General features: G+C 39.9%; 100 protein-coding genes, 1 tRNA gene, 1 other RNA gene and 7 pseudogenes (2 of these 109 running past the window's edge). 60 read left to right on the forward strand and 49 right to left on the reverse strand.

The genetic code is table 11. The features are described 5' to 3' along the window. From ppiD to P3L44_RS03665, 3 genes are all read left to right on the forward strand, one after another. Positions 1–643, forward strand: the 3' portion of a protein-coding gene (ppiD, locus tag P3L44_RS03655) for a peptidylprolyl isomerase (RefSeq protein ID WP_136134841.1). It extends 1,229 nt beyond the left edge of the window; the window shows 643 of its 1,872 coding nt (coding positions 1,230–1,872); its start codon lies beyond the left edge, outside the window; the stop codon is at positions 641–643. 144 nt (positions 644–787) lie between these two features. Beyond that, positions 788–1,159, forward strand: coding sequence for a ComEA family DNA-binding protein (locus P3L44_RS03660; protein WP_036958552.1), 372 nt, complete (start codon positions 788–790; stop codon positions 1,157–1,159). 176 nt (positions 1,160–1,335) lie between these two features. After that, positions 1,336–1,764: an acyl-CoA thioesterase gene (locus P3L44_RS03665; RefSeq protein WP_036958551.1), complete on the forward strand. Its 429-nt coding sequence runs from the start codon at positions 1,336–1,338 to the stop codon at positions 1,762–1,764. Positions 1,765–1,825: 61 nt separating this feature from the next. Here P3L44_RS03665 and queC read toward each other — a convergent pair whose 3' ends face one another. Beyond that, entirely contained in the window at positions 1,826–2,515 is a 690-nt protein-coding gene (gene queC / locus P3L44_RS03670; RefSeq protein WP_272661664.1) for a 7-cyano-7-deazaguanine synthase QueC, read from the reverse strand. A 277-nt stretch (positions 2,516–2,792) separates the two neighbouring features. On the opposite strand from queC, the gene P3L44_RS03675 reads away from it, so the two are divergent. From P3L44_RS03675 to amtB, 5 genes are all read left to right on the forward strand, one after another. Beyond that, positions 2,793–3,254: an Lrp/AsnC family transcriptional regulator gene (locus P3L44_RS03675; RefSeq protein WP_004905429.1), complete on the forward strand. Its 462-nt coding sequence runs from the start codon at positions 2,793–2,795 to the stop codon at positions 3,252–3,254. A gap of 75 nt (positions 3,255–3,329) precedes the next feature. Beyond that, on the forward strand, positions 3,330–5,075 hold the full coding sequence (locus P3L44_RS03680) for a SmdA family multidrug ABC transporter permease/ATP-binding protein (protein ID WP_272661663.1): 1,746 nt from the start codon (positions 3,330–3,332) through the stop codon (positions 5,073–5,075). Then, entirely contained in the window at positions 5,072–6,856 is a 1,785-nt protein-coding gene (locus P3L44_RS03685; RefSeq protein ID WP_004905423.1) for a SmdB family multidrug efflux ABC transporter permease/ATP-binding protein, read from the forward strand. The genes P3L44_RS03680 and P3L44_RS03685 overlap by 4 nt, the downstream gene beginning before the upstream one ends. Before the next feature lie 172 nt (positions 6,857–7,028). Then, positions 7,029–7,367: a P-II family nitrogen regulator gene (gene glnK, locus P3L44_RS03690; RefSeq protein WP_004905421.1), complete on the forward strand. Its 339-nt coding sequence runs from the start codon at positions 7,029–7,031 to the stop codon at positions 7,365–7,367. A 10-nt stretch (positions 7,368–7,377) separates the two neighbouring features. Next, complete coding sequence (gene amtB / locus P3L44_RS03695; RefSeq protein ID WP_140172115.1) at positions 7,378–8,664, forward strand: ammonium transporter AmtB; 1,287 nt, start codon at positions 7,378–7,380, stop codon at positions 8,662–8,664. Between the two features lie 138 nt (positions 8,665–8,802). Here amtB and tesB read toward each other — a convergent pair whose 3' ends face one another. Further along, positions 8,803–9,672, reverse strand: a complete 870-nt coding sequence (tesB, locus tag P3L44_RS03700) for an acyl-CoA thioesterase II (protein WP_109911901.1) — start codon at positions 9,670–9,672, stop codon at positions 8,803–8,805. Between the two features lie 239 nt (positions 9,673–9,911). On the opposite strand from tesB, the gene P3L44_RS03705 reads away from it, so the two are divergent. Beyond that, entirely contained in the window at positions 9,912–10,370 is a 459-nt protein-coding gene (locus P3L44_RS03705) for a YbaY family lipoprotein (RefSeq protein WP_140172116.1), read from the forward strand. Positions 10,371–10,511: 141 nt separating this feature from the next. Then, positions 10,512–10,608: signal recognition particle sRNA small type (ffs, locus tag P3L44_RS03710), an RNA gene on the forward strand. 345 nt (positions 10,609–10,953) lie between these two features. Here ffs and P3L44_RS03715 read toward each other — a convergent pair. From P3L44_RS03715 to gloB, 4 genes are all read right to left on the reverse strand, one after another. After that, a complete protein-coding gene (locus P3L44_RS03715; protein ID WP_004905417.1) occupies positions 10,954–11,157 on the reverse strand; it encodes an HHA domain-containing protein in 204 nt (67 codons plus the stop codon). A 74-nt stretch (positions 11,158–11,231) separates the two neighbouring features. Then, positions 11,232–11,600: an Hha toxicity modulator TomB gene (gene tomB / locus P3L44_RS03720; protein ID WP_004905413.1), complete on the reverse strand. Its 369-nt coding sequence runs from the start codon at positions 11,598–11,600 to the stop codon at positions 11,232–11,234. Positions 11,601–12,123: 523 nt separating this feature from the next. Then, positions 12,124–13,494, reverse strand: coding sequence for a murein transglycosylase D (gene mltD / locus P3L44_RS03725; RefSeq protein ID WP_136135575.1), 1,371 nt, complete (start codon positions 13,492–13,494; stop codon positions 12,124–12,126). Between the two features lie 81 nt (positions 13,495–13,575). Beyond that, positions 13,576–14,331 carry a hydroxyacylglutathione hydrolase gene (gene gloB / locus P3L44_RS03730; RefSeq protein ID WP_004905408.1) on the reverse strand — a complete coding sequence of 252 codons (756 nt, stop codon included), beginning with the start codon at positions 14,329–14,331 and terminating at the stop codon, positions 13,576–13,578. Between the two features lie 40 nt (positions 14,332–14,371). Between gloB and P3L44_RS03735 the strand changes: the two genes are divergently transcribed. Continuing rightward, positions 14,372–15,106 carry a class I SAM-dependent methyltransferase gene (locus P3L44_RS03735; RefSeq protein WP_094962149.1) on the forward strand — a complete coding sequence of 245 codons (735 nt, stop codon included), beginning with the start codon at positions 14,372–14,374 and terminating at the stop codon, positions 15,104–15,106. Here P3L44_RS03735 and rnhA read toward each other — a convergent pair. Continuing rightward, positions 15,103–15,573, reverse strand: coding sequence for a ribonuclease HI (gene rnhA, locus P3L44_RS03740; protein ID WP_004905405.1), 471 nt, complete (start codon positions 15,571–15,573; stop codon positions 15,103–15,105). The two genes, P3L44_RS03735 and rnhA, sit on opposite strands and share 4 nt — an antisense overlap. 54 nt (positions 15,574–15,627) lie before the next feature. On the opposite strand from rnhA, the gene dnaQ reads away from it, so the two are divergent. Then, positions 15,628–16,389 carry a DNA polymerase III subunit epsilon gene (gene dnaQ / locus P3L44_RS03745; RefSeq protein WP_140172118.1) on the forward strand — a complete coding sequence of 254 codons (762 nt, stop codon included), beginning with the start codon at positions 15,628–15,630 and terminating at the stop codon, positions 16,387–16,389. Positions 16,390–16,542: 153 nt separating this feature from the next. Then, positions 16,543–16,619, forward strand: a tRNA-Asp gene (locus P3L44_RS03750). Between the two features lie 274 nt (positions 16,620–16,893). Here P3L44_RS03750 and P3L44_RS03755 read toward each other — a convergent pair. The 9 genes from P3L44_RS03755 to P3L44_RS03795 all read right to left on the reverse strand — a co-directional run bounded on the left by P3L44_RS03755 (position 16,894) and on the right by P3L44_RS03795 (position 26,192). Continuing rightward, a complete protein-coding gene (locus P3L44_RS03755) occupies positions 16,894–17,175 on the reverse strand; it encodes a helix-turn-helix domain-containing protein (RefSeq protein ID WP_004905402.1) in 282 nt (93 codons plus the stop codon). A gap of 560 nt (positions 17,176–17,735) precedes the next feature. Next, a complete protein-coding gene (locus P3L44_RS03760; protein WP_272661662.1) occupies positions 17,736–18,230 on the reverse strand; it encodes a FidL-like protein in 495 nt (164 codons plus the stop codon). Beyond that, positions 18,223–18,948 carry a transcriptional regulator gene (locus P3L44_RS03765; protein ID WP_272661661.1) on the reverse strand — a complete coding sequence of 242 codons (726 nt, stop codon included), beginning with the start codon at positions 18,946–18,948 and terminating at the stop codon, positions 18,223–18,225. The genes P3L44_RS03760 and P3L44_RS03765 overlap by 8 nt, the downstream gene beginning before the upstream one ends. A gap of 525 nt (positions 18,949–19,473) precedes the next feature. Further along, positions 19,474–20,151 (reverse strand): fimbrial protein, encoded by a 678-nt coding sequence (locus P3L44_RS03770; RefSeq protein ID WP_094962152.1) that lies wholly within the window; start codon positions 20,149–20,151, stop codon positions 19,474–19,476. 94 nt (positions 20,152–20,245) lie between these two features. After that, positions 20,246–21,862 (reverse strand): fimbrial protein, encoded by a 1,617-nt coding sequence (locus P3L44_RS03775; RefSeq protein WP_096864796.1) that lies wholly within the window; start codon positions 21,860–21,862, stop codon positions 20,246–20,248. Positions 21,863–21,887: 25 nt separating this feature from the next. Beyond that, a complete protein-coding gene (locus P3L44_RS03780) occupies positions 21,888–24,383 on the reverse strand; it encodes a TcfC E-set like domain-containing protein (RefSeq protein ID WP_272661660.1) in 2,496 nt (831 codons plus the stop codon). Positions 24,384–24,402: 19 nt separating this feature from the next. Further along, positions 24,403–25,086 (reverse strand): hypothetical protein, encoded by a 684-nt coding sequence (locus P3L44_RS03785; protein ID WP_136135580.1) that lies wholly within the window; start codon positions 25,084–25,086, stop codon positions 24,403–24,405. A gap of 94 nt (positions 25,087–25,180) precedes the next feature. Then, on the reverse strand, positions 25,181–25,789 hold the full coding sequence (locus P3L44_RS03790) for a common pilus major fimbrillin subunit EcpA (RefSeq protein WP_004914448.1): 609 nt from the start codon (positions 25,787–25,789) through the stop codon (positions 25,181–25,183). Positions 25,790–25,886: 97 nt separating this feature from the next. Beyond that, positions 25,887–26,192 carry a helix-turn-helix domain-containing protein gene (locus P3L44_RS03795; RefSeq protein ID WP_004905391.1) on the reverse strand — a complete coding sequence of 102 codons (306 nt, stop codon included), beginning with the start codon at positions 26,190–26,192 and terminating at the stop codon, positions 25,887–25,889. A 1,717-nt stretch (positions 26,193–27,909) separates the two neighbouring features. Here P3L44_RS03795 and tkt point away from each other — a divergent pair. From tkt to fbaA, 4 genes are all read left to right on the forward strand, one after another. Further along, entirely contained in the window at positions 27,910–29,904 is a 1,995-nt protein-coding gene (gene tkt, locus P3L44_RS03800; protein ID WP_272661659.1) for a transketolase, read from the forward strand. A 312-nt stretch (positions 29,905–30,216) separates the two neighbouring features. Then, entirely contained in the window at positions 30,217–31,236 is a 1,020-nt protein-coding gene (gene epd, locus P3L44_RS03805) for an erythrose-4-phosphate dehydrogenase (RefSeq protein ID WP_004905387.1), read from the forward strand. 92 nt (positions 31,237–31,328) lie between these two features. Beyond that, entirely contained in the window at positions 31,329–32,492 is a 1,164-nt protein-coding gene (gene pgk, locus P3L44_RS03810) for a phosphoglycerate kinase (protein WP_004905385.1), read from the forward strand. 59 nt (positions 32,493–32,551) lie between these two features. Then, the gene (gene fbaA, locus P3L44_RS03815) at positions 32,552–33,628 is read left to right on the forward strand and encodes a class II fructose-bisphosphate aldolase (RefSeq protein WP_094962157.1); all 1,077 of its coding nucleotides are present in this window, start codon (positions 32,552–32,554) and stop codon (positions 33,626–33,628) included. A 25-nt stretch (positions 33,629–33,653) separates the two neighbouring features. On the opposite strand, the gene P3L44_RS03820 is transcribed toward fbaA, so the two are convergent. Next, positions 33,654–34,565, reverse strand: coding sequence for a LysR family transcriptional regulator (locus tag P3L44_RS03820; RefSeq protein ID WP_272661658.1), 912 nt, complete (start codon positions 34,563–34,565; stop codon positions 33,654–33,656). Positions 34,566–34,861: 296 nt separating this feature from the next. On the opposite strand from P3L44_RS03820, the gene P3L44_RS03825 reads away from it, so the two are divergent. Together P3L44_RS03825 and P3L44_RS03830 are read left to right on the forward strand one after the other, a co-directional pair. Continuing rightward, complete coding sequence (locus P3L44_RS03825) at positions 34,862–36,067, forward strand: sodium/glutamate symporter (RefSeq protein ID WP_316928260.1); 1,206 nt, start codon at positions 34,862–34,864, stop codon at positions 36,065–36,067. Between the two features lie 54 nt (positions 36,068–36,121). Beyond that, positions 36,122–37,087, forward strand: a complete 966-nt coding sequence (locus P3L44_RS03830) for an agmatinase (RefSeq protein ID WP_272661656.1) — start codon at positions 36,122–36,124, stop codon at positions 37,085–37,087. 57 nt (positions 37,088–37,144) lie between these two features. Here the strand turns inward: P3L44_RS03830 and P3L44_RS03835 are convergent, their stop codons facing one another. Then, positions 37,145–37,498, reverse strand: a complete 354-nt coding sequence (locus P3L44_RS03835; protein WP_110592381.1) for a DUF4440 domain-containing protein — start codon at positions 37,496–37,498, stop codon at positions 37,145–37,147. Further along, complete coding sequence (locus tag P3L44_RS03840) at positions 37,495–38,352, reverse strand: LysR substrate-binding domain-containing protein (RefSeq protein ID WP_272661655.1); 858 nt, start codon at positions 38,350–38,352, stop codon at positions 37,495–37,497. Before P3L44_RS03840 ends, P3L44_RS03835 begins: the two co-directional genes overlap by 4 nt. An 84-nt stretch (positions 38,353–38,436) precedes the next feature. On the opposite strand from P3L44_RS03840, the gene P3L44_RS03845 reads away from it, so the two are divergent. The 8 genes from P3L44_RS03845 to P3L44_RS03880 all read left to right on the forward strand — a co-directional run bounded on the left by P3L44_RS03845 (position 38,437) and on the right by P3L44_RS03880 (position 46,869). Next, complete coding sequence (locus P3L44_RS03845; RefSeq protein ID WP_004905375.1) at positions 38,437–39,123, forward strand: ankyrin repeat domain-containing protein; 687 nt, start codon at positions 38,437–38,439, stop codon at positions 39,121–39,123. Then, the gene (locus tag P3L44_RS03850) at positions 39,123–39,590 is read left to right on the forward strand and encodes a nucleoside deaminase (RefSeq protein WP_140172128.1); all 468 of its coding nucleotides are present in this window, start codon (positions 39,123–39,125) and stop codon (positions 39,588–39,590) included. The genes P3L44_RS03845 and P3L44_RS03850 overlap by 1 nt, the downstream gene beginning before the upstream one ends. Further along, positions 39,587–40,768 carry a cyanate transporter gene (locus P3L44_RS03855; protein ID WP_096864804.1) on the forward strand — a complete coding sequence of 394 codons (1,182 nt, stop codon included), beginning with the start codon at positions 39,587–39,589 and terminating at the stop codon, positions 40,766–40,768. The genes P3L44_RS03850 and P3L44_RS03855 overlap by 4 nt, the downstream gene beginning before the upstream one ends. 96 nt (positions 40,769–40,864) lie before the next feature. Continuing rightward, entirely contained in the window at positions 40,865–41,734 is an 870-nt protein-coding gene (locus tag P3L44_RS03860; RefSeq protein WP_140172129.1) for a helix-turn-helix transcriptional regulator, read from the forward strand. 108 nt (positions 41,735–41,842) lie between these two features. Continuing rightward, on the forward strand, positions 41,843–43,981 hold the full coding sequence (locus P3L44_RS03865) for a TonB-dependent siderophore receptor (RefSeq protein WP_272661654.1): 2,139 nt from the start codon (positions 41,843–41,845) through the stop codon (positions 43,979–43,981). Beyond that, complete coding sequence (locus P3L44_RS03870; RefSeq protein ID WP_112307859.1) at positions 43,981–44,232, forward strand: hypothetical protein; 252 nt, start codon at positions 43,981–43,983, stop codon at positions 44,230–44,232. Before P3L44_RS03865 ends, P3L44_RS03870 begins: the two co-directional genes overlap by 1 nt. Continuing rightward, positions 44,229–45,668: a PepSY-associated TM helix domain-containing protein gene (locus P3L44_RS03875; protein WP_140172131.1), complete on the forward strand. Its 1,440-nt coding sequence runs from the start codon at positions 44,229–44,231 to the stop codon at positions 45,666–45,668. Before P3L44_RS03870 ends, P3L44_RS03875 begins: the two co-directional genes overlap by 4 nt. Further along, positions 45,646–46,869 (forward strand): RhtX/FptX family siderophore transporter, encoded by a 1,224-nt coding sequence (locus P3L44_RS03880; protein ID WP_140172132.1) that lies wholly within the window; start codon positions 45,646–45,648, stop codon positions 46,867–46,869. Before P3L44_RS03875 ends, P3L44_RS03880 begins: the two co-directional genes overlap by 23 nt. A gap of 17 nt (positions 46,870–46,886) precedes the next feature. Here P3L44_RS03880 and P3L44_RS03885 read toward each other — a convergent pair whose 3' ends face one another. The 17 genes from P3L44_RS03885 to P3L44_RS03965 form a co-directional block, all read right to left on the reverse strand. Further along, positions 46,887–47,279, reverse strand: coding sequence for a hypothetical protein (locus tag P3L44_RS03885; protein ID WP_094962165.1), 393 nt, complete (start codon positions 47,277–47,279; stop codon positions 46,887–46,889). Beyond that, the gene (locus P3L44_RS03890; protein ID WP_168697667.1) at positions 47,276–47,818 is read right to left on the reverse strand and encodes a LemA family protein; all 543 of its coding nucleotides are present in this window, start codon (positions 47,816–47,818) and stop codon (positions 47,276–47,278) included. The genes P3L44_RS03885 and P3L44_RS03890 overlap by 4 nt, the downstream gene beginning before the upstream one ends. A gap of 1 nt (position 47,819) precedes the next feature. Then, positions 47,820–48,860 carry a hypothetical protein gene (locus P3L44_RS03895; protein ID WP_272661666.1) on the reverse strand — a complete coding sequence of 347 codons (1,041 nt, stop codon included), beginning with the start codon at positions 48,858–48,860 and terminating at the stop codon, positions 47,820–47,822. A gap of 29 nt (positions 48,861–48,889) precedes the next feature. After that, positions 48,890–49,447, reverse strand: a complete 558-nt coding sequence (locus P3L44_RS03900) for a LemA family protein (protein WP_140172134.1) — start codon at positions 49,445–49,447, stop codon at positions 48,890–48,892. Positions 49,448–49,636: 189 nt separating this feature from the next. After that, on the reverse strand, positions 49,637–50,155 hold the full coding sequence (hpaC, locus tag P3L44_RS03905) for a 4-hydroxyphenylacetate 3-monooxygenase, reductase component (RefSeq protein ID WP_042846858.1): 519 nt from the start codon (positions 50,153–50,155) through the stop codon (positions 49,637–49,639). Positions 50,156–50,174: 19 nt separating this feature from the next. Further along, positions 50,175–51,737: a 4-hydroxyphenylacetate 3-monooxygenase, oxygenase component gene (gene hpaB / locus P3L44_RS03910; RefSeq protein ID WP_272661653.1), complete on the reverse strand. Its 1,563-nt coding sequence runs from the start codon at positions 51,735–51,737 to the stop codon at positions 50,175–50,177. Positions 51,738–52,255: 518 nt separating this feature from the next. After that, positions 52,256–53,137: a 4-hydroxyphenylacetate catabolism regulatory protein HpaA gene (gene hpaA, locus P3L44_RS03915; protein WP_140172136.1), complete on the reverse strand. Its 882-nt coding sequence runs from the start codon at positions 53,135–53,137 to the stop codon at positions 52,256–52,258. Between the two features lie 308 nt (positions 53,138–53,445). Next, positions 53,446–54,813 (reverse strand): 4-hydroxyphenylacetate permease, encoded by a 1,368-nt coding sequence (gene hpaX / locus P3L44_RS03920; protein WP_094962172.1) that lies wholly within the window; start codon positions 54,811–54,813, stop codon positions 53,446–53,448. A gap of 164 nt (positions 54,814–54,977) precedes the next feature. Further along, positions 54,978–55,784: a 4-hydroxy-2-oxoheptanedioate aldolase gene (gene hpaI / locus P3L44_RS03925; RefSeq protein WP_140172137.1), complete on the reverse strand. Its 807-nt coding sequence runs from the start codon at positions 55,782–55,784 to the stop codon at positions 54,978–54,980. 10 nt (positions 55,785–55,794) lie between these two features. After that, positions 55,795–56,598, reverse strand: coding sequence for a 2-oxo-hept-4-ene-1,7-dioate hydratase (gene hpaH / locus P3L44_RS03930; protein WP_004914311.1), 804 nt, complete (start codon positions 56,596–56,598; stop codon positions 55,795–55,797). A gap of 119 nt (positions 56,599–56,717) precedes the next feature. Then, the gene (locus tag P3L44_RS03935) at positions 56,718–58,181 is read right to left on the reverse strand and encodes an NAD-dependent succinate-semialdehyde dehydrogenase (RefSeq protein ID WP_272661652.1); all 1,464 of its coding nucleotides are present in this window, start codon (positions 58,179–58,181) and stop codon (positions 56,718–56,720) included. Beyond that, entirely contained in the window at positions 58,178–59,404 is a 1,227-nt protein-coding gene (locus P3L44_RS03940; RefSeq protein WP_004905316.1) for a Bcr/CflA family multidrug efflux MFS transporter, read from the reverse strand. Before P3L44_RS03940 ends, P3L44_RS03935 begins: the two co-directional genes overlap by 4 nt. Positions 59,405–59,444: 40 nt before the next feature. After that, positions 59,445–59,828 (reverse strand): 5-carboxymethyl-2-hydroxymuconate Delta-isomerase, encoded by a 384-nt coding sequence (locus P3L44_RS03945; protein ID WP_004905302.1) that lies wholly within the window; start codon positions 59,826–59,828, stop codon positions 59,445–59,447. Between the two features lie 9 nt (positions 59,829–59,837). Next, positions 59,838–60,719 (reverse strand): 3,4-dihydroxyphenylacetate 2,3-dioxygenase, encoded by an 882-nt coding sequence (gene hpaD, locus P3L44_RS03950; RefSeq protein ID WP_004905296.1) that lies wholly within the window; start codon positions 60,717–60,719, stop codon positions 59,838–59,840. 240 nt (positions 60,720–60,959) lie between these two features. Continuing rightward, on the reverse strand, positions 60,960–62,426 hold the full coding sequence (hpaE, locus tag P3L44_RS03955) for a 5-carboxymethyl-2-hydroxymuconate semialdehyde dehydrogenase (RefSeq protein ID WP_094962174.1): 1,467 nt from the start codon (positions 62,424–62,426) through the stop codon (positions 60,960–60,962). Then, positions 62,426–63,205: a fumarylacetoacetate hydrolase family protein gene (locus P3L44_RS03960; RefSeq protein ID WP_140172138.1), complete on the reverse strand. Its 780-nt coding sequence runs from the start codon at positions 63,203–63,205 to the stop codon at positions 62,426–62,428. Before P3L44_RS03960 ends, hpaE begins: the two co-directional genes overlap by 1 nt. Next, positions 63,205–63,834, reverse strand: coding sequence for a fumarylacetoacetate hydrolase family protein (locus tag P3L44_RS03965; RefSeq protein WP_094962176.1), 630 nt, complete (start codon positions 63,832–63,834; stop codon positions 63,205–63,207). Before P3L44_RS03965 ends, P3L44_RS03960 begins: the two co-directional genes overlap by 1 nt. A gap of 430 nt (positions 63,835–64,264) precedes the next feature. Here P3L44_RS03965 and hpaR point away from each other — a divergent pair, with 430 nt between their 5' ends. The 6 genes from hpaR (at position 64,265) to cdiI (P3L44_RS03995) (ending at position 73,739) form a co-directional block, all read left to right on the forward strand. After that, positions 64,265–64,714 carry a homoprotocatechuate degradation operon regulator HpaR gene (hpaR, locus tag P3L44_RS03970; RefSeq protein ID WP_110592370.1) on the forward strand — a complete coding sequence of 150 codons (450 nt, stop codon included), beginning with the start codon at positions 64,265–64,267 and terminating at the stop codon, positions 64,712–64,714. 605 nt (positions 64,715–65,319) lie between these two features. After that, positions 65,320–66,993 (forward strand): ShlB/FhaC/HecB family hemolysin secretion/activation protein, encoded by a 1,674-nt coding sequence (locus P3L44_RS03975; protein WP_272661651.1) that lies wholly within the window; start codon positions 65,320–65,322, stop codon positions 66,991–66,993. A gap of 24 nt (positions 66,994–67,017) precedes the next feature. Next, on the forward strand, positions 67,018–72,189 hold the full coding sequence (locus tag P3L44_RS03980; protein ID WP_272661650.1) for a DUF637 domain-containing protein: 5,172 nt from the start codon (positions 67,018–67,020) through the stop codon (positions 72,187–72,189). Then, on the forward strand, positions 72,173–72,448 hold the full coding sequence (locus P3L44_RS03985) for a hypothetical protein (protein WP_407072567.1): 276 nt from the start codon (positions 72,173–72,175) through the stop codon (positions 72,446–72,448). Before P3L44_RS03980 ends, P3L44_RS03985 begins: the two co-directional genes overlap by 17 nt. Positions 72,449–72,841: 393 nt before the next feature. Continuing rightward, the gene (locus P3L44_RS03990) at positions 72,842–73,117 is read left to right on the forward strand and encodes a hypothetical protein (RefSeq protein WP_096864821.1); all 276 of its coding nucleotides are present in this window, start codon (positions 72,842–72,844) and stop codon (positions 73,115–73,117) included. A 208-nt stretch (positions 73,118–73,325) separates the two neighbouring features. Continuing rightward, positions 73,326–73,739, forward strand: coding sequence for a ribonuclease toxin immunity protein CdiI (gene cdiI, locus P3L44_RS03995; RefSeq protein WP_162598835.1), 414 nt, complete (start codon positions 73,326–73,328; stop codon positions 73,737–73,739). Positions 73,740–73,847: 108 nt separating this feature from the next. On the opposite strand, the pseudogene P3L44_RS04000 reads toward cdiI (P3L44_RS03995), so the two are convergent. After that, positions 73,848–74,114 (reverse strand): annotated as a pseudogene (locus P3L44_RS04000) (choline transporter); the annotation flags it as partial. A gap of 54 nt (positions 74,115–74,168) precedes the next feature. Here P3L44_RS04000 and P3L44_RS04005 point away from each other — a divergent pair. Together P3L44_RS04005 and P3L44_RS04010 are read left to right on the forward strand one after the other, a co-directional pair. Continuing rightward, positions 74,169–75,689: pseudogene (locus P3L44_RS04005) on the forward strand (DUF637 domain-containing protein); the annotation flags it as partial. Further along, the gene (locus P3L44_RS04010) at positions 75,686–76,291 is read left to right on the forward strand and encodes a hypothetical protein (RefSeq protein ID WP_272661649.1); all 606 of its coding nucleotides are present in this window, start codon (positions 75,686–75,688) and stop codon (positions 76,289–76,291) included. The pseudogene P3L44_RS04005 and the gene P3L44_RS04010, both read left to right, overlap by 4 nt. Positions 76,292–76,427: 136 nt before the next feature. Here the strand turns inward: P3L44_RS04010 and P3L44_RS04015 are convergent. Further along, positions 76,428–76,694, reverse strand: a pseudogene (locus tag P3L44_RS04015) (choline transporter); the annotation flags it as partial. 94 nt (positions 76,695–76,788) lie between these two features. Here P3L44_RS04015 and P3L44_RS04020 point away from each other — a divergent pair. Then, complete coding sequence (locus P3L44_RS04020; protein WP_272661648.1) at positions 76,789–79,413, forward strand: DUF637 domain-containing protein; 2,625 nt, start codon at positions 76,789–76,791, stop codon at positions 79,411–79,413. Between the two features lie 12 nt (positions 79,414–79,425). Next, positions 79,426–79,785, forward strand: coding sequence for a hypothetical protein (locus P3L44_RS04025; RefSeq protein WP_004905285.1), 360 nt, complete (start codon positions 79,426–79,428; stop codon positions 79,783–79,785). 538 nt (positions 79,786–80,323) lie between these two features. On the opposite strand, the pseudogene P3L44_RS04030 reads toward P3L44_RS04025, so the two are convergent. Further along, positions 80,324–80,590 (reverse strand): annotated as a pseudogene (locus P3L44_RS04030) (choline transporter); the annotation flags it as partial. Positions 80,591–80,684: 94 nt separating this feature from the next. Here P3L44_RS04030 and P3L44_RS04035 point away from each other — a divergent pair. Then, positions 80,685–80,849, forward strand: coding sequence for a hypothetical protein (locus P3L44_RS04035; RefSeq protein ID WP_180359522.1), 165 nt, complete (start codon positions 80,685–80,687; stop codon positions 80,847–80,849). 340 nt (positions 80,850–81,189) lie between these two features. Here the strand turns inward: P3L44_RS04035 and P3L44_RS04040 are convergent, their stop codons facing one another. Continuing rightward, positions 81,190–82,110: a tetratricopeptide repeat protein gene (locus P3L44_RS04040; protein WP_140172141.1), complete on the reverse strand. Its 921-nt coding sequence runs from the start codon at positions 82,108–82,110 to the stop codon at positions 81,190–81,192. Positions 82,111–82,141: 31 nt separating this feature from the next. Here P3L44_RS04040 and P3L44_RS04045 point away from each other — a divergent pair, with 31 nt between their 5' ends. Further along, positions 82,142–82,621: an Hcp family type VI secretion system effector gene (locus P3L44_RS04045; protein WP_125895269.1), complete on the forward strand. Its 480-nt coding sequence runs from the start codon at positions 82,142–82,144 to the stop codon at positions 82,619–82,621. Here P3L44_RS04045 and P3L44_RS04050 read toward each other — a convergent pair. Continuing rightward, entirely contained in the window at positions 82,618–83,634 is a 1,017-nt protein-coding gene (locus P3L44_RS04050; protein ID WP_140172142.1) for a hypothetical protein, read from the reverse strand. The two genes, P3L44_RS04045 and P3L44_RS04050, sit on opposite strands and share 4 nt — an antisense overlap. A gap of 306 nt (positions 83,635–83,940) precedes the next feature. Here P3L44_RS04050 and cdiI (P3L44_RS22090) point away from each other — a divergent pair, with 306 nt between their 5' ends. Then, positions 83,941–84,069 carry a ribonuclease toxin immunity protein CdiI gene (gene cdiI, locus P3L44_RS22090; protein ID WP_410480046.1) on the forward strand — a complete coding sequence of 43 codons (129 nt, stop codon included), beginning with the start codon at positions 83,941–83,943 and terminating at the stop codon, positions 84,067–84,069. Between the two features lie 109 nt (positions 84,070–84,178). On the opposite strand, the gene P3L44_RS04055 is transcribed toward cdiI (P3L44_RS22090), so the two are convergent. The 4 genes from P3L44_RS04055 to P3L44_RS04070 form a co-directional block, all read right to left on the reverse strand. Further along, positions 84,179–86,185 carry a BCCT family transporter gene (locus P3L44_RS04055; RefSeq protein ID WP_125893718.1) on the reverse strand — a complete coding sequence of 669 codons (2,007 nt, stop codon included), beginning with the start codon at positions 86,183–86,185 and terminating at the stop codon, positions 84,179–84,181. 420 nt (positions 86,186–86,605) lie between these two features. Next, positions 86,606–86,872, reverse strand: coding sequence for a DksA/TraR family C4-type zinc finger protein (locus tag P3L44_RS04060; RefSeq protein ID WP_125893738.1), 267 nt, complete (start codon positions 86,870–86,872; stop codon positions 86,606–86,608). A 71-nt stretch (positions 86,873–86,943) separates the two neighbouring features. Continuing rightward, complete coding sequence (locus tag P3L44_RS04065) at positions 86,944–87,384, reverse strand: GNAT family N-acetyltransferase (protein WP_140172144.1); 441 nt, start codon at positions 87,382–87,384, stop codon at positions 86,944–86,946. 143 nt (positions 87,385–87,527) lie between these two features. Further along, positions 87,528–87,851: a hypothetical protein gene (locus P3L44_RS04070; protein WP_036958543.1), complete on the reverse strand. Its 324-nt coding sequence runs from the start codon at positions 87,849–87,851 to the stop codon at positions 87,528–87,530. Positions 87,852–88,152: 301 nt separating this feature from the next. On the opposite strand from P3L44_RS04070, the gene P3L44_RS04075 reads away from it, so the two are divergent. Continuing rightward, the gene (locus P3L44_RS04075; protein ID WP_213912891.1) at positions 88,153–88,839 is read left to right on the forward strand and encodes a DUF421 domain-containing protein; all 687 of its coding nucleotides are present in this window, start codon (positions 88,153–88,155) and stop codon (positions 88,837–88,839) included. Between the two features lie 49 nt (positions 88,840–88,888). Here the strand turns inward: P3L44_RS04075 and cptA are convergent, their stop codons facing one another. After that, entirely contained in the window at positions 88,889–90,598 is a 1,710-nt protein-coding gene (cptA, locus tag P3L44_RS04080; RefSeq protein ID WP_213912890.1) for a phosphoethanolamine transferase CptA, read from the reverse strand. Positions 90,599–90,954: 356 nt separating this feature from the next. Between cptA and P3L44_RS04085 the strand changes: the two genes are divergently transcribed. The 9 genes from P3L44_RS04085 to cdiI (P3L44_RS04125) all read left to right on the forward strand — a co-directional run bounded on the left by P3L44_RS04085 (position 90,955) and on the right by cdiI (P3L44_RS04125) (position 108,547). After that, positions 90,955–92,133, forward strand: coding sequence for an ion channel (locus tag P3L44_RS04085; protein ID WP_125893728.1), 1,179 nt, complete (start codon positions 90,955–90,957; stop codon positions 92,131–92,133). A gap of 33 nt (positions 92,134–92,166) precedes the next feature. Next, on the forward strand, positions 92,167–92,799 hold the full coding sequence (gene ccmA, locus P3L44_RS04090; RefSeq protein WP_125893730.1) for a cytochrome c biogenesis heme-transporting ATPase CcmA: 633 nt from the start codon (positions 92,167–92,169) through the stop codon (positions 92,797–92,799). Then, positions 92,784–93,449, forward strand: coding sequence for a heme exporter protein CcmB (gene ccmB / locus P3L44_RS04095; RefSeq protein ID WP_004914238.1), 666 nt, complete (start codon positions 92,784–92,786; stop codon positions 93,447–93,449). Before ccmA ends, ccmB begins: the two co-directional genes overlap by 16 nt. Positions 93,450–93,877: 428 nt before the next feature. Then, positions 93,878–95,587, forward strand: coding sequence for a ShlB/FhaC/HecB family hemolysin secretion/activation protein (locus P3L44_RS04100; protein WP_248467718.1), 1,710 nt, complete (start codon positions 93,878–93,880; stop codon positions 95,585–95,587). Between the two features lie 11 nt (positions 95,588–95,598). Then, entirely contained in the window at positions 95,599–106,890 is an 11,292-nt protein-coding gene (locus P3L44_RS04105; protein ID WP_316928261.1) for a hemagglutinin repeat-containing protein, read from the forward strand. Position 106,891: 1 nt separating this feature from the next. Then, complete coding sequence (locus P3L44_RS04110) at positions 106,892–107,185, forward strand: hypothetical protein (RefSeq protein ID WP_272662843.1); 294 nt, start codon at positions 106,892–106,894, stop codon at positions 107,183–107,185. 46 nt (positions 107,186–107,231) lie between these two features. Then, the gene (locus tag P3L44_RS04115; RefSeq protein ID WP_410480053.1) at positions 107,232–107,669 is read left to right on the forward strand and encodes a DUF6862 domain-containing protein; all 438 of its coding nucleotides are present in this window, start codon (positions 107,232–107,234) and stop codon (positions 107,667–107,669) included. A 210-nt stretch (positions 107,670–107,879) separates the two neighbouring features. Next, positions 107,880–108,197, forward strand: a complete 318-nt coding sequence (locus P3L44_RS04120; protein WP_410480047.1) for a CdiA family toxin C-terminal domain-containing protein — start codon at positions 107,880–107,882, stop codon at positions 108,195–108,197. Next, the gene (gene cdiI, locus P3L44_RS04125; RefSeq protein WP_272662841.1) at positions 108,197–108,547 is read left to right on the forward strand and encodes a ribonuclease toxin immunity protein CdiI; all 351 of its coding nucleotides are present in this window, start codon (positions 108,197–108,199) and stop codon (positions 108,545–108,547) included. The genes P3L44_RS04120 and cdiI (P3L44_RS04125) overlap by 1 nt, the downstream gene beginning before the upstream one ends. A 48-nt stretch (positions 108,548–108,595) precedes the next feature. On the opposite strand, the gene P3L44_RS04130 is transcribed toward cdiI (P3L44_RS04125), so the two are convergent. Together P3L44_RS04130 and P3L44_RS04135 are read right to left on the reverse strand one after the other, a co-directional pair. Next, positions 108,596–108,775 (reverse strand): SymE family type I addiction module toxin, encoded by a 180-nt coding sequence (locus tag P3L44_RS04130; protein ID WP_272662845.1) that lies wholly within the window; start codon positions 108,773–108,775, stop codon positions 108,596–108,598. 6 nt (positions 108,776–108,781) lie between these two features. After that, positions 108,782–108,903 (reverse strand): annotated as a pseudogene (locus P3L44_RS04135) (RstR family transcriptional regulator); the annotation flags it as partial. A 63-nt stretch (positions 108,904–108,966) separates the two neighbouring features. Between P3L44_RS04135 and P3L44_RS04140 the strand changes: the two are divergent. The 5 genes from P3L44_RS04140 to P3L44_RS04160 all read left to right on the forward strand — a co-directional run bounded on the left by P3L44_RS04140 (position 108,967) and on the right by P3L44_RS04160 (position 112,537). Beyond that, positions 108,967–109,236 (forward strand): hypothetical protein, encoded by a 270-nt coding sequence (locus P3L44_RS04140; protein ID WP_316928164.1) that lies wholly within the window; start codon positions 108,967–108,969, stop codon positions 109,234–109,236. 102 nt (positions 109,237–109,338) lie between these two features. Then, a complete protein-coding gene (locus P3L44_RS04145) occupies positions 109,339–110,853 on the forward strand; it encodes a VENN motif pre-toxin domain-containing protein (RefSeq protein ID WP_316928262.1) in 1,515 nt (504 codons plus the stop codon). Positions 110,854–110,864: 11 nt separating this feature from the next. Beyond that, entirely contained in the window at positions 110,865–111,350 is a 486-nt protein-coding gene (locus tag P3L44_RS04150) for a hypothetical protein (RefSeq protein ID WP_272662782.1), read from the forward strand. A gap of 404 nt (positions 111,351–111,754) precedes the next feature. Beyond that, positions 111,755–112,144 carry a ParB N-terminal domain-containing protein gene (locus P3L44_RS04155; protein WP_272662783.1) on the forward strand — a complete coding sequence of 130 codons (390 nt, stop codon included), beginning with the start codon at positions 111,755–111,757 and terminating at the stop codon, positions 112,142–112,144. 3 nt (positions 112,145–112,147) lie between these two features. Then, positions 112,148–112,537, forward strand: coding sequence for a DUF6896 domain-containing protein (locus P3L44_RS04160; RefSeq protein ID WP_272662784.1), 390 nt, complete (start codon positions 112,148–112,150; stop codon positions 112,535–112,537). 271 nt (positions 112,538–112,808) lie between these two features. Here the strand turns inward: P3L44_RS04160 and P3L44_RS04165 are convergent, their stop codons facing one another. Further along, entirely contained in the window at positions 112,809–113,069 is a 261-nt protein-coding gene (locus tag P3L44_RS04165; protein ID WP_272662785.1) for a helix-turn-helix domain-containing protein, read from the reverse strand. A 26-nt stretch (positions 113,070–113,095) separates the two neighbouring features. Between P3L44_RS04165 and istA the strand changes: the two are divergent. The 5 genes and pseudogenes from istA to P3L44_RS04190 form a co-directional block, all read left to right on the forward strand. Further along, positions 113,096–113,761, forward strand: a pseudogene (gene istA, locus P3L44_RS04170) (IS21 family transposase); the annotation flags it as partial. Further along, on the forward strand, positions 113,758–114,012 hold the full coding sequence (locus tag P3L44_RS04175) for an ATP-binding protein (RefSeq protein ID WP_272662786.1): 255 nt from the start codon (positions 113,758–113,760) through the stop codon (positions 114,010–114,012). The pseudogene istA and the gene P3L44_RS04175, both read left to right, overlap by 4 nt. 377 nt (positions 114,013–114,389) lie before the next feature. Beyond that, a complete protein-coding gene (locus tag P3L44_RS04180; protein ID WP_272662787.1) occupies positions 114,390–114,584 on the forward strand; it encodes a hypothetical protein in 195 nt (64 codons plus the stop codon). A gap of 199 nt (positions 114,585–114,783) precedes the next feature. After that, positions 114,784–115,113 (forward strand): annotated as a pseudogene (locus tag P3L44_RS22095) (pretoxin); the annotation flags it as partial. Next, positions 115,110–115,343, forward strand: the start of a protein-coding gene (locus P3L44_RS04190) for a hypothetical protein (RefSeq protein ID WP_272662789.1). It continues 309 nt past the right edge of the window; only the first 234 of its 543 coding nucleotides appear in the window; the start codon lies at positions 115,110–115,112; its stop codon lies beyond the right edge, outside the window. The pseudogene P3L44_RS22095 and the gene P3L44_RS04190, both read left to right, overlap by 4 nt.

Below are 115,343 nucleotides of genomic sequence, written 5' to 3' on the forward strand. Positions count from 1 at the left end.
ATCTGGTTTGAAAGCTGTGACAACGGATTGGTTTGATAGAACAAATCCACCTGCCGCACTTAATTTCCCTAAAGTGGTCAGTGAAGTATTTAGCGACCGTTTAGTGGATAAAAATGGTTCTAAAGGGATCAACTCAGATGTTATTAACGTTGAAGGGGACCGTGCATTTGTTGTGCGTGTAACAGAGTACAAACCTGAAAGCGTTGAACCTTTTGATAAGGTTAAGTCCGAAATTGAAACTCTGGTTAAGCGCCAAAAAGCGGATGCAGAGTTGAAAGCTACGAGTGATAAACTTCTTGCTGAGTTAAATGCGGGTAAAGGAACAGAAGCTCTAAATGCGGCGGGGGTTAAATTTTCCGATACTCAAACTGTTTCTCGTTTAATGCCACAAACAGCGGTTATTAATGCAACGATGGAAATGCCGCAACCTGCTGATGGTAAACCAAGTTATGCACTTGCGCGTGATGAGTCCGATAACTATGTGCTTATTCAACTAGATAAAGTTACGCTAGGCCAACCGACGGATGATGAGTTAAAGCAACTGACTCGTGAATACCAAGGTGCTATGAGTTCTGCGGTCAATGAAGCTCTGATGCTTAATTTGCGTGAGAATGCAAAAATTGAAGTGCTGAATATTGAGTAATTGCGAGCAGCTTCGCAAGTAAAATTGTAACTTCATGAATAGAAGGCCACCTTTGGGTGGCCTTTCGTATTTTCAGTATTATTGAAAAGTGTTCCGTATTTTTCTATGGCATCGTTGTGTCTCAACATACACAGGAGAACAAATATGTTATGGAATTCAGTCAATAAATGCAGATTAGGTATTGTTCTGCTCCTTTCTTTATTATGCTCATTCTCTTCTTTTTCTTTGGCTAAGAAAATTGAGCGAGAAAAAGCCACAGAGGCTGTCATTCAAGAAAAACAAGTAAGTAATAACTCACCATCAACGAGCCATGGCCAGTCTGACAAAGTGAATATCAACTTAGCGGGTGAAGAAGAACTTGCAGAAAAACTTACTGGTATAGGTAGGCAAAAAGCGAAAGCAATCGTTGAATATAGGCAAAAATATGGTGCTTTTAATTCCATTGAAAATATTTTAGAAGTTCAGGGGATAGGTCCTGCATTTTTAGAAAAGAATAAAGATAAGTTAACTTTGTAACTAAAATCCCCCATACAGAGTATGGGGGTAATATATTAAAGGTTAATAATTAAGCAGAAAACTAAGCTTTTTATAAATAATTTGCGAGCTAAGTCTTATTATTGATAATCATTCAGCACATTTTCCGTACATTTGTTATTTTTATGTTATTAAAAAATAAACTGGTCGGAGTAGTTATGACAACACACATTAAAGTTCATGGTTATCATATAGATATTTTTCAACATGTTAATAATGCACGTTACTTAGAATTCTACGAAGCGGACCGCTGGGAATGGATGAATAAGCGTAATTTCATTAGTTGGGCGATAAAAAACAATTTAACAATGGCTGCGGTGAATATTAATGTAAATTATATCCAAGGCGTCTTGCTTGGTGATGAGCTGACAGTAGTGACTCGAATGGATAAAATCGGTACTAAAAGCGCAGTCTGTTATCAACAAATAATTCGCAATAAAGCAGGGGCTCAAGAGGTAGTTTCTGATGCTTATGTGACATTTGTATTTATCGATAACATAGAGAATAAAGCGATTGTTATTGATGAACAATTGCGTGAGAAACTAGAGTCATTCAAAGTAGGTTCTGAAGACTTTATTCAAAACTAGCCTACCATTAGCTTGAATATTACGAATAAGCTAATGATAGGCTGTGTGTTTGACTAATTCATTATGGCTTTTGCTTTAATGAGAGCATGATGGCTTCTTTATCATTTAAATATTCATTTAAGCCCTTGCTCCTTAAATGGCAGGCAGCACATTCACCGCAACCATCACCTTGAATACCATTATAACAAGTCAGTGTTTGCTGCCTGATGGTTTCAAGGTGGCCATAACTGTCGGCAAGAGCCCATGTTTGGGCTTTATTTAACCACATTAATGGGGTTTCAAAGCGAATATTTTTGGCAAGACCGAGGTCTACAGCATGATTGAGGGCTTTGACAAATTCATCTCGGCAATCTGGGTAACCTGAAAAATCAGTTTCACAAACACCGGTTATCACCGCTTCTGCTTTTACTTGGTAAGCATAAATTGCTGCTAATGTGAGGAATAAAATGTTGCGCCCTGGAACAAAAGTGCTGGGTAAAGTACTGGACTCGCTTTCTGAAAAATCAGGAACTGGGATGTTATCTCGAGTTAAGCTGCTGATTGCCAATTCATTGAGTAATGTGACATCTAACACTTTATGTGCTGTAGCACCTAAAGATACGCTCAATTTCTGTGCGACTTCGATTTCAAAACGGTGGCTCTGGCCGTAATCAAAAGTAACACAATGAACTTCATCATAGTTTTGCAAAGCTTGAATAAGACAGGTTGTTGAGTCTTGGCCTCCGCTAAAAACCACAACTGCGCGTTTCATAGGTACTCCTTGGTGATATATCATTATCAAAATGTGATGGAAAGAGAGTAAAGCATGTTAGCGATACTGGGATGTAATTCATAGTTCTATTTTTATCAAATTAGTTTGATTGAAGGACTATTTATATGCTGATTTGGTTATCTGTATAAAAATATTCTATAATCATGGTATTTGGTAACATTTTTATTGTTTTTTAATTATTCAATTTTGCATAATATAGTTATACAGCTAATAAAATAACGATAAAAGCACTTACACCCAAGCCAAGAGAGTAATTATGTTAGATAAAATAGACAAAAAACTGCTTTGTTTATTGCAAAATGACAGTAGCCTATCCTTAAATACCCTTGCTGAAGCTGTTAATTTAACATCTACTCCGTGCTGGAAAAGATTAAAAAGGCTTGAAGATGAAGGCTATATTCGAGGGCGAGTGACCTTACTCGATGGTGAGAAGCTAGGTTTAGGTTTAACGGTAATTGTGACAATTAAAACACAGCATCATAATAGTGAGTGGTATGAGCAATTTGTTTCTTTTGTTAGTCAACTTCCTGAGGTGCTGATGTTTTATCGCATGGCTGGTGAGTATGATTATCTTATGCAAGTCGAAGTGCATGATATGAAATCATATGACTTATTTTATAAAAAGCTAGTCAATGGCGTTCATGGTCTAATAGATGTAACTTCAAGCTTTGCAATGGAAAAAATCAAATATACGACAGTATTGCCTATCCCTGACTAACCTCGTAATAGCTTAGATAATTACGGTCTCTCATTCTTAGGCATCAATAAATCAATATATTCAAGGCAGTATTACGTGCGATTATTTTCACAACTAGGTTGGTATTTTTTGAGTGAATGGCGGCGCTATCTCGGCGCTGTTTGCTTTTTAATTATCATTGCTATTTTACAATTAGTTCCTCCACGCATTGTTGGTGTTGTTGTTGATGGAATTAGTAAAGGGGCAATGCCGACAAAGCAATTAATCACTTATGTTTTAATCATGCTGTTGATTGCATTGGTTGTGTATGGGTTGCGGTATATTTGGCGTTTATGGTTATTTGGTGCTTCTTATAAGTTAGCTGTACAGCTACGACAAAAGTTTTATCGGCAATTAAGTCTGCAGAATCAAGCGTTTTACCATAAGTATCGAACGGGAGACCTAATTGCACGTACAACGAATGATGTTGACCGAGTCGTGTTCGCAGCTGGTGAAGGTGTTTTAACATTAGTTGACTCATTGGTGATGGGGTGTGCGGTGCTCATCATGATGAGCGTTGAAATTAGTTGGCAGCTTACTTTACTTGCACTTATTCCAATGCCAATTATGGCATTAGTCATTAAACGTTATGGGGATCAGCTTCATCAGCGTTTCAAGCATGCCCAAGGGGCATTTTCGTCTTTAAATAATCATGCACAAGAAAGTTTAACAAGTATTCGCATGATTAAAGCTTTTGGCCTCGAAGATCATCAATCAAATCAATTTGAACAGGTAGCTACCGAGGCAGGGCGTCGCAATATGCATGTTGCTAAAGTTGATGCTCGTTTTGACCCCACTATTTTTATGGCGATTGGTATGGCCAACTTACTCGCTATTGCTGGGGGAAGCTGGATGGTATTAAACGACACACTGACGCTAGGCGAATTAACGAGCTTTGTGATGTATCTAGGGTTAATGATTTGGCCGATGTTAGCGCTCGCATGGATGTTTAATATCGTTGAACGAGGTAGTGCGGCTTATAGCCGTATTCTAAGTTTACTCAATGAACCGCTAGTCATTCAGGATGGTTCGCATTCATTACAGCCTGAAAAGGGAAACTTGAATGTGAATATTATCAACTTTAGTTATCCAGAAACTAAGCGAATAGCATTACATGATATTAAGTTTGATTTAAAACCTGGACAATTTTTGGGGCTTTGTGGGCCGACGGGGTCTGGAAAATCAACGTTGTTGATGTTATTACAGCGTCAATTTGATGTGACGGAAGGGGCGATTTGCTATCAAGGCTTATCACTACCCGAAATCCGTTTAGATGAATGGCGTGCTCGGTTATCTATCGTAAATCAGTCCCCATTTTTATTTTCAGATACAGTTGCTGACAATATCGCGCTTGGGCGGCCTAATGCCACTCAAGATGAAATTGAACAGGCTGCGCGTATAGCTTGTGTACATGATGATATTTTACGTTTACCTGAAGGCTATTCTACTCAGGTTGGTGAGCGCGGTGTCATGTTATCTGGCGGGCAGAAACAACGAATTTCTATTGCAAGGGCTATCTTGCAAAATGCAGAAATCTTGGTGTTAGATGATGCACTTTCTGCTGTTGATGGGCAGACCGAGTTTACAATTTTACAAAATTTAAGCCATTGGCGGCAGGGTAGGACTATGATAATTAGCGCCCATCGTCTATCTGCATTGGTAGAGGCAGACAATATTATTGTGTTATCTCAAGGTGCTATTGTTAGTCGAGGTAAACATGAAGCGCTTATTGAGCAATCGGGTTGGTATAAAGATATGTATCAGTATCAACAGATTGAAGCTGCTCTGGATGGTGAGCTATGAGCCAAAAGAAACCGCTATGGCCAGCACTCAAGCGTTTGCTTGGTTATGGAAAAGCATACCGAGGAACCATGGGTATTGCCATTGCAATGCTATGGTTAGCCGCTATTGCAGAAGTTAGTGGGCCTCTGCTAATCAGCTATTTTATTGATAACATGATAGCGAAAAAACAAATCATCATGCCACTTGCTTTATATATGGCCGTTGGTTTTATATTGCTCCAAGTTATTGCAGCGTTATTACATTACTATCAAATTATTTTATTTAATAAAGCCTCTGTGGGGGTAGTGCAAACATTACGTACAGATGTGATGAATGCAGCCCTTCGACAGCCCCTAAGTGCATTCGATAAGCAACCTGTTGGCCAATTAATTTCACGAGTTACAAATGATACTGAAGTTATTAAAGATCTATTTGTGATGGTTGTGCCGACAGTATTTCGTAGTTTAGCCCTGATTTGTGCCATGTTAGTTGCTATGTTTTCATTGGAATGGCGTATGGCATCAATTGCAGTGATGATTTTTCCTGCAGTATTTGTGGTAATGCTTGTTTATCAGCGTTTAAGTACGCCCATTGTGCGCCGTGTGAGATCTTATCTTGCAGATATTAATAACGGTTTTAACGAAGTCATTAATGGAATGACAGTTATTCAGCAATTTATCCAACAGGCTAGGTTTGGCGAAAAAATGCAAAGTATTAGCCAAGACCATTATTTTGCAAGAATGAAAGCATTAAAACTTGATGGCTTACTATTAAGGCCATTACTAAGTTTACTTTCAGCTTCAGTATTGTGTGGCTTGCTATTGCTATTTGGGTTCGAAGGAACGACTACCATTGGTGTTGGTGTCTTATATGCATTTATTAACTATTTAGGTCGCTTGAATGAGCCGCTTATTGAGTTAACTTCTCAGCAATCAATGCTTCAGCAAGCTGTTGTTTCTGGTGAGCGTGTATTTGAATTAATGGATAGTCCGCAGCAAGGTTATGGTGAAAGTATTGAGCCATTACAAGGAGGTTCAATCTCAATTAACCATTTATCTTTCGCTTACCGTGATAACAAAATGGTACTTAAAGATATTAATTTACAAGTGCCTGATAATAACTTCGTTGCATTAGTCGGCCATACAGGCAGCGGTAAAAGTACCATAGCAAATTTAATTATGGGGTATTACCCGTGGCAGGAGGGAGATATTTTATTAGATGGACGTAATTTGAGTTCACTATCCCACCAAGTATTACGTAATGGTATTGCAATGGTACAACAAGACCCTGTTGTCCTCGCTGCTTCTTTTTTTGACAACGTCGCATTAGGACGTGAGATTAGCCAAGACAAAGTTTGGGAAGTTCTTGAAACTGTTCAGCTTGCTGGGTTGGTTCGTGGTTTACCTGATGGGCTAGATACCGTGCTTGGTGAACAGGGAAATACCTTGTCTGTAGGGCAAAGACAGTTATTAGCGATGGCCCGAGTCCTTGTGGTGACACCCAAAATTTTAATTTTGGATGAAGCAACTGCGAATATTGACTCAGGGACAGAGCAAGCGATACAAAAAGCGTTACGAGTGATTCGCCAACATACTACGTTAGTTGTGATCGCCCACCGTTTATCGACAATTGTCGACGCTGACCAAGTCGTTGTGTTACATCGTGGTGCAATTGTTGAGCAAGGTAAACATTTACAGCTTTTGCAACAAAAAGGACGTTATTATCAAATGTACCAGTTGCAGCAAGTTGGAGAATCATTAAATGCCCATAGTGATGCTGAAATTGAGGCTATACCTAGTTAATTATTCTGCACTCTTATAATGCATACCTTAAAGCCACTCATTCGAGTGGCTTTTTATTTTGTTCTTTCCTATTGAATTTTATGGATAAATATATTTTGGCACACGGTTTGCTATAAAGTCAGTGCTGTCCGAAGTATTAAGCAGCTTATTCATATGACTTATAGGAGTGAACATGAAATATATCATCGCGATCATTAAGCCATTTAAATTAGATGAAGTTCGAGAGGCACTATCAGATATTGGGGTTCAAGGGCTTACGATTACTGAAGTTCGAGGGTTTGGGCGGCAAAAAGGACATGCCGAATTATATAGAGGAGCTGAATATACTGTCGATTTTTTACCTAAAGTACGTATGGAAATAGCGGTTTCTGATGAGTTGGTAGAGCAGGTGATTGAAACAATTGAAAAAAAAGCTTATACGGGCCAAGTCGGGGATGGAAAAATATTTATTTTGTCATTAGAGCAAGCAGTACGTATTCGTACAGGTGAAAAACAAGACGAAGCACTGTAGGAGAGCAACTATGAGCAAAGGGTTCCAATACTTATTTTTATTGATATCAATGGGTGGTTTTCCAATAACCGTGTTTGCAGCAGAGGAAACCCTAGATAAAGCTGATAACGCATTTATGATGATAGCGACTGCTTTAGTTATTTTTATGATACTGCCAGGTATCGCATTATTTTATGGTGGGCTACTAAGAAGCAAAAATGTCCTTTCTTTGATGGCTCAAACTGCAGTTATTTTTGCTTTGGTGTCTGTTATTTGGATTGTTTATGGATACAGTTTAGCTTTTAGTGAGGGGAATGATTTTATCGGTGGTTTTAGCCAGATCATGTTGAAAGATATTACTGTAGAAAGCTTATCTGGGCCGATCCCTCAATTTATTCACGTCGTGTTTCAAGGTGCATTTGCATGCTTAACGGTTGCATTAGTGATTGGTGCATTAGGAGAGCGAATTAAATTTTCTGCAATTCTAATTTTTACCCTTATTTGGACTACATTTGCTTATTTGCCAATGGCACATATGGTGTGGGGAGGTGGTATTTTATCCCAAGATGGCGCATTAGATTTTGCAGGGGGGACGGTTGTTCATATTAATGCGGCTGTTGCAGGCTTAGTTGGTGCTTACTTACTGGGGCATCGTACCGGGTTAGGGAAAGAAGCCATTAAACCTCATAACCTACCTATGGTATTTATGGGAACTTCCATATTATTCATTGGCTGGTTTGGTTTCAATGCAGGTTCGGCTGGAAGTGCAAATAGTATTGCTGCACTCGCGTTTGTGAACACTATCGCAGCTGCGGCAGGCGCTATCTTATCGTGGACTTTAGCGGAATGGCTTTTCAGGGAGAAACCTTCATTATTAGGGGCTTGCTCTGGGTGTTTGGCTGGGTTAGTCGGTGTTACGCCTGCTGCGGGTACTGTGGGTGTTGGCGGGGCATTAATCATCGGACTACTTTCTGGATTGGCAGGTTTATGGGGGGTAGTGATTTTAAAACGTCGGTTAAAAGTTGATGATGTTTGCGATGTTTTTGGCGTTCACGGAGTCTGTGGCATTTTAGGGTGTTTACTCACGGGGGTATTTACCTCAACGGTATTAGGCGGAAGTGGCTATGCGGAAGGTATTACGATGATGAAACAAGTAGGAATTCAAGCCGTTAGCATCCTAGTTTGTGTTGTTTGGACTGCAATTGTTGCTTATATCGCATTTAAAATTGCAGAGAAAACGTCAGGCTTACGAATTAATGTTGAAAAAGAAAGGGAAGGCTTAGATATTACTTCTCATGGTGAAAGTGCCTACAATTAACCTTCATGTAAAGATAATTACAGGATAATACTGTGTTTTATGTAAATTGATAATGGCAGCTTATTGCTGGCTGCCATTACCTTTTTAAACTGACTAATATATTTTTCTAAGTAAGTAATCACTTACTTTAAATAGCGGTTATTTACGAGGTTGCCGTTGACGAATTACGCCTTCTTGGACTGCAGTTGCAACAAGATCACCTTGTAAATTATAGATTTGTCCTTTCACAAAACCCCTCCCACCTGATGCCGAAGGGCTTTCTACAGCGTACAGTAACCAGTCATCAATTTTAAATGGGCGATGGAACCACATTGAATGATCAATAGTTGCAACCTGTAAGTCGCGTTCCATAAATCCTCTACCATGCGGCTGTAATGCGGCAGGGAGGAAATTGTAATCAGAGGCATAACCTAATAAATAGTGGTGTAGTGAAGGTATATCAGGCAGTTGCCCTTTCGCTTTGAACCAAATATAACGAAATGGTTCTTGAGGTGCGGCATCGAATGGGCTGTAAAATTCAACGGGACGAAATTCAAAAGGAGTTGGCCGAAGAGCATACTTTTTAACTGCTTCTGGTAATTTATCAGCCAAACTTTGAACAATATCATCTTGAGAAATTAATTTTGTAGGTGGTGGTACATCTGGCATTAAGTTCTGATGGCTATAACCTTCTTCTTGAGATTGAAATGATGCGGTCATAAAGAAGATAGGTTTGCCATTTTGAATGGCACTTACTCGGCGTGCGCTAAAGCTTCCGCCATCGCGTAAAATTTCCACGTCATAAACAATGGGACGTGAGCTATCGCCTGGGCGTAAAAAATAACTATGAAAAGAATTAATCGCTCTTTCTTCAGGTATAGTTTGCTTAGCTGCATACATGGCTTGTCCAACAACTTGTCCACCAAAAACTTGAGGTAAACCAAGGTCTTCGCTTTGTCCACGAAAAATACCTTCTTCAATTTTTTCGAGTTCAATTAGGCTAATTAAATTCTGTAATTCTGGGCTCATAGTCATCTTAGTTCAGTTATACGTAAATGAGATATTGGTATTTTCCCATTATTTACCCTGAATAGGTAGATTAATTACTAGCGAATAAATTGGGGTTACGTATTGTTACATTTGGAAATATAAATGTATTATTCTACCAATATTAGTTATACTTTTTATTATTCCCTCATCAGAAAATGACTTGTCTATTCCGATTATTTTAAAATGTTTTAGTAAACATTGTGTTATAGGTAATAACTATGAAGTTTTTTCGCTATATTGTTAGCTTATTAGTGATTTTAACGTTGGTTAGCTGTGAAGGGAATAGCACCAAGCCCAGCGAAAAAGCACTTAATGCTCAAAATAGTAATAATAACCAGACAGTCGATTCAGGAAAAATCGAGGGCCGTGTGGTGATTTTACAGGATACTGTTTTACCTGAAGACGCAGTTGTTACAATTACGTTGGCAGATACAACGGTTGCGGACTTACCTGCACTGATATTATCTCAAAAATATTATAATTCGGTGAACAATCGGCCGACAATTCCTTTTGAACTAACTTACCAAAAAAGTGAAGTTAGGCAAGAAGGCACGCTAGTTGTGAATGCAACTATAAGCGCAAACGGAAAACTATTGTATATCAGTGATAGTGTTGTAGAGGTTATCAACAACGGCATTACAAAAAATGTTGAATTATTGATGGTCTCTGCGAATTAGCCAATGTACCGGCTCTTAGTTGAGTCTCTATTTTTATAGGTGTTTGTGTGATAAATCGCCACTTAGCCATGGGTTTCTTGCTATTTCAATGACTATCAAGCATAATGCCCCTGCTTTGAAAGAAGCAATCAATGGGGGCTCTGTTGGTTCTCCCGCAACGCTAACTTGTTAACTTGGTCAGGTCCGGAAGGAAGCAGCCATAGCAGGGGTCGTGTGTGCCGGGATGTCGCTGGCAGGGCTCCCACCCAATTCTAAGACCTTTCCTTGTATATCAGTCTCCCTATTCCAATTTATTATAAATATAATTTTTAATTGTTTTTTCTGTTTATTCTTTTTTATTTTTATAAATGTAAATTAAACTTTAAGGTTTAAATGAATTCAAAAGTTAAAAAGAAAAGTTAAGAATACAACATTAATTGTTGAGTATTGTGATAAGAAAAAGTTGGCAGGCTAAAATTTAAAGTAAGAAAATGCTATTAGCATAATAATTATGCCAATAATAAAATGATAAATACATTGCGTTCAGCCGATAAGTGGATTTACCGGCTATAACCATTCACTATCTGTGCGTGTTAATAAGATATTATCTAACAAACTTCCAAACAGACGCTGGGATTTTATCATAAAGCTTATTCATTGTGAGTTCAGCTAAGCGGTGATCTGCTGCTGAATAGAATAGCTCTAGCTCATCATCAGATAATTCATACTTATTTTTTTCAATGACACGCTCAAGTGTTTCAATTGTGGTGCATTTTCTTAAACGCATCAGATAATCAGATTTGGTCATAATACCCTTTCTTTTATGCAAAATTACTTATTAATATACGGTTTTATAGTCTGAACTAAAGGTAAATAATACCTTTAAGTTTTGCTAGTTAGGCACTTTAGGTCATCATCCAGCACAGCGACAAGGCTGTGATTCATTGCTTCCCAGTCTATAATTTCACTAAGTGTGATAACTGGGCTGCCGAATAAATCATAGGTCTCATCGAGGTATTCTTCGATAAGTGATATAACAAGATTTTCTTTTGGGTATTTGATTTTAAACCGCCATACAAATGCAGCGATATGTTCAATGAGTTCATTCAAGGCTGCGCTTTGCGGGGAGCTTAAATCATTAATCCAGTGTGTATTTGTTTTTTGTAAGCTTAAAATAGCGTCTCTATTGAGACTATTACATAAGTATTTTAGTTCTGCTATATCATGTCTTTTGGGTGAGTATTCATCCATAATCACCTCCGCAGGCGAATCTGACTTTTGCTGTGTGTATTTTTTATCAATAATGTCATGTTAACTAATTAAAGCACCTATGTTCAATATAAAAGTTTACACGTTAGTATATTGAAAAATATAAGATTATTGCTAGTTCGTTAAACTTTCGAAAATTATTAATATAATACATAAGCGATGTTCGAATACGGACTGGCTGCTCGGACTAAACTAGCCGCGATATAATAATAGCATTATTACCACATATGTCACCACCAATAAACGACTTTTTTCTAATTTATTAGTGAGTAGTTGAGGTTTGAGTTACGTATGTTCTGTTTAAACTCAATTTTATGAAGTATTTAAACTATAGTTTAACCATCGGTTATTCTAGTACAGCGAATATGAAACGTTTATACAAAAGATGTTATAAAAATTATTATCCTATTTAATTCATTCAAATAATTAATTTTTACTAATAAGAGAATTCAAAATAAAAAAGCTTTTATCTGAAATAGATAAAAGCTTTTTTGCTGAGATTAACTTAAAGGTAGAGGTTTAAGGTCACCCCTGGTTTCAGGTCGGCCATTTTGACACCTGAATTCCAAGTCATTAAATCATTGAGCTTTATGCCGTGACGCTTAGCAATGCTATAGTAGGAATCGCCTTTTCTTACCTTATAGGTTTTTGCCTTACGGCTACTTGCTGTAGACGCTGGGCTAGCAACTTTTAATACTTGCCCAGGTTTGATAACGCTTGCGGTTTTTAATCCATTTAGCTTTTGAATATCTTTCGCAGTAGTATTGAATTTTTTTGCAATACTTGCGACGGATTCACCTTTGCGTACTTTATATGTTGCTATTTTAGCTCGATTTTGACGTGCGCTAGAAATTGCAGTAGGTTGCGCTGTTTTAATCTGCTGATTTTGTTGTGCAGCTAAGCGAATCGTGTTTAAAACGTCTTGGTCGGAAAGAGATGTTTTGAATTGTTCGGCTTTAGCAGTAGGTAGCATAATATAATGAGGGCCACTTGGTGATGTTATACCGCGAGTGTAACCAGAATTATATGTTTTTACCGATTCAACTGTTAACCCAGCCAGCTCAGCAGCTTGAGATAACGTGATTTGTTGGCCAACATCAATTTGAGTGAGTGCTCTATTTTTATTACTTGTTGGCAAATTAACTTGATACCTTTCAGGATTTTTTAATACTTGGCTAAGCGCTAAGATTTTTGGTACATATTGTTTGGTTTCTTTCGGTAAAGAGAGTGACCAGAAATCAGTTGGTAACCCGGCAGCCTCATTTTTCTTGATAGCATTTTGTACACAGCCTTCACCACAGTTATAGGCAGCTAGAGTGAGCTCCCAGTCATGGCCGAACATAACATTTAAGTTTTCGAGAAGATCGAAGGCCGCTTTAGTTGAAGAAACGACATCTCTGCGTTCATCAACCCATTGTGTTTGTTTTAGGCCATATGAGCGAGCCGTGATAGGGACGATTTGCCATAGGCCTGCAGCTTGTGCTGGAGAAGTTGCTTTAGGATTAAACGAGCTTTCAATAATAGGAATTAAAGCTAACTCCATTGGTAAATTGCGCTCATTAATTTCGTCTACGATGAGGTACATGTATGGCTCAGCTCTTAATGCCACATCGTAGACAAAACGTTGTTTATTTAAATAACTATTTGCTAACTCCCTAATTTGAGGTTTATCAGGGATATCCATTTTTAGTTCATCACTAATATAACCCCATAGGTCATAATCAGATTTAGGTAATTGTCTACTGGCGGCTTGGTTATGTGATGCAACAGTTTCAATTGTATGATTACTAGGAGTTTTGTTCTGCTTAATTTTTTTCGGGGCAGTTTGGCATCCGGCCAACAGAACAATGGCGATAAGCGTCGCGATTATCTTCATTCTTTTCTATTGTTCTTCATTTTAATGTTTAAAAGTCGAACAATAATACTTATCCCACCCCGATATGACAATCATTAAACTTTAATATTGGTCTTTTAATTGACGTAGTAGGGTAAAAATTGCTCTTAAAGGTGGGTTTTGTAGATTAATATTGAGTTTTTTCTGTAGTTGAGGGTTGTCACATTGCAGAAAAATATTTATTTTTTTCTCTATTTTCAATGTGGTAGGTACTGTTGGTTGATGTTTGTCACGTATTTGCGTTATTTTTTGTAAATATTGTGTAATCGCTTCATTTTCAGGCCATATATGGTGTGCAAATTTGAGATTAGATAAAGTATATTCATGAGCACAACAAATTAAGGTTTCATCAGGGAGTGCTGCAATTTTTTGGATAGATTCAAACATTTGCTCGGGCGTTCCTTCAAATATCCGCCCACAGCCCGCAGAGAATAGGGTGTCACCACAGAATAAATAAGGTGCTTGGTAAAAGCCAATATGCTCAGATGTATGGCCTGATAATGAAATAACCTGTAGGTTGAACTCGTCAATTATGACTTTATCACCATTTTCGACTATTTCTGTTGCTCCTTTAGATTGAGTTTCTTTTGGGCCAAAAACGGGAAGAGTTGTAAATTTGCTTAAAATCCCTTTTACGCCACCCGTATGGTCATTATGGTGGTGAGTTAATAGGATTGCGACTGGGGTCAATCGCTTGGCTGTAATTATTTCAAGCACAGGTTCTGCCTCTGCAGGGTCAACGATGATACACTGTTGGTGGCTATCAGCTAAAACCCAAATGTAGTTATCGTTTAAAGCTGGTACTCGAATTAACTCCATAATGACCTCGATACTTGTTAATAGTTAATAGGGGAATTTCATGAAGCCTGCGCGTATTGATAAAAAAATTCAAATGCCTGTTAGTTGGTCTGACATTCCTTTTGGAGAACAATACCGTCAAGCCATAGAAAATCAACTTAGCCCTTGGTGGCCAAAGATATTTGGCTTTCATCTGCTTAAGTTAGGTCATTTAAGTACTGAAATCCAGACCGAAGGCTGTCTTATCTCTCACCAATTTAATGTTGGTACCGGCGATCCGCGTTTTAACCTTGTTGCCAAACCCGAAGCTTTACCATTAACCCAAAAATCTATAGATGCCTGCCTAATGACTCACTGTTTGGCTTATAGCCATGATCCTCATTGGCTCTTACGGGAGGTTGACCGGGTATTAATCGACGATGGTTGGTTAATTATTTCAGGTTTTAACCCTTTCAGTCTTCTTGGAATGGCGAAACTCGTGCCTGTTTTACGTAAACGGCAGCCTTATTGTAGCCGTTTTTTTCCATCCGTTAGGGTATTTGATTGGCTCAGCTTATTAAATTATGAAGTTTTGTATCATCGCAATTGCCAAATAATCCCTTGGCTGGGGGCGAATAGACGAGTGAATAAAAGCTGTGGGGGGGTTGGTGTTTTAAGTGTGATTGTGGCGCGGAAACGGACTTACCCACTAACTCCGACACCACTAAAATTTAAGCAACCAAAAGTTAAGATTGGAACAGCACTCGGTACAGCAAAGGAGATCAGTAAATCAATGAAGGTAAACGACCCTTCTTAGTTTTGTGCGGGTTGGTAACCCGTGTCTTCTTTAGTTGGTGCTGAAGCCGCAGCTCGAGCTAATTCATCACATTTCTCGTTTTCGGGGTGGCCAGCATGGCCTTTAACCCAACGCCAATCAATAGTATGTCGTTGGATGGCATCATCGAGGCGTTTCCATAAATCGACATTAACGACAGGGGATTTATCTGCTTTTCGCCATTGTTTACGCTTCCAGCCGTGGATCCATTGTGTTATTCCTTGTCGTACGTACTGGCTATCAGTGGTTAAAATAATATCACAAGGTCTTGTTAGCGATTCTAATGCTTTGATGGCTGCAAGTAGTTCCATTCGGTTATTTGTGGTTAAAAAATAACCTTCACTCAACGTTTTTTCATGCTGTTGGTAGCGTAAAACAACGCCATATCCACCAGGGCCAGGATTGCCTAAACAGGAACCATCCGTGAAAATTTCTACCTGCTTTGTCATTTCTGTTACACTCTATATTATTCGTTCCCCTCTAGTTTGACACAAAAAAACATTATGAGCACGGTGATAACCAGACAAATTGTCCTTGATACTGAAACAACCGGTATGAATAAACTCGGTGTTCATTATGAAGGGCACAACATTATAGAGATTGGTGCGGTTGAAGTGATTAACCGCCGACTAACAGGGCGTAATTTTCATGTGTACATTAAACCTGACCGTTTAGTGGATCCTGAAGCATTCGAAGTGCATGGGATAAGTGATGAATTTTTACAAGATAAACCTGTTTTTGCAGAAATTGCGGATGAGTTCCTTGAATTTATTCGAGGTGCAGAGCTTGTTATTCATAATGCTCCCTTTGATATCGGTTTCATGGATTATGAATTCCGTAAACTTAATAAAGAAATTCCACCCACGCAAGATTTTTGTACCATCACTGATAGCTTAGTATTGGCTCGCAAACTTTTCCCGGGTAAACGGAATAACTTGGATGCGCTATGTGACCGCTATTTAATTGATAACTCTAAGCGAACACTGCACGGGGCTTTACTCGATGCTGAAATTCTGTCAGATGTCTATTTGGCAATGACAGGCGGGCAAACTTCATTATCATTTTCGATGGATTCGGAATCGGCTAATAATGAGCAAGAGTATGAAATTCAAAGAATTGAACGTCCCCAAACTGGCCTTAGGGTGATTTTTGCTTCCGATGAAGAGCTTATTGCTCATGAAGCCCGGCTGGATATTGTTGATAAGAAGGGTGGCAAACCCTGCCTTTGGCGGCAATCTTCCGATGAGGCTGAAAATTTACACTAATGATTGGTGTTATCATTAATGGTTGCTTAGGAAAATGCATAGAAAAGCCTCTCAAGGCTAAAAACTGTTCAACTGCGCGATTTAACAAGAAAAAGTGTTGACGGGGTCCTTAAGTATTCGTAATATGCATGGCGTTCCCAGTAGGGAACATCAGGAGCGGTAGTTCAGTTGGTTAGAATACCTGCCTGTCACGCAGGGGGTCGCGGGTTCGAGTCCCGTCCGTTCCGCCAAATTATAACGCCACGCTAATATATTAGCGTGGCGTTTTTTTTTATCATGACTGTATTTAACTGCATTAAGAGTTCCTTTCTTTTTGTATCACTTTTTTGTTGAATAATACATTTTTTGCTTCTAATGACTTCTTTGAGTTAATTTTTGATATAATGAAATCTATAAATAATAGATTTATGAGAATAATTCATATTCTTTTTAATCATATTAACTATTCTTAGGTTTTGTCGCGATTTTATCGAAATGTATAAGTTTGAGTTTTTTATGACTGTATTAATAATAATTCGCATGAACTCTAACTAAGATAACAGATCTGAAATAATCTAACCAATCTTTACCTAATGCTTTAAGGTATATATGAAGGCTATCAATAGAAATAGCAGATTGGCCATTCTCATACCTTGATATTTGTTGTTGGCTCAAATTTAATAATTTTCCTAATTCTGTTCCTGTTAATGATTTTTCAATACGTGCGGATTTCAAGTATTTTGCGGTAGCCATAACAATATCTAGGTCATTACTTTTATTCAATTCTTTAGTATTGATATATTTCATTTCATATTCTCTCTATTAGGAACTTATTATTTTAAAGTTAGCTATTGAAGATGGCATTACTTTAAATTTTTTGATTTTCTCTATGAGGAGTAGATTATATTTTTTAGTTACCAATGTGAAATTGTTTTAATGAATCAAAAATAGTTTATTTGATAGTTTTTGTCTATTAATATAGGTATTAATAATGAATATAGGCTATTGAATCAAAATATAGGTTTTTATAATTCAATAAAAACAATGTGTTATGTCACTCTTAGGGATTGGCTTAAAAGTGAGAATATAATAGACAATAAATGAAAAAAATGCATTTATAGTCATATAAAAGTAAGTATTTATATTTTTACATAAAATTACAAAAAAGTATTTATAGATTAAGTTGAAATAGTGATTTATTTAGGGTTGATTTGGTACTTATCGGTAGGTAGAATATAAATTTAATTATAGGTAAAAGTATAATCAAGCCTACTTAGTTGGAGAAAAAATGAAAAGATTAATAGGAATCAGAGATGTAATATTAGCGATTACCTGAGCGAACTACTTTATAAGTAGAACGCTATATATTAAATTGTATTTAATTTATCTTGCCTGCTACAGACAAAATAAGGGCCAAACGAACTGGAAAAAAGGTACCAATCAGAAGTTATCTCATCAATTTCTACATATGCAATTGAATTTAGGTTGAATGCTTTGAAATATTTTTCGAATATATCATCAGGGACATTATCATTTGTAGATTTTCTGTCATAACTTATGGTTAATTTTAAATCTTTTATATACTGTCTTGATGATTGATTGAAATGAACAACTCGATTGACAGTATATGTCTTATCAGTTGTAATTGTTCCTAATAATTTAATATACCCACTGTTATCATTGTTTTTTACTAATTTCATATCTAGTGCATATGATGATTTATTATTAGCCAATATGAAATTAGAGGAAACAGTTGCTTCGCAATATTGCGCTTTATTTTTTTCTAAATTCAAGTTAAACAACAAGAAAACGATGATTAATGAAAATGTTAGTATCAATGAGTATAGTGTTTTATTAGTCATTTTTTTCCTGCCAGTTTATTCTTGTTGAAATGCAATCTTTGTTTTTTTTGCATTTTACTAATAAGCTATGTTTGTTTTTTCCTAAGTTTTGTATGTTGTTGTAATAATAAAAGATATCAGAATCTTCACAGGTTAAGTTAAAATCAATTGCTTGTTTGCTTATTGTGTCACTCATGTTTTTTTCATAGTTATCTTTGAACCCATAAACAGGGCAATCTCCAATTGTGCTAATTTTGTATGACTGTATTGATGCATATGGAAATTTTATTGCATGAATTTGATTTATAAGGTAAATAATCACCAAAAGTAAAAAAACACTAATTATCAATAATGTTTTTTTAATAATATGATTTTTATCACTAAGTAATAGTGATTTGTTAGATTTATTGCTTGAAGTGGGAGGGGGGGCTAGGCTTTTCTCTATTTTATTATTGAATTTGGCAATCGATTCTTCAATTTGAATTTCAGAAGAGATAACAAGGCCTTTTTTTGATATGCTTAGAATTGCATTTTCAACTAAAAGCTGTTGATGTAATACTTTTCTTAATGTACTAATGTATTGGTTAAGGGTGTTTATCGAAACTTTTAGGTCATATTTATTTAGTATTTTTTTTAATATCTCTTCACGAGTGATAGTCGTTTTATTATTCTGAATTAGTATTATAAAAATATAATTCAACACGGGTGTTAATTTCATTACACTGAGTTCTGTGTCCACCCTAAATATTTCACCTAAGTCAGAGTTATATTTTATTATGTTGTTCAGTATATATATCATACATGACTCTTATTTAGTTATTAAAATATGTGCTTAGTTTGATCACTTTAGCTAACATGATAGTCATTGATTTTAAAGTAATTATATCAGTCTAATATACTACTCTTTTTTTGAGAAGAAAATATGAAAATAAATTTTTGCTTATAACGATTGGTTATATATGTAATGACAAAAATTTCAGTGTATTGTATTAATGAAACTGACATTTTTTGTTTTGATGTTTTATATACAGATAAAAAGCAGTATTAACCACTATTTCAAGTCATGGAAACCTAAATTAATTTGCTATTTTTAATAGGCTGAAATGATTTTTTAGAACTGAATTTTATGAATTTGTAATGCTTTAAGGTAATTATAGATACAGAGTACCTGTCGAATTATGATTAGATAATTAAATATTTATTTTAATAGTAGTATAGCCAAATTTGTCATTTTGTTTTTTTAATTAATTGATATGATTGGATTTTAGGTGCAGTTGCCAATTGGGTAATATTTATCAAATATTACAATATATTTACGGCTTTTCTTTTTAAGACGCTCATCTTTAGATTCTTGGCCGGGTAATAAGTAAAATATATAAGGCTCGGAATCATCATTAGCATCACAGTTTTCATGTAAGAGCACTCTAAAATAGGTATTACCCGTATTTTTTAGAATACTAGTGCTTGGATTAAGCTCATATTTAAAATCTGGTTTTTTAGGTCTCACAACAAAATAGGTTTCTAGGCTAACCGTTGGATAAAATAAAGGTCGCTTTTTTTGTTCATTATCACTACGCATATCAAGAGGGGTTTCGCTAATGATAATCTTATAATAGCGCTCGGTCTCATCGGCTTCTCCTCGATAAAAAATCTTAAAAAATTCTTGTTCCCCAGGTAATAAAATTTTCTTCAATGGAGTAAAAATAATCTCGCCGTTATGGAGAGGTGCCCCATGTTCTTGGTTACCTGGTTTATCAATTTTGTAGGCACTAAAATTATATAAATTAGTTTTATCTGTGTCGTTGATGTATGGCTTAGAAAAAAACTCTTGCCCTGACTCCATCGAAGAAATATCTGCATTGATATATAAAGCAATAGCATTATTGCAAGACACTGATAGCAAAACCAATAATAGGATTTTAAGTAAATAAAATGGTTTCATATTAAAAAATCCAACTAAAATTTAAGAGTAGATGGGGTTCAATAAAAGGGCCACTTGAACTTTTACAAGTAGCCCCAAAAGTAGTCATTAGATATTATTGAATATCGGGCCCGGTCCAAATTGCTTTGACAGTTATTGTGCCACTTGCAGAAACGGTTCCTAACCAATCAATACCATCCAATGTAAAAAATGATTCAGAGTCATTCATTGGGAATGATAAATCTAAGTTAGTTCGATAAAAAGATCCTAAATCCTCATTAGGTCTATCCCATGGTGTTTCAGACCATAATGCATTTTTTAATGAAATTTCATTATTATCACAACTTGCTCGGTGTGATTCTTTAGTACCATTTTCATTTTTAAATGAAAGATAAGCGGAAAAAGGGACATTAAGTTTATTATCGCTCGAGGTAAATAAGCAGTATGACTGTCCTTTTAATGTTGTGTTTGGTCCTTCAACTTTTGCTGTAATAGAATCCGCTTGCCTTGGCCCGCTAGTCGTGACGATATAATTAAATTCTATCGGTGGTTCATCATTGCCGACTTTTCCTGTTTTGGATTGGTTTGGATTAAAATCTGCAGGAATAATGCTAATTCCATAATCTCTCGGCTTAATTATTAAGAAATTTGAAGGTGTAAATTCGTAAAATCCAGATTGAGGAAGTGGTGATTGAAAACCAAAAGTATATACACTATCAGCAAGTGTGACCGTTGAATTAGGTGAAGCGTCAACAATTGATTTTAAATATTCATTTGAGAGAAAAACTTCAATATTTTGTGAACCATTATTAAAGATCTCTGACATGTTTGTTGTTGATGACCAATTTGTCCAGCGCGTGCTGTTACTTCCTTTATATTGAATAAGTGCAGCACGGGGGTCCCTAGCTAAACCTAACTTTGCACTATCAATATACATACGAACTGTAAATGTACCGCCGATAGATTGTCCTTGGGTTTCTAATTCAACCAACTTACAAATAATTCCAGAAGTATTTCCAACAATCCCTGTCGAGCAAAAATTAGAACCGAGTCCAATAGTTGGATTGCCATTGCTATCCACAAAGACTTCTTGTAAGGCGCCCGTTCCTTTTAGAATAATATTGCCTTTTTTATTGGTTGGAATGTAGTGTTGTTGTGTTGTCGTTCTTCCTCCACTCGTCATACAGGTCGTATTACTTAAATCATAATCGTCGCGGCTTGTGCAGGTTCTTAAATCAAAAGTATATTCTGTTCCTGGTGGTATTTCGGCTAACCAGCGATAAAAAGATTCAGAAAATATCGGTCTTGAATATCCAGACTCACCTGGTGTTCCTGTTTGTTGGATTTTATATGCACCATTATCTCGTAACTGCTGAGCTGACCAATAAGACGTTGCCGGGCAATTTCGGTTATTTGTCATGCAACGATTCCCGATAAAAGGTTGGCTTACGGGAGAATTTTCTAACCAGATATCACCTGTATTATAAGTTGAGCTAAAAGGTGTTCCTGTATATCCCATATAGCCTAAACTATATTGGCTATTGCGCTGGTATTTTGTGAATACATTTGAGCCCGAGAAGCGAGGGTCAACTCTATTAGCAACAATAAAGAATTCGTTATCAACTTGGTTTTCAACAATGACATACTCTTGTAATGGTGCTGTTGCAGAAAACGAATTCGGTATTAGAACCGAAAATGAAATAAAAAGTGCTGTTATCGATAATAATCGCATATTAAATTAGCCTTTAAAGTGATAATTAACGTTTAGCAAATGCTTCTTGAGGTTCACATGTCACCTCACCGACCCACAATGCACCACGTGCACCTTGAAGGTTTAAATCTGCTTCGCAAATTGTTTGCTGATCATCTTGTAATAACGATATCACTGGATATCGGACGTCAACATCCATGGAAAACTCACCATTTTGGTCCGTTTTTGTTCGACCAATATGATTTCGAATTGAGGCATATTTTATATATTCACCATTTGGTGATTTCAGACGACCAAATACCGTGACTAGTTGCCTTACCTCAGGTTGATAAAGAGCAATGTTTCCTGGGTATAATGTGACGGATTTATTTCGCCCTGAAACAATATCAAAACTGTCTTTTGATTTTCCGTCATTCATTAGTTGAATGTCATAATCCGAATAAGGGGATAATGGAATAAAGGTATTTTTTCCACTAATTGGGTAATTCTGCCCATTTACTTTTGCGACCATACTGCCGCTACCTTTTATATCGGAATTAATAATGACGCCTGATTTACCTTGCTGCCCACTTGGCATGATCATGCCGTTGCTATATGCCACAGAGCCACGAGAGGTTAAATTGCCATTAAGTCTGTTATTATCGGGGCGATTAATCGTTACGGTACCTGAATTATATTTAGTATCATAAGAAGCATAGCCTAATGTTGAAAAATTGGATTCACCATTATCTTTATCTCGGACTAATTTGGAGACAGAAACCCCTGCATTGGTAATCACTGAATTTTCAAAATTTTTATTCGCATAAATATTTGCTTTCACATTACCATTTGTTGAGGAAACACCCGTACTCAACCATGTTGATAAAGGTAAGGAAAAATCGAGGTTAATATATTTTTCGTTGGTACTATTTTGATTATCATAATGATAACGCTGTACACCTGCTCTTAGCCCCACGGTTCCATAACGGCCAGAGAATAATGTATTCGCATATTCATAGTTAATTGAATCACTGCCAATACGGCGATCTTTAGTATTACTAATAGTCAGTGACCCAGTTCTATCAATTATTTTGTCAAAATTAATGGTTCCGCCATAAGAATAACTGTCAGCATCATAAAGTGGTAAATCACCGCTCACTACAGTTTTTTCTTTAGATGCCCATAAAGAACCGTAACCTTCAGGTATATTGATAGAAAGAGTCGCAATGTTCCGATAACTACCATGGTTTTCTAGCATCCCTTGCCAGTTAACTGAGATATAGTTATTTAAAGCCGCGTTAATACTCGTTTCTTGTACAACAAATTTATCAAACCCATAATTTGACATTTGAAAACGCACGCCAGACAACACTGGGAAGTTATAAGCGAAAGAGGCTCCGATTAAATGGCTTTTACTCGGAGTTTGGCTCGTTGAGCCTTCATTTCTTACATAATGGCGCTTGTCAAAGTCAATATAACCACCATAAATTTCCCAATTGAGTTTATCAAAACCGCCTGTTATCGCACCGAAGGATTTATTAATTGTTTGGTGCTGTGTTGTGACAATTTTGCCATCGATAACCGTCTCAATAGTGACGTCGTAAATACCATAGGGTAGTACACTGGTATCAACTTCAAAATTACCCATTGGAAAATTTTGAATATTTAATAATTTACCTTGTCGATAAATGCGTACTTCGCCTGGGCTATTTAAAAAAGCATAAATCGGTGTAAGTGATTGCTGCTTATTTGTCACCATACTTGAGGAATTGTTTCCTATTGATGCCGCATAAATTTTACTGCTGCTAAGGGTAGTTAAGCTGGCAATAGACTGTAAATTCCACGTACTCATGAGCCCAAGTGCAAAACGAAATCCGTTGAAATCACGCTCATACATTGCACGATACAGCTCAACATTAGAATTAGATTTTCCAATGCTATATGCTGATGCATTTACATTAAAGTGATGTTCCGCAGCTGCGAATAATGTATCTAAATTGAAATAGCTGCTGGATGTATCTTTTGAATCTTTAACACGGCTCTGGAATACCCCTAAATCATAGTTAGCTACCGCTGAAAATGAATTAACTGAAGAATTTCCTAGTACAGATTGCCGCGCATGTTCTTTTGGCGAAAAAGCAGCTTTATCAACATCTAATGATAAATTAAAAGAAGAAATGTTTAATTTAAGGGTTGCATTATTATCAATAATAATACCATTACTTTCATCAAAAATGGCATCCTTTTTTTCTTCAAGTTTATCAACTAGTAAATTATTTAATTTCGCACCTTGCTCATTTTCAATGAGATGAATACTTGATAATTTAATATTACCATGATCGATTACAATAACTGCATCTGCAATTTTACTTTCGCTCTGATTGGTTGCTGCATCATCATTTAGTCGTAAAAAAACAGGTACAGACATTCCTTCTTCCAATGCACTAACAAATGCAGGAGGAATAATATATCCACCGATCTTAACGCTTTTCATTTCATTGGCATTAATTGTATTCGAAAAAATAATACTTAATATTGATAAAGCAATAGCACTCTTACGCATAATTTAAGTCCATTCTTAATTATTTGACAACAATGAACTCTCCTTTGTGCCAAATACCTACGCTTGATTTTTTATTTGTGACATCGACAAATTGTAATTTGACGGCTAAGTTTGGCATGAGGTAATAACGCTCGCGACAAATACCATCCACTCCGTATTTTTGTTTTTCTGCTAAACAAGGGCCTGAAGCCACTACACGGAAGGTGCTATTTCCAGTATTTGAAACTTGGGAATTAGTATATTTATAATTAAAGTTTTCAATTCTTGGTGCGACAACGAGAATTGTGCTAATTGTTGCTGATGTTGTTGCTGATGCCGATTTCGCACTTTGTGTAACACCACTCTCGCCAATAGGATCATCTTTCCAATTTAATCGATAGTAACGTTCTTTATTATCTTTTGGGCCTTGATAAATTATCTTAAATATATCTTTTGCATGCCCTGGAAGAATTAAATTAGCGGGTGTTGATAATATTTCATTAGGATCAGTAACTGTAATTACTTTTCCAGTATCAAGTGGTGAATCTATTTTTTCTATCGTTAAATTTACCAATCTTGCTGTATCTACTGTATTTTCAATTTCTTTAGATAAGGTATCTTCATTCGATGATATTATTTCAGTGATATTTCCCACATTGACAGCAAAACTGCTTTTTAATGGTAACCATGATAATAAAATTAATGCTAATGTTATCTTTTTCATAATCATAAATTTATAAAATGAATGACGATAAAGATATTATTTCCCTATAGTATCTTTATCGTAATATTTAGTTATCTAATAAGGGGATATTGAATTAAGGAGCTGGAGTAAACTCACCGTCCCAAGTTGCAGTAAACTGAACTTTCACATCACCATCCCATGTACCGTCAGTCAGTGCTTTAAAGTCAGTCGCTGCGCCATCAGCTTCAGCGCCAGCAATAACAAAGGTGAATTCACCGCGATCTGCTGCACGCTCTGAGCCATTATAGATACCATCAGCCGCTAAATTATCTAAACCAGAAGTTAAACCGGTTGATGTATCAATTAATACTAAATCATTATTTTTAGTCAGATCTTCACCATTCCATTTAACACCAACAGTTAATTTAGAATCGTCGGTAGTTCTTGCTAATGTATTAGCAATAATTTTTGACGCTAATTTAAAGTCAGTTGCACCAGCTTGGCCTTGAATAGCGATATCAAATGCGCCATTTTGTTGGTTAAAGCTTTTTTGGCCTTCGGCATAATTAAAGGTTAAACTTCTTAATGGAGTCACAACTAACATACTTGTCGTGTCTTTAATTGCAGTTGCTTGCCATGTAGCTGTTGCTTGAGCGGTACGTGTATCTGCATTTGCAACGGTAGCAAAAGAAGCTGCAATAATTGTTGATAACAATACAGAAGCCATTTTTTTATTTAACATACTAATCTCTCTTTTTATATTGATAGAAAACAATAGTAAAATTAGTTATTTAATTTTTACATATTGAGATGGTTTTATTGAATTTAAAATAGAATATTTAAATATCTTTCATGCTGTTTAGTAATATTTCGATTGTTTTTTTACTTAAATTTATATTGTTTCTTTTATTTTCTTCAGAGAAACAATCAATATAGTAAATCATTTCAATCCATCTTTTGTCTAAAACGGTTAATATTTCATTTAATTGATCTAGCGATAATGAACTGCTACCAGTTTCATAGCGAGATACCTGTTGTTGGCTAATGTTAATTAATTCTGCCAACTGTTTTCCTGTCATGTTTTTTTCTTTGCGTGATTTTCGTAAATAATTTCCTACATGACTACTAATTATATTAGCTTTCATTTTTTCAGCCTCTAATATTAATAGATCTATTTATATGATATTCGTTAGCTCACTCGCTTGCTTAATTGAGTGTTATAATAAATACATTAAAAAAAGAGTAAATGGCAGGGTTTCTATTAAAAATTTACTTTTAATAGGTTTTTTCTATTAACTCTGTTTTTTTTAGCATTATCTAATTAAAAAATATCTTCTCACCAGTTTAATTGGTTAAAAATACACTTAATAGTGTTGAAATCAGGGGGAACAATAAAAAAATACACTAAATAAGCGTAAAATTATTATAATTGTTAACAAATGTATATTTAATTAAGAAGCATAAAGAATCTACATTGAAAGTTACAATTTATTACAATTAAAGGGTGGGAAGAATTTAGAATAAAGGTAGGAAACCAGTTATATTGGTAAAATTATAATTTGTAATGTGTTTTTAGCCCTCTTATTTATTAATAACTCAACTAACTAGTTTAATGTGTATGATGTTAAAATTACACTTTGCTAACTAGATATATGATATGACATCAGTGTCTAGTAGGTTGATACTATAGTATCAACTTTTTAATATCATGACCCTATTGTGGCACATGGGGTTTAGACCTGAAATTTCGTCTTACAGGCCAATTTATTTTCTATAGTCTCATCAGGTATTTTACCAGTGAAAATAGAATCAGCGATAGGTTACTACGTTCTCTAGTGCCCCTTATTTTAATTTCAGCAATATCAATTATGATGTCTTTATCTGTGGATGTCGTGTGCTATAGAAATAATAATGGGAAAGCTTCCTCTTTGTAATTAGGTCACTAAATGAATATAGGTTTTGTAGTGCCTAATACTATACACGTTTGTTCTAAAAGCAATTCTTCACTTAGAGATTCGCTAATTATTACTTAATAAGTTAGATATACCGATTTACCTAACCGCTAATTAAGATTGCACTGCGGGCTTTTGAAAGCCACTTTTATTCAAAACTATACATATAAGAACTGTGATCTGTATAGGAATTTCTGTTGTAAAAACGTTGGTTGTTAGAAGTGCACGCACTATCTATATATGATGAGCAATCTAGATAAGCTTTGCAGAATAGCTTATCTAGATTATTTTGAACGATTCTTATTTTCTCCTTGTTAGGTGTGGAGATAGACCATTCTATAGGCTATAGGCAACTGCGATTAGCCAGTAATATTTATTGCTACTGTTTTTTCAATTCATGTTACTTCTATTTATTTCTAATCATTGGAAGGGTTGGGTATTTGACTTAATCTAAACAAAAATATTCGGGCATATTGAGGCTTTTTTTTGTCTAAAACTTTGCCAATTATCACTAATGTGGCAGCTAAATGCGCTAGATGCATAAATCACCTTGATCCCAGACACTGAACTCAGGTTTAATAAGGTTAGTCACTTGCGCAAAAATGTAAGCATTAAGGGATATTTTGCGCAATGGAATGGATTCAGCTTTGCGGCAGTTCAATTTATTAGCGATCTGCTGCCATGAACATAGCAAATATTGCGGTATGGGTAGAATTGGGTTACTTTCAATCGCTCTATTCGTGAAATGCTCAGTTTGTTGTCGATGTGCTATGGCTCCTTAAAGTAGGGAACATATGGGATACATCGCTAAATTGATGTTTTCATGTTACAGCGAAATTAAAGTAGCACTATCCGTATTGCGTTGTAAAAATTGGTTTAAGTACGTTTTTATCCTACCTGGAGTATACTGATGACGACTCGTAAAACCCTTGCTAATGCTATCCGCTTTCTAAGTATGGATGCGGTTCAAAAAGCAAAATCAGGGCATCCTGGCGCGCCAATGGGCATGGCTGATATTGCTGAAGTACTGTGGCGTGACCATATGAATCATAACCCAGCTGACCCACACTGGGCAGATCGTGACCGTTTTGTACTGTCAAACGGCCATGGCTCAATGTTGATTTATAGCTTACTGCACCTCACTGGTTATGACTTATCTATTGAAGAGTTAAAAAATTTCCGCCAATTACACTCTAAAACACCGGGCCACCCAGAATATGGCTATACTCCAGGTGTTGAAACAACAACCGGTCCTTTAGGTCAAGGCATTGCAAATGCAGTGGGTTTTGCGATTGCAGAACGTACATTAGCAGCGCAATTTAACCGCCCTAACCATGACATTGTTGACCACCACACTTATGTGTTCATGGGTGATGGTTGTATGATGGAAGGTATCTCGCACGAAGCGTGTTCTTTAGCGGGTACACTGAAATTAAATAAACTGATCGCATTCTATGATGACAACGGTATCTCTATTGATGGTGAAGTTGAAGGTTGGTTTACTGACGATACCGCTGCACGTTTCGAATCTTACGGTTGGCATGTTATCCGTGATATCGACGGCCATGATGCATCACAGATCAACGCGGCAGTGAATGAAGCGAAAAGCCAAACTGATAAACCAACACTGATTATGTGTAAAACTATTATTGGTTTTGGTTCACCAAACAAAGCGGGTTCTGAGTCTGTTCACGGTGCGCCTTTAGGTGATGCTGAAATTGCAGCAACTCGTGAAGCTCTGGGGTGGAGCTACGGCCCATTCGAAATTCCTAAAGATATCTATGAAGCTTGGGATGCTCGTACTGCAGGTAAAGAAAAACAAAGCGCATGGGATAAAAAATTCGCCGCGTATGCAGCGCAATTCCCTGAACTAGCTGCGGAATTCACTCGTCGTATGAATGGTGAATTACCTGCTAACTTTGACGCGGATGCGAAACAATTTGTTGAAAATCTGCAACAAAACCCAGCAAATATCGCAAGCCGTAAAGCATCACAAAATGCATTAGAAGCATTTGGTAAAGTATTACCTGAATTTATGGGCGGTTCTGCGGACTTAGCGCCAAGTAACTTAACCATGTGGTCAGGCTCCAAAGCACTGAACGTTGACCCAGCGGGCAACTACATTCACTATGGTGTTCGTGAATTTGGTATGTCAGCTATCATGAACGGTATCGCGTTACATGGTGGTTTCATTCCTTACGGTGCGACATTCCTGATGTTCGTTGAATACGCACGTAATGCGGTTCGTATGGCAGCACTGATGAAAGTGCGTAGCATCTTTGTTTATACTCACGACTCTATTGGTCTGGGTGAAGATGGCCCAACTCACCAACCGGTTGAGCAACTGGCAAGTCTGCGTGTGACACCAAATGTCAGCACATGGCGCCCTTGTGACCAAGTTGAATCTGCTGTGGCGTGGAAATATGCTATCGAACGTAAAGATGGCCCAAGCGCATTAATCTTCTCTCGTCAAAATTTAGAGCAACAACCTCGTACTGTTGAGCAATTAGCCAATATTGAGAAAGGGGCTTACATTCTGAAAGATTGCGCAGGCACGCCTGAGTTAATCTTTATTGCTACAGGTTCTGAAGTGGAACTGGCCGTTAAAGCGGCTGAGCAATTAACATCAGAAGGCCGTAAGGTCCGTGTTGTTTCTATGCCATCAACTGATGCATTTGATAAACAAGATGCGGCATACCGCGAAGCTGTTTTACCTGCCAATGTGACAGCACGTGTTGCTATCGAAGCGGGTATTGCAGATTACTGGTTCAAGTACACTGGTTTAAACGGTGCCATCATCGGTATGCATACCTTTGGTGAATCTGCTCCAGCCGAAGTTCTGTTTAAAGAATTCGGTATTACAGTAGAGAAAGCGGTTGAATCTGCTAAATCTTTACTGAAATAAAATAAGAAGGAATGAGTCCCGAATTTTGGTTCTCATTTCTAATTATCTTGCTGAACAACGCCTAGTGATAAGCTAGGCGTTGTTTTTTTGTGCACCAATATAGGATTTTCTATTGCGTTCTGTAAATATATCCCTTAATCTAACCTTAGATAAGCTGAACCGTTTCAGTTGTGTGTTGCTGAATGAAAATATTTTTTAAAAATGTCGGTTGAAGCACACTTTTGATGTTTGACAGCTAAAATGAGCAGTAGAGTTGGTGTGAGTCAGTTATCCTTAGCAACCGTGTGATTTTGCTCAGATACAAGGTGTAGAATGGCAATCAGGGTAGCAATAAACGGCTTTGGCCGCATTGGTCGAAGTGTTCTAAGAGCGTTGTATGAATCTGGCCGTCGGGCAGAGATTATCGTGGTGGCGGTTAACGAACTTGCTGAACCTGAAGGTATTGCGCATTTGCTGAAGTATGATTCCAGCCATGGGCGTTTTGCTTGGGATGTACGGCTTAACGGAACACTTTTACAAGTTGGTGATGATAATATTCGTTTATTTCATCAACGTGAGTTGCATGAGTTGCCTTGGAAAGAGCTGGGTATTGATGTCGTTTTAGATTGCAGTGGGGCTTATGGCTCACGGGATGATGGGTTACTGCATTTAGCGGCAGGGGCAAAAAAAGTGTTATTTTCTCACCCGGGTACTGACGACCTTGATGCCACTATCGTTTATGGTGTTAACCATGAAAGCCTAACCGCTCAAGACAAGATTGTTTCCAATGCTTCTTGTACTACCAATTGTATTATTCCAATTATTAAATTACTCGATGAGGCATTTTCGATTGAATCGGGGACAGTGACGACGATTCACGCGTCAATGAATGACCAACCCGTTATCGATGCCTATCATAAAGATTTACGCAGAACTCGCGCAGCGAGTCAGTCTATCATTCCTGTTGATACCAAATTAGCCGCAGGAATTACACGAATTTTTCCGAAATTTAAAGACCACTTTGAAGCCATTTCTGTTCGTGTACCGACGACGAATGTGACAGCGATTGATTTGAGTGTTACCGTACATGACGATGTTTGTGTTGAAAAAGTCAACCAACTACTGCGAAGCGCTGCACAAGGGCATTTTCGTGGTATAGTGGACTACACAGAATTACCGCTAGTCTCAATGGATTTCAATCATGATCCACACAGTGCTATTATTGATGGTACACAAACGCGAGTTAGTGGTAAGCATTTAATTAAAACCCTGGTTTGGTGTGATAACGAATGGGGGTTTGCTAACCGGATGCTAGATACAACATTAGCAATGGCAGCGACAGGTTTAAACTAATTGGCGACTGACAGACAGCAGGACATGATAACTTTATTGTTTTGCACAGTCGCTGATGGAAACTTTATAGAGAATCAACGAGAGGATTCACCATGTCTGTAATTAAGATGACCGATTTAGACTTAGCGGGTAAACGCGTATTCATCCGTTCTGACTTAAACGTTCCTGTAAAAGATGGCAAAGTTACTTCTGATGCGCGTATTCGTGCTTCATTACCAACAATTGAAGCTGCTCTGAAACAAGGCGCTAAAGTCATGGTCACTTCTCACCTTGGTCGCCCGACCGAAGGCGAGTACAACGAAGAGTTTTCACTGCAACCTGTTGTTGACTATCTGGCCGATAAAATGGATTACCCAGTCCGTTTAGTTAAAGACTACCTTAACGGTGTTGACATCGAAGCTGGCGAGTTAGTTGTGCTGGAAAACGTTCGCTTTAATAAAGGCGAGAAAAAAGACGACGAAACGCTGTCAAAACAATATGCGGCATTGTGTGATGTTTATGTGATGGATGCGTTTGGTACGGCTCACCGTGCACAAGCGTCAACACATGGTGTTGCTAAATTCTCTCCAGTGGCTTGTGCTGGCCCACTACTGAGTGGTGAGTTAGAAGCATTAGGTAAAGCATTAGATAACCCAGCTCGCCCAATGGTTGCGATTGTTGGTGGTTCTAAAGTGTCAACTAAACTGACTGTATTAGATTCTCTATCTAAAATTGCAGACCAGTTAATTGTTGGTGGCGGTATTGCGAATACCTTTATCGCAGCGGAAGGCAACAATGTTGGTCGCTCATTATATGAAGCAGACTTAATCCCTGAAGCGAAAAAATTACTGGCAAACTGCCAAATTCCAGTACCGACTGATGTTCGCGTTGCAACTGAGTTCTCCGAAACTGCACCTGCAACTCTGAAAGCAAGCACTGAAATTAAAGACGACGAACAAATTCTGGATTTAGGTGACGAATCTGCACAGCGTTTGGCTGAGATCCTGAAAAATGCCAAAACCATTCTTTGGAATGGCCCAGTAGGCGTGTTTGAGTTCCCTAACTTCCGTAAAGGTACTGAGATCGTTGCAAAAGCGATTGCTGATAGCGACGCATTCTCTATCGCTGGTGGTGGTGACACCCTAGCGGCTATCGATTTATTCGACATTGCTGACAAAATTTCATATATCTCTACTGGTGGCGGTGCTTTCCTTGAGTTCGTTGAAGGCAAAAAGCTCCCTGCCGTTGTGATGCTAGAAGAACGTGCTAAAGCGTAATTAATTGTTCATACACAACAGGTAGCGTAGGCTGCCTGTTTACCACAGGACCTTTTCACATGTCTAAAATTTTTGATTTTGTTAAACCGGGTGTTCTTACTGGTGATGATGTACAGAAAGTTTTCGCAGTTGCTAAAGAAAATAACTTTGCATTGCCAGCGGTGAACTGTGTTGGTACGGATTCAATTAACGCCGTACTTGAAGCGGCCGCTAAAGTTCGTGCTCCAGTTATTGTTCAGTTTTCTAATGGCGGTGCTGCATTTATCGCAGGTAAAGGCCTGAAAGCTGAAGGCCAACAAGCTGCAATTTTAGGTGCGATCTCTGGTGCTTATCATGTACACCAAATGGCTGAGCACTATGGTGTTCCTGTTATTCTGCATACTGACCACTGTGCGAAGAAATTACTGCCATGGATCGATGGCCTGTTAGATGCAGGTGAAAAACACTATGCGAAAACCGGTAAACCACTGTTCTCTTCTCACATGATTGACCTGTCAGAAGAAACACTGGAAGAAAATATCGAAATCTGTGCTAAATATTTAGCGCGTATGGCTAAAATCGATATGACTCTGGAAATCGAACTAGGCTGTACTGGTGGTGAAGAAGACGGTGTTGATAACACAGGTATGGACAGTTCTGAGCTGTATACTCAACCAGAAGATGTTGCATATGCATACGAAAAACTGAATGCAGTAAGCCCGCGTTTCACTATCGCGGCTTCTTTCGGTAACGTTCACGGTGTTTATAAACCAGGTAACGTTCAGTTAACGCCAAAAATCCTGCGCAACTCACAAGACTACGTTTCAGAAAAATATAACCTGCCACACAACAGCTTAGACTTCGTATTCCACGGTGGTTCTGGCTCAAGTGCTGCTGAAATCAAAGAAGCAGTTAGCTACGGTGTTATCAAAATGAACATCGATACTGATACTCAGTGGGCAACTTGGGATGGTATTTTACAGTACTACAAAAAGAACGAAGGCTATCTGCAAGGTCAGTTAGGTAACCCAGAAGGTGCAGATAAACCTAACAAAAAATACTACGACCCGCGTGTATGGCTGCGTAAAGCACAAGATTCAATGGTTGTTCGTTTAGAACAAGCTTTCAAAGAACTGAACTGTGTTGATGTTCTGTAATTAACGCGCATTAAGTTTTTTGTGATTAATCCCCTAGTAAGGTAACTTGCTGGGGGATTTTTTGATCTGGTGCTTTACTTAATTGTGAAAGTAGTTTTAAAAACAGCGCTTCACTTTGTGTTAGCGGTTTACTCGCCTCGGTGATTGCACATATGCGATTATGAAAGACAGGGGAGTCGCTCATTTCTATGAGTGAATGGCGGAAATTAATATGTGAGGCATAGTTTTCCGGTAAAATACCCACATAGTGGCCTGAAGCGATAAAGGTAGCTACAGCCTCAAGGCCAGCGGCTTCAGGGCCTCGGCTAAATTCACCCGATGCTAAAATACTTTCAGTGAATGGGTGTGGCCGATAAACTAATGCTAGATTATGTTTGTTGTTGGCGGTATTGGCAGAAACATAAAGTTTATGGTTTTCTATAAATAAGAATTGATAATTATAACGGTTATTTTCGTGATATTGCCCGCGAATACCGATTTGAATTGTTCTGTCACTAAGCGCTTTATTTAATTGATTATGGTTGAGGATACTTAGCTCTAATTTAACATTAGGCGCCTCTTGGCTAAATTGAGCAATAGTGGCTGATAGATGACAGAGTGGATCCGTTAATATATGTTCAATAACACCAATAACTAATGTTCCAGATAAAACCCCATGGCGTTCATCGACTTCAGTTTTGATATTATCTAATGCTTTCAAAGCAGTATTGGCTTTTTCGATAACAAATAAACCTGACTCAGTTAGCTTAAAGCCAGAAGGGCCTCTTTCACACAATTGGACACCGAGTTTTTCTTCAATTTCACGGATATGGCGGCTTATTGATGCTTTTGACATATTTAGTTTTTTTTCTGCAATGGTAAAGCCACCAGCTTCTGCAACGGAAGTAAAAACACGTAATGATTTTAAGTCTTTTTCAGTTAATTTTTTATTATGCATATTTATACCTATTACGTGAAATCAATCACTAAATGCTAATCTATCTTATTTTTTATTGGGATACAAATAGCATAATTAATACTATTTTATTTTAATTATTAAAATTGTTTTTATTTATATAAAAGGTTTCATTTTATGAAACCATAGGATCAAAAATATCACTTTTATTCCTAGCGGATACGTATATCTTAAAGTTGTAGTTGTTAATAGATTATTACCAAAGTGGCGCCACAAAATAATAATTAATCCAAATATATATAAATACAAAAGGATTCTAATTTATGGTCACAGATGAATTGTTAACAATAAAATTAGATATGATTACATTTACAGCATTAGGGGCCTTATTATTAATTGCTAGTAATGTAATCATAAAAAAATTTCCATTTTTTATGAAATATTCAATTCCTAGTCCGGTGATCGGCGGGTTTATGTTTTCTATTGTAATGTGGTTAGCTTATCAATTTAATATTGTTGAGCTTAATTTTGATAACACATTATATGACTTATCGATGTATATATTTTTCGTCACAATAGGTTTAATGACAGGTGTTAAATTATTAGTGAGTGGTGGAAAAATATTGCTAATTTATATGGTGATTTGCTGGGGGCTGGCATTTATGCAAAATGGCGTCAGCATTGGTTTATCATATGTTTTAGATATTGAGCCACTAGTTGCTATGATGGCAGGCCAAGCCTCGATGCAAGGTGGTCATGGTATGGCGGCATCTTTAGCACCGCTGATTGAGTCCTTTGGTCACGACCAAGCCCTGAATGTTGGGTTAGCGGCTTCGACTTTTGGTTTGATTGCAGGGTCAATTCTAGGAGGGCCTGTTGGGAACTGGTTGATCCAAAAAAATAAATTAAAAATTGAAACTGACCATGTTGATTTGGAAAATTTAGCGGAAAGTAACGATACCGAAGATAAAATTACGGCTCAACAATGTATTATTACAGGAGCAGTTATTTTAAGCATACTCGCTATCGGAATGCCGACAGCAAAATGGATAAGTACAATAACAGGGTTTACTATTCCTGGACATATTTTTAGTTTGTTTGTTGGTGTTATATTTCATTCAATCAATGAAAGAAAACCAATAATTAAAATATCTCGCAATACAGTAGTATTAATTTCTACTTTATCACTAGAAATGTTTTTAGTGATGGCTATGATGAAGTTAAAACTTTGGGAATTATATGAGTTAGCGTTACCTCTAACTATCATATTAATATCACAAGTTATTACAACAATATTAGTGGCTATATTTGTTGTTTACCGTGCATTAGGTAAAAATTATGATGCGGCTGTTATGTCAGCTGGTTTTATTGGACATGGTTTAGGTGCAACGCCAAATGGCTTAGTGGTTATGGACGCTATTTGTAATAAATATGGTTTATTTTCACGAAAGGCATTCATTATTATACCAATCGCCGGAACGGTATTAACGGATATTGTTGGTGTCCCTCTATTTGTATTCCTAGCTAACACATTTGGTGGCTAAGAAATAAAAAAACAACAAAAGAAAGAAAACTAAATCTAAGAAGGAATAGTTTGTATGAAAAAATTAACGACACCCCCACATGTTGGCCATAAAACATTTTTATATTCAGAATTAGTGACTGAATTGACCAACATTGAAGCGGATATTGCCATACTAGGGATGCCATTTAGTTCAGCTTATAGTGCTCATGCATTTACCAACGACCAATCTCGTGCTCCACAATATTTACGTGATATGAGTGACCGAATTGTTAGGCATCCAGATCATTATGATTTTGATATTGATGGGCCACTACTCCAAGGCCGTAAAGATATTAAATTTGTTGACTGTGGTGATGTTATTCCTGATTTATCAAAGCCTTTGGGGGAGCACCATCAGCGTGCAGCTGAGGCAATTCGACAGTTATTAAGAGCTAAAGCACTTCCCATTGTTTTAGGGGGCGATCATGGGATCACAACGCCTATTTTGCAGGGATTTGATGAAGTAGGGCCGATTATACTTGTGCATATTGATGCACATTTAGATTGGCGTGAAGAGGTTAATGGGGTGGATACCGGCCTTTCAAGCCCGATCCGCCGCGCTTCTGAAATGAAGCATATAGGTGAAATTTTCCAAATTGGTTTACGTGCACAAGGTAGCGGACGCCCTGCGGATTACCAAGCGGCTAAAGACTATGGTGCGCATGTTATTCCGGCCTATGAACTGCATGAGGTTGGCATGCAAGCCATTTTAGACCGCATTCCAGATAATTCGAACTACTATATTAGTATTGATGCCGATGGTATTGACCCGAGTATCATGCCTGGAGTTGATGGCCCAGCTCCTGGTGGGGTGACTTATTTGCAAGCTCGTAGCCTAATTCACGGTTTAGTGAAAAAAGGTCGCGTTGTTGGTATGGATATCGTTGAAATTACACCCGCAAAAGATATTCCCTCTAAGCTAACTGGGGTGACTGCTGGGCGTTTTGTTGTGAATTTAATTGGAGCATCCATTCGCGCAGGGTATTTTAATAAGAAATAACGCAGCCAATTAATGTTGTGCTAACAATAAAGTGGGAGATACATTTCCACTTTATTGTTAATTTGCAGGTGTCCCTTGATGAAACCTTAATTGCCATTGGTTTGCTGAATTTTTTAGCCAAATAGATGAGCGGTTAGTTAGCTTGGTTTTACCCCCATCTTGTTGTTCAAAACTGATATAAGTCATTAACACCGTATTATCACTCAATTGCGAGCAGTGGAAGTTTTCGGCGTAAATCGTTTTAGCTGTTTCATTAGCCAATGACGCTAAGGTATCGAGTTTATCGATTGAAAAGCCAGAACGACCAAATTCAAAAAAATCCTCATGTAATATCTCGCGAAGAAAATTGCTATTCTGTCGGTTAGTACTGTTATGTAATTTTTTTTCTAATTCAATCAGTTTATTTATCACTCGCGTTCCCCCAATTGTTGTGCCAGTTTCTCGGCGAGTTGCGTAATGATATCCGAGGTATTAGCATGGAAATGCATGGCAATTTCCATTTCTTGAGCAGCTGGGAAACCTTCTTCTTCTGTTAAAATTCGATGTTGAGGAAGTTTTGCTCGTAAAGGTAATAAACTAACACCTAACCCATCTGCGATAGCACTTTGAATACCTGCAAGGCTAGAACAAGTATAAGTTATGTGCCAAGGGCGTTGCTCATTGTCTAATAACTTAAACATGTCATTACGATAAAGGCCGTTTTCAGGAAAAACCACCAAAGGTACTGAATCATTATTGAAACGTTTATATTGGTTGCTCGTTAGCCAACACAAAGGCTCTGGCCAATGGTAATCACTTTTAAATTCACCTTTCTTCTGTTTCACAATAATTAAATCTAATTCGCCATGTTGGTAGCGCTGATGAAGTTGTCGGCTTAGGCCACTCGTGACTTCTAACCGCACATTGGGGTTAGCTTGCATAAATGCGGCCAGTGTCGGCGTGACTTGGCCAGAAGCGAGGTCTTCAGGAAAACCGAGCCGAATAGTTTGAATGACGGCATTGCCAGTGATTTTCATAAAGAAGGTATCATTGAGCGCCAATATATTTTTTGCATAACTCAACAAAACTTCACCAGTTTCGGTTAAGGTTAGTATGCGGTGCCCTCGGACAAATAAAGGCTGACCGACTAAAGCTTCTAGCCGTTGAATTTGCTGGCTCAATGTTGATTGTGTTGAATTTAAATGCTGTGAAGCCACGGTGAAATTCCCTGTTTCAGCAACAGTGACAAAGGTTTTTAACAAAACAAGATTGAGCAATGGATTCATTTTATAAATACCAATCATTTAGTTATTTAATTTTTAAATAGCATACTTTTTCAGTAGATTAAAGGGTCATAGGGGAGATTAATCATGAAAACATTCTTTTTACGTGCAAAATGGTTGGTTCACTTAGCTAGCATTCTTATGATTTCATTGATATTTATGGGGAAAGGTATGGCAAACCCACAAGCTAACTCTTTGGTATCATTGGCTGAGCAAGGTAACTTACAAGGTGTTAAGTCCTTAGTTGAGCAAGGTGTGGATATTGAACAGCGCGATTCACGCCAACGAACTGCGTTGATGGCGGCAACCCATGAAAACCATCTTGAAGTTGCCCGTTTTTTGATTGAGCAAGGTGCGGACGTTAATGCACGGGATAATATGCAAGATTCCCCTTATTTGTACGCAGGGGCGCGTGGTTTGCAAGAGATACTAATATTGACTCTACAACATGGCGCTGATTTAAAAAGTACCAATCGCTACGGGGGAACTGCTTTGATCCCTGCGGCAGAACGTGGACATGTTGCAACGGTTAAAACCTTGATTGATGCGGGTGTTGACGTCAATCATGTTAATCGGTTGGGTTGGACGGCACTAATTGAAGCGATTATTTTGGGTGATGGTAGCGATAAGTATGCACAAATTGTCACTGAATTAATCAAAGGTGGCGCAGATGTTAACTTAGCTGATGGTTCGGGGATATCACCGCTGACGTTGGCAAAAAGTAAAGGTTACCGTAACTTGATTGAAATTCTTGAGAATTCAGGAGCGAAATAATGTCGGATACGCAATTTTTACAACAAGCTATCAACTTAGCAATGGAAAACGTGCGAGCTGGCGGGCGGCCTTTTGGCGCAATTATTGTCTGTGATGGGCAAGTTGTTGCGAGTGGCGTTAATCAAATACTTGAGCTCAATGACCCAACCGCCCATGCGGAGCTAATGGCATTGCGTCAAGCAGGGCAAAAATTAAGCCGCGTGAAATTAGATGACTGTGTGGTTTATGCAAGTGGGCAGCCTTGCCCGATGTGCTTGGCCGCGATGCGAATGGCGGGTATCTCTCGGGTCGTCTACGCCTATTCAAATGATGACGCCGCACCTTTTGGGCTTTCTACAGATGCGATTGCAAAAGCGCTGAGGGTCGTTCCTGAGCAACAATCAGGTTTACGGTTTGAGCAACTAAAACCCAATGATGAAACGCGCAGTACACTGTACCAACAGTGGTGGGAACGGCAATCTAAATGAGTAAAGCGGCACCATCTTCGCTGGCGTTAGTACTGACCATTGTTTTAGTCGGGGTGAACTTACGCCCCTTTATGACGGGCCCAGGGCCTGTTATCGACAATATCATTCAAACGACAGGGATGAGTTATCAAAGCATTTCGCTTTTAACATTGTTACCCATGTTATTGATGGGGGTTGGCGCATTGGTTGTACCAATGCTAAACCAACGAATAGGTGAACGTGCGGGTATCAGTAGCGCAATGCTATTACTGCTGGTCGGTTCACTCGCTCGTTACTTTGTTGTTGATGGTGCAGCTTTATTATTAACCGCTTTTTTATGTGGAGTGGGTGCGGCTTATATCCAGTCGGTATTTCCTGGGCTCATCAAAGCGAATTTCCCCCAAAAAATGGCGATGATGACAGGATTATATTCAGCCACGTTAATGGCAGGGGGAGCTATTGGTGCACAGATCACGCCTTTGGTTGAAGAAATGACAGGCCATTGGCAGAGTGCCTTAGCATGGCTTGCTTTCCCTGCTTTGTTGGCGCTGTTGGCTATTTGGGCGAATGTACACACGGAGCGGGGCTCAAAAGCAGAGCAGGTCTCAGTGTTGACATTCTTACGAAGACCGAGAGCATGGTTGTTGATGGCAGGTTTTGGGCTGATTAATGCGGGCTATGGCACCGTAGTGACTTGGCTAGCGCCTTTTTTCCAAGAACAGGGAATGAGTGCTGCACAAAGTGGCACTTTTGTTGCCATATTAACGGTGTTTCAGGCGTTATCTGCACTCATGATCCCCGTGTTTGCTTCGCATAATATTGATCGTCGTTTTTGGCTGATTGTCACGCTCAGTTGCCAAGCTCTTGGTTTTTCTGGGTTGATGCTGTTTGCCAGCGATGTGCCACTTTTATGGGTCGCGTTATTAGGTATGGGGCTAGGCGGCTGCTTTGCATTAAGTATTATTACTGCTTTAGATCATTTGCCTCATCCCGTTAGCGCAGGCGCATTGACTTCCTTGATGCAGGCTGGAGGATTTATTATTGCAGCCTTTGGGCCATTATGCGCCGCGTGGATACAGCAATTGAGCCAGAGTTTTACATGGGTATGGGCAATGCATGTGATTTTTGTATTAGTAACATTGATTCTTTATTTGCGTTTGAACCCTAAAAGCTACAGTCAAATCTTCAATTTAAAATAATTAATTTCCTCTTTATTTATTGCGAATGATAATTATTGTTATCTTGGTGTTTTTTTGTCACTATACTGTTTATTTATTCGTCTAGGTAAGAGCCCTATGCAGCAGCGTATTGAAGATAAATTCACACAAGCACATTCAGCCCGTGAAGAACAATCTGTTGGTGAATTTATCCGGATCCGCCGCGGTGAGTTTCTGATTAACCGTGATTTAGGTATTGAAGAAGAACAAGCCGCTGGGCTCAAAATTGTGGCTATCCATCAAGGGGCAATGGGTTGCCGTAGTAGTGCGGGACAAAATGTGGAGGTCAATTCACCTTCATTGATTTTATCGAGCAGCCAGCAAAATTATTTACTGAATAATCAATTTTATGGCCAACAAATCATGAAATACACCATGATTGATATCTCTCCTGAATGGTTAGAGGCTCAGCAATTAAGTTTACCTGATACGTGCTATCACCCTAGCGCCCCAAAGCTATTACAGTTGGTTATTCCTCCTAATATACTCGCAATCACTCATCAATTATTTGCTTGCCCAACTCATTCGTCATTACGTCATCTATATTTAAGTGCTAAAGTGTCAGAAATTACGGCATTATGCTTACATCATTCGTTATCTAGTGCGAACTCGGCGGTTATAGGCACATTACGGCAGCGAGATATTGATAGCCTGCACATGGCAAAAACGATATTGATTCAGGAAATGGAATCTCCGCCCAGTTTAGATGAACTGGCGAAACGACTAGGGATCAATACCCGTAAACTTACCCAAGGCTTCCGTCAATTATTCGGTAATAGTATTTATGGCTGGTTGCAGGAGTACCGCTTAGAAACAGCTTTTCAACTGCTGAGTATGAATGATGCGAATATCTCAACAGTGGCTTACCAAGTCGGCTATACCCCCGCTCATTTCTCCGTTGCATTTCGCAAACGCTTTGGTATTTCACCTAATCAACTCAAAAAATAACAGTGTGTACGCCGGATAACGATAGACAAATTCCGGCGGTCGAAAGTAACCCATCACATTAATTGCTAAATTGATAACAATTATCATTTAACTTTTTTAGGGTGGAAAATGCTGTCCGTTTATAACATTAAGTCACGCGGAATATTCCGCTTAACACCTTGCGCCCTTTTGTGTGCAACAGTGAGTTGGTCTGTACAAGCAAACACAGAGTTAGTACAACCGAAACAGGATGTTATACAAGTGACAGCATCCTCAGAGGTTGATGATGACTATGTTGCACCGGGCGTGACGACACTTGGAAAAATGGCACTCAAGCCGCGAGAAGTGGCGCAATCTGTTAGCGTGATTGATAGAGAACAAATTGAAAAACAAAACTTACAAACCCTTGATGATGTAATGCAACGTGCTACAGGGGTAACCAGTGCGCCTTATGTGAAGTTAACCACCGCTTATTATGTTCGTGGTTTCCAGATTGACTCATTTGAAATTGATGGTGTACCTGCGTTATTAGGGAATATGGCGAGCTCACCTCAAGATATGGCGGTATACGAGCGGGTCGAAATTCTACGAGGCTCGAATGGCCTATTGCATGGTATGGGAAACCCCGCGGCAACCGTCAATATGGTTCGCAAACATGCGCCAAAAAAAAATATGGCTAAGTTGAGCTTAAGTGCGGGAAGTTGGGAGCGTTATCGTGGGGAAGTAGATGTTGGGGGGCTACTGAATCAGTCAGGTTCAGTGCGCGGACGGTTTGTTATGGCGTGGGAAGATAAAGATTATTTTTATGATGTTTCTGACCAGCAAACACGGTTGATGTACGGTACTGTTGACATCGATATTACCCCAGATACTTTACTGCGTATGGGGGCACAATTCCAAACGATTGATTCTGTTACCAATATGGCGGGTGTTCCTTTCGGTAAAGATGGCAGTGATTTACATCTACCGCGTAAAACCTATTTAGATGTGGATTGGGACCGCTTCAAGTGGGACACCTCCCGTTCATTTGCGGGTATTGAACATAAAATCAATGATGATTGGCAATATAAGCTTAACGCAGAGTATCAACATGTAAATGCCCGATTATTGTACGCAGGAGCATGGGGAAATATCGACCCTGTAACTGGTGATGGCGCAATGTTAATGGGGGGAGCGTATAAATTCCGTAACGAACAAACCAGCTTAGATACCAGTTTAAACGGTAAAGTAGACGCATGGGGGTTAACCCATGATGTGGTTGTCGGTGCAAGTTATTCTCATGCTAGTGAAAAGCAATATAGCGCAGATTTAGACCCCGCCTTAAATGTGCCAGTGAATGTGTATCGTTGGGACCCTCACAGTGTACCAAAACCTAATGTTGGCGCTTATAGCTCCGCAGGGCCAACCAAAACGACACAAAAGGGTCTATACGGGATGGGACGTATCAAAGTGATCGAACCTGTTACTGTTATTGCGGGGGTGCGTGATAGCTGGTGGGATGTGAAAACACCAACAGCAAACTTCACTGAAAATGGCCGCCTTACTCCCTACGGTGGTGTGATTTGGGATTTTACGCCGCAATGGTCATGGTATAGCAGCTATTCAACAGTTTATCAGCCACAAACAGGGAAAACGTGGAGCGGAAAAATGCTCAAACCTGTTGAAGGGCAAACGCTTGAAACGGGTGTCAAAGGCGCACTATTCAATGGCGGATTAAATCTATCAGGTGCTATTTACCAAATTGATATTAAAAATAACCCACAAATTGACCCTGCACACCCGACCGGCGGGTTTAATAATTACTTTATCAGCGGTGGGAAAGTACGTAGTCAAGGATTTGAATTGGAAGGGATTGGCTATCTAACACCTTTCTGGGATGTATCAGTGGGTTACACCTATACGGATACCAAATATCGTGATGACAGCCAGAACAAAGGCGAGTCCTATAACACATTGACCCCGCGACATATGTTGCGAGTTTGGTCGAACTATGACTTGCCTTGGAATGAGCGCAAATGGAGCTTGGGTGGTGGTATGCAAGCTCAAAGTGCATACAGTACAAGTAACGGTAATGTGACTTTACGCCAAGGTGGATATGCCATTTTTAATGCCCGTTTAGGCTATCAAATCGATGAAACATGGACGGCTGCCGTTAACGTTAATAACGTGTTCGACCGTCGTTATTACTCAGGGTTGTTCTCTCCTCAATGGAATAACCGCTATGGTGACCCACGTAATGTGATGTTTACATTGAAGGCCGATTTTTAATGAAATTAGTCAGTTGCCTAGCAGTTATTGGCACTTTGTTCAGTGGGATCGTGCTATCGATGTTGATAGCACGTTTTTATCCATCAGCAGAGCCCCTCGAACGCTTATATGGTGCGATATTTCTAAGTGTTATCACCTCAATGGGGTTATTGGTTTATAACCTCAGCGCATCAAATTGGCGGCAAATATTAGTACGCAGCTATAGCTGGTGGCCATTGCCGCTTTTTTTAATGATGAGGGGATGGATATGAAGAATAAACAGCCTCTTTCTCTCACTCGTCGTTTAGACCAATTACATCGCAGTGCGGGGGTGCTATTTGGCGTTTTTTTGTTTGTGATCCTATTTACAGGATGTTGGAGCTTAGGCAGTGATGCATTGAGGTTATGGGGCAACAAGGTGCCACTTTCAGGTGAGTTACTACCACTTGAACAGCTCCTTGCATTGCAACCAAGTGCAACCATGATCCAATTGCCGGAACAGCATAACCCAGTGATCACTTTTTGCCAGAGTCAGGGAAGTTGTGAGCTAAGCTATAGCGCGATTAACGGTGAATTGGTTGTATTAGACAGCCCGACAATGTGGCTAGTGACATTACATAAAAATTTATTTATAGACTTTCCTGGGCGCATTCTTATCAGTTTATTTGGTTTTGCATTAGCTGTCTTATTAATTACAGGTCTAGTAATACAGCGCCGTAGAATAGCCACTATGGTGCGCTTGCCGCGTGTTACACACTTGAGAGTGTTGCTTCACGATTTACATAGCTGGCTTGGCCTATGGTGTTATCCGTGGTTGGTTTTATTTGCGTTTACCGGCGCGTTATCGGGGCTAGGGGCGCTCGGAACCGTTTCCCTCGGTGAAAGGGCTGCACCGGATAATCCACAAATTATCATGAAAGCTCTGATGGGGGAGTTTGAGCCACTAAAAACACCCGTACCTGTGGCTGAAAGCTCAATCACTGCGGCAGTCAGCGCATTACAGCAAACAGTCCCTAGCTTTATACCTCAAACTTTGTTCAAGCAAGGTGAAATGTGGGTGATTGGTGGTGTGCGTAATGGGCAGTTATCTACTTCTAATTTCGAACAATATCAATTTGATAGTAAAAAACGCCAGTTAGTTGCAGTGCGGGATTCTGCAATGCAAGGTATTTGGACTCGTGCTTTTATTGCCATCCAACCCTTGCATTATGGGCAATATCAATGGCTACCTAAAATAAGTAACACATTGAGTTACCTGCATTTTATCGCGGGCTTGAGTGGGCTGATATTGATTTCTGTTGGCCTAGCTATGTGGTGTTGGAAAAAAAATCATAGCCTAGCGGCAAGGTTCATTGTGGGCAGTTGTGGGGGATTGCTGTTGTCCGCATGTGCACTATTAGCGGCAGTGCCATGGTTCACTTCATTGTTACCAATACATTTTTTTATCGGCTGGGGGATAGCATGTACTGCGAGTCTACTCTGCAAAAATGTACAGTTGAGCTTGCAGGCATGCCTTTTATTCTCTGCTGCTTTGTTGCTATTTGCATTTATAGCCTCCTATCTGTTTAGTTCGTTGCCTTTTTCTCGTATCAATCTCGTTTTGTTATGTGGCGGAATAGGGCTTTTATGTATTTTATTCGGTTGTCGAAAATTGTTAGGCACAGCAAAACGTGCGCGGAGTGAGTATGAAAGATCTATTACAAAATAAACAGTTAGTGGTGACTTTGGGGTTACTTTATCTTGCGCAAGGGATACCGATGGGGATAGCAATGGATGCGTTGCCTACCTTTTTACGCCATGACGGAGGAGAACTGAAAGCATTAGCTTTTTTGCCATTAGTCGGTTTGCCATGGGTGGTGAAATTTTTATGGGCTTCGTTTGTTGATAACCATTGGGGGAAACGTTTAGGTCGTCGTAAAAGTTGGATTATTCCAATGCAAATTATTGTCACGGTAACGATGTTTGCGTTAAGTACCATCGGGCTATCGGTTGCGAATGCTTTCCCTTGTATTGTCTTGTTGTTTGTCGCTTCACTTGCTAGTGCTACCCAAGATATTGCAACAGATGGCATGGCTGCTGAGCAAGTCAGTGGCACAATGTTATCAAAAATTAATGCGGTGCAGATAGCTGGGGTGATGGCAGGGTTTTTTATTGGCGGTGCAGGGTTGATGATCATGAGTGAAAGTTTTGGTCAGCAGCTTGCCTTAGGGGTTTTAGCTTGTGTACCGTTACTTAGTTTATTGTTTATTAGTGTCTGCCCATTAAAAACACCATCAATAACACAGGAAATGAACGAGAAAGCGAGTCTATTAAAAACAGTAAAACGTCGTGGTGCTCCGCGTTTACTGTTATTAACTTTACTTTCTGCGGTAACGGCTGTTTCCGGTTTTGGTTTAGCCAAACTATTCTTAAATGATGCTGGTTGGTCATTAGCGCAAATTGGTAAAATGGGCATGGCTGGTGGCATGGTCACATTAGTACTGGGTTGTGGCGGTGGGGCGTGGTTAATCGGTAAAACCGGTGTGTGGCGCGCTTTCTCATTTGGTCTATTATTTGCTTTACTCTCTTCATTATTGTGGTTGTTACAATCCTTTAGTGGCGTGTCAATTAGCTTAGTGGCACTTTGTATTACATTTGGTTCATTATCTGCGGGGATCACATCAGTCGCGATAATGACGGCGGGAATGCAATTTGCATCACGCTATCAGCAAGCGGGTACTGACATGACCGCAGTACAAAGTACGCGGGATATTGGCGAATTAGTCAGTTCGATGATGCTTGTTGGTTTAACGGCAGCGGTAGGTTATTCAGGTGGGTTTATATTAGGGGCATTAATTGCCTTTATAGCGTTGCTAGTGACATTTTCACATTACCGTTATGTGAAAAGATTAGAAGCAGAGCAAGTTTAATATAAATAGAGCCGGTGCTATTTTTTACGTTTCTTATTTTGTTTTTTGACTTCTTTATTCGCTTTCTTTTCAATGGAATTGAAGTAGATATCTAAATAATGTCGGTTGCTTAAAAATGAAATTAAGCAACTGGCAACAATGACAACCCAGACAAGTTGCAGCTTAATCGAATTTTCAATACTGAAAAGGAGCAATAGTGGGATCATGATCATCATGCTTATGAAAATGGAGCACAATAACGCGCCAGCAATATAGAGTGAGTACTTTTTTAACCCGAAAATATTGAGGATGGTAAGCACGACAAAAGTTAACAGTAGCGTACCAAATGTCGCAAACATAATGATTAGCCCAGCCTCTTGTTCAATAAGCCAATCCGTGAAACCAAACCAAGAAAAAGGGATACTTATCATTGTAAGCGCTCCTGTTTACTAAATAGTAGGGGGATATCTTTAAAACGAAATAACCTGGCAAAAATAACATTGGGGAAAACATGAATATCTGTATTGTAGAGTGTGACGGTTTGGTTGAAAAACTCACGTCGGTCTGCAATTTGGTCTTCAACATGTTTTACTTGTGTTTGCAATTCCAGTAACACCCCTTTACTTATCAGCGTTGGATAGTTTTCAGCGATAGCAATCAGCGGTTTTATTTTTGCTGGAAATTGGTTTGCAGTATCGACTTTGGTTTCAATAGCGGTACTGGATAAATAGCGCTGACGGCTGGCAATTAACTCGCTAAACAGCTGTTTTTCATGTGCCATCGCTTTATCTGCAACTTGAGTTAATATAGGAACTAATTCAACTTGCTTCTTTAATAGCACATCTATATTCGCAAATGCTTTATGGCAATTGTTTTTTAAAAATACAATATTATTATAAATATTAATTATATAGCGTATAAAAATATAGCTAATAACAGCGATAATAATGAAAAAAATAAGCTTTTCCATGTTAGTTATCACCGAATAATGAGATCTGGTCGAAATGCATATTTAGCAGCCCGTTTTGATAATCCATTGGCGTAACTAAAATCACACCAATCAGAAAAAGTGCAATCATGGCGGTAATAGCTAAATTTCGACGTAATGGACCTGTTTTGTTCCAACGAACGACATAGTCTGAGGGCGAGACGCCTAATAGCATATGAGGTGCCTTACGTATAATAATCGATTCGCCTTTTTCATTGGCATCTGCTGTACCAATTAATAAATAACTGTGGTTTGCTTCAAGTAAATATTCTTTGTAACGGCGATTACCGCTTTCAATATCCATATGTGGTTCTAAGCCAGGGTAAACAAAATAGTCTGGATCGCACTCTACTTTTACCGAACCAGTATCATCCGTAAGAGTGAAGCTATGCATGTTGCATTTGCTATTTTGTAAGGTATAACTCTTTTTACCGTCTTTATCTTTTGATATGGAATATTCAAAATAAAATGAGCCGTAACAGGTTTTATTACCTAACTGACTTTTAATTACAGTACCCGCAGTGATTTTCCCTTCAACCTCCACAAGGCCCATCGCCATTGAGCGTATTTTAGAGGTGGCTAAGTTTTTCTGAAATTTTAAAAAGCGCTTGGTTGGCGTATTTTCAATCGCTTTAAATACAAAGGCTAAGACAAATGCGATAAAAAATACGCGCATGTCGATGAAGAACCCTGCAAATAGGCAAGTGGCGATCAGCATACCTATAAGAGTTTTAAGAAACGCACTAAACTTTGATGAGCCTTCATTTTGTAAACGTTGATAACGTTGATAGCCCGCTTTACTAGCCTTGACAACATTACGGGTAATAAAAAAGGTGATGACGAGAATAACGACGTAATAAATAATACTGCCATAGTCGCCGATAGAAGGAGAGAGTGAGTACCACATACCACAAGCAACACTGATAAAAGGAATAATCCCCCAGTTTACCTTTTTATTTATCGAAAATTTGTTATCGATAAATAAAATTAAAGCGCCAATGACGGCTCCGAGTAAAAAATACATATTCACGTATTCGTACCTTTACACTGACATCATTTAAATTGGACACCTTGATATTTTTTCTCATCTTCAGAAATATCAAGTAATGGCAGAGCTGTAAAACGAAAGGCATTCGCAATCAGGCTATCTGGAAACATTTGTATCGCGGTATTGTACTCTGTTGTTGCATCATTAAAGCTTTCACGTCGTTGAGCAATTTTATTTTCAACTTCACTTAAGGCGATTTGTAGTTGTGTGAATTGCTCTCCAGAGATCAACGTAGGGTAGTTTTCTGCAATGGCAACAAGACTGCTGAGTGCACGGTTCATTTCATTTGATGCCGCAATTTTTTCATTCATATTTTGGGCATTAAAATAGCGTTGGCGTGCATCACTTAATGAGGTAAATAATGCTTTCTCATGTTCCATCGCTTTTTCTGTAATGGTAACGAGTTGTGGGATTTGGTCTGCACGCTGCTTTAAAATAACATCAATATTAGCAAATTGGTTGCTGACTTGATTACGGGCGTTGATTAGGCGGTTATAAATTGAGACCCCCCAGCCTACGGCCAATAATAGCAAAATAAATACAACAATAAGTGTGATGGTCATTTGAGTGCCTTTTAACTCCATGATATGTAGCTTGAATTAAAAATATAAGAGCCTTGTGGCTTATGCAATCAGAAAAGAATGAAAGTCAGGTTAGATGCAGTATTAAGATGTGGTTTTATCTAAGAAAAAAGCGTGGATAAAAAAATAGCCTCTTAAAGTCGAGGCTATTTAATCGATATCTGTGAGTTATTAAGCGGTTGGCTCAAGGATTTGATGCATAACAGGGTGGAATTTACGTTTAAAGTAAACTAACCCATGCCCTGTGTCATTTACAATGATTTGTTTCATTTCAACCATGTAGACAGAGTGTGTACCAATGTCCTGAACTTGCGTGATTTCGCCTTCAAGATTAGCGAGGGCATTTTTCAATAATGGTTGCTGTAAAATACCGTTATCCCACACATTCCAGCTAAAACGTTCTTCCATCGTGGAACCTTTCATTCCAGCAAAATGGCACGCTAACTCTTCTTGGTCATGACTCAGCACATTCACACACAGGCGGCCATTCTTTTGAAATACCGCATTCATTGCACTGTTGCGGTTGACACATACCATCAAAGTTGGTGGCGTATCCGTAACTGAACAGACTGCAGTTGCTGTAATTCCACAGCGACCTTCAGTACCATCCGTGGTGACTATGTTCACTGCTGCACCGAGACTAGCCATCGCATCTCTGAAACGCAGGCGATGTTCATTTTCTAAAGACATATTGACCTCCTGCTACTGATTACTTCAGCAGCGAATCTAACTGATTAATATCATTATTGTTATACAGGTGTGGACGTTTCCATCCGTGTTGATCGTAATCTGATAAGCAGCGATCAACCATATCTGTCATGGCTTTCATGTTGCCAGAACCTTGTGCATGACGCAGACATTGCAGGCGAATTTCATCTTGGCTCCCTGCGTAGTTAATTTCATACAGTTCGTGGCGGCCACCAAATTCACTACCGATTGCATCCCACATAAGTTTAAGGATCTTGATACGTTCAACGTGATCCATTCCATTAGATCCGCGAACATATTTAGCTAAATACTTATCAATTTCTGGATTATTCATATCACGAACGCTTGATGGTAGGTAAATCAGGCCACTTGTCACGTTACTTTCAATGATATTCTTGATTTTGGTGTAAGCCATTGGTGCCATAACACGGTAAGTTTGGATGGCTTGAGTATCGGGTAGATAAGCACCGCCTTCCCATGCTTGCGCTTCAGAGGTCATTGCGTCAGTCAAGGACCAGAACAGGTTACGCCACGCAACCACTTCACCTAAATCTGCTTGTACACCTCGGAAATCAATAACACCTGTACATTCTAAACTTTTTTGTAACAATCCGGTAATGAAGTCTAATTTAACCGCTAAGCGGACACAAGCTTGTAATGGGAATAAACGTGCGAATCCACCTTGAACAGCCCAATTACGTGCACGGTCAAAGTCACGGTAGATCAGGACGTTTTCCCATGGAATTAACACGTGATCCATCACCAAGATGGCATCATTTTCATCGAAACGGCTGGAAAGTGGGTAATCAAATGGTGCGCCTGTTGCGCCAGCCACTAATTCATAAGATGCACGTGAGATTAATTTCACACCGTCTGCGTCCATTGGGGCAACAAACATCAGGGCAAAGTCAGGGTTATCGCCCATCACTTGTGCGGAACCAAAACCGATAAAATTGTAATGCGTCAATGCCGAGTTAGTCGCAACGACTTTGGCTCCACTGACAATAATCCCTGCATCTGTTTCTTTTTCGAGTTTGATATAAACATCTTTCACTTCATCAGCAGGCTTATGGCGGTCGATTGGCGGGTTAACAATCGCATGGTTAAAGTACAGGCCGCTTTCTTGAATGCGCTTGTACCAATTGCGCGCGTTATCTGCAAATTGACCATAATATTCAGGGTTTGCACCTAAACAGCTGGCGAATGCCGCCTTATAGTCTGGAGTGCGTCCCATCCATCCGTAGCTCTGGCGTGACCAATCTGCGATAGCGTCACGCTGTTGGCGCAGTTCATCGGCACTTTTAGCGAAACGGAAGAATTTGTGAGTGTATCCACCGTTGCCTGTGTCGGTGTTCCAGCAAAGTTGGTCATGAGTCGTTTTATCATGAAGCGCATCATATAATTGTCCTATAGAAGCAGCTGAATTACGAAAAGCAGGGTGAGTGGTGACGTCTTTTACGCGCTCGCCATAAATATAGATTTCGCGGCCATCTTGTAAGCTTTTTAAATATTCTTGGCCATTAAAAGGGCGTTTAGCATCGGAACGAAAATCTTCTGGTTTCATGTCTACCTCGTTATCTCACAATGAGGGCTTGCATTGATAGGGTACAAAGGTTGCAAGCGAAATATGTTAATTTTATGTTTGTTTTGTGTTTCTTAATTGAATCGCTTTACGAGGGAGTTTTAAAGAGACTTTCTAAAGGTTTGCTGGTACTTTTCGTTGGGAGCTGTGTTTTGTGAAAGAAATGTGATCATCTCGATGTTTTGATATTAATGTAAATTTTTATTTATCTTACAGTGCATTGATTATTAATCATTAATTAAATAGTTATTATATTAATATTAATATTTTACATTGGGTTGTTTGTTCTTTTTTTAATCTTCATATTCACTTTTTGTTAAGCATTATTAGCATCTTTATAAAGTTAAAACAAAATTTATAAGATATCAAAAATGTTTTTAAAATGTAAAATTATTTGAAGAGTGGTTTGTAGAGATAGGTTAGAAGTAGGTATGATATACCGTTCAGGAGGCATTGATGATTTTTACCTAAAAATACGGATAAAATCACTAAGCCTCTCTTTAATGAATGTTTTGTTCTCGCCATAGGCTAGGAGAGCACCCGACTAATCGGTTAAAAAATCGCGCAAAATAGGCGGGGTCTTTGAAACCGAGCTGGTAGGCAATTTCTGAAACGGGGCTGTCGGAAAACAGTAACATCCGCTTAGCTTCACGCAATATTCGGTCAAAAATCAACCTTTTCGGTGGCCGGTTAGCAAACCGCCGGCACATATCTTTAAGGCGTGACTCTGTGACATCAAGTTTTTTGGCATATTCAGGTACCGCAAGGTGTTCATGATAATGTAAATCAATGAGCTGATTAAAACGTTGGAATAGACGATGTTCGCCTCGAACCCCCGTTGTTGGATGTTCATCAAGTGGAATCGAGCGCAGTAGAAACGTAAACAGCGCTTGGGCTAAAGAAGCGAGGGCTTGGTCTTTACCTATATAGTTATTAGCCGATTCACGCGCCATCAATGCCCAGTAATGGTTAAAGGTATCGATATCATCAGGTTTATCAGCAACAGATAAACATATAGCCGGAATATCCACTAAGTCGGGATTTGCTGGGTATAACGACCCCAGTAATGGCGTAATTAAATCCTGTCTTACGGTTAATACATGGCCATCAGTGTCTTCTTGAGTGAAAAATGCATGGGCAACGGATGGGGGCGTAAGAATAAATAATGGGGCTTGAACGGAATAGCGCGACTCATCGAGCTGCAAAGTAATATGGCCCGTAACCAAATAGTGCAATTGGAAGAAACCGTCATGGCGATGCGCTTGCATATCACGACCAAAGAAGGCCGCCATATTGCCAAAGGTTTGGTAGTGGACGTCGTCGGTGCCTTGGGTTTCGTCGTAGTCTGTACTGATGTCTATGTTAGTTATCATGCCCGTCATATTTCGACCCGTAGCGTTGTTGGCTACACTCCGCTACTCGAGTCACATACTTATGTATGCTCCCCGAGATTAACTCGCTTGCCGCCTAGCTGCAACTCGAATTGTTCTTCATTCTTCAAGCCGCAGCGTTGTTGGCTGCACTCCGCTACTCGAGTCACATACTCATGTATGCTCCCCGAGATATCGTCGCTTGCCGCCTAGCTGCAACTTGAATTATTTTGAACAATATTTAGGGGACGGATTAAATAAATTCAACTTTTCCAATCTGTTGCAGCACTTAATTTATTAAAACTCAACAGTTTTACCGTTTAAGGTGTTGCCCTTGGCCTTGAGTTTTTCATTGGGATAGCAATGACTAACAGCGCACCGACCACCAATAGGCCTGCCACAAAATAGAGGCCAGAGTTAAAGCTACCGGTTTGGTCTTTCAGCCAACCGATAAGGAGTGGGCTGACGGCGGAACCTATATTACCTGTTGCGTTGATAACCGCAATACCGATGGCACGAGCACGTAAACTGATTGATTGATCTGGGGTTGTCCAGAATACAGCCATCGCAGTAAATGAACCTGTTGAGGCCATAATAATACCAATCAATTGAATGACGGGATGGCTTGTCATCGCAGCGAGCACCCATCCTGCGGCCGCAAATAAATACGGTAGTGCAGTATGCATTTTCCGTTCTTGTAACCTATCAGAACGGCGACTCCAATAGATCATTCCTAAGATAGTACAAAACTGTGGGATTGCAGTTAATAGCCCAATCATGGCATTACTACTGCCTTCATTGAAGCTTTGCATGATCTGCGGGGTCCAGATATTAATCGCACTTAACGTATTGGTTAAACAGAAATAAGCGACGGTATACATTAAGATCACTGGGGTGAAAATTTCTTTCCATAAGCTTTTGTTCTGCAATGCGGTATGGCTTTTGGAACCATGTGGCTGTACGAGTTCCAGCTGGTCTTGGTCCATCATTTCTTGCAGTGTGTCTTTGTCTTCTTGGGTCAACCACTTAGCTTTTTTCGGCGAATCATCAAGATAGAACCAAACTAGCACACCGAGGATCACGGATGGGAAACCTTCTAGTAGGAACAGCCATTGCCAACCTTTTAGGTCTAAAATGCCATCCATACCTAGAATATAACCGGATGCGAGTGAGCCGAATGCCATGGTGACTGGCATCGCAATCATAAATAAGGCATTAGCACGAGCGCGGAAATAGGCAGGGAACCAGTAAGTCAAATAAACTAAAATCCCGGGTAAGAAGCCCGCTTCAGCGATACCCACTAACATCCGTAGGACGTATAAACTGGTTGGCCCTGTGGCAAACATGGTGGCTGTAGAAGCGATACCCCAAAGTACCATGATGGTGGCTATCCAGCGGCGAGCACCAACAATCCCCAACATGATGTTACTTGGAATACCAAAAATCACATAAGTGGCATAGAACAAGGTGGCGGCTAAGCCGAACATGGTGGAAGTTAGGCCGATGTCTTTCCCCATGGTTAGACCCGCAAAGCCAATATTAATACGATCTAAGAAGGAAAAAACAAATAGCACAAATAAAAATACAATGAGACGTTTAAATAACTTATTAATCACTCGCTGCTGCGGTTCGGTTAAATTTTTATGTTGTTCAGCAGGGTTAGTGCTTGCAAGTTGTTGATTACTCATATTGTAGGGCCCTCAATTCTTTCTTTTACAGATTATTATAGGTACAAGGGACGAGTAGGCAGTCATGGTGCTGTCTGCCCAATGTTGCGATATTGATTTCTTATTTATCTAATTAAGTTATTTGTCTGTAGGGTTAAAATTAACTTATTTAGAGACAGTTATAATTAATAAACGCTTGGTGTACTCGAGGCCACCTCTGAGACGGTTTTACCAAATTTTGCTGCTAGCGCTTCTGCGGTACGTGCTAGTAGCGTGGTATCAACCCCGACGGCAACAAATAGTGCGCCGAGTTTAAGATAATGTTCAGCGACATCTGGGGCTGCCATTAAAATACCGGGTGCCAAGCCAGCCTCACGAATTTGTAAAATCGCTTTTTCGATTGCGGCTTTGACTTCAGGGTGGTTAGGGTTCCCTGAGAAGCCCATATCTGCGCTAAGATCCGCAGGGCCGATAAACACACCGTCGACACCTTCAACTTTTAGGATATCGGGAAGGTTATTCATGGCTTCACGGGTTTCAACCTGTACTATCACACACATTTCATCATTGGCACGGGTTAAATAATTAGGTACTCGGTTCCAACGAGAAGCACGTGCCAAAGCACTGCCGACACCGCGTATCCCAGCTGGCGGGTAACGTGTTGCGCGCACAGCTTGCTTGGCTTGCTCTGCATTTTGTACCATCGGTAGCAAAAGGGTTTGTGCGCCAATATCCAGTAATTGCTTAATGATCACCGGATCATTCCACGGTGGCCGTACCACGGGCTGTGACGGATAAGGGGCGATCGCTTGTAATTGAGATAATGTCGTTTGCACATTATTTGGTGCATGTTCACCATCAATTAATAACCAGTCGAAGCCTGCACCAGCAAGTAATTCAGCACTATATGGGCTGCACAAGCCAAGCCATAAACCGATTTGCGGTTGACCACTTTTTAGTGCTTTCTTAAATTTATTTTCTAAAATATCCATGCCATTTTCCTTACACGAAGCGGCAGCTAATTGAACCCATATTGCCGTAATCAACGTGGAACACATCACCTTTACGAGCCGGAACAGGGCGTGTAAATGAGCCACCTAAGATAATTTGACCAGGCTCAAGTTGCACATTATGCGGTGCTAATTTATTTGCTAACCATGCCACGCCATTTGCTGGGTGGTTGAGTACAGCGGCTGCCACGCCAGATTCTTCAATGACGCCATTACGATATAAAAGGGCGCTAATCCAACGCATATCCAAATCGCGAGGCTTGATTGGGCGACCACCTAAAATTACCGCGCCATTTGCTGCGTTATCTGAAATGGTGTCGAACACTTTGCGTGGGCGGTTGGTTTCAGGGTCAACGTTATGACAACGCGCATCGATCAGCTCAAGGGCTGGGATCACATAATCAGTCGCGTTATACACATCAAAGATGGTGCAATTTGGCCCGCGTAATGGTTTCGCCAGTACGAATGCTAATTCAACCTCAATACGCGGTACGATAAAGCGGTCTGTTGGAATATCACAGCCGTCATCAAAAAACATATCGTCAAGAAGCGCACCGTAATCAGGTTCATCAATCTGTGAACTTGCCTGCATGGCTTTGGATGTTAGCCCAATTTTATGGCCTTTTAGCACACGTCCTTCAGCAATTTTCACGCCAACCCACTCTTTTTGGATAGCGTAAGCATCGTCGATCGTCATTTCTGGGTGATCGAGTGAGATCTGACGGATTTGCTCACGTGATTTTTCAGCCTGATTTAGGCGCTGCGCGATTTGTGATATGACATCTTTTTGTAACATGCTGTTAATACTCCTATTCACCTATTCTATTTCGAGAGCAGCGCTGCACTAAAGCGCTTTGCTGCACTCGGACTATTCAAGGTGTAAATTGAATGCGTACCCAGCGGTACTCAATTTAACTAATTGGAAAGACCACCAAAGCAGAGGTATTTCACTTCCAAGTAATCTTCGATTCCGTAGCGTGAACCTTCACGCCCCAGACCTGACTGCTTAATGCCACCAAATGGGGCCACTTCATTTGAAATAATGCCTTCATTAATACCCACCATGCCGCTTTCTAATGCCTCAGCAACACGGTAGATACGCCCGATATCTTTTGAATAGAAATAAGATGCCAAGCCAAATTCAGTATCATTGGCAAGATCAATCGCTTCTTGCTCATCGCGGAATTTAAATAATGGCGCCAGTGGGCCGAAAGTTTCCTCTTTGGCCACTTTCATAGACTCAGTGACGCCAGTAATTACGGTTGGTTCAAAGAACAAGCCACCTAATTCTGCCGATTTACCACCAGCGATGACTTTTGCACCGTGGGAAACGGCATCAGCAATATGTTCAGTGACTTTATCGACTGCGGCTTGATTAATCAGAGGACCCTGCTGTGAGTCTGCTTGTGTGGCAGGGCCGATTTTCAGTTCATTCACGGCTTTTGCTAAACGAGCCGCAAATTCATCGTAAACGCCTTCTTGGACTAAAATGCGATTAGCACACACACAAGTCTGCCCACTATTGCGGAATTTAGCCGCTAAAGCGCCTTGCACTGCTGCATCTAAATCGGCATCATCAAACACGATAAATGGCGCGTTACCACCGAGTTCCAAAGACATTTTTTTCACGGTGTTAGCGCACTGTTCCATCAGCAATTTACCAACTCGTGTTGAACCCGTGAACGTGAGCTTACGAACGATTGGGCTAGAGGTCATCACGCCGCCAATAGCTTTAGCATCCGTACCTGGGACAATGTTAAATACACCAGCAGGAATACCGGCTTCTTCTCCTAACGCTGCCAATGCTAATGCAGATAATGGTGTTTCTGCCGCAGGTTTTAATACCATCGTACAGCCAGCTGCAAGCGCAGGACCGACTTTGCGGGTGATCATGGCGTTTGGGAAGTTCCACGGTGTGATAGCCGCAACCACCCCCACGGGTTGTTTTATCGTCACAAGGCGACGCCCCGGTAAAGGTGATGGAATGGTTTCCCCATATACACGTTTACCTTCTTCAGCAAACCACTCAATAAAGCTGGCACCGTAGGCAATTTCTCCCATCGATTCAGTGATCGACTTACCTTGCTCAGCACTGAGTAACTCAGCCAGTTCTTTTTGGTTATCCATCATTAAACGGAACCATTTATTTAAAATTTGGCTGCGCTCTTTGGCGGTTTTAGCACGCCATGCAGGCAGGGCTTTTTCTGCGGCTTCGATAGCTTGTTGGGTTTCTAAAGCACCGACATTGCTGACGTTAGCGATAACTTCGTTATTGGCTGGGTTAGTGACCTCAAACACACTTTTATTTTGGGCATCAACCCATTGGCCGTTGATATAAGCTTGTTGGCGAAATAATGTAGAATTGGTATTTATGCTCATTTTTCGTTGTTCTCCGAAGACACTGATTGGACTTGTGGGCGGATATTTTTAGCTGATAGCTGTTGGCTAACAAAACTTAACCCGGCACACAGCGCCATAACAAGTGCCATAGCGAATGGGGATTCATCTTGTAATACAGAAACTGCAACGCTGGCGACAGCCGCTAAGGCAAACTGAATAGAAATAGCAAGTGCACTGGCACTTCCTGCAATTTTCCCGCGATGTTGCAGTAATAGTGACAAACTGTTGGTGCCGATAGCATTGACCATCGATAAGAACAGCACGACTAGAATAACAATTATGGGCAAACTTTGTTGGTAAAATATGAGTAACAGCAGACCAAATGCTAATTGAAACCCACTTTGCATAGTCAGTATGCGCGTTAAACTATAGGTTTTTAGCAGTTTAACGTTCAACAACAACATGACAATCATCCCCAAGATGTTACAACCGAACAGCAAACCATAATGTTGTTCAGAAACACCGAAATAATTGATGTACACAAACGGTGAACCACTGATAAAGGCAAACATACCGGCAAAAGAGAATGCCATGGTGCCAATAATACTCAGTGCTTCTCGGTCTGTGAGCACCTGTGCATAATTCTTAAAAGCGACACAAAGTATATTTTCAGAACCGCGCTGGTGGGTTAACGTTTCAGGGAGTAAGAAAAAAATCGCACACACCGAAGCCAAGCCAATTACTGCCAGCAAATAGAAAATCACTTGCCACTGAAAATGAACGAGTAAAAAACCACCTAATAGCGGTGCCAGTAATGGCGCTATCATGGTCACAAGTGTCATTAATGACAGCACTTTAGGTAGTTCATGAGCAGGGTAAACATCCCTTGCAATCGCCCTAGCCATAACAATGGCCGCTCCACTACCAAAAGCTTGCAGCGCTCGGAATACAATCAAGGTATTTGCGTTGGTGGCTTGTGCGCATAACAAACTGGCAATAGTGAAAATGGCAAGGCCACTTAACAACATTTTCCGCCGGCCAAGAAGGTCACTTAATGGGCCATAAAACAGCATTCCCACGCAGAAACCAGCAAAAAAAGCCCCAAGGGTGTACTGCATTTGCCCTTGAGTGGCCTGTAATGCAATTCCCATTTGAGGGAGGGCAGGGAGGTACATATCGATAGACAATGGACCGAATGCCACTAATGACCCCAGTAATGGAATCAAGTAGTGCGGTATGTGTTTATCGAAATTTTTAACCATCTTGCCCTCTCAATAAAACGAAGAATAAAGCTTTAAACTCTTAGCCCTTAAACAAGGCATGAACATTGTTCTGTTTATAATTTAAAACAGGATCAAGCTCTTCCATGGTAAAAGACAGTGCGAGGTAGCGTTTTGCCATTAAATCGGCAAAATGGGTTTTGATCAGGTCGAAAATCATTTCCCCCGTTTTTTGCCTATCTTCAAGAGAGCGCCCAGCACCGATCTTCAACGTCATATGGACAAAAGCATAATCGTGCTTGCCATCGGCCATTTGCCAAGTATCCAGCCAAATAGCACGACTACGAATGCCACCTAATGGGAAGATACCGGTTCCCGCGAGGGCTTCATTCACTTTGGCGAAGAGCTCAGGTAGTTGAGCTTCATCACGAATATTTTCTGTACATTCTGCATAAAAATGAGGCATAACAATTCCTTATGCGGTGACAGCTTGTTTATCAGTAATATAGCTTGGCAGTGGGAACACGGCATTGATTTGCCCTGTGCCTGAGCTGGCAAACAAGTCAGTTAAAACTTCCACTTTCTCAGCGTATTTATCCCAACCTAACATACCTAGCAGCATCACAGTATCGTGCATATGGCCTTCTCCATAGCAGTAATCTGCGTACTCAGGCAACATTTTGCAGAACTCTTCAAAACGACCTTCACGCCAAAGTTTGACGACACGTTTATCCATTTGCTCATCAAATTCACGCGTGTAGCTGTTCATGCCATCTTCGGCTTTTTGGTCATCAATAAAGCGGTGTGATAATGAACCACTCGCTAATACAGCGACGGTGCCATCGTATTTTTCAATCGCGGTTAGTACGGCTTCACCTAATTTGCGGCTGTCTTCAAAACTATGGGAAGTACAGAATGCTGAAATTGAGATAACTTTAAAGTGACGGTCACTATTCATATAGCGCATAGGAACTAATGTCGCATACTCAAGGGTTAAGCTTGGGATTTCATGAGCTTGAGCACGAACACCTAACTTACGCGCTTCCTCACCAATCATTTGGCCTAATACCGAGTTCCCATCGTATTCATATTCCATATCGCGAATAAAATGTGGAAGTTCATTACTGGTGTAAATACCTTTAAAGTGGTCAGCACAGTTAATGTGATAGGCGCTGTTGACTAACCAGTGCGTATCAAAAACGATGATGGTATCAACGCCTAATTCACGGCAGCGGCGGCTGATTTCTTTATGCCCATCGATAGCGGCTTGGCGGCATCCAAAGTTTTTACCTGGTAGTTCTGATAGGTACATGGATGGGACGTGTGTTATTTTTGCGGCGAGTGCCAACTTACCCATTTCATCCTCTCTTACCCGTTATATTTTGAGCTGTAGCGGTGTTGGCCGCACAAAACCACCCTAATCACATACTCATGTATGCTCATAGGGATGATTTCGCTTGCCGCCTAGCTACAACTCAAACTATTTAGGGTAAGGAACGAGTTTACCCATAATTTGTTGTAGCTATTATTTATCATGAATCATTTACAGTTCAAATTTTCATGGGTATCTAATTGATAAATAAAATAAATTTATGAATCACACACCCCAGCGAGGGATGTTGTGGTCTCCGTAGGAGATACACACGTTCTTCATTTCTGCGAACACTTCGAAGCTGTACTCGCCACCTTCACGGCCTACACCGGAGGCTTTGACACCACCGAATGGTTGGCGCAGGTCACGCACGTTTTGGGTGTTAACAAACACCATTCCAGCTTCAATACTGCGTGATAAACGTAAAATCTTGCTGACATCTTGCGTCCAAATATACGAAGCAAGGCCGTACTCAATATCATTTGCCATGCGTAAACCGTCTTCTTCAGATTTAAACGGAATTAAACAAGCCACAGGCCCAAAGATCTCTTCTTGGGCGACACGCATACGGTTATCGACATCAGCCAGTACTGTAGGGCGTAAGAAATTACCACCTTTCAGGTGATCAGGTAGATCGGTCGGTTTGTCTGGTCCGCCCGCTAACAAGGTTGCGCCTTCTTCCATACCTAAGCGAATGTAACCCGAAACTTTGTTCCAGTGCTGTTGGCTGATCAATGCACCCACTTGGGTTTTTGGATCGTTCGGGTCACCGACGATCAAGCGGTTTGCACGTTCCGCAAAGCGTTTAACAAACTCAGGGTAAATGCTTTCTTGAATGAAAATACGTGAGCCCGCAGTACAGCGTTCGCCATTAATGGAGAAAATCGTGAACAGAGCGGCATCGAGTGCACGTTCAATGTCCGCATCTTCAAAGACTAATACAGGTGATTTACCCCCTAATTCCATGGAGTATTTTTTCAAGCCTGCATTTTGCATAATGGTGCGGCCAGTGGCCGTGCCCCCAGTAAAGGAAACCGCACGGACATCATGGTGTTTGACTAAAGCATCTCCCGCAGTGCTACCGTAGCCTTGAACCACGTTCAAAACGCCTGCTGGAATACCGGCTTCCAGAGCCAGTTCACCAAGGCGATTCGCTGATAATGGTGATAACTCAGACATTTTCAGAACCGCAGTATTACCCAGTGCTAAACAAGGGGCGGTTTTCCATGTTGCGGTCATAAATGGCACGTTCCATGGGGAAATCAGCGCACAGACACCCACAGGTTGAACCAAGGTGTAGTTCATCATCTTGTCATCAACAGGGTAAGTACGGCCATTCATTTGCTGGCAAATTTCAGCAAAGAATTCAAAGTTGTGTGAAGCGCGTGGGATCAACACGTTTTTAGTTTGGTGAATAGGCAAACCAGTGTCTTTGGTTTCCATTTCTGCAATTTGCGGGACATTTTCGTCGATCAATTCACCAAGGCGACGCATTAAGCGAGCGCGCTCTTTCATCGGGGTATTGGACCATTTTGGAAATGCGTCTTTTGCTGCGGCAACGGCTTGGTTGATTTCGTCTTGTCCACCCGCTGCGACTTCAGCGAGTACTTCACCCGTTGCAGGGTTGGTGGTTTCAAAATAGTCTTTGCTAGCAACGTTTTTACCGTTGATCCAATGATTAATCTTAGTCATTACACACGTTCCTCATAGTCTTTTTCGCTGATAATGGTGTTGATCAGTTTGCCAACACCTTCAACTTCAACAATGACTTCGTCACCCGGCACGACATCAGACAACCCTTTTGGTGTCCCTGTCGCAATCATGTCTCCCGGTTGCAGTGTCATAAAGTCACTGAGGTAAGCAATTAAAAAGGGAATATCGAAAATTAGATCGGCAGTGGTGCCTTTTTGACGTAATTCACCATTAACATAGGTGTATAAAGCCAAGTTATGGGGATCTTTAATGGCATCTTTATCGACAATCCAAGGGCCGATCGGCGTTAAGGTATCGCGGCTCTTAACACGTAAATTTGGGCGATAATAGTTCTCTAAATAGTCACGGATCGCATAGTCATTACACACGGTATAACCTGCGACATAATCCATGGCATCTTCTCTTGAGACCTTGTGAGCCGTTTTTCCAATCACCACCACTAACTCAGACTCATAATGCATATATTCAACATTATCAGGGCGAACAGAAACTTGGCGGTGGCCCGTTAAGCTGCTTTCTGCTTTTAAGAAAATTAAAGGTTCTTCAGGTGGCTTAAATTCTAATTCGGCAGCATGGTCTGCATAGTTCAAACCAAGGGCAAATAACGTCCCTTGAGCAGGAGGTAACCATTCAACATCAGGAGAATCACCCGTGACTACATCCCCATTAGGTAACGTAATGGCTTCGTTATCACCAACGGTGACGGAATATTCAGTGCCTTTAAAAAGGATTTTGGCGCGTTTTGTTATCGTAGACATTATTTTCCTCCTGCTGCCACAACGGTATTTTTCAGGCTAGGAAAGCCTTCCGCTTGGATAACCACGTCATCACCGGGTTTGATGGTGACGCGTTGCTGTGGCGTTCCGAGCAGGATCACATCCCCTTGCTTTAAGGTGGCGAAGTCACTTAATGCAACCACTAACTCGCTAGCATCGCGGATCAGATCTTTTGTTGACCAGCGATCCACTTCTTTGCCATTCACTAGGGTGATGATATCGACAGGAGTATTTAGTGAAGTAGCCACCATTTCACCGATTGGGCAGAAAGTATCACGGCATTTTGCTTTAATTGCAGGGCGATAGAAGGTGTCTTCTGGCAAGCTCACTTCATTTGCCAGCGCAAACCCAGCAATAAATTGATGAGCATCCTCTTTACTGACTTTGCGTGCATTTTTACCGATCACCAAAGCAAGCGTAGCGCCACTTTGCACTTCTTCACCTACAGGGTGCAAAATTTGCTCGCCTGAATTGATACGCGTATTACGCGGCTTAATAAACCACACAGGGGTTTTTGGTGGGGTCTTATAAGGGGCTTGCTGGAATGCCTCAAGCCAGTGGCTAAGCTGGCTTTGATGATTGAGGGCAACGGCAAATACAGTGCCTTTCATTGACAACTCCTTAATGAAAAGAATTCAACTTTCGAGTAATTATTAATATATTAATAAAGTATAATTTTTAAATTAGCAATAGGTTTATGGAAATGTTAATTTTAATTGTGATCTCATTAACATAATTGAGTTATCTTTTTGTAAGATGCTGTTATAAATGAATTTATTATTTTTTCAATTTTTTTTGATTTACAAAAAATTAACTTTAAAGTTGGATTTTAAATTATTTATTCATTAATATTTTAGGGTTTTTCTTTGAGATTGTTATTTGACCGTGCTACTCTTGAATAAGGCAAATTGGCGATGTAGAAATTCATGGTGATAACCAAAGGTTTCACTAAAGCATTGTGCCAATAAAGCACTGTGGCAGCCGCCATAAAATACCTAAATTAGGCTAAATAACGTTAATTAAGTGGTGAGTTTTAAGCTTATGCATGAATCATTGACAATTGCATTATTGCAGGCAAGGGAAACCGCAATGGGTTTTTTCCGGCCGATATTAAAGTCGTATAATTTGACTGAACAGCAATGGCGTATCATTCGCGTTTTAGCTGATAAGCGTTCAATTGATTTTCATGAATTATCAGTCCAAACCTGTATTCTGCGCCCAAGTTTAACGGGGATCCTAACCCGTATGGAGCGCGAAGGTTTAATTTTCCGCTTAAAACCGTTGAATGATCAGCGCAAATTATATGTCTCTTTGACACCAGCAGGGCAAGAGCTGTATGACAAAGCACGGCAGGAAGTGGAAGAAGGTTATCAAAAAATCGAGCTGGCTTTTTCGCCAGAGAAAATGCAGCAATTGACCGCGTTGTTGGATGAGTTAATCGCTTTAGAGAGCCCAGATTATAGTGAGATGAATAAGCGGAAAAGCGCCTAAATTTTCGTCATATTTCGAGCTCTAGCTGTGTTGGCTTCTTTCGGCTATTTGGGTCATATATTGATGTATGCTCCCCAAACTATCCTCAATTGCCGCCTTGCTAGAGTTCGAACTATTTAGAAATTTAAATATTGGTCATATCTCGGTTATTTGGGTCACATACTGATGTATGCTCATCTGACTATCTTCAATTGGTGCTTTCCTACAATTCGAATTATTTAGAGTATAGTTATCACTTGAATAATTCCCTTTCCCTGTAGATTCACTGCAATCGAACTTCACTTTTACTCATTAGATAAGTTCTAAATTCCCCACTGTCATATCCTTTTTACAATTGCGAAATTACCTGCAGGGCTACTTGTGACAAATTCTTCAGTAAATTATTTTCTAATAAAATCAATCGATTGATTTTCAGTGTGCAATATTAAATTTTATTGTTAATGAAGCATTAACCGAAATAATGGAATGAAAACAACATAAAAAAACCGCATTAGACATGAAACTATTAAATTTTAGTCATGGTGAATATTTTTTATCTAAAAATAGTTAGTGAGAATAAGATACATTACGATAAATTTACCGTTCGTGACGAAAATTTAAATAATATGACAAATTATCGCATTCTGTGGCGTTTATTATATTTATCGTTATTCATAATTTCGCCCTATGGCTACACAGAAAATCAACTACTCCCCTCTGCACAGGAAAGTGTTCAATTTGAACAAAAACAACGGTTAGAGTCAGAGTTAATCCAACGTAACTTATTGGAAAAACAAAGCACTATTTCCATTGAAGATGCATTGCCATCTCCTTCCCAAAATAAAATCTGTTTCCCGGTCGATAAGATTCAGTTTGCCGGTGCCACACAGCTGACGACTAAAACTCAAACTCAGTTAACCTCACTTTATTTAAAACGCTGCCTCACACTGAGTGAAATACATGAGCTCACCAAACATGTGACTAATTACTATATGGAACAGGGGTTTATAACCTCTCAGGCCATCATTCCAGAGCAAGATTTATCCTCACATCAATTGTTATTACAAGTGATTGAAGGGCGCATTGAAACAATCGAGATTGAGAATTCCCCTGAGCGTTTAGTTCATCAAATATTTCCTCATCAACAAGGCAAAATATTAAATCTACGGGATATTGAACAAGGGTTGGAGCAACTCAACCGGTTATCGTCCGCTAAGTACACTATCGATATCCAACCAGGAAGCCAAAATGGCTATTCTCGGGTTATTATTCATCAACAAGGGAAAAAATGGCCTATCACGAGCCAGCTAAACCTCGATAACACGGGTATGAAGGCAACGGGAAAACAGCTACTTACGGGGAGTTTAACGGTAGATTCCCCGTTAGGGTTTGGTGAGCAATGGTCATTAAGTGCCAGTAGCGATACTGACTTCAGTCGCTCCCATCACAGTCGTTACGCTGTTGCGGCAATCAATGCCCCTTATGGTTACTGGTCTTATCGTTACCAGTTTTATCGTAACAGTACGTTACAGCGGTTTTATACATCGGGGCAGCAATATCGCTATGAAGGCAAAAATACCAATCAGCAGCTTGATATCAGCCGCTTAATTTATCGTGATGGGAAGCAACGGCTAACACTACAAAGTAGCTTAAAACATAAAAATGCCAACACACAGTTAGCTTCCCAAACCCTGAGTATCAGCAACCCAACTTTAACCTCGCTCTCATTTACCCCGCAGTACAGCACTACCCTCGGGCAAGGTTACTTCACGTTTAACCCTGCCGTTGAATGGGGGATATCTGCCTTTGGTGCATCACCGGACACCCTCGCGAAAGACTCACCGCGCAGCCATTACCGCAAATTCAGTCTAAGTAGCAGTTATCAGTATTTTTTTCCCAATGGTTTGACTTATTTAACCTCATTTTACGGTCAATATTCGCCCGATAACTTATACGGCATTGAACGCATAAGTATTGGAGGTCAGTATTCTGTCCGTGGTTACCATGAGCAATCTTTGAGTGGTAACCGAGGTGGCTATTGGCGTAATGAAATTAATAAAGACATCGCCAATACGGCAATTGGGCAACTGCGTTTTATCGGCGCGTTAGATTACGGGTTTATTGCCTCAGATAAATACCATGTTGAACCTGACACTTTAGCCGGCGGAGCCGTTGGCCTCTCTTTTATTGGTAATAGCCTGTTTTATTCTCAGTTTCTACTCAGTAAACCGTTGCATTATCCCTCACAACTTAAACCAGACAATTGGTCGGCTTATTGGTCGGTCTCATTCTCTCTGTAGCTTTACGTTTTTAAAGGATTATTTATGCTAAATGAACAATTGCCTTCACAGCCTAAACGGTTATTAAGTTATACCCTTATTTTCTTAACCGTTGTCTACCCCTTACATCCCGCTTGGGGAGCAGCCATGACGGCGGCCGATAAAAATACCCAAATCAGCCAACAAAATAACGTCCCGATTATTAATATCGCCACGCCGAATGGGGCGGGGATATCACACAATAAATTCCAACAATTTAATGTGGATAAACAAGGTGCGGTACTCAATAACGCCACCACTAATGTGAATTCCCAAATTGCAGGGCAAATCAAAGCCAATGCCAATTTAAAGGGAAATGCCGCCAATCTGATTATCAACGAAGTTACCAGCAGTAACCGCTCAGAATTACAAGGTAAGTTGGAAGTAGCAGGCAAAGGGGCGAATGTCTTAATTGCTAACCCGAATGGGATTACCTGCAATGGCTGTAGCTTTGTGAATACCCCTGCGATTACCTTAACCACGGGAAAACCTATTCTGGATAACAAGGGGGCTTTATCTGCGGTTGAGGTGAAAAAAGGCAGTGTGGTTATCGGTGCCAATGGCATGAATACCGAAGCGCAAACTTATGCCGATATTATCAGCCGTGCCACCGAATTGAATGGGCAAATCAAAGCCAAGAACCTGACCCTGATGCAAGGCACCAACCGTGTTGATTTTCAAAAAGGCACCGTAACACCGATTGCGGGTGAAGGGGCAAAACCCAGTATTTCCGTAGATACCAAAGCACTGGGTGGAATGTATGTCAATCAAGTGAAATTGGTCAGTACGGAATCAGGGGTTGGGATTAACCTCAGCAATGTGCAAACCAACCAAAATGACCTGACGTTAACCGTCGATGGCAAAATTACCCTTGCAGGCAATATTCAAGGGAAAAAAGACATCAATATCAGCACCAAAAACCTGCACATTAACGCTAATGTCAACGTGAATGCCGCCAAAGACATCACATTGGCCACCAATACTCTTATCAACAATGGTCAAGTTACCGCAGGCAAAGATATGCGTGTCTTTGCTGATTCAATAAGCAATACGGGCAATAGTGCGCTTATTCAAGCACAAGATAATCTGTGGATGCAAAAAAATGCCAAAGGGGATTTGAGTACCTTGATTGAGAATAAGTCAGGGACGATAAAGACCAATACAGGGGATTTAGTTGTTCGGACTAAGAAACTAACAAATACAGCAATGGCATCCCCAATAAAAATTTCCAATATAGATGCGACTACCAGTGACAAAAATGGCACTTATGTATCTTCCTTTTTTGGTACTAGGCAGGGAGTTGTATCAATTATTTCACTCTACCCTCGATTAGAAGATTTTCCCTATAAAAAATGGTTTGGGGAGATGGATTTGATCAACAGTGACAGCATTAATGTTGAACGAAAACAGTATTTGAATTTGGGAAATATTGGGGGTATCGCATCAGGAAAGAATGCCTATATTAATGCAAATGATTTAGTTAGCGACTTTGGAAAAATTGCAGCAAAAAACAATGTGATATTGACAGGACAAAATGCATCAATATCCTCTTTTAACTCAGGCAAGTTAAATCTTTGGTATAAATATGATACATCTAATGCAGATTTAGGAAAATTTGCAGATGAAAGTGATGATGACGGAACTTATGATATTTTTTATGTTAGTGAGCCGGTAGATTTTAAATTAATCGATAAACTTTATTCTTGGGCTCCCGAAGCCTTAAATTATAAAACGATATCTGCTGGAAATAATGTTGTTCTTGATTTTAAAAACGCCATTAATCTTGAAAGTAAACTTCCTAATACTGAAAAGCCCATAGCAAAAATAGTACAAGTAGGTAATGCATCTTTTGCCATTACTGCAAAAAATATTGTCTTAAATTCTAATAATATAAATATTTCTACTAACTTACAGTCTGAAAATGATCTGTCTATTATCGCTGGTCAAAACATCAATATTCATGATGCACAACTGGTTGCAAAACAATCACAAAGCCTAATTGCCAATAACGACCTTAATCTTAAACAAGTCAATTTAACGGCTAAAGACAGCACCTTAATTGCGAAAAATGGCGATCTTCAATACAGTTTAAACCCCGTTTCTGCCTTTAAAGAGAATGTATTATCGCCCCCGGTTCTCAATGCCGCAAATTCGTTACATATCCAAGCGGGTAAAAATATCACTTTTGATAATGCGCAGTTAGCCAAAACGAATAAACTTACCCTCAGTGCCAATGACAATATTGTTATTCATCGCGATGAATCCAATTTCATGAAACTCGCGGTTTCAGAGCCTGTCACCAATATTAATGCGTTACTCACAAAAACAGGAAACTGGGCTAGTTCAGGGGAAATAAACCTCACCGCAGGTAAAAATATTGAAGCGCGTGGCATTGCCTTCAACAGTGGAAAATCACTGACGTTCAATGCAGGCCAAGATATTTTGTTAGGCTCAAAAGCGATTAAAGATGTCGACAATGTATTCAAGACCAATCGCTACCCAGAGCTACGCTCTCAACTCATTGCGAATGGTAATATTACGTTAAATGCGGCTCGCGATATTGATTTGCAATCTGCTAATCTCCAATCCAAAGACAAAACTATTGCACTTTCAGGCCGTGATATTAAATTAACCGCTACCGCTTACTCTGCCATTCCAATCCCCAACGAAGATAACCAAGATGTACGTTATGTCACTTCGACACTTTCTGGTGACAAAGGCATCACACTGGCCTCCAATGGCGCACTCACCGCACAAGGCAGCACAATCAAATCCCTAGGTGATATCACACTCTCAAGCGGAGGGAATGTACGCTTAGAGTCGGTCAAAACGAATTATCGAAAACAGTCAGGGAAAAAATTTGAAGAGTTATATCGCCAAATTGGCACTGAAATTAACAGTGGTAAAACCCTGACCATTTTGTCAGAGGGGAGCATTCTTTTCCAAGCGTCCCGTCTCGTTGCCAAAGGTGCGATGGATATTGCGGCAAAAGGCGGGTATCTCTATGCCCAAGCCATGGAAGAAAGCAGTTACTTCGAAGAATATAAAAAGAAATGCAATAGATGGACACTTTGTATTACGAAAAAGGAAGTGAGAAAAACACGCAGTGATAAAACCAATAAAGTTACTGAGTTTACCGCAGGTGGCGACATTAATTTATTGGCAAAAGATGATGTGACACTAGAAGCCACAAAAATAAATACAGGGAAAAATGCCAAAATTACCAGCCAAACGGGCAAGGTCAATTTTAAAGCTGTCAAAAACTCGCAATTTGAACAGGTGATTACAAATTCAAAAGGGTTTTATATCACTCAACGTAATAAAGGATATGCCTCAGATAAATGGGTTTTACCTGCATTGCATATTGGTGGAAAACTGACTGTTGATGCGAATAAAGGGATTACTGCGGATGTTAAAACCAAAGAAGGACAGTCATTCGAGCAGGCGCTAGCCATATTAAGTCGCACTCCGGGGTATGAGTGGCTCGGGGACGTTAAAAATAACAAAAACATCAATTGGGCTGTTGTAAAAGATGCTTATAGCCAGTGGGATATAAAAACTGAAAGCCTTAATCCAGTCGTAGGTGCTGTGATTGCCATTGCTGTAGCGGCTGCTACTTATGGAACCTCTACAGCCGCCAGTGTTGGTGGACTTGCGAGCTCGACTGCCACAAGCATGGGGGCTTCAGCGACGACAGCGTCAATGGCTTCTGCTGCGGCACAGGCGGGGTTTGCCTCACTTGTTTCTCAAGCGTCTGTCGCATTAGTTGAGAATAAAGGAAACCTGTCAAAAACCTTATCCAGTCTAGGGGAAAGTGATACCGTAAAATCAATTGTGACCAGCATGATTATTGCGGGTTCACTTGAAGGATTTGATATCGCGTTATATGGCAAAGCGACAGATCCGGCCAAAGTGACTTTACCAAAACTCAGTGATGGAAATTGGACTCAAGTCGCACAGCGTGTGGCAGGGCAAAGTGCTATCAGCTCAACCATCGGAACAGCGATCCAAGGTGGGAGCTTTAGTGAAAACTTTAAAACAGCCCTACTCAGTAATGTGGCAGGGCAAATTCAAGCTGAAGGGGCTAACCTGATAGGCGATAAATTCCAGTATTTATATGTAGATAAACAGGGAAATATTCTAGGACATACAGGAAAAGCTCTTAGTCATGCGGGTTTGGCTGCACTAAGTGCAGAAATTAGTGGTGGCAATGTAAAAGGAGCCGTTGTTGGTGCATTAGCCGCTGAATTGGCTGCACTATCTCTTGATAACAAAAGTAAAAATAATTTAAATGCAGATACTCAAATAATCAAGGTGGTTGGGGCTTTATCTGGCGGTATTTATACAGGTGAAGCGAGTGGTGCATACAGTGGTGCTAATGCCGCAGAAAATGTATTTCTTTTTAATCACCATTACCATAATTTTTTTGGAAATACGGGCGATAACTTTTTCGCAAGTGGTTTTGAACTTGAAAAAGTATTAGCGAGTGATAGCAGCCTTACGGAGCAAGAAAAACGTAGTATTCGGAAAAATTATCTTAACGGTGCTGGGGGAGAAGACCCTGTAAAGTTAATATTAGAGCATCTTCCCGTTTCAGATACTATGATGGCATTAGCACAGGCCAAGGATACTAAAGATTACGCAATTGCACTATTAACATCGTTACCATTAGAACGAGCTGTAGCCGTTATGGGGCGATTGATCAAAACAACAGGCACGGCCCTTCAGCGGAAACCATTAAAAGGAGGGGCTGGAGGTAACTGGAATGTCATGAATGAAATCGTTGACCCAACTGTAGTGAAACAGGTGACGCCGACTAGTTGTGGCGCTGCATGTGGGGAAATGATATTAAAAGATCGTAATATTTTCACATCTCAGATTAAATTAGGTACAGAATTAACATCAATGAATTCACTTGCCAATAAACTAAATAAAGTTGATAGCGGTTGGGTTGCTAATAATGTTTCTTCCTCAAGTTTTGAGTCATTAAATCGTACCGGTTCTTGGAGTGCAATGATGTGGGACTCAGGTAATAAAGTTGGTCATTGGGTTGTTGTTAAAGGCGTAGACAATGGAGGTAATGTAATAATCAACGATCCATTTAAAGGAACACGGTACACAATGAAAGTTAACGAATTTAAGGATGCATGGAATGGACATAGTGTCTACAAACCATAATATATTTTTATTATCAATAGATTATGATAATACAACGAAAAATATTAGCTATGGTTTTAGTGTCAATAAAGAAACTAAATTTTTCATGGCAAGTATATTTGAGGCTAAAGGAATAAAAGGTATAAATTATACGGATGAACTCGATAAGTTAATAATGTCTATAATGCCATATAAACCAGAAATATCTAAATTTTTAAGTGAGATAACTTGGGATTATATCGAAGGCAGAAATATATCTCTACCAGCTAATTTAATTTAAAACATGGTTCTACGCTAGAATCATTATTCAAATTTTGTAACAGTCTCCTATTGATAACCTGAGTGAGCTTGATGAGGCTTCCAGTATTTGAATGGGTTTGTTGGATCAGCGAGGCCATTTGAGCAGAAATATACGGTTCATCCACTGTGAGGTGTTTTGACTTGAAGGAGGGTTTATCCGACGAAGCCTTATATGTATTAGCTCAGACCTTACAGTTACCGGTTATTTATAAGGTGTCTGTCAGGTCAAATCTAGTTCAGTTTTTTCTGCCGGGGGGAGGGCGGCCTAGACTGTAATTTAAATTGTGTATTTGCCTGCTTTTGATATGTTAATCCCAACAAAAAAGCACGAGCTATCAAATGACACTACGAGAATTTTTAGAGGGGCCTTGGAATGGAAATGCCGTTTTTAGTCAGTAGTGTATATCTTAATAATATACAATATATTAATGGAAAGGCTTTTTTAACTATATCGATAAACGGTGTTAGTCACGTTTTTATAGCGTATCCTGAAGGGGGGGAGATATCAGTCATGAGATCATCGGATGAACTATCAAAACTATTAATGCACCTATCACAATATGAAAGCTCGATATATAAAAAGATATTCACCTTGGTATGGGATTATGTTAAAGGCAAAGACGTAATACTTCCTGCAAAATTATTATAAGAAATCTGGTAATAACAATCAGTAAGCCCCAATGATAGGGGGTAGATAGCTCTAAGTTCAATAGAATTGAGCAAAAAAGATTGAATTCACAGGCGGCTATAATTTTAGCCGCCTGTGAATTCTTATCGACACTAATACACTTTAGAGTTTATTTAGATCCCAAAACTAAAGGTGTTAGTAATTTTCATCCTCAATAGGAATAATTTATATGAATGAGTCTTTTGATGAATTAAATCATTTATTGTTTGGATTACCTTATAATTATGAGGATAAAAACAATTATGACCATCAAGATTGGGTCATCAAAACTTATTTTGACCGGATGTATAATGATCACCGTTTCTTAGATGTTGTAGACCACATAGTTCAAAAGATAGGCTATAGTGCTGATGGTGCATATTGTCATTTTGCTTGTGAGTATGATGGATTTTTAGATGATATGATTTTTAAAGAGGGTGTTTTTTTTGCAATAGGTTATCCTCCAGAAAAAGATGATGAAATAGTCGTCAGTGAAGAAACTTGCTTCTACTATGTCAGATTAGCTTGTGAAAAATATTTAAAGGTTCATCCTGAAGACTTAGCTAGCGTAAGTAATTTATTATCAAAAATGCAAATGTTATAAAATAGGATTCTATTGTATTAATAGATAATTGAATAAAAACAGGCGGCTATAATTTTAGCCGCCTGTGAATTTTTATCGACGCATTCGAGATAATACGTCGATGCTAGGCTACTTACCCAATAAGTGTAAAAAGTGAATATGTTTTTCGTACTGATCAAGAATATCGTGGATGATCTGCTCTTTTGTCCAGCCCATCACATCGTAGTCTTGCCCACCTTCTTTTAAGTGAATTTCAGCGCGGTAGTAGCGTTGTTCTTCACTCTTTTCATCATCACTTTCTGTGCCCATACCCGCTAAGGCAAATGACGGTTGAATATAGTAACGGAGGCGAACTTCATAGAAAAAGTTCATATCGTCGCCTAAGTCCACTTCAAAACCAAAGAAGGACAGTCATTCGAGCAGGCATTTCGCACTCCGGGGTTTGCCTCACTCGTTTCTCAAGGGTCTGTCGCGTTAGTCGAGAGCAAAGGAAACCTGTCAAAAACCTTATCTAGCCTAGGGAAAAGTGATACTGCAAAATCAATTGTTGCCAGTATGATTATTGCGGGTTCACTTGAAGGGTTTGATATTGCGTTATATGGCAAAGTCACTGATCCCGCCAAAGTGACCTTACCAAAGCTCAGTGACGGGAATTGGACTCAAGTCGCGCAGCGTGTGGCAGGGCAAATTCAAGCCGAAGGGGCTAACCTGATAGGCGACAAGTTCCAGTATTTATATGTAGATAAACAGGGAAAAATCATCGGTCATGCAGGAAAGACACTTAGCCATATGGCATTGGCAGGATTGAGTGCCGAAATATCTGGGGCTAATGTCAAAGGCGCCGTTGTTGGTGCGTTAGCGGCAGAGTTAGCTGCAATAACATTGAACAGTAAATTGTTTGAGCCCAAATATATCAATGAGCAAGAAAGACAACTCGCATTGCTACAAGATGCTATCAAGGGTAATGACGCCAAAACTCAATTCACTAAAGTATTAGGTGGATTTGCAGGGGCATTAATTACCCATAAGCCAGAAGGCGCTTTTTCTGCCGCTAATTCTGCCGAGTTGGTATATACGTATAATTATACAGAGCATCAGTTACAGCAAATCATTATAGAGAACAATCTGGATATGATGGCGGCGGCTAAAGGAGATAAAGCTGCTGCACAAAGAGTTGCCGCAAGAGAACAAGCTGCAGGAGTGGTGGGCTTAGTTGCCGTTGGGGGGGTTGTCATCATACTCGGAGGTGAAATAGTTGTTGCAGCAACTCCAGAAATTGCGGAAGGGCTAAAATTAGGCTTCGCTGGATGTAAAGCCAGCGTCAGTTTTTGCGCTACTAAGCTAGGCTTAGTAGCGGCCGATATAGCCGCACCTGAAGCTGCTATATCGACAGCCGCAATTGGGGGAGCTGGCATTAAGGTTGTAGCAAACTCTGAGGAGGCCCTTAAATCATTAAAAAATGCAATACCAACTACCTCAAAAGAGTTATTAACATCTGGTAAGCTTAATATCTCAAAATTAACCCCCATCATAGAAAAAGAGCAGTTGCATGCCTCTGCGACTAACAAATTGGTTGAGGAAATTAATAAATTAAATTCTAAATCACAAGCCGAGAAGTTTGCAGTTGGGATTGGTGCTTATGATCCTTCTACAGGGAAAACAGCATTTGGATTTAGTAATGGTAAAGTCAGCGCGGAAGCTTTAGATGATAGAACAGTTCTTTATCTTAAAAAGCAACTTGGTGTTGAAATAGGTGAGTACACTAAACTCTGTAACAATTCTGTTGGTGCTTGTGCTGAAGTATCAGCTGCTGATAAATTAATAAGGGAAGGAGTTAAACCGGAAAATATTAAATTTACTCAACCAGTTAGGCCAAGGATTGTTTGGGAAGATTCGAAAATCAATGAGGCAGCTTTAGTGGATACATGCAAAAATTGTCAAGCTACATGGCCAACAGGAGCACATAAATGAGTACATTAGCAAATGACTGGAAACCAAGTTTTGGAACTATCTATACTTGGTTTGCTATGGATAAAAATGGAAAAATCGCGGTTGTGGTTAACAATAATTGGGGATGGTTACCTAATGCACTTCTCTCTTTGGAAAATTTTGAAGAATTGCTTGATCAATTGAATGAATATAAATGGGAAGAGTCTGCCATATTTGTAGATTACCCCGAAGATAAAAAAGGCTCGGTTATTTTAGACTTGTATTCTCATTATTTTTTTCGTTTCTTAAACACAAAGTCTGAAGTTGAGAAATACTTAAAAGATAAATTTGATAGATTAAAAGCTTGTTCGGATTATAACTTACCATTAAATAAAGGTTTTTTTATTTATCAAGCTATAGAAGGCAATAACCCTGGAGATGATTATCCTGTCGGCTATGAAGGTGAAACTAAGATGGGGGATTATTTTCGTTATTTGATGCCGACTATTTATGCTTCAATTGAAGACTTTCCTGAGGAATTGCGCCATGGAATTGCGGTATCTGATACCATTGATTTCACTGTAGACCAGTTATTTGATAACGACAAAATTAGTGAGTATTTTCCTCGTATGTACCATGGTTAAGATTATGGGCTATACGAAAAAATAAAACATGGCGAAAGTTTGGAATGTATCATAAATAACCGCCATCTTTATATAAAGATGGCGGTTATTACTGTATAAACTTCAGTCTTTAATGTTCACTCCCACTCTTTTTGGCTTACTTACCCAATAAGTGTAAGAAATGAATATGTTTTTCATACTGATCAAGAATATCGTGGATGATTTGCTCTTTTGCCCAGCCCATCACATCGTAGTCTTGCCCACCTTCTTTTAAGTGAATTTCAGCGCGATAGTAGCGTTGTTCTTCGCTTTTTTCTTCATCTGTTTCAGTACCCATACCCGATAACGCAAATGACGGTTGAATATAGTAACGAAGGCGAACTTCGTATAAAAAATTCATATCTTCGCCTAAATCCACTTCAAAGCTAAATTACCAGTCCTTCCCACATGATTTAAATAACAGAGCAGTCGGTTTCTATATCACAATCAGCAACAGCAGCAATAATGCGAGACTCAAGTTGCGTTTTAAACTCATCGCAAATGGCAATATCACGTTAAATGCAGCCCGTGATATTGACTTGCAGTCGGCTAACCTTCAGTCCAAAGACAAAATTATTGCACTTTCTGGCCGTGATCTTAAATTAACCGCTACCGCTTACTCTGCCATTCCCAACCCCAATGAAGATAACCAAGATGTACGTTATGTGACCTCGACACTTTCCGGTGACAAAGGCGTCACACTGGCCTCCAATGGCGCCTTAACCACACAAGGTAGCACCATAAAATCACTGGGTGACATTACGATTTCCAGTGGCGGTAATGTGCGCTTAGAGTCTGTTAAAACCCATTATCGTAAACAAGAAGGTAAGCGTTTAGAGGATTTATATCGCCAAATTGGCACTGAAATTAACAGTGGTAAAACCCTGACCATTTTGTCAGAGGGGAGCATTCTTTTCCAAGCGTCTCGTCTCGTTGCCAAAGGTGCGATGGATATTGCGGCAAAAGGCGGGTATCTCTACGCCCAAGCCATGGAAGAAAGCAGTTACTTCGAAGAGTATAAAAAGAAATGCAATAGATGGACGCTTTGTATTACGAAAAAGGAAGTGAGAAAAACACGCAGTGATAAAACCAATAAAGTCACTGAGTTTACTGCTGGTGGCGATATTAATCTGTATGCCAAGGATGATGTCACATTAGAAGCGACCAAAATTAATGCGGGCAAGAATGCCAAAATCACCAGCCAAACGGGTAAGGTGAATTTTAAAGCGGTCAAAAATTCGCAATTTGAACAGGTGATTACAAATTCTAACGGTTTTTATATCACCCAACGTAATAAAGGCTATACCTCAGATAAATGGGTTTTACCTGCATTGCATATTGGTGGAAAACTAACAGTTGATGCGAATAAAGGGATCACTGCGGATGTTAAATCGAAAAATGGTCAGAGCTTAGAAAATGCCTTAGAGGCTCTTGGTAAAACAGAAGGTACACAGTGGCTTGCAGGCTTAAAAGACCGTGAAGATGTTCAGTGGAACTTAGTTAAAGACGCCTATGACAGTTGGGATTATAAAAGCCAGAGTTTAAACCCGGTTGCTGCTGCGCTGATTATGATAACTGTTGCAGCGATGACGTCAGGTACAGCAACAAAATTTGCGGCTTGGGCCGCGTCGGGGAGTAGTGGTACGAGTGCTGCAGTGATATCAGGCGCGGCTTACTCTGGTATGACAGCTCTTTCAACACAAGCAGCGATCGCACTGGCTGAAAACCAAGGAAACCTATCCAAAGCGCTTAATTCACTAGGTAAAAGCGAAACAGTTAAATCTATTGTTGCTCAAATGGTGATCTCCGGGGCGCTTAATGGTTTAGATGTCAAAATGGGATGGACAAAAGGGAATCCGGGGAATGCTAAGTTACCTTTATTAAGTAATGGGGATTGGAATAAGGTTGCTCAGCGTGTTGCCGCGCAATCTGTGATTAGTTCAACCGTGAATACCACGATCCAAGGTGGCAGCTTCACCGATAACTTCAAGAATGCCTTACTCAGTAATATCGGGAGTCAAATTAATGCCGAAGGTGCCAAGCTGATTGGAGATAAAGGGGACATCTTAGGTCATTCAGGCAAGCTTTTAGGTCACACTGTAGTTTCGGGGATTAGCGCTGAAATTGCAGGTGGAAATGCCAAAGGAGCTATAGTTGGTAGTCTTGCTGTTCAGTTAGCAGGGATCACACTAAACAACAATTTAATCAATGAAAAAGAATGGCAAAAAGATTCCGAGAAATACGCTCAATTATCCCGCGTGTTGGGGGGATTTGCGGGTGCTATATTCACAGGTAATGCCGGAGGGGTCTACAGTGGTGCGGACTCGGGAGAAAGTACCTTCAGGTTTAATCACTTACTTCATGAACTTGCAATGGATTTTGATAATGAAATGCAAAAGTGTGCTGGTAATACAAACTGCGAAGCTACACAAATAAAAAAATATGCTATGTTCAGCTTAATAAACAGTGGCAATTTAGATGTAGAAATAACTAATAACCCATTAGTTACACAAGATATCACTAAAACGAGAATATCAAATGCATTTGATTTAGCTAAAAGGCCTTACTGGGCTAGTTATCTAGGTTTTGATGTCATGCAAAATGACCTAGCAAAACAATACTTAATGTATTGGAACTCACAAGACTTAAATAAAATAAACGCAAAAACACCGGGTTGGACAAAAGCAGCAGTATTAATATCAGATCCTGAAATACAAGCCTCAGTTATTTCATTAGGTTGGATAGGAAAACAACTTATACAAAAGAGTGTATTTACAGTGTCAAAACTAGGCTCTGATGAAATAACATTAATGATAAAAAGTACACAAACGGGCCTTAAAAATCCTAGTCAAATAGATCAAATGAAAATAGATATGCTCAGCAATAACTATAGATTCACTGCACCAGAAGGTATTATTGCTGGATACGTCGATAAAAAAGGTATTCATTATATATCAGAAGGCAATCATAGAATGGTAGCAGCTAAAGAAATATATGTTAAAACAGGTGACTCGCAGTATATTAATAAATTGATTGAAAATGGTAGATGGACTGTAGTTGAATCTGCTCCTGCTGGAGCAAAACCATTACCATCTAGAAACTAATAGGGTAATATCATGACAAAAAATGAAATATATGTAGACATGTTATTTTGGATCCTTCCATACATAAGAAATATTCAATCTCAGGATAAAAAAATAAAATCTAAGGATTTATCATGTTATTATGAATCTGAGCTAATACATAACTTACCAAATAAAATTCTAACGAATGAGTTCACTAGTAGTGATATATCATTTTTAAACTACCAAGCTAAATACTATTATGAAAATTGCACTCCGAAAATCAGTGTGCTTTACTCAAAAAATATAGAATATATTAAAATGTTATTTATTTTAGTACCTGATGAGTTAAAAGATCAACTAACTTGGTCAGGTCCACAAAATAATTCTATAGTTAATCAAGAAACGAATTAGCGTAAAATTTAATAGTTATTCATTCATTGTGGCGTTAATTTAAATATCCTAAATATTATATGGAGAGTGTAGTGGTACAGTGAACTTAACTAGTTAAAAATAAGTCTAATATATTGTTTTTAATGAATTTTAACTCCTTGTATCCATGATGGGTTCCGGTGTGGAACCTATAATGGGGAGCAGACCCCGAAAATCAACTTCTTCTTGTGAGTGGTAGATATTTAGCAAAACGATTAACTGATTTTACTATTAATTACTTTAGTCGAAATTCGTCTATAAAAACAATATCAACCTCAGAGATTGGAATGAAATGGTATTTACAAGTAGAGGGTAATACTCAAGAAATATTATGTGAAGATACGATCGCTAAAATCTTACCAGACTTAGCTAGCGTAAGTAATTTATTATCAAAAATGCAAATGTCATAAAATAGGATTCTATCGCATTAATAGACAATTGAATAAACACAGGCGGCTATAATTTTAGCCGCCTGTGAATTCTTATTCGACACATTTTAGGTAATGTTTCTTTTTTGGGACTACTTACCCAGTAAGTGCAAGAAATGAATATGTTTTTCATATTGGTCTAGGATATCGTGAATGATCTGCTCTTTTTCCCAGCCCATCACGTTATAATCTTGCCCACCTTCTTTTAAGTGAATTTCAGCACGATAGTAGCGTTGCTCTTCGCTCTTTTCTTCATCACTTTCTGTCCCCATACCCGATAACGCAAATGATGGTTGAATATAGTAACGAAGGCGAACTTCGTATAAAAAGTTCATATCGTCGCCTAAATCGACTTCAAAGCTAAATTACCAGTCCTTCCCACATGATTTAAATAACAGAGCAGTCGGTTTCTATATCACAATCAGCAACAGCGGCAATAATGCGAGGCTCAAGTTGCGTTTTAAACTCATCGCAAATGGTAATATTACGTTAAATGCGGCCCGTGATATTGACTTGCAGTCGGCTAACCTTCAATCCACAGACAAAATTATTGCACTTTCAGGCCGTGATATTAAACTATCCTCAATTGCCGCCTTGCTAGAGCTCGAATTATTTTGAATACCAATTTGTTTTCGTCATATTTCGCATTGTGACATTGTGACATTGTGACATTGTGACATTGTGACATTGTGACATTGTTACTGGCACTGGCGTGCGGATATACTTAATCGTTATGCAGCCATTTTGGTAGGCAGGCGTTGGTCTATTGCATCTTGAATCACATTTAGCCGTTTCACATCTTCCAATGTAAAAAATTCGCCCTATAAGCCGCCCATGTGAGCCCCATAATGGTGAGCTTACGTGAAGGACATCTTAACTTAGCTCAGAGCTGACATTACTAAATTGGAGCCACAGCGTTGGATAGCTTTAGCACCTTTATGTTAAACTCAGACATTAATTACTCTTTTTCTATGAAGTTTTTATTTAAGAAATCAATGCGCTTTTGGATATCTTCATAACCTAGTTGATAAGCTCTTTGATATAATTCGACAGCTTTTTCATAATTTTGGGGTACACCGAGTCCTTCCTCATACATTAATCCAAGATTTACCAATCCACTAAATTCATCTTTGCTAGCTGATTTTTGATAAAGTTCAACCGCTTTATTGATATCGCGTTTTACGCCAAAACCATATTTATATAATAATCCCATAGAGTTCATAGCCACAGGATCACCTTTTTTTATGGCAATTTCATAACATTTTATTGCTTCATCATATTTTTCTAAATTTCCATACAACATACCTAGCCGTGTAATCGCGTAATCATTACCTGATTGTATCGATTCCTTATACCACTTCTCAGCCAACTCCGTATTTTTTTCTCCTCCAAGACCATCACTATATAAATCTCCCAGACTCATCATGGCATAACTGGAATTATGTTCTTTAATGGCTATTTCATACATTTCTTTTGCTTTAACATAATCATGATTTAATTCATATAACATTCCTAAATTATTGTTTGCTGAGGATGAACCTAATTTTGCAGCTTTTAGATAAAGCTCAATAGCCTCTTCTTTTTTTCCTTGATCTTCTTTGAGCATAGCTAACAGATTAGTCCCTCTCGCACTGTTTTTATCCGCAAGTTGCTGATAAATTTCTTCTGCCTTTTCGAGATTTTTTTTCACACCAGTGCCCGTTTCATAAAAACGCCCCACCATAACTAAGGCATCGTCATCCCCTTTTTGAGCCAAGGTCTCACAGGCTACAAAGTTCATTTCTTCGGGGATGCATTTAACCTCGGATTCAGCATGAGCCAATACAGGGTTGCATAAGACTAAGAATAAGGTGACGACTACGAATTTATTGTTTAACATAACCAAAATTTACCTACAAATGGACTTATTAATGGCTAATTTAATCTATCTCACATTAGAAGGGAAACAACAAGGGTTGATATCACGTGGTTGTGGAACTCTGGATTCAATCGGAAACCGTTTTCAAATAGGGAAAGAAGACTCGATTTTTGTCACCGAATTAAACTTTTCCGTATCTCGAGCTCAAAACTTGTCGCATCAACCCGTAGAATTCACCAAACTGATAGATAAATCATCGCCGTTATTGTTAATTGCCGTTTCAAATAATGAAATCCTCAATCTGGTTTTCGATTACTATCGCACAGCTCAAAATGGCGGAATTGAAAAATATTTCACGGTAAAATTAAACGAGGCCTCTATTGTTGACTACTCACACCAATGTCCAAACAATATTTTACGTAATGATATTGAGCCTGAAGAGCGGCTGACGATTCGATATCGTGATATTACAACCGCTCAAATAATGGCGGGCACATCGGGCTACAGTATCTCCGATGATAGCGTCTTTTAATTTTTATACTTGTTGATTAAATGGCGAATTTCAGCAACAAAAGCATCATCACTCGCGGCATTGCTTGGGCTAGCTGCCAATGTGATTAACGGGCTTAATTCCTCTTCAACAAAATAATATGCCATGGTGATTTGACTCTTATCCATTGCGTCATAGACGGCGCGATTTTTATTTTTTAGCCTTCTGGCCGCTTCAGACATTTTCTCAATCGTTCCATAACTGTATATAATCGTTGCCACGATAACGGCTCGACTTATCACCTTCTTAGGACCGCCGAACGGTTTAAAAAAAGATCGATGCTTTGAAACAATCGCGGCAACAATCCGAGTGATTATCGCGGTGACAATAAAATTACGAATTTTCGATTCGGTCATAACTTCAGCGCCAACGCCGATAGCAAAATTTTTAACTCCTACATCTATGTCCCGTTTGACATTAAATCTATCTTCAAAGTTAATTATTTGATTTTGATTAGATTGCGTCTTTACCATTTGAATATAATCAGATAATTTTTGTTTTCGCGTTGGTGGCATTTGGTTAACGATTGAGTCAATAATAATATTGACGACCTCAGAAAGATTCTCATAGGGGTCATTAATAAATCGTAATAAATAAATCGCCTCAATATTTTCTTGCATGACTCGAGGATTTCTAGAAATTCGAGATTTAAGCAGAAAGTTCATTCCCATCAACGGAGGGGGCAAAACACCAAGATACGCAGCGGTATCTTCTATTCTTTTGACACCCTTAGCGGATGTCACACCGAAATCTTCGACTCTTTTCACCCAGGGATTATTTAACGCATTATCAACAGTTGGGGGATTACCTTCACACCGATAATAAATCGATTCATCTAATCCTGTCGGGGGTAAGCAATCTTTTGAACGATTATGTGCATTCTGAAGCTCACGTTTTATTTTTTCAAAGATAGCGAACCGTTTTTTTTGGGCTTTATTTGCATCGATGATTTGACCGTTATGACAGTAAAACCACTCTAAATCCCCACACTGCATACAATTTCTTACCTTATCCTTAAGTCAAACTTAAATCATAAATGAAAGAGAATTAAATGGATACATTTAACTTCGTGTTCATTGATTATCATAAGGCCTATTATGTTAAACAGGCGAACTTAGTGTCTAAAACACCCGTTAGACATCATAAAACCGCCTCAGCGCGTTTTTAGCAACACTGGGATTGAATGCGAAAACACACTGAAATCGTAGAAAAACATAAACCTGTTTTGTGGTGATTAACGATTTAACCAACCAAGTCAACGCGGATGGTAACCGAATCAATTAGGAAAAAGACATTTTGTCATGTCTGTCTATTTGAGGGATAAAACTTTCTTCTACTATGTCAGATTAGCTTGTGAAAAATATTTAAAAGTTCATCCTGAAGACTTAGCTAGCGTCAGTAATTTATTATCAAAAATGCAAATGTCATAAAATAGGATTCTATCGCATTAATAGATAATTGAATAAACACAGGCGGCTATAATTTTAGCCGCCTGTGAATTCTTATTCGACACATTTTAGGTGATGCTTCTTTTTTGGACTACTTGCCTAATAAGTGTAAGAAATGAATGTGTTTTTCATATTGGTCTAGGATATCGTGAATGATCTGCTCTTTTGCCCAGCCCATCACGTCATAATCTTGCCCACCTTCTTTTAAGTGAATTTCAGCGCGATAGTAGCGTTGTTCTTCGCTCTTTTCTTCATCTGTTTCAGTCCCCATACCCGATAACGCAAATGATGGTTGAATATAGTAACGAAGGCGAACTTCGTATAAAAAGTTCATATCGTCGCCTAAATCGACCTCAAAACCTATTCGGTCATCTTTATCGGTATGGATATGGCATACCGTACCTTGCTTAGCCAGTTCTTCAGAGACCATTTCCATCGATGGTTTCACAGATTCTTCCATAAAGCGTTTAACATGTGCACGTTTAGGGAAATAGACAATGTTACGTAAACGTCGTTGCCATGGAATAGGGTTACGGCTCGCTGTAGGAGCAATCGTTGCTAATTGCTGGCTATCGCGTTTATAGGCATCAACGCGTAACGCTTTAAATAACCCATAAATAGAAATTAATAGTACGATTGCAAATGGAAGTGCGCTAGCAATAGTCAGTGTTTGCAAGGCTTGCAATCCACCGGCTAATAACATTGTAATGGCAACAACACCCATTAAACCTGCCCAAAAGATACGTTGCCAAACTGGCGTGTTGGAATCGCCGCCAGAGGCTAGTGTATCAACAACCATTGCACCTGAGTCAGCTGAGGTCACAAAGAATACGATAACCATCAACATAGCAAAAAAAGATAAAACTGATGAGAACGGGAAATAATTAAGGAATTCAAACAAAGCGAGAGACACGTCTGCTTGAACGGTTTCAGCTAATAGTGTTGCACCTTTATTTTTAATTAGATCAATCGCTGTGTTACCGAAGAATGTCATCCACATCAATGTGAAACCTGCGGGGACAAATAGTACTCCCATAACAAATTCACGAATGCTACGGCCGCGAGAGATACGGGCAATAAACATACCGACAAATGGCGACCAGGATAACCACCATCCCCAGTACAGTAGCGTCCAACCACCTAACCAACTGCTTGATTTGGGTTCATAGGCGTAAAGATTAAACGTTTTACTAACTATTTCAGATAAATAACCGCCCGTATTTTCTACAAAAGATTTTAATAGTAATACAGTAGGACCTAAAATAACCACAAGGAGTAATAATAGAAATGCTAAGCCAAGGTTTAGCTCGGATAAAATACGGATCCCTTTATCTAATCCTGAGACGACAGAAATAGTCGCTAAACCAGTAAAAGCAATAATTAACCCGACTTGTACCATTTCATTAACGGGTAAACCAAATAAATGGTTCATCCCAGCATTGACCTGTAATACGCCAAACCCTAATGAGGTCGCGACACCAAATACGGTACCAACAACAGCAAACACATCAACTGCATGGCCAATAGGGCCATAAATACGCTCCCCTATAATAGGATACAGAGCGGAACGTAAGGTCAGCGGGAGGCCATGACGATAACTAAAAAATGCTAAAATTAATGCGACAATGGCATAGATAGCCCAAGCATGTAACCCCCAATGGAAGAAAGTTAAACGCATCGCTTCTTTAGCAGCTTCAACGGTTTGTGGTTCACCGACTGGCGGATTGAGGTAATGCATTACAGGTTCAGCTACCCCAAAAAACATGAGCCCAATTCCCATACCAGCGGAGAAAAGCATAGCAAACCATGACACATAGCTAAAATTAGGTTGGGCATGGTCTGGCCCCAATTTTATTTGCCCATAACGAGAGAGTCCCAGATAAGTCACACTCAGAAGAACAATAGCGACAGCAAGAATGTAGAACCAGCTAGCGTTATTAAATAAATTTTGTTGAAGATGACTTAGATGAGATTCTGCGACTTTTGGCATTAAAGCGGCAAAGCCGACAATAACCAGAATAATGATGGCAGAGCTATAAAACACAGGGGGACTTATTTTAGAACGAATTTTTTTAGAATCAGTATCAATTTGACTCATAACAACCTTCTTTTGTTTTATTTTATTTTTGGCATACCGATATCGACAAAGTATGCAGCGAGCTGTCCTTCTTTATGAAACAGTGAATAATGATGAAAAAGTTCCCTAAGGAAACGAAATAGAAAGAACAATAATATGGTGTTGATGACAGACTAAACTGCCTAATATAGTAATAAAAATCCGAGCTTTTCTTACCCTCATCAGTTAAAAAATAGGCGGTTATACTGCCATGATATGGATGAATGATCAATATAAACGGGGAAATAAGATTAAGATGAGTATGGAAATATCATGTTAATTATCATTTAATTAATAATTAACAATGTAATATTTACATGTTTTACCAATAAGTTAACGTCAATGAGTGAAAGTGAGGACTAGATAAGTAAAAACGACAGATAAATTGGAAGGAAAATGTAATTAGCGTAATTGACTATCCTTACTGCCACGCCGGTTGTAGCCACTAAATGCAGATTGTTTTTTATCTAATTCATTTTGGCAGTTAATGCAGAATTTAACACCCGATAATGCTAAACGGCGAGCCTCAGGAATAGCCGCCCCACATTCCTCGCAAAACTCAGCGCTTTCACCGGAGTGTAATTGGCGACGCGCTTTCGCTACCGCATCATCAAGAGTGGCATCAATTTGTTCTTGAACCGCATCTTCATTTGCCCAGCCATTTGCCATCATTCACCTCGACTTGATTGAATATTGACCTTATATCAATATAGAGGTAAGAAAATTTAATTCAAGGGCAATTATTGCTCTAAAGATAATGTCATGTAAATGTGGTCCATTCCCTCTTCATCATACATTTCACCTTCTATTTGATATCCAAGAGTATGGTAAAAATTAATGGCAGTATGTTGTGCAGAGAGTGTGATCTTACTGTAATGATGGGAACGACCATATTGCTCTACAAATGTCATTAATTCACGTCCAAGTCCTTTACCGCGATGTGTTTTTTGAACTGCTACGCGGCCTACTTTGATGAGGTTATCGTCAAGTAGCACACAACGTAATACCGCAGCTGGCTGCCCATCTAAATACAAAACGACATGTAATGCGGACTCATCATATTCATCGACATCGATATCAGCGGGAAACCCCTGTTCTTGAGTAAAAACTTGTTGGCGCAGGTTGAAAGCATCAGTAAGGAGTTCTGGGTTTGTGTACCCCATGCTATGTTTAATTTGCATTAGTTTTCCTGGTAGCTAGCGAATAAGAAACATAATTATATCGTGGAATGGAGAAAGAGTTAGGTGGGTTTTGTTGTTTTTTTGCACCAAATAAGAATGCAGGCATTTAAAGCCCACATTCTTGAAGGGAACTGAGCGGAAAATTATTTTTTATTGGTTTCTGCGTCATTTTCTGCTTTGAGCGATTCCGTTTTTTCTTTCATATCGGTTGCGACTTCGTCAGCTTTATTAATCGCATCCGTTTTAACTTCTTGGCTCAGTTCTGACGCATTTTGTTTTAACTCTTCAGCTTTATTTTGCGCATCTTTCGTTAATTCATCAGCTTTTTGTTCACCATCTTCTTTTAATTGCTGGGCTTTTTCTTCAGCTTGTTTAACGGTGTCACTTGGTTTGGATGAGTCATCACAACCTACGATAACTGTAACAATTCCCGCGAAAAGAAGTGAAGTGATGAGTTTTATATTCATAAACATATCCTTAGCACGATGCTGGTAAAAATGTTATTGAAGCTCGATATTGGCATAATCGCCAATGTGTATATTTAACTATAGTTGAAATTAAGTGAGTTATAAAATAATTAGGTAAAAAACTGAAATCGTTATATTTTTTTTGATTGTAAACTCAAGTGAATGCTTTTTTTTGGAAAGTCATCTCTTGTTCCATGCTATAGAGTTATAAAAGATAGAGAATCAAGCTAAACTGATTAAACTTATTATTAAATAAATAATGAAAACAAATGTATGGCTTAGAAAATAAAGGAATAGCATTATGGCGTACTATTATTCGTTGATTATTTTAAAATTTATTATCGGTTTTGCCATTGTTATCACTCATATGAATCTATCGGGGAAAACACAGCTTTCCCAAATGACTCCTATTGATTTTATTGGTAATTTTGTCTTAGGGGGCATTATTGGTGGGGTGATTTACAGCGATACTATCCCACTGTATCAATATGTGACTATTTTAATTATCGGCGTCTTGTTTATTAGTATTTTGAACTTTTTAACGAAAAAATTTAACTTTTTTCGTAATGTGGCGATTGGTAATCCCATACCCATTATTAAAAAAGGCCAATTTATAATGGAAAATATTTTAGAGAAGGCTAATAAGATAGACCTTATCAATATTTCATCTCGAATTCATGCACAAGGCATTCATTCCTTTCAAGAAATTTATTATGCACAAATAGAACCTGATGGGCAGCTAACTATTATTTGTGATGAAAAAAATATGCCATCAGTGATCCTGATAAAGGAAGGGGTTATTAGAAACTATGATTTGGAATCCATTGAAAGGGATGAGGCTTGGTTAATGCAACAAATTGAATTACAAGGTATTGAATCAATAAACGATATTTTTTTAGCTGAGTTTTGGCGTGGTGAAGTCACGTTTATTTTGCGGGATGGTAAAATAAACCGCAAGGGTACACAGCATCTGAAAGTTATAGCTTAAATGAATAAGTCGGTGAAATGCAGATAACATTTCACCGACAGAGACCTAATTATTGTTTTAAATCATCATAAAGCATTAATGAGGATTTATTATCTGGGTCACCAATATAACGAGGCTGAGGCTTAAATGCCTCATTAAACAGGCTTTTTTCGGGTTCAAACCCGGTATAGTTTAAACCTGCTAAATCAGACCACGCATAGATAAAGTCCATATTACTGAATGGTCGGGCTGTTTTATCATTTAAATCAAATTGATGTGTCGCTAACCACTCAGGTGATTGCCAAACAAGGAAAGGTACATTATAAATAATCCTACTTGGCTTACCTTCACTGCGGCCTAACATTTCATGGGGCGGGGTATCATAAACATCTTCACCGTGGTCTGAGAAAAATACCAAAAAACCATTTTCTTTTGAAGAATCAAAGTCCTTGATTAATGTTGAAACAACATAGTCGTTATAATATTGCGCGTTATCATAAGCGTTATAATCTTTTACTTCGTCATCATTTAGATTAGCAGGAACCACGCTGTCTTTATCTTTGAAAATAGCTTTATCTTCCGGGTAACGGAATTCATAGCGCATATGTGTCCCTAACAGATGAACAACAATAAATTTCTTTTCTGCAGGGTCTGCAAGCGCTTCCTTGAATGGAGAAAAAACCACGTCATCATAAATACGTGAGCTTTGCGCCATGTCATTGTTCAAATAATATTGCTTATCTGTTTGGCGAGAGAACGCCGTTAACAAGGTATTACGCTCAGTCATTGTCTGCTGGTTAGTGATCCAAAACGTTTTAAAACCTGCTTGCTTCATCATGTTCATGATAGAAGGGCGTGAATTGAAAAGTTCAGGCTCTGTTTGTGTCGCAAACGTCAGAATTTGCTGTAGTGCTTCAATAGTATAAGGTCGCGACGTCACAACATCATTGAATACGGATAAATTAGCAGGATAATCGTTAGCTAGCTCATCTAACTCAGGGGTAGTTGGGCGCGAATAGCCATATAGACTCATCCTATCTCGGCTAGTGGACTCACCAATCACCAACACAAATGTGCGGGGAGTGTCACCGTTTGCATCGACGAAGTTTTCTAATGGTGGAATTTTACTGTTGTCGCGGATTAACTCCTCCATGTTTGCCAGCTGGTTTTTATATAAAAGGTAACCACTCACAAACTGCCATGGTGCAGCATAGGCGAGCTTACTATTTAAATAAGACGCGACATTAGCTATTGGTCGGTCTTGTTTAATGCCTTTGTTATAATAAGGAATTCCGAACAAAATAACTAAAATCAGCAACGAAATACCGATGCGTCCTGGTTTTGGTAATGTGACTGGTTTCAGGCGTGTCCAAAGGAAGATTGCAACGACAGTGTAGGCGAGTATGACACCTAACACTTCGAAGCTAAAATATTGCTTAAGGAATTCGCCTGCTTCATTGGTATTGGTTTCAAACATCACAAACATGACACTTTGGGATATTTGATGCCCATAAACCACAAAATAAGCGAGAGCAACAACCGAAGAAAGCCATAAAACAATCCCAATCAGCCCTGCAACTAGCTTAATTTTTTTAGGAAATAGTAAGGCAGGAACCAACCAAAGAGAGCTATAGAGTAGTGAATCTCTTAGGCCAATAGAATTACTTTGCCCTGTTACTAGCACATACAGTTGTAATAGGGATGAAAAATACCAAAAGTAGATCAATAACCAGAACAGCGAGGCCCAGCTAAATTTTTCCGAGTGTGTAGTGTTACTCATAGGTTTTTAAACTCTTGTTTTCTATTATTGTTAAGTCGAATTGAAAAATAATTGAGAAATCGATTTTTAGATATAAAGACGTAGTTTAAGTTCCAAAATATATTCTTTATAATTAATAATTTCTTAATCATTCTGTAATGTTATGTTTATTCAAGTTTTTTCAAAGAACATGTTTGATGTTTATGGCAGTTTTCGTGATATTCCATTATAGACGATGTTTGGCTCGCTATTAGCCAAAATAGTAAAATAGCTCGTGCATTTGTTATCGTCTTTACGCCATTGATACTATCCTTTGACCTATTTATGGTATATAAGAAAATTTGGTGAATGCACTGCGTGAAGGGTGAGAGCAATACATGTTAGATAACTCATTTGTGGCTTTTTTGAAATCACCCCTATCAATTAGGGTGCTTCTTTCATTGCTAATTATTATTGATGGCGCAATGATTTTAAAACCCGTGTTAAGCGCTTACACCGACTATATTGATTGGCGTGAGTCTGGGCTAACACAGTGGTTGAAATCACTGGGTTTTATGAAATTGCTGGATATCCCGCGATTTTTATTGGGAATTTCACTGATTTTCCTATCGCTATTTATGGTTAACGGAGCCCGTATCGCTTGGGTGTTTTCACTATTTTTACTTGGGATTATTTCATTTGTTGACCTGCGGTTAACACAAGAAAACATACATCAAGGTTATTTTTCCCTCTTTTTATTGGTTGCTTTGTGCCTTTTTTGGAAGCTATATCATCACCATAGCTTAACCAGTGCCGGGTTTGTGGCAATAACCTGTATTATTGCATTATTGTTGTATTCCATTTTTGGTACTTTATATATTGGTGATGAATTTTCACCAGTCGTTAAAGACGGCACAACGGCCTTTTATTTTGCTTTAGTCTGCATGACAACGGTCGGGTTTGGTGACATTGTCCCGGTTACGGTTGATGCGCGTGTATTCACAGTGACAGTGATTATTTTAGGGATCACAATTTTTACCACTTCAGTGGTTTATATTGTTGGGGTGTTAGCTAAAGGTACGAAAGAAATCGTGCGTAAGAGGTTTTCTTATATGAAAAATCATTATGTGGTGATTGGTAGCACACCAATGGCCGTCAATGTCTATCAAGGGCTGAAAAACCGAGAACTGCCGGTGGCCGTGATTTGCCAAGAAAACCATCGCAGCCATTACCCTGAAAAGGATAATATTGTGACCGGTGACCCAACCAGTTCCGAATTGCTCGCCGCAGCTAATGTTAAACATGCAAAGTGTGTGTTAGTGATGACAGATAGCGATTCGCTCAGTACTTTCGCTTTATTGGGAGTGAAAGAGCAAGCAGGGGAAGGTAGCTCGGTAAAAACCGTGGTGTTAATTAACCAAGAAAGCAATATGGATAAAGTTCGCTTACTTAAGCCTGATATGTTGTTTTCATTATCTACGCTAGGTTCAGAGGTTTTGATGCAAGTGCTTTGCGGTGAAGCAATATCGAGCGACTCGATTAGTGATATGCTGTTGAACAAAGTTGCAAAAAGCTAACCTTTAAAATAAAAACAACAGGAATTGTGCTGCATGCTAAGTGCTCAAGATGTGAGTTGCCTTCGGCAAAATAGGGTTCTATTTCACCAGCTAAATTTTACCGTTCAGCCCAGTGAGATCTTGCAAGTTGAAGGGCCTAATGGTGCGGGGAAAACCACCTTGTTACGCATGATGGCGGGGCTATTAAAACCTGATGAGGGTGCGGTTTGTTGGAATAATCAATCGATTGAAAAACTGAAAGAAGAGTTTACGCGTCATCTACTTTATTTAGGGCACAAACCCGCAGTGAAATCATTATTGACCCCGTATGAAAACCTCAAATTTTATTACCGAATGCATAATAAAAGCAGTGAAGGTGACCGTATTTGGGCCGCTTTAGAGGAAGTTTCGCTAATTGGTTATGAAGATATCCCTGTAAGTCAATTGTCTGCGGGCCAACAGCGGCGTGTTAATTTAGCGAGGTTATGGCTTAGCGAAGCCCCTCTGTGGGTACTTGACGAGCCTTTTACTGCAATTGATGTTGCGGGAGTGGCGCGTTTAACAGAACGTTTTCATCAACATGCAGAGCAAGGGGGGATTATTTTGTTTACCTCTCACCAAGCGATGTCAGGGCAATTTGGCTCACTAAAACTGACGGGTGGGGTTGAAACATGTTTTGGTTATTAATTAAAAGAGAACTTAAAATTGCTTTTCGTGGTTTTTCTGAATTGGTTAACCCGTTGTGGTTTTTCTTAATTGTTATCACACTATTTCCTCTTAGTATTGGTCCTGAACCTCAGTTATTAGCACGTATTGCGGTCGGGGTATTTTGGGTTGCCGCTATTTTGTCTTCGCTGTTATCGCTAGAGCGCTTATTTAAGGATGATTACCTCGATGGTTCCCTTGAACAGCTACTTTTGGCCCCACATCCCTTATTTATTACCGTTTTTGCTAAAGTCATTGCACACTGGTTAGTCACTGGGCTGCCCTTGATCTTGCTATCCCCTGTTGCTGCATTAATGTTGTCTTTTAGCGCAGATACGCTATTGGTGCTAGCCGGTACGTTATTACTGGGGACGCCAGTATTAAGCTTTATTGGCGCGATAGGTGCGGCATTAACGGTTTCTTTAAAAAAAGGTGGCGTTTTAGTCAGCCTGCTAGTTTTACCGCTGTATATTCCTGTGCTTATCTATGCAACAGGTACAATGGAGGCGCATAGCTTTAAAATGCCGCTAGATGGCTATTTTGCCATTCTCGCAGCGCTGTTTGCCGCCAGTATTACTTTTTCGCCACTTGCGATAGCTGCTGCGTTGAAACTTAATATTAGCAATAGTTAGCCGCTCACCTCTTCTCATCAATGGGTAATTAGGGCGTCGGTATGCCCTAATTACCGATCTTTCCTACCTTCTTTTTTATAAAGTTGTAATAATTTATTTCAAATGTAATTGGTTAGATTTTCTTTACTCTTTATAAGGGAGAGAGCACTACAACTATTTGATTTTTAGTCACTAAAAATTACGCCTTAAGGTACATTTTTGATGTTTATTTGGCTTGAATAAAAGATTCCCTACAAGTTAAACTTGTTTTTATTTTTGTAATCAACTGATATATAAGATTATTTTATTTTTATTGAAAGTGATTGGTTATTTTAAAATTAAGTAGACAATTAACAAAAAATGCGAAGCAATTGGATTGTTATTTAAGAAAAAGTATGTAAAGTTGCGTATATTAACTTAATCTAAATCCAAATTATTAAAAAAAACTAATGCTTAATATACGTACCTTACTGAACGGATCAATTTGTTTTGCCTTTTGTTTTCCTGCTCTTGCAAAAGCGTCATTATTGAAACCAGATAACACAGATAACTTGTTCAATCGTCAAACGCATCAGCAACAAACGTTACAACAGCAGTTTGATGCAAAATCTCCCGATGTGAACTTATCTGCCTCCATTGCAAAAACACGTCTGCAATTTCCGCAAGAGACCCCTTGTTTTTTAATTGAGCAGGTTATTGTCAGTGGACAAGATACTTTCCCACATTGGGTACCTATAGAAAGGCTAGCGGGTCAGGCTGTTGGTCATTGTATTGGTGTTGATGGCATCAATTTATTAGTCACTGACGTACAAAATCGGCTGATTAGCCACGGCTGGATCACCAGTCGTGTATTGGTTCCTGAACAAGATTTATCAACAGGCGTTCTGCAATTAGTTGTCATGCCAGGCAAAGTACAAAAAGTCATTTTTACTGATGACTCATCACAATACAGTACGCTGTATACCGCAATGCCAGCCCATTCAGGTAATTTATTGGATTTGAGGGATATTGAGCAAGGCTTAGAAAACCTACAACGTTTGCCAACTGTACAAGCATCGATGGAAATGATCCCCGGTGATGGCCCGGGTGAAACCCAAATTGTGATCAACCGTCAGCAATCACGCTATTGGCATGCGGGCGCGTGGGTGGATAATACGGGTTCAAAAAGTACCGGTAAAAACCAAGCGGGCGTGATGCTTGCATTGGATAACCCGACTTCTCTCAGCGATCTTTTCTATCTTACAGCGACTCGCGATTTAAGCTTTTCTAGCGATAAAGACACCACCAACTACAGCGCGCACTACTCGGTGCCATTTGGTTATTGGCAGTTTGCCACCACCGCGAGTGATTATGAATACACTCAAACTATTGCTGGTGCAAATAGTGATATTGAATATCGCGGTAAAAGTAAAAGCTTGAATTTGCAACTGAGCAATGTGCTTTACCGTGATGCCACAGCGAAAACCACCGCGACCTATGATCTGAATTTGCGCGAAACCCGTAACTTTGTGCAAAACACTGAAATTGAAAATCAAAAACGGCGCACTACAGCGTGGAAGTTAGGTCTAAACCATCGCCAGTATGTGGGGCAATCAACCATTAATGTGGGGGCAAGTTACCAACACGGGACGCGTTGGTTTGGCGCTATGCCTGCTTTTGAAGAGTTTCGTCGTAAAGACTCTCAAGATTATGCGACAGCCCTCGCGATAGTGATGCAGTTTAACGCATCTGCTAGTATCCCTTTCACAGTGGCCGAACAATCGTTGCGTTTTGATACCCAGTATTCGCGTCAAATAAGCGACCGTCCCTTAACGCCTCAAGATCAATTTAGTATTGGTAACCGTTGGACGGTGCGCGGCTTTGATGGTGAGCGCACACTCAGTGCGGATGAAGGCTGGACACTTCGCAACACCTTGTCATGGTCACTGCCTATTCCGGCTCAAGAGCTCTACGTTGGCGCTGATTACGGCAAAATCAGTGGGCGTTGGACTAACCAGAATCTAGGGACTCACCTTGCGGGTGGGGCGATTGGCCTACGTGGGGCAATAACCCCTGCCAATTTGAGTTATGACTTATCTATCGGTACTCCCTTCTCTAAACCTGATGGTTTTAGAACCGACCCTGCCACTTTTGCTTTCTCTGTAAACTGGAATTATTAAGGACTCTCAGGATGAACAAGTTATTTTACCGCCTAATTTTTAATGCTGCTCGCCAAATGGTGATGGTGGTTTCAGATATTACTCGCAGCCATCGTGCGGGTCCTGCGGGTTCGAGTGAAAATCACGTAGAGAAAGCAACAAGTTGCCGAGTGCGCTGGTCAGTTAAACCGATAGTCACTTCTTTGTGGTTTACATTAGGCATGGTGAGCTTTAGCGTTTCGTCATCGACCATCGTTGCAGATGGTAAGGCTCCGGGTAACCAACAACCGACCATTGTTAATACGCAAAATGGTTTACCGCAAGTTAATATTCAAGCGCCTAACCGTGATGGCGTCTCTCGTAACCAATACAGCCAGTTCGATGTTGATCATAAAGGGGCGATCCTCAATAACAGCAGCACCAACACGAACACACAACTTGGTGGGATGATCCAAGGTAATGATTGGCTCGCTAAAGGGGAAGCCAAAATTATCCTCAATGAGGTAAATAGCCGTGACCCGAGTCAACTTAATGGTTTTATTGAAGTGGCAGGGAAAAAAGCGGATGTGATCATCGCCAACCCTGCGGGGATCACCTGTAACGGTTGCGGGTTTATCAATGCCGATAAAGCTTTGCTATCGGCGGGAAAAACTTTAATTGAAAACGGTAAAATCAAAGGATTTGAGGTCGATAAAGGCAGCATCAATATTCTTGGGAAAGGCTATAATGGCAATGGTACCAACTACACCGCGTTGATTGCCCGCTCAGTGAATATCAATGCGAAATTGCATGCCAAAGATTTAGCGATCACGACAGGGAAAAATACCGTGGCAGCGGATGGAACAACCATTCTTAAAACGGATAATTCCTCTGCCGATGATAAGCCTGAATTTGCTTTAGATGTTGCCGCATTAGGGGGGATGTACGCCAATACTATTAAAATGCGTGGGACAGAGCACGGTGTAGGCGTGCGTAATGCGGGGCATATTGGGGCACAAGCCGGGGATATTACCCTGTCAGCGGATGGGAAAGTAGGTAACTCTGGCGTGATCACCGCTAGCCAAAATATTGCCCTGACTAGCCAAGATGCTATCAATAATACCGGTACTATACTGGCGCAAAACGATATCCAGCTCAAAGCGAAACAGGCAATAACTAACACCGATAAAGGCCAAATCGTTGCAGGGCGTGATGCAGCAGTTCATGCAGAGCAAATTAACAGTGATCGTAGTGCTTTATTGGCGGCAGGGGTCGATAGCAAAGGTAAGTTGACTTCTGCGGGGTCATTAACAGTTAAAGGGGATAAATCGCTTGCATTACAAGGGGATATTGTCGCCAAAGACACCTTAACCGCGACAGGTAGCTCACTTGATTTGTCTGATTCTAATACCCAAGCCAACAATATTGTGTTGACCTCAACGACAACCGATATTCGAACGAAAAATGCGCACCTAAAAGCCACGAATAAAGCCACATTGACGGCTAAAACGGGCATTGATAATCAGCGCGGCGAGATTGTTGCCAATGAGCTCACGTTAATTGCACCTGAGTTAATTGATAATCAGCAAGGCAAATTGGTTCAAACGGGTAACTCAAAAAATACCTTAAATACCAAGCTATTAAACAATCAGCAAGGGGAAATTAACCTTGCAGGTGATACTTCAATCACGACGCAGCAGTTAAATAACCAGTCTGGGCAGTTACTCAGCCGTGATGGCAAGGTTGATATTCAAAGCAAAAACCTGAGCAACCAACAAGGCACGATACTCGCATCCGGTAAACAAGGCCTGATCATCAAGACAGATACGCTTGATGGGCAGAAAGGGGAAATTCTGACCAGTGGTGCACTGGGGTTAACCGCAAAATCGGCCAATCTTGACCAAAGTACAACACAAGCAGAGCACATCACTTTACAAGCAAATACGTTATCTCATCGTCAAGGCAATATGCTGCAGACGGGTGATAAAACGCTGAAACTCAATGTAGCTAATGGATTAGATAACAACCAAGGGAGTATTGCATCCAAAGGTGATCTGAATTTACAAGCAGGGGCCGTTGACAACACGGATGGTAAAATCCTCACTAGCTCGAACCATCGTTTAGACCTAACATCAGCGGGTGAATTGAATAATACTCGTGGGGTTATTCAAACCGATAAGTACTTGATGATCAAAGCCGATAAGCTGATCAACCAGCAAGGTAAAATGAGCAGTTTATCCGGTGCTGCTTTATTAACGGCAAATCGTTTAGCAGGTGAAAAAGGGACTATTTATACGCAAAATGCATTGCGCATAGAAAGTGCCGATATCAATTTAAACCAAGGCTTCACGCAAGCAGGCCAAGTTTCTATTTTAGCCAACAACTTTACCCATCAGGGTGCCACCTTGTTGCAAACTGGGGAAGGTAAAACTGAGCTACATATTCAAAACCAATTTGATAACCAGAAAGGTGAAATTTCCAGTAATGGCCAAATTGATATTGTGGCAAACGGGCTAAACAACCAAGACGGCAAAATTATTGCGGCAAAATTAGGCCATTTGACGTTGGCTATTCAACAGGCGCTGAATAATACACAAGGGACATTATTAGGCAATCAAGGTATTCAGCTAGCAGCGGAACGCTTAATTAACCAATCCGGTAAAATTATTGCCAGCTTTGGTGATAACCAATTGACACTTAAGCAGTTGGATGGTGAAAAAGGGGAAATTCTCTCAAAAGGAAAACTGGCTTTAACGGGGGATGAACTTAATCTCAATGACGCGGTGACGCAGGCCGATAACATCCAAATTGAAGGACAAAACCTGTCTCATCAGCGTGGGAAAATGCTGCAAACGGGCAGTGAAAAAGGGCAAATCAAGCTTGCTCAAACCCTTGATAACCAGTCAGGGAATATTAGCAGCCAAGGCACACTAAGTCTTGATGTCAATACGCTTGCTAACCAGCAAGGTGTTGTGGTCGCGGCAAAAGTCGGGTCACTAATCCTAAATGCGAAGCAGAGCGTAGATAACACCCAAGGCACCTTATTTGCCGAACAAGATTTTACCCTTAACACACAGTCGTTCACCAATATTGACGGTAAAGCAATTAGTAAACAAGGGAATATGCTGCTGGCTACCGAAGACTTGCAAGGTCAGCGTGGTGAAATCATTGCTCAAGGCGATTTATCACTAAGTGGTAAAGGCATTGACCTAACAGCTGCAAACACACAAGCACAGCATATCCAATTGCGAGCGAATAATTTAACCCATCAGCAAGGAACAATGACTCAGCTGGGTGAACGTGAAGGTACTATTGAGGTATCCCAACAGATTAACAATAGCGCAGGGGATATCAGTGGTAACGGCTCTTGGCTAATCAAAGCAAATACCCTTGATAATCAACAAGGTAAAATATTCAGCGCAAGAATGGGTAAGCTTGATTTACAAATTCAACAAGTGCTGGATAACACGGGTGGAGCATTGACCGGCCGGCAGGGTGTATTTGTGGAAACCCAATCATTGATTAACCGCACAGGTAAAGTGATTGCTAGCATGGGAAATATCACCTTAAATAGCCAATCCATTGAGGGTGATGAAGGTGAAATACTGGCAGCTCACGCCTTGAATATTGAAAGTGGAACGCTTTCGCTAAATCAGGCTGTCACCCAAGCGGATAACATCTTAATCACGGCGGATACCCTCGATCACCAAGGGGGTAAATTATTACAAACTGGCGATAAAGCTGGGAAAATTAATTTACAAGGGAAGCTGAATAACCAAGCGGGTGAAATAGGCAGTAATGGCGACTTTTCATTAACCGCCAATAGTCTTGATAATCGTGATGGACAAGTCATCACTGCAAAAAATGGTCAGCTAGGCATTGATTTAACTCGTGAATTATTAAACCAAAGCGGGGCACTCATTGGTGAGAATGGGCTGAACATAACGGCAAGTGATATCGAAAACCAGCAAGGAAAATTGGTTGCTCGCCATGGTGATGCAAAACTGGATGTGGCTAATGGTATCAATAACCAAGCAGGGTTAATTGCCGCAGAGCAACTGTTGCAGATGAGCAACCAAGCACTACAAAACCAGTTGGGTTATTTACAAGCAAATACCATTGATATTAATACCCATAACCAGCGGTTTGATAATACACAAGGCTCGTTGTTAGCCCAGCAAACATTGACGTTAAATAGCGGACAAATTGACAACCTACAAGGCTCCATTCAGTCTGGTAGTGACATGCTGATTGATACTCACGGTGAGCAGCTTAATAACACTCAAAGCGGTGACAATAAAGGCATTTATGCACAAGGCGGGTTAACCCTAACAACCGGTGAGCTCAATAATGAGCAGGGTCGACTTGTGGCGAAAGACACGCTTAAACTGAACAGCCAAGGTGTTAACAACCAGCAAGGTTTAGTGGGCAGCCAGTCTGAGCTCTCAATGTCAACGCAGCAACTGGATAACCGTGAAGGTGTGATTAAAGGTCACTCGGTGAGTATTGATACACAGGGCCAGAAACTGACGAATCTTGCGAAAAAAGCCGATCAAGGCATCTTTGCTAGCCAAAATCTAGCGATGACAGTTGGAGAGCTAATCAATCGCCAAGGGCAAATACAAGCGAACCAAATCTCCCTCGATAGTCAGAAAAAACGTGTTGATAATACGGAGGGGGAAATTCTTGCCGTCAATAATTTAACGGCAAACACGGGGGCACTGGATAACCAACAAGGTCGACTTCAAGCAGGAAAGCAGCTCACACTCAACACCCATGGCGAGCAGATAAACAATAGCTTTACGCAAAAAAATGGTGGTTTATTAAGTGGGGGCGGTTTATCAATTGACAGCGGAAAACTGCTTAACCAGCAGGGGCAAATTCAAAGCTCAGGAGCGGCATCACTCACCACGACAGGTATTGAGAACCAGAACGGACAAATTTTCGCTGGGCAGTCGATGGATATCAATACCCAGCAGCAGGCATTGCTAAATCAGCAAGGGACATTAGCGAGTAATGGCAAGCTTGAATTGAATACTGGGGATTTAAATAATACCCAAGGTGTGGCTCAAGGAAAACTTGGACTCACAGTGAATGCTGAGCAAATTGATAACCAAAAAGGGTTATTACTGAGCCAATCGGCGTTAAAAGTGACAGGAAAAAAACTCGATAATACTGAGGGGGTTGTTCAATCTCAGGGGAGTACAACGCTGGATATTCATCAACGGATTGATAACCAGCAAGGGCAGGTTTTGTCCGGTCAAAACCTGAACGTAAATACCCAACAACTCAATAATACGAGTGGTGTTATTCAAGGTCTCAATAATGTTGAACTGGTAGTCAAACAGCAAATTGAAAACCAGCAAGGTTGGATCAAAGCCAATGAAAACCTTGATATTTCTGCGGAGTCTATTGATAACAAAAATACAGCTCAAGTAGGTAAAGGCCTTGAAGGGGCAAATGTTAACCTCAGAACCACACATTTAGATAACCAAAGCGGGGCGGTTCGTGCAGGGCAAGCGATTGAAGCGAATATCGCACAAAGCCTGAATAACATACAAGGGATGCTATCTGCGGGAACGGATTTGAATGTAACCGATAAAGCGCAAGGTAAAGTCTTAGCGGTATTAAATCAGCAAGGGGTGATAGTCAGTAATGGCTCTGCCACGATCACGGCGAACCAGTTAACAGGTGAAGGTAAACTTATCGCGCAAAAAGCGTTATCGCTCACCTTCAATCAACTATTTGAAAATACGGGACGCATTCAGGCAGGTGAAAACCTAACGGCTAATTTTGCTCAAGGTTTTACCAATAAAGGGTTAATTTCTAGTCTTGGCGAGCTGGTTTTAAACACAACGACCGTTATTAACCAACTTTCAGGTGAGATCAGTGGGCAAAGTACCCGTATAAAAGCCAGTGGTCAGGTACATAACACTGGGCTCATTGATGGCGTATTAACCCATATTGTTGCTAATTCCTTAAGTAACTTAGGAACAGGCCGCATTTATGGTGATTTCCTTGCCATCGCAGTAAATAGCTTAGTCAATGATAAACAAGGAGATAAAGCAGCAGTTATTGCTGGGCGTAAAGAGGCCAACCTTGCAGTTGGTGAACTGTTGAACCGTGATCACGCTTTAATTTACAGTGATGGTGATTTAACCATCGGTAGCCAATTAAACGACCAGCTAAAAGCCACCGGTCATGCTAAAAGCGTGAAAAACCACAGTGCTAACATTGAAGCGGCAGGTAACCTCACACTAAAAACGGATTTACTTGAAAATAAAGATATCCATTTACAATTGACTGACGAAGCCGTGGAAGTGAGCCGTGAACATTTCGACTGGTACGATTTTGGTAATGGGCGACGTTATAAAATTCAGCCGCGTAATGGCAACCAAACGCGTTACGCTATTAATGAAGATGGTACGCTGAACAAGGAAGTGGGTATTCATTATGAAAAATCTAATCGCTGGCGGATGTTTGAGTATGGTAACTGGACTAAGAATTTTTATGAATACGATTACGACCGTATCATTTATGAAACCCAAGTTATCAAACGCGATGCCGCATTGATTACGAGTGGAAAGCACTTGACGATTGATGGTCAGCAGCTGAACAATGAAAATTCACGCGTTGTTGCGGGGCAAAACCTGATCTTAACAGGCTATGATCTCAACAACGAAGAAGCACAGGGTGTTCGCCGTATCTTTGAAGATGGAAATACGATTTATCGCTATAAAGGCGGTGGTAAATGGAAAACGCGTACTAGCACGTCAAAATACCAAGGGGTTAATAGCGAAGAAGATTTAGCCTTACATCTATTAGAGGTTGCCGAGAACGCGGGGGGGATCAATAAAACTCAGCTCGATTCAGTGAAAGTGAACCAACTGGATGGGCAAGCCGAACGTGTTTCTGACGCTAATCAACAAGAAAACCAAGGTGCAGCTGTTACTGAGCAGGCGTTAAAAGATAGCAAAAACACGCCATTAGACCTGAAGCCAGGCCAACAAATGGAAGTGGCGCAGTTACCTTCAATTTCAGACAAAGTGGATGTTAAAGACGACAAATCGGTTGACTCATCATTACACGCTGATGATGCCAACATCGGTAATGGGGCTGACATTCAAGGGCAAACTGATGTAGGCAAAGGGGAAAATATCACTGCGGAGACTGGGCCTCAGGGGAAAGACAACCTCGATACCGTGATAAGAACCGTTGGGCCAAACACTCAATTACCCGACAATAGTCTGTTTAACTTAACACCGGGTAGTGATAGCCAATTTTTGATTGAAACCGACCCGCGTTTCACTAACTACAAGAAATGGTTGTCGAGTATTGATATTGTCACCAATGAGCAGCTCCATAAGCGTTTGGGGGATGGTTACTATGAGCAACGTTTAGTTCGTGATCAACTGATTGAAACCACAGGACAGCGATTATTAGGCAACTACAATAGTGATGAAGAGCAATATCGCGCGCTGCTAACTAACGGTGTTGCGTTTGGTAAGCAATTTAACCTGACTCCGGGCATTGCATTATCACCAGAGCAAATGGCGAACTTAACCACAGACATCGTGTGGATGGTGAATAAAGAAGTCACACTGCCGGATGGCCGCGTTGAAATGGTTAGTGTTCCGCAAGTGTATGTCCGAGCCCGTCAAGGGGACTTAAACGGTAATGGCGCATTGTTAGCGGGGCGTAATGTTTCCGCCAACATGACCGGTAATATCCTTAATAGCGGTGAAATCAGTAGCCGTGAACTGACCGATTTACGTGCTGAAAATATCGAAAATAGTGGGCGCATTCAAGGTAAAGATGTACAACTTGATACCCTAAAAGATATTAAGAATATCGGTGGGGAAATTCGTGGATTAGACAGCGTTTCTCTTTCAGCAGGTCGCGATATTCTCAGTGAAACTGCGCAGCGTGGAGATGGCCAATCACAATGGCTCGATCGTCCTGCCAGTATTTATGTCACAGGTGATAATGGCCAGCTTACCTTAAAAGCGGTACAAGATATCAACTTGATCGCCACAGATGTCGGCAATTTAGGCGTTGATGGCAAAACTTCCATTATTGCGGGACGCGATATTAGTTTAGAAACTCGTGATGTCAGCTCGGCATTTGATTACACGCATAATTCAAGCAATTACTATCGTGGGGCTAATAGCACTGAAGTCGGCACGCAAATCCAAACTAAAGGGGATTTAACCTTATCGGCTGGGCAAGATCTTTCCGCTCGTGCAACGACTGTGACCAGCGGTGGAGAGCTGGCGATCAATGTTGGACGTGACATCAATATTTCCTCTGGTATTGAAACTAGTGACTATGCGAAACACACAAAAAGCACGGATAAAGGCTTTTTATCAAGCACGACAAAAGAAACTCATGATGAGGTGAACGAACGTACCGCTATCAGTAGTACGTTTAGCGGCGATAGTGTGAAAGTGACCGCAGGGAACAACGTCAATATCGAAGGGAGTAATTTACTTGGAACCAACGATGTCAATGTTACCGCTGGAAATCAGTTAAATGTGACCACTTCTGATGAAGCGTCCCATGAAACACATATGTCGAAAACAACCAAGTCAGGCCTGATGAGCACTGGCGGCATTGGTTTCACGGTTGGTTCAAATTCACAAAAAGTGACCACCGATACGGATAGTAACCAGAAAAAAGGCAGTGTGATTGGGAGTACGGCAGGCGATGTGACATTGACCGCAGGTGGTACAGCAAGCATTCATGGTAGTGATGTGATCGCGGCGAAAGATATCAATGTGATCGGTAGTGATGTGAATATTACGGCGGCTGAAAATAGCCGTACCGATATCACCACAGTGGAAACCAAATCCAGCGGGTTGACGGTTTCCCTCGGCGGTGCAGCGGGCAGCATGTTAGATGGAATGGCGCAGACCGCGAAATCGGCAAAACAAGAAGATGACGGACAATTAGCGGCCCTTAAAGGGATGAAGGCAGGTCTACAAGGCGTTCAGGCTCAACAAGCGGGTGAGCTAGCAGGTTTGAAAGAAGGCGGCAGTGTAGCAGATGCCTTTGGCGTTAATGTGTCATATGGCAGCAGTTCGTCTAAATCGACCACCAAAACCGAGCAGCATACGGCGTCAGGTAGTAGTTTAAGTGCGGGGGATAACATCACCCTTACTGCGACGGGTAAAAAAGAGGGTAGCCAAGGGGATCTGACAGTACAAGGTAGCCAACTGGATGCGGATAAAAACGTCACGTTAACCGCCAAAAATGATATCAACCTGACCAGTGCCACCAACACGCAAAAAGTGGATGGGAAAAACGAAAGTAAAGGCGGCTCAATCGGTGCGGGTATCAGTACGGGCGGTTGGAATGTCAATGCGAGTGTGAATAAAGGCAGCGGCTTTGAAAAAGGTGACAGCCAGTTCTACACCGATACGGAAGTGAATGCAGGCAAACAACTGACCCTCAACAGCGGCAAAGATACCACGCTGACAGGCGCACACGCGAGTGGGGAAACTGTTAAAGCCAATGTGGGCGGGGATTTAACTTTATCGAGCCAACAAGTTACTGATAAGTATGACTCAAAGCAACAGGGCGGCAGTTTAAGCGGCAGTATTGGAACAGGCTTAAATACCACCGCTTCGGTGAATGTTAATAAAACCGAGATGCACAGCGATTATCAATCGGTGGATAAACAAACGGGTATTAATGCAGGCAAAGGCGGTTTTGATATCACCGTCGGTAATCATACGCAACTCGATGGGGCGGTGATTAGCAGCACTGCGGACGCTGAAAAGAACAAGTTGGATACGGGCACGCTGGGCTTTGGGGATATCAAAAATAAAGCTGAATACAAGGTGGATAGCCAAAGTGGCGGCTTTAGCACAGGGGGCTCTCCATTTGCAGACCAGCTTGCGGGTAATGCCGCAGGCTCCTTGTTGACCAATGTGAATAACAAAGGGAAAGACAGCAATACGACACACTCAGCGGTGTCAGAAGGCGAGATTACAATTCGAGATAAGGATAATCAGAAACAAGATATCAACGAGTTAAGCCGTGATACAGATAATGCCCATGAGAAGCTCAATACGATTTTTGACAAAGAAAAAGAGCAAAAACGGATAGAAAAAACGCAGTTAGTGGGCGAATTAGGTAAGCAGATTACTGATATAGCGGTGACGAATGAGACGATTAAAGCTACGAAGGATGTAGATAGAGAGCACCCTGAGTTGAGTGGCAAGGAAAGAGAAGATGCTATTCAAGCTCAAGTTAACAAATCTGAATGGGGTGTCGGAGGGGATAATCGCCGTATAGTCGAGTCAGGCACCGCTTTGATTCAAGGGCTTATCAGTGGAGATGTGAATAAAGCGGTGGCGAATGCGAGTGCGCCGTACATTGCGAATGAAATCGCCAAAAATATTCCAGAGAAGAACAAAGAAGGACGCATCATTGCCCACGGTATTGCGAATGTTGCATTAGCGCTGGCAAAAGGTGAAAATGCAGGGGCACAATCGCTCGGTGCAATGACAGCGGAAGCGGTTGGAATGTTATCTGAGAAACTGTATAACAAACCAGCTAGCCAACTGACGGAAGACGAAAAAGCGACAGTCAGTGCATTTGCGAGTCTGGCAGCGGGTATTGCAGGCGGTTTAGTGGGTGGAGATACCTCGAGTGCAGGGAATGCAGCCCAGGCAGGGAAGACGACGGTTGAGAATAACTCAATGTCGAACTTTTTTGGTGCCCAAGGAGGTAAATATTTTGAAGGTGCCCTCACCCTCGCAACAACACTGCATGATGAGGGAAAAAGTGATGCAGAAATCAACGCAGCCTTGCAAGATTATGCAAAAGGCGACCACCCAGAAGGACAAGACCCCGCAAGAGGATTATTAATCGCGTGGGCACCGGTACCAACGATAGCAGGTGGTGCAGTCATTGCCCCTGCTTCAACCGCGTATGGATTAATTTTTGGTGGGCTTTTAGGTGGAAGCTCTGATGCAACTCAGCAATTTTTAACCATGAAACCGGGTGAGTCGTACAGCTATACGGACACACTGATCGCAATAGGGACAGGTTCTCTAACCCAAGGAAAAGGTGTCATATTCACAACTGCAGTGAATGGCGGTGGGGCTTATTTGGGCAGTACGCTAAAAAATGAAGATCCAACTGCTGCAGTTACAGGAAATGTCGTAGGTACTGTAATAGGAATAAAAGTAGGTGATAAAGTTACAGGTAACTTATTGAATAATGGTTATGGACCTGTCAAATCAGAAATTATAGGTGAAGTTATTGGTGGAGGAGTTGGTTCTACAGCTGAAAATGCCACAGAGAAAACAATAAAAGATTTAAAAGGAAACAAATAAAATGAAAAGAAAACTATTTATTTCCTTTATCCAAGCTGTAATTGTTCTACCTGTTTTTTCAATTTTATTATGTATGCTTGGGGTTCCTATAGGAATCCTAATAGCTTTTTTTAAAGAGGGTACATTTTCATTTGATTCTCTGAATATAGAATCTATTTATGAGTCATTGATTTATTCAGTAAAAGTAGGAGGTGCAATAGGTTTAGTTTTAGGGACTGGACTTTTGTTCGCTAATGTCATAATTCCTATTGTCACAGGTAAATTTGATAATAAAAATAATAGCTCTGAAGATTAGCTATGAAAAAGTAATTTTAGTTTGAGTTATCGTTGAGAATAACTATCTGAGCCATGATGAGAAGCGTCGCGAACAAGTATTAGAGAAGAAATTAGAGCAAGGGACTATCACTGAAAGTGAGAAAAATGAACTTGCTGGATTGAAAGAAAAGAGTGAAGAACGTAATGAATCGCTCTTACTTGCCTGTCAAAGTGGTATGTCTCAAGCTTGTATTAGTGAGAAAAAACAAGCAATTGAGGCAGGAAAAACGTATGATTTAGTGGCCGACTACCAAACATTCTATGATGCACTAAAAGATCATCCAGACGAAAAGAAACAATTTGATGCATTGATCGATGACTATTCTAAAGCCGTCAATGGACTGATGAATCAAGGGTATAGTTTTGAGCAAGCACTATCAAAAGTAAATTCCGATTCTGTAATGGCAGCTAAATACCAAAAAGCAATGAATGATATGCCTAGCTGGGCAAAAGCTTGGATGTAAGTCGAAAATGTTGCTTCAATTGTCTATGGTGCTAAATATGCAAATGAAGGGCTAAATCAAACAATATACCAAGGAATTAAAAACGGCTCTATTTTTGACATAAATAAAGGTGCATATCACTTATCTAAAGCCGATGGATTCAGCCAAAGAAGAGGTATATCTGGTGGACATAATTCAGATTCATTTTACCGAGCAGCTTCTGATAATGGAGTGAAAATTTTATCGGAAACTCCTACAGGAATAAACGGAATTACTCACATCACTTATCAAATTCCAACTAAAGATAGAACAGGTAAATTCGATGGTAATTACAAACAAGATGTGTTTGAAAAAACAGTTTATGATCCTAAAATATTTAGTGATACCAAAATATTAGAACTAGGACAACGAGCTGCGGCTAATGGTTATTCTAATGCAGTTGCGTCTGGTAAAAGGGAATACACCGCAACAGCAGGCGGCGTGAAATTTCAAGTTTATCTGGATCCAAAAACAGGAACAGTGACAAACTTTTTCCCAGTGGGTAAATAATGAACGAGTATCTTTTTGAAATAATTGATTATGATAATGATCCTAATTGGGTTATTAAGGATTTTTTTAATTCACTTAATTTATCGGAAAGGTTAATTGATAGTGTAGAAAAAATAATTAGCAGATGTGGCTTTGTTATCAATGAAACATATTGCCACTTCCCTGATCTTGATGACCCAGATCCAGAATTTCACTTTGATGGAATTATGTTTGGTGTATGGCAAGGGAAAATTATTGTTCCTGATACTGTTGGTTATAAATATACCAAACTAGCATGTGAAAAGTATCTATACCTTCATCCGGATAAAAATGAAGAAATAAACTCGTTGATCAATAGATTGCCACTATAAAGATAAAAGATCCCAGTAAGTGCAGGGATCTTCATTAACGAAACGATCTTACTCCCCCTCGGCCAGTTGGATGATCAGTTGCCCAGCTTGGCGGGTGAGGGTATAGTGTCTGCCCACCTCAAGCCCCATCTCTTTCAACCACTTACCGCTTAAAGTGAGTTGCGGGCTGGGGTTGGGTTTACCTCGGTTCGGGGCGTAACCTACTGTATACTGTCTGGTTTTGACCACTTCCAATTAATTACTCTTTGATGTCCACCGTTTAGCATCATGCATATGTAAGATGCTGTTAATCACGGTCTCAATCGCTTCTCTCTCTCTTTCTCGTCTAGCTGTGAAATCGCGTCAAACTGTCGCTTATTAATACAGGCAAAGGCGGTTTTGATATCACCGTCGGTAATCATACGCAACTCGATGGGGCGGTGATTAGCAGCACTGCGGACGCTGAAAAGAACAAGTTGGATACGGGCACGCTGGGCTTTGGGGATATCAAAAATAAAGCTGAATACAAGGTGGATAGCCAAAGTGGCGGCTTTAGCACAGGGGGTTCTCCATTTGCAGACCAGCTTGCGGGTAATGCCGCAGGCTTCTTGTTGACCAATGTGAATAACAAAGGCAAAGACAGCAATACGACACACTCAGCGGTGTCAGAAGGCGAGATTAGAATTCGAGATAAGGATAATCAGAAATAAGATATCAACGAGTTAAGCCGTGATACAGATAATGCCCATGAGAAGCTCAATACGATTTTTGATAAAGAGAAAGAGCAAAAACGGATAGAAAAAACACAGTTAGTGGGCGAATTAGGTAAGCAGATTACTGATATAGCGGTGACGAATGAGACGATTAAAGCTACGAAGGATATAGATAGAGAGCACCCTGAGTTGAGTGGCAAGGAAAGAGAAGATGCTATTCAAGCTCAAGTTAACAAATCTGAATGGGGTGTCGGAGGGGATAATCGCCGTATAGTCGAGTCAGGCACCGCTTTGATTCAAGGGCTTATCAGTGGAGATGTGAATAAAGCGGTGGCGAATGCGAGTGCTCCGTACATTGCGAATGAAATCGCCAAAAATATTCCAGAGAAGAACAAAGAAGGACGCATCATTGCCCACGGTATTGCGAATGTTGCATTAGCGCTGGCAAAAGGTGAAAATGCAGGGGCACAATCGCTCGGTGCAATGACAGCGGAAGCGGTTGGAATGTTATCTGAGAAACTGTATAACAAACCAGCTAGCCAACTGACGGAAGACGAAAAAGCGACAGTCAGTGCATTTGCGAGTTTGACAGCGGGTATCGCGGGTGGGCTAGTCGGTGGTGATACATCCGATGCAGCGAATGCGGCTCAAGCAGGTAAGACGACGGTTGAGAATAATGCGATTTCAGGTTCATTTGTAGGAAGAACCGATGAGCAAATCAAAGAAACCGCAAAAGTGCTTGTTGATGGGATTGATTTAGAAAAGCTATATGGTGATGATAAAGAAAAAATAGATGCTTACAGAGAAGGAAGTGTAGAAGGCAGAAAAGAAGGTTTAAAAGATGGTAGTATCGAAGTTTTAGAGGGTACCGCTAACTCAATTCTTCACCCTATAGACACTGTTACAGATTTAGCAACAGCCATTTGGAATTATGATCAGACTATTGACGCAATTAAAGTATCAGCAACTCAATGGAACGAGTTGTATGAATATGCATTAGCTAATGATCCTAAGTTGGCAGGACAAATGTCAGGCGCATTACAAGGTAAAATTCTAGGAAATGCAGGTACGAGTATCGTAGTTTCTGGCGCAGCAGCAAAAACTATTCAAAAAATAGCACAAATGGAAAGTGGTGTTAAATTTTTACCTGATGCACATGGGAAAACTCACCCAACAATAGTAAAAGGTGATGCCGCAGTCCCTGTGGATAAGATTGAATTATTCTTACGAGGTAAAGCAGCTGGTGATTTAACCACATTAAAAGCAGATTATAATGCTCTTAAAGATCTGCAAGTAAAAAATCAAAGCTTGTTTGCTAAAGACCCAAGTAATTTTGATAAGTTACGGACGTTAGAAAGTAAAATACATAACGTTGAAAAATCAAGAGATATGAATAAGGTATTAAATAATGCAGGTATACCTGATACACCTTTGAATAACTCAATGATTGTCGATGAATTATTAAAATCTGCTAATAATGTAACCCCCAATAATAGAAGAACTTCTATTGTTATTAACGGCTCAAAAGGAAATGTCCGAGTTTATGGAACATGGACTATCCTGCCTGATGGCTCGAAACGTTTATCGACTGTCGAAGCTGGGGCTTTTAAATAAGAAGTGTAATTATGAGCGAAAGAAATAAAAGTATTGAACGATTATTAACGGGTATAAATAATTATATAACATATGGTTACGTTGACTCTATGTCATTTAATGAAGCGTCAGATGACTTATTTGACTATTTGTCTGAGCTGACCTCATTAGATAGTAAAAAGGCTTTTTTTTATTATAAAAAAATATTAACTGATAAAAACATAAATGATGATTTTTTGAAGTCTCTATGTCTAAATCGGTTATTGTTATCCGAATTTGAATGGAGTTATGCATTTGAATTTTTAAATAAGAATGCGCATGAATTAAGTATACCTTGCTTAGAAAAGGCCTTATTTTATTTCTATTGCGCAAAAAATGATCCCGCATCACATCCAATACCGGATAGGCTCATCGACAAGCTAATAGCTAGATACCAAGAAGTAAAAAATGATCCTAATGCAGATTTTTATCATCTATCTGAATCATTTGATAATTTTTCTCGAGCTTATGGGGTTTAACGGTTGAGAATAACCATTTAAGCCCTGAAAAGACGAAAGCCAGAAGTGAAGAGTTTGCGAAATGTAACGGTGATAGTCGTTGCCGTGCTGAGGTTAGAGACACTTATCGAAAAGAATACGATAAAGTTCAGGAGCAAATAAATACCTGTAGTAGTCCAGACCAATGTGTTGCTGTCGCAAAAGAGTTAAAAGAATGGCAGAAAATTTACTCTGAGAGAGCGAAAGAGCTACAAGATAAAGCACATAATAATGGTGGTATCGGTGCCCTCACTGACGCTGAACAGAAGGAATGGGCTGAAATCAGGGGTACACTACCGAATCTAGAAGGCTCTCGTAATTTAGCAATTTATCGTGCTGAACAGTTAGGTGGCTCAGAAGAAACCACAAAAGAGCGTGATTTAGCGATGGCAGCGGCAGGGATTGGTGCTGGAATTGGAAGTGGTAAAGGTGGGAAAAATAATACAAACAAAGAGCCACAAACTAACCAACCCAATCAACAACAGTATAAAAATGTTGCACCTAATACTTTAATAGGGAGACAAGACAGCACAGAAATGTCAGGGTCACAAGTTAAACGCTTAGTTAAAGATATGAAAGCAAATGGCTTTAACATGAATGAACCTATTGATGTTGCTATAGTTAATGGGAAAATGATTATTATTGATGGGCATCATAGAGCTGAAGTGGCTAGAAAAGCTGGTATTAAAGATATACCTGTAAGGATTAATACCGTAACTAAAGAACAAGGCGACCAGCTATTACGCGAGGCAGCTGAAGCAAGAGCAAGGAGATAGCACATGCTACATTCAATAGATAGTACAGACTTGAGAAATTTTGTTGTTATTCAAAAAAAATTAATTGAATCTTTTATTCATCAATATCCGAACCTTAAAGACTATCAATTTTTATTAGATTTTCCTAAACAGGGAACTATAAAACTTGATGATAGTAATTGGAATTTTTCAAGGCATGGAAAGGGGATAAAATTTTATCAAGATACCTCTTCCAAGGCTAAAATTGTGGATGTCCATTGCAACATTACTGAACCAGAACTATTTGATTTATGGCGATTAAGCCAATATTTTGGATTGGATAATGACTACGAATTAACCAGTTTATTGGATAAAATGGTTAAGGATGGAGATTTATTAATTATTTCTGATAAATATTATATATTTAAAAACTAATAAATAGACTTTAACTCTACACTTGAGTCCCATAAAAAGCGTCATCACCAAAGGGCGCAAGACATAATGCTGATTGTGCGTGGTTGGGGAGTATCAACTACGCATAATCCCCGAGCATTATGTTGAATTGCCGAAGGCTATTTACCCTGCGATGATGATAACCTTTTGATTCTTTATTTAATAAAAATATAAAGCTCCCCTAACGCTGTGCATTTTGCACAGCGTTATTTACCTTTTCTTTTTAGCCGCCTTACTTTTAGCTGTCGTATCTTTAATTAATGAGTTGTTTTAATTGATTTTGTTTGACTGCCATATCCATAAAACGACAAATAATATCTTGCTCATCGGGCCTCAATTCATCAACTTGTCTGCAAAGCTCTTTTAGCCGCTTGTTTTTGATATCAAACGCGGGCTTATTGGGTCCTTGCTCACCATAAACAAGGTGGTCAATGGTGACTTCAAGGACTTGCGCTAATCTGATGATATATTCAAATTGAGGTCGGGATTTTCCTTGCTCCCATCGTCCTACCATTCGAGGCTGAACATCCAACATATTGGCCAGGAAAGCAGTTGCAAGTTGATTTTACCATTATTCGGCGAGGTAAACAGGCATTAAAGGCGTTTGTTGCAACGCTGGGTTACTCTCGAGCCAGTTATGTTCATTTTTATGACAATGAACGAACCGATGCATGGGTTGATGGATTAGTCCGTAGCTTCGAGTTTTTTGGCGGTGTTCCTCATGAGATTCTTTTTGATAACGCAAAGGCGATCATCCTTGAGCGTGATGCTTACCGAGTAGGAGAGCATCGTTGGAATCCTAAGCTTTTATCTCTTGCTCAGGATTATGGTTTTAACCTGACCGTTTGTCGCCCCTATCGAGCCAAAACAAAGGGGAAAGTTGAACGTTTTAACCGTTACCTAAAATCAAGCTTTGTTGTGCCATTACAAGCAACATTAAGGATGTCAGCGTTACAACTGGATGTCCAAACTGCAAATGGTTATGTCGGTTACTGGTTAACTCAAGTTGCCAATGTAAGAGTCCACGGTACGACAGGTGAAATACCGAACCAACGCTTAATCACAGAGCAGAATGCCTTACTGCCATTGCCGATAAAGTTTGGCAATATTGATAGCTATCAGAAGATAAATATGACACCGATGCCATTTGAAAGCCTACAGCATCCGCTTAGCGTCTATGATCAACTTTTGCAGGAGACATTATGAATTTACAATCTGAACGTATTGCTGATGCTTGTTGCCAACTAGGACTCTACGCATTACCTGAAAACTGGCCGAGGATTGCTGAAAAACATCTTGCACAAGAAGGGTCGTATGCTGATTTTATTGAAAAACTTCTGATTGAGGAAATCAATGCTAAGATGCAGCGTACTAAGGCGATACTCTTGCAGTTTGCAGGGTTACCCCATATAGGGATCTTCCTTAACGATATTATTCGCTCTCAGCCAGTTGGATAATCAACTATCCGGCTTGGCGAGTGAGGATAAAGTGGCCACCCACATCAGACCATAATTTATTCAGCTACTTACCTGAGATGGTGAGTTGCGGGCTGGGTTTAGCTGGACTCGATAAATAACTCCTGTATTCTATTGATTTAATTGGTGTTTTTGCTTATTTCTAAATTCAAAAGCGCACGTCGGCAAAATCGGTTCTCTGGATAAAAATGCTCTTTGAAAATATAATGTTAACTGGCTGAATTCAATAGAGAAAAGTGATTTTATCTGCCTATTTTGCAATGGAATGAGTTGTTGTTGAGAATAACTTTTTCAGCTCTAAAGATCTGCCGGATGGTATGGTAGATTATGGACAATCGGCGTTCACATTAGCCGAATCTATGGAAAAGAATGGTTATAGCATTCAAGATATTAATGTTGCTTTAAGTGACTTTGCGAAAGGTGATCACCCTGAAGGACAAGATCCTGCAAGAGGCTTCCTTGAAGCATGGGGAAATTTTGTTGGTATCCCGTTAGATTTATATTGGTCTAATCAGCAAATGTCCCCAGAGAAAGCAAGCTCAAATATTGAGTAGTTCACCTCCGACAACTGAAGCAAAACTGGTGCAGTTCTTAGCGGCTAAAGCATACTTAGAATTTGCGAAGAAAAATTCACCATTACCGCAATGGGATGCAGGAAAAGGTGAATATAGCTTTAAAGAAACAGGGAAAGTTGTAGATGTTAATCACCCTAGTGGGCAATTTAATAGTGGTTCATTGCCAAGTGAGTATGACACAGTCTGGAGTTCGATTAAAGCAACTCAGCCTCAGATTCCAGGAACGTCGATTCCTAAATCTTTTGAAATGACAGTCAATGGTCAAACTATTTGGGTTAACCCTAATGCAACAAAACATATGGGAGAGTATTTGACACGAAATGGATTGTCCCATAGTACCTCAGAGGGAAGTCAAGCTATGTTGGCTAGTCTTCAAGGGGCGGTTAAAGAAGCGTCCTTACAAGGATTTAAGCATAATGAAAAAGTACAAGTTGGCCGCTGGGAATTAGTCTTCAGTCAGCGACCAACAGACCCTTATCCTGTATTAAAACATGCGTTGTATAAATGATGAAATTAACTATTGATAGTGTTATTAATAAATCTAAATATATGGATATCAGTATTGATGGATATGTACCTATTGATATAAAACTATTCGATACAATTGGAAATGTTCCTTTATATTATAGATTAGGGGATGGTAAGAAAAGTTTACTAGAGATAGCGGTATTACCTGAAAATGGTTTTTTATCGGCGATAACATTAGTGATTATAAACCCTGAATGTGTTCACAAGGTT

Origin of the sequence: Providencia sp. PROV175, from assembly GCF_032707045.1 — a bacterium.
Classification (GTDB): Bacteria; Pseudomonadota; Gammaproteobacteria; order Enterobacterales; family Enterobacteriaceae; genus Providencia; species Providencia hangzhouensis.

Bases quoted from the DNA above. Each gene is read 5' to 3' on its own strand.
- P3L44_RS03660 (WP_036958552.1), top strand. From the start codon at position 788: ATGTTATGGAATTCAGTCAATAAATGCAGATTAGGTATTGTTCTGCTC.
- P3L44_RS03665 (WP_036958551.1), top strand. From the start codon at position 1,336: ATGACAACACACATTAAAGTTCATGGTTATCATATAGATATTTTTCAA.
- queC (WP_272661664.1), bottom strand. From the start codon at position 2,515: ATGAAACGCGCAGTTGTGGTTTTTAGCGGAGGCCAAGACTCAACAACC.
- P3L44_RS03675 (WP_004905429.1), top strand. From the start codon at position 2,793: ATGTTAGATAAAATAGACAAAAAACTGCTTTGTTTATTGCAAAATGAC.
- P3L44_RS03685 (WP_004905423.1), top strand. From the start codon at position 5,072: ATGAGCCAAAAGAAACCGCTATGGCCAGCACTCAAGCGTTTGCTTGGT.
- glnK (WP_004905421.1), top strand. From the start codon at position 7,029: ATGAAATATATCATCGCGATCATTAAGCCATTTAAATTAGATGAAGTT.
- amtB (WP_140172115.1), top strand. From the start codon at position 7,378: ATGAGCAAAGGGTTCCAATACTTATTTTTATTGATATCAATGGGTGGT.
- tesB (WP_109911901.1), bottom strand. From the start codon at position 9,672: ATGAGCCCAGAATTACAGAATTTAATTAGCCTAATTGAACTCGAAAAA.
- P3L44_RS03705 (WP_140172116.1), top strand. From the start codon at position 9,912: ATGAAGTTTTTTCGCTATATTGTTAGCTTATTAGTGATTTTAACGTTG.
- P3L44_RS03715 (WP_004905417.1), bottom strand. From the start codon at position 11,157: ATGACCAAATCTGATTATCTGATGCGTTTAAGAAAATGCACCACAATT.
- tomB (WP_004905413.1), bottom strand. From the start codon at position 11,600: ATGGATGAATACTCACCCAAAAGACATGATATAGCAGAACTAAAATAC.
- mltD (WP_136135575.1), bottom strand. From the start codon at position 13,494: ATGAAGATAATCGCGACGCTTATCGCCATTGTTCTGTTGGCCGGATGC.
- gloB (WP_004905408.1), bottom strand. From the start codon at position 14,331: ATGGAGTTAATTCGAGTACCAGCTTTAAACGATAACTACATTTGGGTT.
- P3L44_RS03735 (WP_094962149.1), top strand. From the start codon at position 14,372: ATGAAGCCTGCGCGTATTGATAAAAAAATTCAAATGCCTGTTAGTTGG.
- rnhA (WP_004905405.1), bottom strand. From the start codon at position 15,573: ATGACAAAGCAGGTAGAAATTTTCACGGATGGTTCCTGTTTAGGCAAT.
- dnaQ (WP_140172118.1), top strand. From the start codon at position 15,628: ATGAGCACGGTGATAACCAGACAAATTGTCCTTGATACTGAAACAACC.
- P3L44_RS03755 (WP_004905402.1), bottom strand. From the start codon at position 17,175: ATGAAATATATCAATACTAAAGAATTGAATAAAAGTAATGACCTAGAT.
- P3L44_RS03760 (WP_272661662.1), bottom strand. From the start codon at position 18,230: ATGACTAATAAAACACTATACTCATTGATACTAACATTTTCATTAATC.
- P3L44_RS03770 (WP_094962152.1), bottom strand. From the start codon at position 20,151: ATGAAACCATTTTATTTACTTAAAATCCTATTATTGGTTTTGCTATCA.
- P3L44_RS03775 (WP_096864796.1), bottom strand. From the start codon at position 21,862: ATGCGATTATTATCGATAACAGCACTTTTTATTTCATTTTCGGTTCTA.
- P3L44_RS03780 (WP_272661660.1), bottom strand. From the start codon at position 24,383: ATGCGTAAGAGTGCTATTGCTTTATCAATATTAAGTATTATTTTTTCG.
- P3L44_RS03785 (WP_136135580.1), bottom strand. From the start codon at position 25,086: ATGAAAAAGATAACATTAGCATTAATTTTATTATCATGGTTACCATTA.
- P3L44_RS03790 (WP_004914448.1), bottom strand. From the start codon at position 25,789: ATGTTAAATAAAAAAATGGCTTCTGTATTGTTATCAACAATTATTGCA.
- P3L44_RS03795 (WP_004905391.1), bottom strand. From the start codon at position 26,192: ATGAAAGCTAATATAATTAGTAGTCATGTAGGAAATTATTTACGAAAA.
- tkt (WP_272661659.1), top strand. From the start codon at position 27,910: ATGACGACTCGTAAAACCCTTGCTAATGCTATCCGCTTTCTAAGTATG.
- epd (WP_004905387.1), top strand. From the start codon at position 30,217: ATGGCAATCAGGGTAGCAATAAACGGCTTTGGCCGCATTGGTCGAAGT.
- pgk (WP_004905385.1), top strand. From the start codon at position 31,329: ATGTCTGTAATTAAGATGACCGATTTAGACTTAGCGGGTAAACGCGTA.
- fbaA (WP_094962157.1), top strand. From the start codon at position 32,552: ATGTCTAAAATTTTTGATTTTGTTAAACCGGGTGTTCTTACTGGTGAT.
- P3L44_RS03820 (WP_272661658.1), bottom strand. From the start codon at position 34,565: ATGCATAATAAAAAATTAACTGAAAAAGACTTAAAATCATTACGTGTT.
- P3L44_RS03830 (WP_272661656.1), top strand. From the start codon at position 36,122: ATGAAAAAATTAACGACACCCCCACATGTTGGCCATAAAACATTTTTA.
- P3L44_RS03840 (WP_272661655.1), bottom strand. From the start codon at position 38,352: ATGAATCCATTGCTCAATCTTGTTTTGTTAAAAACCTTTGTCACTGTT.
- P3L44_RS03845 (WP_004905375.1), top strand. From the start codon at position 38,437: ATGAAAACATTCTTTTTACGTGCAAAATGGTTGGTTCACTTAGCTAGC.
- P3L44_RS03850 (WP_140172128.1), top strand. From the start codon at position 39,123: ATGTCGGATACGCAATTTTTACAACAAGCTATCAACTTAGCAATGGAA.
- P3L44_RS03855 (WP_096864804.1), top strand. From the start codon at position 39,587: ATGAGTAAAGCGGCACCATCTTCGCTGGCGTTAGTACTGACCATTGTT.
- P3L44_RS03860 (WP_140172129.1), top strand. From the start codon at position 40,865: ATGCAGCAGCGTATTGAAGATAAATTCACACAAGCACATTCAGCCCGT.
- P3L44_RS03865 (WP_272661654.1), top strand. From the start codon at position 41,843: ATGCTGTCCGTTTATAACATTAAGTCACGCGGAATATTCCGCTTAACA.
- P3L44_RS03870 (WP_112307859.1), top strand. From the start codon at position 43,981: ATGAAATTAGTCAGTTGCCTAGCAGTTATTGGCACTTTGTTCAGTGGG.
- P3L44_RS03875 (WP_140172131.1), top strand. From the start codon at position 44,229: ATGAAGAATAAACAGCCTCTTTCTCTCACTCGTCGTTTAGACCAATTA.
- P3L44_RS03880 (WP_140172132.1), top strand. From the start codon at position 45,646: ATGAAAGATCTATTACAAAATAAACAGTTAGTGGTGACTTTGGGGTTA.
- P3L44_RS03885 (WP_094962165.1), bottom strand. From the start codon at position 47,279: ATGATAAGTATCCCTTTTTCTTGGTTTGGTTTCACGGATTGGCTTATT.
- P3L44_RS03890 (WP_168697667.1), bottom strand. From the start codon at position 47,818: ATGGAAAAGCTTATTTTTTTCATTATTATCGCTGTTATTAGCTATATT.
- P3L44_RS03895 (WP_272661666.1), bottom strand. From the start codon at position 48,860: ATGTATTTTTTACTCGGAGCCGTCATTGGCGCTTTAATTTTATTTATC.
- P3L44_RS03900 (WP_140172134.1), bottom strand. From the start codon at position 49,447: ATGACCATCACACTTATTGTTGTATTTATTTTGCTATTATTGGCCGTA.
- hpaC (WP_042846858.1), bottom strand. From the start codon at position 50,155: ATGTCTTTAGAAAATGAACATCGCCTGCGTTTCAGAGATGCGATGGCT.
- hpaB (WP_272661653.1), bottom strand. From the start codon at position 51,737: ATGAAACCAGAAGATTTTCGTTCCGATGCTAAACGCCCTTTTAATGGC.
- hpaA (WP_140172136.1), bottom strand. From the start codon at position 53,137: ATGACGGGCATGATAACTAACATAGACATCAGTACAGACTACGACGAA.
- hpaX (WP_094962172.1), bottom strand. From the start codon at position 54,813: ATGAGTAATCAACAACTTGCAAGCACTAACCCTGCTGAACAACATAAA.
- hpaI (WP_140172137.1), bottom strand. From the start codon at position 55,784: ATGGATATTTTAGAAAATAAATTTAAGAAAGCACTAAAAAGTGGTCAA.
- hpaH (WP_004914311.1), bottom strand. From the start codon at position 56,598: ATGTTACAAAAAGATGTCATATCACAAATCGCGCAGCGCCTAAATCAG.
- P3L44_RS03935 (WP_272661652.1), bottom strand. From the start codon at position 58,181: ATGAGCATAAATACCAATTCTACATTATTTCGCCAACAAGCTTATATC.
- P3L44_RS03940 (WP_004905316.1), bottom strand. From the start codon at position 59,404: ATGGTTAAAAATTTCGATAAACACATACCGCACTACTTGATTCCATTA.
- P3L44_RS03945 (WP_004905302.1), bottom strand. From the start codon at position 59,828: ATGCCTCATTTTTATGCAGAATGTACAGAAAATATTCGTGATGAAGCT.
- hpaD (WP_004905296.1), bottom strand. From the start codon at position 60,719: ATGGGTAAGTTGGCACTCGCCGCAAAAATAACACACGTCCCATCCATG.
- hpaE (WP_094962174.1), bottom strand. From the start codon at position 62,426: ATGACTAAGATTAATCATTGGATCAACGGTAAAAACGTTGCTAGCAAA.
- P3L44_RS03960 (WP_140172138.1), bottom strand. From the start codon at position 63,205: ATGTCTACGATAACAAAACGCGCCAAAATCCTTTTTAAAGGCACTGAA.
- P3L44_RS03965 (WP_094962176.1), bottom strand. From the start codon at position 63,834: ATGAAAGGCACTGTATTTGCCGTTGCCCTCAATCATCAAAGCCAGCTT.
- hpaR (WP_110592370.1), top strand. From the start codon at position 64,265: ATGCATGAATCATTGACAATTGCATTATTGCAGGCAAGGGAAACCGCA.
- P3L44_RS03975 (WP_272661651.1), top strand. From the start codon at position 65,320: ATGACAAATTATCGCATTCTGTGGCGTTTATTATATTTATCGTTATTC.
- P3L44_RS03980 (WP_272661650.1), top strand. From the start codon at position 67,018: ATGCTAAATGAACAATTGCCTTCACAGCCTAAACGGTTATTAAGTTAT.
- P3L44_RS03990 (WP_096864821.1), top strand. From the start codon at position 72,842: ATGGAAATGCCGTTTTTAGTCAGTAGTGTATATCTTAATAATATACAA.
- cdiI (WP_162598835.1), top strand. From the start codon at position 73,326: ATGAATGAGTCTTTTGATGAATTAAATCATTTATTGTTTGGATTACCT.
- P3L44_RS04010 (WP_272661649.1), top strand. From the start codon at position 75,686: ATGAGTACATTAGCAAATGACTGGAAACCAAGTTTTGGAACTATCTAT.
- P3L44_RS04025 (WP_004905285.1), top strand. From the start codon at position 79,426: ATGACAAAAAATGAAATATATGTAGACATGTTATTTTGGATCCTTCCA.
- P3L44_RS04040 (WP_140172141.1), bottom strand. From the start codon at position 82,110: ATGTTAAACAATAAATTCGTAGTCGTCACCTTATTCTTAGTCTTATGC.
- P3L44_RS04045 (WP_125895269.1), top strand. From the start codon at position 82,142: ATGGCTAATTTAATCTATCTCACATTAGAAGGGAAACAACAAGGGTTG.
- P3L44_RS04050 (WP_140172142.1), bottom strand. From the start codon at position 83,634: ATGCAGTGTGGGGATTTAGAGTGGTTTTACTGTCATAACGGTCAAATC.
- cdiI (WP_410480046.1), top strand. From the start codon at position 83,941: ATGTCTGTCTATTTGAGGGATAAAACTTTCTTCTACTATGTCAGATTA.
- P3L44_RS04055 (WP_125893718.1), bottom strand. From the start codon at position 86,185: ATGAGTCAAATTGATACTGATTCTAAAAAAATTCGTTCTAAAATAAGT.
- P3L44_RS04060 (WP_125893738.1), bottom strand. From the start codon at position 86,872: ATGGCAAATGGCTGGGCAAATGAAGATGCGGTTCAAGAACAAATTGAT.
- P3L44_RS04065 (WP_140172144.1), bottom strand. From the start codon at position 87,384: ATGCAAATTAAACATAGCATGGGGTACACAAACCCAGAACTCCTTACT.
- P3L44_RS04070 (WP_036958543.1), bottom strand. From the start codon at position 87,851: ATGAATATAAAACTCATCACTTCACTTCTTTTCGCGGGAATTGTTACA.
- P3L44_RS04075 (WP_213912891.1), top strand. From the start codon at position 88,153: ATGGCGTACTATTATTCGTTGATTATTTTAAAATTTATTATCGGTTTT.
- cptA (WP_213912890.1), bottom strand. From the start codon at position 90,598: ATGAGTAACACTACACACTCGGAAAAATTTAGCTGGGCCTCGCTGTTC.
- P3L44_RS04085 (WP_125893728.1), top strand. From the start codon at position 90,955: ATGTTAGATAACTCATTTGTGGCTTTTTTGAAATCACCCCTATCAATT.
- ccmA (WP_125893730.1), top strand. From the start codon at position 92,167: ATGCTAAGTGCTCAAGATGTGAGTTGCCTTCGGCAAAATAGGGTTCTA.
- ccmB (WP_004914238.1), top strand. From the start codon at position 92,784: ATGTTTTGGTTATTAATTAAAAGAGAACTTAAAATTGCTTTTCGTGGT.
- P3L44_RS04100 (WP_248467718.1), top strand. From the start codon at position 93,878: ATGCTTAATATACGTACCTTACTGAACGGATCAATTTGTTTTGCCTTT.
- P3L44_RS04105 (WP_316928261.1), top strand. From the start codon at position 95,599: ATGAACAAGTTATTTTACCGCCTAATTTTTAATGCTGCTCGCCAAATG.
- P3L44_RS04110 (WP_272662843.1), top strand. From the start codon at position 106,892: ATGAAAAGAAAACTATTTATTTCCTTTATCCAAGCTGTAATTGTTCTA.
- cdiI (WP_272662841.1), top strand. From the start codon at position 108,197: ATGAACGAGTATCTTTTTGAAATAATTGATTATGATAATGATCCTAAT.
- P3L44_RS04150 (WP_272662782.1), top strand. From the start codon at position 110,865: ATGAGCGAAAGAAATAAAAGTATTGAACGATTATTAACGGGTATAAAT.
- P3L44_RS04155 (WP_272662783.1), top strand. From the start codon at position 111,755: ATGGCAGCGGCAGGGATTGGTGCTGGAATTGGAAGTGGTAAAGGTGGG.
- P3L44_RS04160 (WP_272662784.1), top strand. From the start codon at position 112,148: ATGCTACATTCAATAGATAGTACAGACTTGAGAAATTTTGTTGTTATT.
- P3L44_RS04165 (WP_272662785.1), bottom strand. From the start codon at position 113,069: ATGGTAGGACGATGGGAGCAAGGAAAATCCCGACCTCAATTTGAATAT.
- P3L44_RS04175 (WP_272662786.1), top strand. From the start codon at position 113,758: ATGAATTTACAATCTGAACGTATTGCTGATGCTTGTTGCCAACTAGGA.
- P3L44_RS04180 (WP_272662787.1), top strand. From the start codon at position 114,390: ATGGAAAAGAATGGTTATAGCATTCAAGATATTAATGTTGCTTTAAGT.